Here is a 115,343-nt window from a genome sequence, read left to right as displayed (position 1 = left end):
TGTTCAACTTCCTTTGGACAATAAATCCACTTACCCATGACCTTTCTCTTTGAAGCAATTTCTTCTACTTCTTCTAAAAATTTAGGTACAGCATCAATCAGCTTTTGACAACTAAGCTGACCATTTAAAAGAATATCCTGCTGTGGTCCGTTTTCCGTATGGATAGTTGACCATAGATAGGGTAAAACCTCAATTTGACGGATATTTGCATAAAAATCTTCCTTAGCAACCATACCACGGCTGCCAATACCACTTTTTATTTTGCTAAAACTCGTAAATATGTCATTTTCCAGCTTCTTTAGTCTTCTTAATGAAGTAGTAGCTACTTGGCTGCGTTCCGGTACTGGCCTGCTGACAGGTTCCGTTCTTTTCGGATGATCAGAAACCCGATCCAACATCTCTTCAATTGCCAGAGTCACTGTCGGTGTCTCCTCGACGACTGGAGTCTGCGGCACATTTTGCGGCTGCGGCTGATTTGCTCCTCGATAATTCGGGATGGGCCTGGAAGCCTGTAAAAATGTTTCCTTTGTTGGAAATCTTCTTGTATCTCCTAGCTCGCCTGCTCCAGCCTGCGCGTTGACTGGCTGACTCACCGGTCTTTGCGGCTGTGGTGCTGGTGGCTGTACATTCATTGGCTGTGTCGGCGGCTGATTTGAATAAACAGGCGGTGCTGCAGCTGGTTGTTGTGTCTGCTGCATCGGTTGTGTCTGAGACCGAGGAGCCGCTGCAGGTACAGTGCCGCCTAAACGTATTTTTTGTTCCAGTTCAGCAATTTTTTGATGTGCTTGAATCAGTTGAACATCTACTTTCCCAACGGTCTGGCTTAGTTTCTTTATTTCCACAGCATTGGCCATTAACTGATCCTGATCTTTTTGGTGTTGATCTGACAATTTTTTAACTGTCTCACTCTTTTTGAGCTTCACAACAGGAATTTCTTTGCGCTTCACGCTGGTCAAGTCACTCTCTACAGTCTCCAGTTTTTCAGAAAGCTGATCGATCACTTGGTTCAGCTTCATAGTTTCAGAAGCTGTCTGTTGAAGTTTGCCGTGATCCATTACCTTTTGTTCAATTTCTTCCGGTGTTTGCTCCACCTTTGAAACTTTTGTTTCTACTGTGCTTAATTTAGAATTAATTTCCTGAAGCTGCTGGGAAATTGAAATAACTTCTTCACTGGTCAAAGCCATCTTTTCTTCAAGAGTTGTTGTATTTTCAGCAACCTTAGCCGTACCGCTTTGATTCCGATACAATTCCTTGGTTTTTCTAGCTTCTCTTTCGATTTTCATTCCCAGCTTTTCAATTTCACGCTGAGAAAACTCTGATTTGCTAGATAAAGCCGCAAGCTGTTCCAGCGTTTTATCTAAACGCTGCTCCAGCGAAGGTTTTTTTCCACCTTTTCCATCAAAATAAATCTTGAACTTCGGTGGTGTTCTTTTAGCAGGAGCAGGCTGCTCTGCCTTTTCCAGCCGAACAGCAGTCTCTTGTTTAAACGTCTCAAAATCCGCCATTATTTTGTCAACCTTGGCTGCAAGCTCATCTATACGCTGGCCATTAAGAGTTTCTTCTTCAAGTACTTTTTTCGCAGCTGATTCACTCTTAACTACTTTCATTACAGGCGGTGTTTTTTTAGTTTTCACTGCCTGTATCTCAGCATATACATCTGACAGACTTTCATTGAACTGATTCATCATTTCAGTCAGCAGTAAAACCTCACTATTCGTCTCCTGCCATTCACGAACCATCTGATCGTCTGATGCGGTAGTACTCGAACCACTAAAATTGGATACATGCTCTAGCGCAGGTGATGGAATGTCTACACTGCCCATCCAATCCTTCAGTTCAACAATCTGAATTTTACTCAAGGGCTGCGGCAATGCCAACAGCAGCGTCACGTAAACTGATTTCTGCGTTGTTCGTACATACATGTTCTTAGCAACAATGTCTTGAAAATCTTCATTGAATCGTTCCGGCAAATCGGCAAGTAGACGTTCCATCTGAGCAAGATCCTGATAATCCGTTTCTTCTTCAAATTTCCGCACTAAATAAACCGAGTACTGACAAAGGATATCATCTGAATAGATTTCTTCTCCTAGACGCTCCGGTTCAATTTCTTTTCTCAAAAAGATTTTCTTACTTCCTTGTGTGTGTTTGTTTAAATTTTCCATAGCTGGCTAATGACCCCTTTAGATCTATCCATTTATCCCATCACTTTTTCGTGAACAATGCCTCAGCATAGCGGATCTGATTTTCTATAGTATAATCCACTCTCTATTTTACACTAAAAAAGACAAAAATTCTTTCCTAAAATAAAGAGACTTTTAAAAACATTTGAGAAAATATAAATTTTGTTACATAAACGAACTATTCAATAGAATATATATAGCAACCAACCTAGTGACTATTTACTCTATTATTTCTTATGTATAAATATATCTCTATTTTATAGTATTTACTGCTTCAACTCAACTACCCTTTGCAGCGCTCCGTTCTATAAAAAAAGAAGCAGTCATTTACTGCTCCTTATACTGCTGCTCTATTCTTTTTTCTGGTATAAACCACATAATCAAAATCCCTATGTTTACAATCAATACAAGATATGGATGAATAAGCCAGCCCAACACTAACCCGATAACATTCAATCCCAGCGATATATACATTTTATAGTACCTATTCAATGCATCTCTCAGCTTCTTATTTTTTTCATCAGCTTTCATCAACTCGCGCATTAAAATAAAATAGGCAAAATCAGCAAGCAGAACCACCAGCCCGTACACAAGCTCTGGAACTAGACTGTCTAAATAATCTCCAACCCATGCTGTAGCAAACGGCATCAAGGTCAATGAGAAAATAAAAAAGTTATTCGCCCATAAAACCCGACCGCTAATCCTGTGGACCATCTGAAACATATGGTGGTGGTTATTCCAATAGATAGCCAGCATAATAAAGCTGATAATATAAATAAAAATTTTATGTCCAATTTGATATAAAGCAGCCCATGTATCAGAATCTGGAGGTAATAATTCCAAAACCAGAATCGTCATAATAATTGCAATCACTGCATCCGTAAATGCTTCTATCCTTGTCTTTGACATTTCTCTCACCCCGTTTTTACATCATTTTACCTGCTTTTTCATCAAAAACAATTAATATGTCTTCCTCCCATGTTTGACACTAAGATTGTTCAGCCAGCTCCCTTATACTAGTCGCTGTCCCCTTCCAGAGTCCGATGATAAATCGGTCTTCAGGTGGATGTTTCCTTATCCATCTCTTGGTATACTCTTATTATAGAAAACAAACAAGATGATCGGAGAGATAAAAATGAACAACAAATCATTAGTAGTAAACGTGTTGACTTTAATTGGGCTTTTCTTTGCAGCTGGTATTATTCTAAGTATGGTAATGGGAATTGTGGGAAGTCTGTTATGGTTTGCCATCAAGATTTTGATTCCTGTAGCAGTCATTGTTTGGCTTGTACGTCTGGTTTCAGGAAATTCTGGAAACAACCGCAGATATTACCGCTAAAAATAATTTTTCTTGATATAAAAAAGTGATGGAAAGCATTGAAGAAACTCTTGCTTTCCATCACTTTTTCGCTGTATCTTAATACTGAATATTGATTAAACTCATGAGCGGAAAGCATAAACAATATGAGTAATTCCGAACATCATAAAGTAGAAACCAACTAAGAAGCTTAAGGTTAACGCGGATGACAGCGGGTTAAACAATAAAATAAACCCTAAAATAATACCTAGAATATCTACAATTAATGTGAACCAGTAATAGCCAGTATTAAATGCTCTAGCTAACTCTAAAGTAAACAAACCGAAAACAGAATCCACAATAAACCAGATAGCAAAAATATACGGAAGTACAGAAACTCCGACACCCAAATTAAATAGAAAATAGATACCAATAATCATATCAATGACTCCTAAAACAATTGGTGCATAAGCTCTATAGCCTGTCAGCTGTTTCAGCCTGTTTCTACCAATCAGTTCAAAAATTCCTTTAAAAATGGCGAAAACTGCAAAGACCATCACAATAGCAATTAGATTTCCAGCTGGATCCTGAAAAGAAAGCAGGGCGGTTAGAACAAATAGAATACCCAGCAGCAAGGAGCCCCAGTCAATCCCATTATTTCTAGTTTCATTCATGATTTTTCACACTTCCTTCTTCTTATATATTCTTTACATACTTAATGGTACTTCCTGAAAATTTTCTGGTCAAAAGAAACGGCTTTTTTCAATAAAAAAAATCAGACACACCACTATCGGCATTGTCTGATCTTCTAGCTGTATTCTCTTAGTTTTGTCATCTTTTCATTCTAGCTCCGTTTGCGTTTTGATTGAACTGCACGTTTAATCACGTCGAAAAATCCTAAGGATTGAACCATGCGGTCTGAAGCAACGTGCTCTCTGATGGCCCTCAAAACCTTTTTAGGTTCCTTGGAAGCAAAAGTGAATGTTCCATTTTGCTTTGTTTGTACTGCGTAACGTGGAATCCATTTCCCTTTGAACAACACAGAGGCAACTACATAGTCCACTTCTTCCCAGGGAATTTGGATGTATTTCCGTGTGTCACGTGAATTATAGAATTCAAACCCCTGATCACCAATCATTATCTGACCGTAATCAGTAAGTCCAGTAAAAGCAGTCCCATCGATGACTAAATCTATTTTTGTATTCAGTGATTGAACCATTGTCTCTGCTCCATTCTTATAAAATATACTTGTTTTCATTATACCGTTATTTCCGGTAAATTGGCTATTAAAAAGCGGCTGGACAAAATGTCGCAGCCGCTTCAACTATTCCGAAACCGGATAAATACTGCGTTGAAACCTACTCTTTTTCAATCGTTTACGATAGAATTGAGTATTTGTTGCTTACCCGTTTCCTGCAGCTACATGCTTGACTACCTTCTTGTTAAACGTGTCGATTATAACAGACCAATTACATGTCCTAGTACTCCGACTACGAATAAGCCAAGAATGATAACGATTGGAGAAATTTTCTTCTTAAGCAGCCACATGCATAGCAATGTAAGCAATAATGCTGCCAGACCAGGAATCAACTGATCCAAGTTGTTTTGCAATGTTGTCACTTTATCAGAAGAAAGAGCCAATCCTGAGTTAACTTGTTCAAAGGCTTGACGGATACCTTCACCACCGGAAGGAAGTTTGTCCCACTCGATATAGGCACCCTTATCCAGCTTAACAGTCGAAACAACTGGCAGGAATTTAATAGATACCCACCGCTGTACCAAAGCCGCTAATACGAACATCCCTAAAATAGACGCCCCTTTAGTTACATCTTGAAGCAAACCGCCGGAAAGATCTTCTGTGATTTTTGAACCTGCTTTATAGCCAAATTCTTGTGTATACCACATAAATGCCCAACGGATAATGTTCCAAGCTACAAAGAAGATGATTGGACCAAGAATGTTACCGCCCATGGCTAATGATGCACCTAAAGCTCCTAACATAGGACGCACTGTAAACCAGAATACCGGGTCACCGACACCGGCTAATGGTCCCATCATACCAACCTTAACCCCTTGAATCGCTACATCATCTACCGCTGCTCCATTTGCACGCTCTTCTTCAAGCGCTAAAGTTACACCTAAGATAGGTGAAGCAATGTATGGGTGAGTATTAAAGAATTCCAAGTGACGTTTCAATGCTGCTGTACGATCTTCTTTTGATTTATATAATTTCTTAATTGCCGGGATCATTGCAAATGCCCAACCGCCATTTTGCATACGTTCATAGTTCCAAGAACCTTGAATGAAGGTAGAACGCCACGCAACGGCTAAACGATCTTTTTTAGTTAATTGAATTTTTTCTGCCATTTCTATTCTCCTCCTTCAGGTTTAGTAGTCATTCAAAATGTCGTCCAACGGATCGCCATGGCCGCCGCCACCGCCGTTTGAAGAACCGCCCATTTTAGAAAGATTTAGATAAATAAGAGCCAGCGCCACACCTAGTGCACCAAGTGCGATTAGTGTAAGCTGAGAAATTGCTGCGACAACGAAACCGATAACAAAGAATGGCCATACTTCTTTTGTTGCCATCATATTGATTACTAACGCATAACCAACGGCAACAACCATTCCACCACCGATTGCCATACCATCTGTTAACCATGCAGGCATTGATTCCAAGAAAGATTGAACTGTATGTGCTGGGATGAATAACAGTGCCCCAGCTGGAATCGCAATACGCAAACCTTGCATAGCTACTGCAATGATGTGCCACATTTCAACGCCGCGAATATTTCCTTTTTCAGCTTCCGCATCCATCAAGTGAACAATTGGAACAGCTAAAGTACGAACAATCATTGTTAAGAATAGACCAGCTACTGCCAGAGGAACGGCAATTGCAATCGCTGATGCCACACCTTTGTCACCCTGTCCACCTAAAACTAAAATAATTGCTGATGCGACAGATGCCAAGGCTGCATCGGGCGCTACTGCTGCTCCGATATTTGCCCATCCAAGAGCGATCATTTGAAGTGTACCACCAAGAATGATACATGCTTCAAGGTTACCGGTTACTAAACCGATTAATGTACATGCAACTAATGGTTGGTGGAACTGGAACTCATCGAGAATCCCTTCCATACCAGCCAGAAAAGCAACTAGTACTACTAAGATTATTGAAATAATAGACATTAATCCTCAACCTCCTAATTAATTTGAGTTTGTTGTGTCATTATGCTTTGGCTAATTCAGCCTTTGCTTTTTTAATGATTTCATCCATGTTGTCATGAGAATCGTTTGGTACTTTACGTACATCGAATTTGATGCCTTTTTCTTTCATTGTTTCGAAAGCTTTTACATCTTCAGGACCCATAGACAACACCTTGCTTACAACTACTTTTCCTACAGAGTGGGCCATAGAACCAACATTCACTTCTTTAATATCAACGCCGCCTTCAATTGCTGTAAGAACATCTTCTGGATTTTCAAACAACAACAATGCTTTAGTATTGCCGAAGCGCGGATCTTTTGCAATCTCAATCATTTTGCTGATTGGTATTACATTAGCTTTTACTCCTGGAGGAGCTGCCTGTTCAATCAGTTTCTTACGCAAATCATCTTTTGATACTGCATCTGAAACTACAATAATCCGGTTTGGCTGAACTGATTTCGTCCATGCTGTTGCCACCTGACCATGAAGCAGACGTGAGTCTACACGTGCCAGCACGTATTTGATTTTACCGTCTCCGACAACTGTTCCTTCTGGTAAAGCGCCTTTAGGCTGTCCATCTTCTACAGCTGCTTTTGGTGCTTCCTCAGGTTCCAGTTCTTCCGGCTTGATTTTCACACCTTCTCTTGCTACACCTAAAACGTGTGCTGCAATTTCTTGTGCTGAATTCATAGAAAAACGGGAAGAATAGGCTTCAATCAGCATTGGTAAATTCAATCCGCTGACGATTGCCCATTTATCTTTATGTTCCTCATAAAGACTATTAGCCTGATTGAAAGGTGTACCGCCCCAAAGATCGACTAAAAACAATACTTCGTCTTTATCGTCAAATGTTTCGATTGCCTGAATCAGTTTTCCTTTTAAATCATCTGGTCCTTCGCTGGGCATTAATGTCACAGCTTGAACATTTTCCTGTTCGCCAAAAATCATGGAGCCTGACTGTAAAATACCTTCAGCGAATTTTCCATGACTTGCAAGAATAATCCCTACCATAATTGGATACCTCCTATACTTATTCATCCTCTTGCGACAATTATCATTTCACTGCTCTCATTGCTTTTAAAATTGACATACATATAAATAAAAAGTTCAGTTAAAAATAAAGTAATAAAAACGATCAGAAACAGTTCAATAATAAACTGCCTTTTTTACTATATAAATCCTCTGAAATAGTTTGTTTAACAGGATTCATATATATTGAGACAATCACATCCTTTCCAGTCTCAAACCTATCCGTTCACTTCTTAATAATTTCAAAGAGACTGTCCGCAAAAACTGATCCGACCCCTACAACAGTTGTTCCTTTTTCAGCAGCTCCATCAAATGAACTTTACTATCTGCCACTACTTTTCGAATTTCCAGCGTAATTCCCTGTGCATCCAGATATTGAAAAGCTTCAATATCCCGAGCATCCACAGCAACAGCATTGGTAATCATTTTTTTCCCTTTGGAAAAACTCATTCCGCCGATATTGACAGAAGATATCGCTACCCCCTGTCTGACTACACGCTCAATATCTTCTGGATTCGTAAACAGCAGCATGACTCTGAAGCTATCATCAAAGCGCTCATCAGGAAACACTTGAATCAACTTATTCACCGGAATGACGTTTACTTTTACGCCCGGCGGAGCCGCCTGAATCAACAATTCTTTTCTCAGCAAATCCTTAGAGACCGTGTCGCTGACAACCAGTATCCGGTTGATATTCATCGTTTTTGTCCAGACAGTTGCCACCTGGCCATGAATTAGCCGATCATCAATTCTTGTCAAGCGAATATCCATTTAAGACAACACTCCTTTTTGTCCAATTGTCTATCTCACTGGGGAAGAAAGCATTTCTTAAATTGACTCATCTCTTCATAAAAATACTATGTTCTAAAAGATAATGCCAAAATAAAGCTTTTTTGACTTATGGATTTTGATTCACTATATTATAAGCAACTATCGTGCCAAGTTAGTGTATTTGTGTTTTTTTCTTAATAATTCCTTTATATATAAGTATTTCAAACAAAAAAAGATACACTAATTATTTTTTAATTAGTGTATCTTTTTGTGTATTATTCAAATAAATCATCTGTATTGTTTTCTATATCCTTTTGAGAGTTGCGAATTAAATGAAGAATGTAGTATAGCTCCGACTCAGAAATCGTCAGCTTAAATACTTTATTTAATGTCAGTACAGCTTTGGACACCTCATTATAAAATGAATCATTCTTGACTTCATTAAGCTGCTCCTCCTCTACAGCCAGAGGATCTTGACGCAGTGAGCGTTCCAGAACACCTGCCATATGCATAATCAGGTTCACATAAAATGTATACGGATGCTGCAAGTTCAGCTTTGTCTGCAGCGTATCGGCAAACTGCCACAACGGCTCTATTACCTTCTGCGGATTAATAAAGGTGAAGCTTTGTTCCATGTAATCCAGACAAATCTGCTTTGCCGCGTCTTCATCTACTTGTACATTCTGAATGGCCAGCTCATCATCATGGGCCAGACGATTGATAATTTCTCCAGCTTCTCCCGAAAAAAAGGTTTCCATTGGGATAAAAGGCGCATCTATTTTAGGATCTGTAATCCCTGTGGCCGCTACTACTTTGTATTCTTTATAAATACCACCCAAACTCTTATTGATATCTAGTATAGAATACGGCAGTACGGTTAAATGCTGCTCTGTTTGTGGTGTCAGATAGCCCTCAATTAATTCCTTCATCCGCTGAGCCGTTCCTTCGCCAGAGGCGCAGATAGCTAAAATTGCTTTTTTCTTAAAGACCGACTTACTGACACCTGTATCTTTCAACGGATGGATACCTGCATACCCACGGAAGCTTTTCAGAGAATCATACAAGTCTTCCAAATGTGTATCCAGCAGTGTGGTTTTTCTAGCCGTTTCCAATACAATAGGTGTTGTCACCATGTCTACTGTTCGTACATCAATGCCTGTCTGACGAACAATCTCTTCAGAAAATGTTCCTAAAGATCCCATGTCTACTAATAAAATAACTCCGCTGCCTTCATCTATGGCTTTAACAGCTGTGAGAATTTTCTGTAGTGCTTCCTGCGGCTTCATTTCAAGCGGCATATCCACCGCTCTTAAATTATCCACATTCAACAGCTGCATGACAACATCCACCATACTGGTTGCTGTACTGTTGCCGTGAGCTGCAACGACAATCCCTATACGGCCGGCACCTTTATTTTCCCGCAGAGAGATTAGCAGCACTGCCAAATAATAAATTTCTGATTCAGGAATTGACAGTTGATACTCTTCTTCGATAATTCCTTTAATAGCCTGAGCTGTTTCCAGCTCCTTCGGATAGCCTAGCACCATATTGCGCAGATTCTCATTTAAATGATGCTGCCGGCTATCGCCAATCTGAATACGTTTGAGAAATGAACTGATGTGCAGACTCATCGCATAAATAAAGTTGGATTGGAAATCATAGCCTAATTTTGTTTTAGCAAAGGTGAACACCTTGCGGGTAATATCTATAATTTGCTGATCCATGATTTCTGCCAGCTTTTTTTCTGTATCAAAAGTAAAGCCGTGATTTCTGTAAAATGATTTCAAATGAACATTAATATCCGTTGTAATAAAATTATTAATTACTTCCTGATCCAATCCATCGGCTTTCAGCAGAGCTGCTTTATCTCCTATGATTTCGTAAAGATTATATGGCAGTTCGTATGCATCTGACTGAACCGTAACTAAAGAAGTATTTGGTTCCACCACCATCTGAGGTTCAAGATATTGTGATAATTCTGCCAGAGCTTCACGATTACTGGCCAGCTGGAGCATTCCCTGCTTAATCCCATCTGTCAGTTCGTCCATCGTAATCACCATCTCCGGCTGATCGATATGATTCAGGAAGCCTCTAGCCGTAACCAACTGAACGTTGGATTTCAACTGCCCCACATTCCCATATGTCACACTGCCAATCAAAGCCTTAACAACATCCTCTGAAAGAGAGATCTTTCGCTGAATCCGGCTCGCTTCCAACGCAACCATAATCTTAACTAGTTCAACTTTTTCTTTCGCCGGCCGATCATTAAAATTCGGCAGTTGAATAATAATTGGAATTCGCCGAACAAATGTATTCAACAGTGAAGAAGCCGGATTCTCCGTTGTCGCACAAATAATCCGCACATCAGCATGATTATTTTTCGTTGTTTCTCCAAGTCGGGAATAGGTCCCATGATCCATAAAATAGAAAATCATCTCCTGACCTTCCGGAGGCAGCCGGTGAACTTCATCCAGAAACAGAATACCACCGTCCGCTTCATGAATGATTCCTTCTTTAGTTGCCGTTGCTCCAGTAAAAGCACCCTCAACATAACCAAAAAGATGGGACATCAGCAATTCTGGATTATGGGCATAATCTGCGCAGTTAAATACAATCAGCTCTTTATTTTCCTGAACAATATCATTTCGTCTGGCAAACTGGAACATCGCATGTGCGAAATACGTCTTTCCAGAACCAGTTGGTCCAATAATTAGACAATTCAACCCTTTCGGCGGATACAGGATTGCTGCTTTCGCCTGCTCTACAGGAGTTTTCATGCTGCCTGCTGCACCAATCATCTGTTGAAAGATATCATTCATTGCATAGCTCGTTTTATCTCCCTTTTGTACGGATGAAGAAGCCACCTTATTTTCTATTTCCCGATAGCTCTTTACATGTTTTTTTAATGGACGATATTGGCTAACCGACTTATCAACGTATCTTACAGGACGTCCATCGACTTTCTCCAGAAGACCTTCCCGAACAAGTTCGTTTAAATCCTTACTAGCATTAGTCCGCTGAATGTTTAGTGCATCAGATATATCAGAGGTCGTTAGTCCAAACCCTATAGGCATATCTGAAGGCGACAGGTTTTCAGTTTTCTCTTTGACATACAGATAAATTTTCTCAATTCTTTTCATAGTTAACTCCAGCCCCTTCTAACGATACACTATATTCATGTGTATCATACAGTGTATTCTTAAAAAAGTACACTAATATCTATATCTGCCCAAAAAAAGAGCTGTTTTTATTTTGTCTTATGTTAAGATTCACTGTTTTTTCATCATTTCATGATTTTTACATTCAATTTGACTTATATAATGAAAGGAAACATTGAAACAGCTTGAAAAATCAAGCTTTCCCCGATATAATGCAAAGAGGCTTAAGTATATATAGAAAAGTGAGGAAAAAAATTGATTACTGTAAATGATGTAAGTTTGTTGTTTTCTGACCGCAAACTTTTTGATGATGTAAATATTAAATTTAATCCAGGAAACTGCTACGGATTAATCGGGGCAAATGGTGCCGGAAAATCGACTTTTCTGAAAATTTTATCTGGGGAAATTCAGCCGACAACCGGGACAGTTTCTTTAGGTCCAGATGAACGTATGGCAACCTTGAAACAGAATCATTTCGATTATGAAGATTATACTGTCCTTGAAACAGTCATTATGGGACATAAACGCTTATATGAAGTAATGAAGGAAAAAGATGCTGTTTATATGAAGGAAGACTTCTCTGATGAAGACGGCATTCGTGCTGCTGAGCTAGAGGGCGAATTTGCTGAATTAGATGGCTGGGAAGCAGAACCTGAAGCAGCTGTCTTACTCCAAGGTTTGAACATTCCGGAAAATCTTCATGATCAGAAAATGAGTGAATTAACTGCTGGACAAAAAATCAAAGTATTGCTTGCCCAATCTTTATTTGGCAAGCCGGATGTCTTGCTTCTAGATGAGCCGACCAACGGATTGGACACTCGTTCAATCAATTGGCTGGAAGAATTTCTAATCAACTTTGATAATACTGTTATCGTCGTTTCCCATGACCGTCACTTTTTAAACAAGGTTTGTACACATATGGCGGATTTAGACTTTGGTAAAATTAAACTCTATGTAGGGAACTATGACTTCTGGCTGGAATCGAGTCAGCTGGCTGCCAAGCTGCAATCAAATCAAAACGCTAAAAAAGAAGAACAAATCAAAGAGCTGCAAGACTTTATTGCTCGCTTTAGTGCGAATGCTTCCAAGTCAAAACAAGCAACTTCCCGGAAAAAGATGCTGGATAAAATCACATTGGATGATATCCAACCTTCTTCCCGCCGCTATCCTTTTGTTGGCTTCAGCCCTGAAAGAGAGATTGGAAACGATCTGCTGCAGCTGGATAATATTTCTGTAACGATTGACGGCAAAAAAATACTGGATAATATTTCCTTTACTTTAAATAAAGACGACAAAGTTGCATTTATCGCTGATAGTGATATTGTAACAACTACTCTATTTAAAGTTATCATGGGTGAAATAACACCTGACACTGGAACTGTCCGCTGGGGTGTAACGACTAGTCAGTCTTACCTGCCAAAAGACAACAGCAAAGAATTTGATACGAATTTAACAATTCTTGACTGGCTGCGTCAATATGCAAGTAAAGAGGAAGATGATAATACCTTCCTGCGCAGCTTCCTTGGAAGAATGCTGTTTTCAGGTGAAGAAGTACTGAAGCCTGTTAATGTACTTTCCGGTGGAGAAAAAGTAAGATGCATGCTGTCTAAAATGATGTTGTCTAAATCAAATGTGTTAGTTCTTGATGATCCGACGAATCATTTAGATTTAGAATCAATCACAGCTTTAAATGATGGCTTAATTTCATTTAAAGGCGCTATCCTTTTCGCTTCTCATGACCATCAGTTTATTCAAACTCTAGCAGATCGTGTTATTGCTGTATCTGATAAAGGACTAGTTGACCGTGCAGATACAACCTACGATGAATTCCTGGAAAACAAGGACGTTCAAAAACAACTAGACGAATTATTTACTGGAGAATATTAATCTGAAAACTTTTTAGAGACTAAAAAAACTGAGACTGGAGAATTCCAGCCTCAGTTTTTTTGCTTACTATTACTAAAATGTCTTTTCATTATCGCTTCATTAAGCAACCTTGATTGGTTCGTATCGTTCCGAGCCAATTACTTTCATCATAAAATCGACTGGTGAAACCGATTGATCTTGGATTAATGCTTCGAACACTGACGGACTGTAACCTGAAACCAGCTTTACATATTTTTCTTCCATTGAAACAGGCAGCTGATTTTGACGAGCATTCACATTCCAAAATACAATCTCAGGCATTTGATAGCCTGCTCGGTTCATCATCCGTTTTAATGTCTTAAATAGTGTTTCTCTTGTGTATACGGCGTCTGTTCTTCCCACCGCAGCGTCAAATTCCATATCAGAAATAATATACAGCTTTTCAATCATTTCCGCTTGAGAGAGGCGATGCTGTTTGGCGGTCTGCAAAATCACCTGAAAGACCTTTTCGAGATTGGTATTATATCCCCATGAAGCTCTCTGCAGATTTTGAACCTTTGCGACAAAATCCTGTCCCTTTAATTCACATAGCTTCGGTGATTGTGAAAATGTCATAAAATGATTCTTAAACTCGCTGTCGTTTCGTTCAGACAAATAAATACCTAAAGCAATTGCTGCTTCCATCGGCCTGCCGGTCATGGAGCCGGAAACATCTACGACGGCTAAAGATTTTTCTTTTCTTTCACCAATGTAGTCCGGCAAATTCGCCCACAGACCATTATAAAGCGTTCTGTTTTCTTCAGTTATATGAGTAGTCAAAATTTTGCCGACAATATCTGAAGGGTACAATGTTCCTGCATTGATTGTTGCAGCTCCTTTTTTCAGCTGCTCCAAATATTCAGTATAACGTTCCTCATCATTTCGATAGAATGCCTGGCGATATTTCATACCGGCAAGAGAGGGCAAATTCTGATAGCTAATAGTCTCATAGGTTTGCTCTGACAGCTTTGTTTCCACTATCTCTAATGTCCGGCGCAGCTTACTCAGTTCTTTTCGATAGTCAGCCTTATTTAGCTGCATGCCCTCCAAAATAATTTTTAACTGCTCTTTTCTTTCCTGATTTCTCACAGAAACAGACGGCATCCATTTAGCTAGCAATGAAATCGGCTTATTCTGTTGATTATTCCATTGATCGGCATAAAATTGAACGCGTACAATGGTTAATACTTCTTCTTTCAAAGGGGTAGTCAACAGCCAAAGCAAATCATCCCAACGTCCATATTCTGGTATAAACTTAAGCACTTGTTTTGCTGTTGCACATTCATTATAGGCTAGGTCGTTCAATACAATTCTAAAAAAGCGCCGCTCTCCCTGACCTCCACGAATATCCCGCAGATAAAACAAGGTTTTCATTGCTAGCTCCTTATCCTCTAAAAACGCTTTACGGAATAAAGCAACTACCTCCTGCTCACTTCTGGTACGATAGGATCCGCCTAAAGCGAATAAATCCAGCAAATCATTCAGTGAGCTTTTTAATGTGTAGGCACCATTTTCTGTTTTTGTTATATTGAACATCTGTTTCAATTCCTTTAACATGTTGTCCCCTCCTTTTTAAACTTTTCTTTTTATCTGGTAAGAATGATTGATCAAATCATTCTTACCATACTCCTTTTTACAGAGCGCATGGTTTCAGTCTTTGGTAGAAAGATTTTAATATTTGCTGTGCGCGCTCTTTATACAAGACACTTTTTTTCCTAATTCTATCCCTAGTAGAGTGGTTTTGAGTTGCTGTAAGTGTCTTTATAAGTAAAACAGGATTCGAACCTGTATCTGCTGAATACTATCAGCTGTTTAACCGTTAAACTATTTACTTGATAAACCTATTATAGTCAGAGGGGTAGAAAGTATCTTATAAAAAAAGTTGCGCAAATAAAAAATAGAAAAAGAAGCAGTACATCATCTGTTTGGTGATGTACTGCTTCTAAAAAACGAATAAGAAATATACTCGATTCACTAAAAACTGGTTATTCTTTTAATACTGATACTATCGTTTCTTTCCTAATGAAAATACAGCAATACAGCCATAACCTGTATGACTGGTAATCGTAGGACCTAACGGATATAACAAAATTTCTTTTGTTTGAATTTCTTTTGCAAGTCCCTCTCTAACCTTTTCTGCACTCTCTTTATCTCCTGCATATGCAATAAACAGTGTCTGGTCTATCGGGTCTTTAATATTCTGAACGGTTTCATCTATTACTTTTTTCAGTGCTTTTCCTCTACCGCGAACTTTCCCTACATTTTGAAGCTTCCCGTCACTATCCACAGTAATAATCGGCTTAATATTCATTAGTCCACCGATAGCTGCTGTTGTTTTAGAGATTCTACCTCCCCGCTCCAGATGCTTTAAATCATCTACTGTTACCCATGATTGAACATTCATCTTATTTTCTTCCATCCATAGTAATACCTCTTCTAAAGAATGTCCGGCATTTCTCAACGCTATGGCTTTATGAACCAGCAATCCCTCTCCTAGACTGGCTGCTTTAGTATCAACAACATAGATAGCTACTTCCTCATATTCTTCCTTAAGCATTTCTACGGCCTGTACAGCACTTTGGTAAGAACCGCTTAATCCGGAAGAAAAAGCCAAATACAGTACGGGTTCTTTTTTCTCTACAAATGTCCGGAAAAATTCCTGATAGCGTCCGGCATTTACTTGAGAGGTAGTCGGCATTGCACCATTTTTAATTTTTGTTAGAAAATCTGAATAGTCAAAGGTTTCTCCTAAATCATCTATCAGCTCTTTATTATCAATTGTTATCGTCATACTAATGAACGATACATCATTTTCCTGCAAAAACTCGTAAGGCAGATCACAGCATGAATCCGTCACTAGCTTAAATGTCATTTTATTGTCCTCCTCGCTCACTACATTTTATCATAAATCTGTTAACTACACTTATTTTACTATGAAGACTTAAAAAAAGCTGAAATAAGAGAATAATCTTATTTCAGCAAATTATTTTTATAACTGTAAAATGATGCTCTCAGCTTTATAAAGCCTATATCTGCGCCCACACACTTTCCAAAACATTGGTCTGGTTCCGGTCTGGACCTACTGAAAATGTAGAGATGCGGACACCGACTAATTCTGAAATCCGATGGACATAGTTTCTAGCATTTAGTGGTAAATCAGAGAGCGTCTTACACTGAGTAATATCTTCATTCCAGCCTGGAAGTTCTTCATAAACTGGTTTGCAGCGGCTTAGTTCTTTTAAACTAGCAGGATAATGATAGATCAGTTCTCCATCAAGCTCATAGGCTGTACAGATTTTTACTGTTTCTAACCCGCTTAATACATCAATTGAATTTAGGGATAGATTCGTAATCCCTGAAACTCTTTTTGAGTGTCTCATAACAACTGTGTCAAACCAGCCAACACGTCTCGGTCTGCCCGTTGTTGTGCCATACTCTTTACCAATCTTACGGATTTGCTCACCAGTCTCATCAAATAATTCTGTTGGGAATGGTCCATCACCAACCCTTGAGGTGTACGCCTTACAAACACCAACTACTTTATTAATTTTAGATGGTCCTACACCGCTGCCGATTGTCACACCGCCGGCAACAGGATTAGATGAAGTTACGAAAGGATAGGTTCCCTGATCGATATCCAGCATAACCCCTTGAGCGCCTTCAAAAAGAACTCGTTTTCCAGCATCCAGGGCATCGTTCAAAATAACAGAAGTATCTGTTACATATTTTTTTATTTCCTGACCATACGCATAATACTCTTCAAAAATATCTTCAAATGCGATTGGTTCGCTATCAAACATCTTAACAAACTGGCGGTTTTTTTCCTCCAGATTGATTTTCAGCCGTTCTTCAAAAATTTCCTTATCCAGTAAATCAGCAATTCGAATCCCTACACGGGCCGCTTTATCCATATAAGCAGGGCCGATTCCTTTGATTGTAGTTCCAATTTTATTATCTCCCTTAGCATCCTCCTGCAGCTGATCCAGTTGAATGTGATAAGGAAGTATGACATGTGCCCGATCAGAAATTCTCAGATTATCTGTGGCAACATTGTTTTCTTTTAAATATTTCAGTTCTTTCACTAAAGATTTAGGGTTAACTACAACACCATTCCCTATAACACTAATTTTATCTTTATAAAAAATACCTGAAGGGATGAGGTGTAATTTATAGGTTGTTCCATCAAACTTAATTGTATGACCGGCATTATCTCCGCCTTGGTAACGTGCGATTACTTCTGCATTTTCACTTAAAAAGTCTGTGATCTTTCCTTTTCCTTCGTCGCCCCATTGTGTTCCTACTACTACTACAGATGACATTTAAGCACCTCATTCTTTATTATTTAATCCGCATCTATTGTAACAATAATAAGCGAAGTTTTCAACGAAAAATCGAATATTAGTTTCTAAAAAAAAGATTATCAAGTTAAAACACGAACGATTTTTTTTTCAAAGTTCCATTTTTATAAAAAATACGAATTTTATAGTTTTTAGCAGTTCTTATAAATTTTTATTCTTCAGTAATTTTTCCAAAGGAAAAGTGAGTAGCATAACTCATTGAGTTATATCCTACTCACTTGGAATCCGAATAAACGGTGGGGGCAGTAGCACATACCAGCATTGAACTGCGACGAGTAATCGCAGGAGTAAGACCTTCGGAAATAAGCCGAAAATCACAAAAGTTTGAAGAATATCAGGTAGGAATCAGTCAACATTGACTGGCTCACATTCGTGTTTCCTGTCATTTCCAGGAATTTCTTCTTATTGCTGAGAAACACAGTGAGGAACGAGCTGATGTTAAACAGTACCTATTTGGTTCTCGGGACGAAACACTCCTGTACCATCTTATTAACAGCTAATAGCTTTTCCCTAAAAATCTTCTCTTAAAGATAGCGAGGAAAACTTATTGTATTCTTTGATAAATAGTAATTCTACAGTTCCCCGGGCACCACTACGGTTTTTCTCAATAATCACTTCTACTACATTATCGATTTCCGGTGGTTCTCTATCCGGATCATCATCTTCTCCGGCACGGTCATAATAATCATCTCGATATAGAAATGCAACGATATCCGCATCCTGCTCAATCGAACCAGATTCCCGAATATCACTTAATACGGGACGTTTGTCTTGTCTTTGTTCTACTCCACGAGACAACTGTGAAAGAGCAATAACCGGAACCTTTAACTCTTTTGCCAGCTTTTTCAACTGTCGGGAAATATCAGAAACTTCCTGCTGACGGTTTTCTTTTCCTGAGCCTTCAATTAGCTGAAGGTAATCAATAAGAATTAAACCCATATTCCCTTTTTCCTGAGCCAGTTTTCGACATTTTGCCCGAATTTCTGAAATCTTGATACCTGGTGTATCATCAATATAGATATTTGCTCGTGACAAGCTGCCCATGGCGATAATCAAGTTCTGCCACTCTTCTTCCGACAACTGCCCTGTTCGCAAGTGAGAAGCCTCTATGGAGCCCTCAGCGCACAGCATTCTATTCACCAGTGACTCTGCTCCCATTTCCAAACTGAAAATAGCAACAGCTTTATCTGTTTTCGTTCCAACATTCTGAGCAATGTTCAAAGCAAACGCCGTTTTACCAACAGCTGGTCTGGCAGCAAGGATAATTAGCTCTTCCGGCTGTAGCCCCGCAGTCATCTTATCCAATGCCTGATAACCAGTCGGCAGACCAGTAATATCTTCGTTTTGTTGATACAGCTGGTCGATATTGGCAATCGCTGTATTCAAAACCTCAGAAATAGACAGAAAGCCGCTTCGGTTTCTCTTCTCAGAGACCTCTAAAATACTTCGTTCCGCGTCATCTAATATCGTCTCTACATCTTCGCCTTGTTCAAAGCCTTTGGTTACAATCTCAGTCGCAGTATGAATTAAATTGCGCAGTAATGATTTTTGCTCAACGATTTTAGCATAGTGTGCGATATTAGCAGCAGTTGGGACAGATAAAGCCAATTCAGATAAATAGCTCAGACCGCCAACATCTTCAAGTAGATTCTCTTCTTCCAGCTTGTTTTTGACAGTAACAACATCAACTGCTTCATTTCGTTCATTTAGTGTAATCATTGCCTGAAAGATCAATTGATGATTACGGCGGTAAAAATCCTTGGGTTCTATGTATTCCATTGCATCTATGACTACTTCAGCGTCTAAAAAAACAGACCCTAAAACTGCCTGTTCAGCCTCTATATTTTGAGGAGGCACTCGATCCTGCCATACTTCATTCATCTATTTTTCTCTCCTACAAACGAATTTCTCTAGTCTTTCTATTCTAACAAGAAATTATCGAAAAGTATATGGTTAACACCGCCGCTATTCTTTTATACTACTTAAATGAATCATGGTAATTTTAAAATTTCTCTTTTTTTACTCTATATACAAAATAGCAAAGACGAAGCAGAAGAATTTATTCTGCTTCGTCCAATCTTTTTTTATTCTTCTACAACATGTACTTTCAATACTGCTGTTACCTCGTGGTGAAGTTTTACAGGAACATTCGTATAACCTAGCGTTCGAATCGGCTGACCCAATTCCAATTTTCTCTTATCTAATTTTACTTGGAATTGCTTATTTAATGCTTCCGTAATTTGTTTAGAAGGAATCGACCCAAATAAGCGGCCATCTTCTCCAGCCTTCGCTTTTATTTCAATAACAGTGTCTTCTTTTTCCAAAAATTCTTTCATCTTCTCTGACTCCGCCAGAATTTCAGCTTCATGCTTTGCTTGTGCCTTTTTCTGACCTGCCAGTGCACTGATGCTGCCTTTATTTGCTTCTTGAGCTAAATTATTTTTTATCAAATAATTTTGTGCATAACCGGTAGGGACTTCTTTAACCTCGCCCTTTTTTCCTTTACCTTTAACATCTTGTAAAAATATTACTTTCATCTGTTTCACTCCTTATCATACATTTCATCTACGTTATCTTTAATTACGTTCAACAGTAGTTCCTTAACTTCTATAATACTGCTGTCTGCAATTTGTGTAGCAGCATTAGTAAAGTGACCGCCGCCTCCTAAAGCCTCCATAATAATCTGAACATTAATTGATCCATTACTTCTGGCACTGATACCAATTTTTTTATCTTTTCGTTTTGTAATAACAAAGGCGGCATTGATACCAGACATCGATAACAACGTATCTGCTGTTTTAGCAGCTGCAACACTATCGTATTCCTTCTCTTCTTGTCCAACAGCGATAACCGTATCTTCGGTCACATATTCACTCTTGGAGATGAGCTGACTCATTTCCAAATAACTGGTTAAGTCTGAGCTTATTAAATATTGTACTAAAGATGAATCCGCTCCACAAGTTCTTAAATAGCTCGCTACATCAAAAGTCCGCGGTGCAGTACGAACACTAAAGCTTTTCGTATCAACAACAATTCCTGCTAATAAAAGTGTAGCATCAAATTTATCCAATTTGCTATTTACTGTATTGCTTTGATATTCCAGGAGCTCTGTTACTAATTCTGAAGCAGAAGATGCAGAGGATTCAATATAGGATAGTAGAGATTTATCAGGGAATTCATCACCCCGTCGATGATGGTCAATGATTACAACCTTACTAAACCGATCATATAATTCTTTGGATATAGAAAGTGATGGTTTATGATAGTCTACCATAATCAACAAACTATTGTTCTGCATTTTTTTGATTGCTTCTTTTGGTGAAATGATTTGTTGATTTAATTCGGGATGTTTTTTAAGCTCCTCTAATACACGATAGACATCTGGTATGTTTTCTTCCGGATCTAAAATCACCCACGCTTCTTTTTCATAAAAACTTGCCAGCTTTGCGACGCCAAAAGCTGAACCAATCGCATCCATGTCCGGTAAATGATGACCCATAATATAGACATCCGGCGACTCTTTGATTAACCCCTGAATCGCAGTACTCATCGCCCTGGAACGAACACGTGTTCTTTTCGATACAGAAGCTGACCTTCCACCGAAGAAGACTGGTTTACTACTGCTGTTTGCTTCTTTTACAACTACTTGATCGCCACCTCTTACCAATGCCATATCAAGATTTGTTTGAGCGATACTTCCTGTTACCTCCAGATTATTTCCACCATATGCAATCCCCATGCTCAATGTAATACCAATACCTTGCTCATTTGTATCTTTCCTAACAGTATCCAGTATTTGAAATTTGCTATTCATCATCTGTTCAATATCTTCTAATTGTCCAACAAATATATAGCGGTCTGAATCTAAACGCTTGTAAAATACTTGATATTCTTCTAACCAATCAGAGATTCTAGTCGTTAAAAAACTATTCAGATAAGATACCTGTTTCACATCCATATTATCGGTTACATCATCATAGTTATCAATTGATACAATACCGATAGCAGTCTGCATAGCTTTCTTTTCCTGATACAAAATATTTTCCTGGGTAATGTTTTCAAACGTAATCGTTGTCTGATCCAGGTTTACTTTAAAACGAAAAATATCCTCTCCTACTTTAAATATGTCTTTTCCTTTTTCAAATAATGAAATATACGATACAACATCTTCCGTAGTCAACAGAAGTTTTTGTTCCTCACCTGAATAAAATATTTCTTCTGCGTATGGATTTAACCATAGCGGCTGTTTTGTTGTTTCATCATATGTAATGATTCCTACAGGTACTTCGCTAATTGCAAAATCAATAGAATCCTCAGCATTAATCGTAGCTTTTCTTATTTTTTCAATATTCGATAATTCCAATCTCCGAACGAGATTCAATATTCGATTAATCAAATAAATATTGATTATTGCTAAGATTGCACTGATTAAAAGCTTATTATTAAGAAAAAAGACAATTGCTATTTCTAAAATACAGAGAAAAACAAAGAAGAAAAAGACTCTTTTTGATCTCGTCTGTTTCATCATACAGCCTCCCCAAATTTTAACTACAATAAAACTCCCTTTCTATTTTACCACACTCTGCTTCATCCATGCGAATGATACTCAAGCAAAATGTTTCACGTGAAACATCATTGTTTGCTCCATTTTATAAACTTGCTGTCTTATGGTTCCTATTATCTAAATTATTTAAACTTGTTTCCTTTCTTATCTGAGTTTTGTTATCTATTCAACTTCATTTAAAGACTATGCCAAGCTTAAACTATTATTTAGCCTATAATGTAAGTAGAACTAGTTTTTATCTTTAGACTGTCATGAAAAAGTAAAGACTAGTAATTATACATTTATAAACGAGACAGTATTTGAAGGAAGCCTTATCTAACTTCATTGATTTGTTACTTTGAGATAATTTTATCTCTTTCATTTATATATTCAGCAAAACATATTTAATCTAATAACATCCTCCTACTGGTCAATATGAACTAGTTATTAGGCGTATAGAAGTTCTATTACTGCTTTTTCAAGCTAAAAAACTTTTAAAGTTAGTTATGAAGAAATGAGACTCTCCCAATAATAAGAAATCTAATACTATCCTATATAAGGTTGGGACAAAAATGTGTAGCTTTAAGTACATGTAGGTACTGTTCAATATCAAATCAGCTCATACTTTATTCACTTGTTTATCAGCAACAAGAAGAATATTACTCACGTGGAATCCACATAAACGGTACGAGCAGAAGCACACATACTAGCATTGAACTGCGACGAGTAACCGCAGGAGCAGGTCCTTCAGAAATAAGCCGAAATTCACAAAAATTGTGGAACACCAGATAAGAATCAGTCAACATCGACTGGCTCACATTCGTGTTTTCTGTCATTTCTGTGAATTTCTTCTTATTTCTCGGACTTAACATGAAACACTTCTGTCTCATTCTTGATTCCTTCTTACTGCTCTTTAATTTTGATGAATTTTAGTCTATTTCTGAAGGATTTACCTCAGCAACTACTCATCGTGGTTAAAGTGTTAGTATATACTACTATTTCATTGAAAGACTATAACTCATAGTTATAACCATACTTACTTCTTTTTTATTGTAAAAGACTTTAAGTTATCCTTATTAAATACAACATATGAAAGAATATAATTTTACCTAAAATAGTAAAGAGAAATATTGTCATACACTTCTCTTGATTGATGATTGGGTGGAACATCGTCTTATCTATAATCTTAGTTTCGCTAAAAAACGGTTGAAAGGATTTTTCCTTTCAACCGTTTTTTTCTATAGTAATAACTATTTTTATTGCTCTTCGCCTACGAATGGAAGTAAGCCCATGATACGAGCACGTTTGATAGCAATTGTTAGTTTACGCTGGTTTTTAGCACCAGTACCAGTTACACGACGTGGCAAAATTTTTCCACGTTCAGAAATAAATTTTTTCAGCAATTCAACATCTTTATAATCAATATATTCAATGTGATTTGCAGCAATATAGTCTACTTTACGACGTTTACGTCCGCCTCTTCTTTGTTGTGCCATTCTGTTTCCCTCCTGTCAAAAAATTCTTAGAATGGTAAATCATCATCTGAAATGTCAATAGTTGAACCAGAACCTCCAAAAGGATCTGCATCTCTATTAAAATCAGGCGTATTACTACTACTACCGTTACTAGACTGAGATGATGGCTGATTAAAGTTGTTGCTTTGTCCTGTAAAGTTGTTGTTATTATTCTGCGGTTGAGTAAATCCTCCTCCAGAATTGAAAGAAGAGTTATCCTGCGTTTGTCTTTGTTCAGATGCTGAACGAGACTCTAATAACTGGAAGTTATCACAAACAACTTCGGTTACATAAACTCTTTGACCTTGCTGGTTATCGTAGGATCTTGTTTGAATCCGTCCAACTACTCCTAACAAAGTACCTTTACGAGCATAATTAGCCATAGTTTCAGCTGGTTTACGCCAAATCACACAATTAATGAAATCTGCTTCACGTGTTCCGTTCTGATTCGTAAAATTACGATTGACTGCTAATGTAAATGTAGCAACAGCAGAACCACTTGAAGTATAGCGCAAATCAGGATCCTTTGTTAATCTTCCAACTAATACAACGTTGTTAATCATTTGAGCATCTCCTTTCGTCTAATAAATGTTTCACGTGAAACATTTTATGCTTCTTCTCTAATAATCATGTGACGAATGATATCATCATTGATTTTAGCAAGACGATCAAATTCATTGATTGCGCCTGCATCTGATGGAGAAGATACTTTAACGATATGATAGATGCCTTCACGGAATCCGTTCATTTCATATGCTAAGCGGCGTTTTTCCCAATCTTTAGATTCGATAACTTCAGCTCCATTATCTTTTAAGATTGTGTCGAAACGTTCTACTAAAGCAGTTTTTGCTTCTTCATCAATGTTCGGACGAATAATGTACATGATTTCATAATTCGTATCTTGACTCATTGATTTTCACCTCCCTGTGGACTTTAGACTCTTAGTTTGCTAAGAGTAAGGAGAGCGATCTAAATAAATAGACTACTCACAATTTTCCATTATACATGGAAAATCCCATGAAATCAAGAGTTTTCATAAGTTTCATTCAAATAAAAGTAAGGTTTTTTTAGCTGCTCACTTTGACTTGTTTTCTATTTTTTACTCTGATTTTAGATGTTATAGTCAAAGTGTTCTGGCTCGATAAATAAAGCAAAAATACCTTTCCTCTTATTTCTGATGATCATCGATTTATTTTCATAAATAGAAAAAAGAGCTGCGACATTTTTTCCGTCACAGCTCCTTTAAACAAAGTGGACAATTTTAGGAGCTTTGCTTCCTACTTTTTCCATATACCTTTGTTATAAATTTTTCACTTATTCTTCTGTTATATTTTCACCCTCAGTTGCTTCTGCTATTTCAACATCATCAATTTCAGGTTCAACAACTGCCATCGTAACAACTTTCGCTTCGTTTTCCATTCTCATAAGACGAACACCTAAAGTAGCACGACCTGTTTGAGATACAGTAGCAACATTGAAACGAATGATTACACCTTTATCAGTAATCAATAAGATGTCTTCATCGCCTTTAACAGTCTGCAGACCAGCTAAAGGACCGTTTTTCGCAGTAATATTAGCTGTTTTAATCCCTTTACCACCACGTCCTTTAACAGGATATTCAGAAGCTTTTGTACGTTTACCATAACCATTTTCTGTAATGACTAACACTTCATCTTCAGCACCTAAAACAGCCGAGCCGACCACATAATCGTCTTCTCTCAAACGAATTCCCCGTACACCAGAAGCACTTCTTCCCATATCACGAACAGTCGTTTCAAGGAAAGTAACTGAGTAGCCTTTATGTGTACCGATGATCATATTCTGTTCTCCATCAGTCATAGAGACATTTACCAGTTCATCTTCATCTTTTAATCCAATAGCAATTAAACCATTGCTTCGGATATTGGAAAAGGCTGTAACACTTGTCCGTTTCACGGTTCCTTTACGGGTAGTAAAGAACAAGTAATGACCTTCTTCAGCTTGACCAGTAACTGAGATAATCGCTTGAATGCTTTCACTGGAATCGATTCCCAGCAGATTGATTACAGGGATACCTTTCGCAGTCCGGCCGTATTCTGGAATTTCGTATCCTTTCGCCCGATACACTTTACCTGTATTAGTAAAGAACAGCAAGGTATCATGTGTTGAGCAGGAAACTAAATTTTTCACGAAATCATCATCATGAACACCCATTCCTTGTACGCCGCGTCCGCCTCTACGCTGTGCTCTAAACTCGCTATTCGCAACACGTTTGATATAGCCGTTATTTGTCAGCGTGATTACTACTTCAGCTTCTTCAATCAGGTCTTCATCTTCCAGACTCAGCACTTCGCCAACTAATAGTTCTGTACGGCGGGCATCGCCAAATTTATCACTGATTTCTGTCATTTCTTCTTTAATAATTGTATCAATTCTTTCTGGCTTAGCCAGAATATCTTCTAGATCAGCAATCAGTTTTAATAATTCCTGATATTCATTCTCAATTTTTTCCCGTTCTAAGCCTGTTAAGCGACGCAGGCGCATATCTAAAATCGCTTGTGCCTGACGGTCAGAAAACTTAAAGCGCTCAATCATTGCAGCTTTTGCTTCATCATCAGAGCTTGATCCGCGAATGATTGCGATGATTTCATCGATATGATCCAGCGCAATTCGCAGCCCTTCTAAGATATGTGCACGTGCTTCTGCTTTACTTTTTTCAAATTCAGTTCTTCTACGAATAACTTCCTGCTGATGCTCAATATAATTTTCAAGAATACGCTTAAGGCTAAGTATCTTTGGTACGCCTTTTTCAATAGCCAGCATATTAAAACCAAAGGAGCTTTGCAGCGCAGTCATCTTGTAGAGGTTATTCAATACAACTGAGGCACTAACATCCCGACGCACATCGATAACAATCCGCATTCCTTCACGGGAAGATTCATCACGCAAATCTGTGATTCCTTCAATTCGTTTATCTCTGTGTAGCTCAGAAATACGTTCAATCAGCTTCGCTTTATTGACCATATACGGCAATTCTGTAACAAGGATTCTTTCCTTGCCGTTTGGCATATCAATCAGTTCGACTTTTGCTCGAACTGTAATTGAACCTTTCCCTGTTTCATATGCACGACGAATACCAGATTTCCCCATAACCAATCCCCCTGTAGGGAAATCTGGTCCTGGCAGAACCTCCATCAATTCATTCGTAGTTGCTTCTGGATTATCCATCAGCATCTGAACAGCAGAAACGACTTCCCGCAGGTTATGCGGTGGAATATTTGTAGCCATCCCAACCGCAATCCCGGTAGTACCATTAACCAGCAGATTAGGAAAACGTGCCGGCAATACATCTGGTTCCTGCTCAGAGTCATCATAGTTACTGTGGTAATCAACAGTATTCTTATTAATATCGCGCAGCATTTCCAAGGCAATTTTACTCATTCTTGCTTCGGTATAACGCATCGCAGCAGCACCGTCGCCATCAACGGAACCAAAGTTTCCGTGACCATCGACCAGCATTGACCGATAGCTAAAAGGCTGTGCCATACGCACCATTGATTCATAAATTGCACTATCACCATGAGGGTGATATTTACCCATAACATCCCCAACGATACGGGCCGACTTTTTATGCGGCTTATCAGGGGTCACACCTAGTTCATTCATCCCATAGAGGATGCGGCGGTGTACTGGCTTTAACCCGTCACGTACATCAGGCAGAGCCCGAGCCACAATAACACTCATTGCATAATCAATGAAGGATTCTTTCATTTCACTGGTCAGATTGACGTCGCGAATATTTTCTTTCAAGTCTTCATTCATGAATTTTACTCCTTCTTATTTTTAAATATCCAGATTTTTCACATAATGGGCATTGTCTTCAATAAACGCTCGTCTAGGCTCTACTCTGTCGCCCATCAGCATTTCAAAGATTTGATCAGCTTCGATAGCATCATCGACACTCACACGTGCCATCAAACGTCTCTCAGGGTCCATTGTCGTCTCCCAAAGCTGATGATCGTCCATTTCACCTAAACCTTTGTAACGTTGTATAGTGGGCTTCGGAGAGGCTGGTAATGTTGCCATTACTTCTGCCAAATCATCTTCAGCGGTTTTTCCAGGCTGGATATAGGTAATTTTCTTTCCTTGTTTCACACCATATAAAGGAGGCTGAGCAATATAAACATAGCCGGCTTCAACAATTGGACGCATGAACCGATAAAACAAGGTTAGCAGCAATGTTCTGATATGTGCACCATCGACATCGGCATCGGTCATGATTACCAGCTTGTGGTAACGTGCTTTTGAAACATCAAAGTCTTCACCAAAACCAGTCCCCATTGCGGTAAACAATGAACGAATTTCTTCATTTGCCAAAATTTTGTCCATACTTGCCTTTTCAACATTTAGAATTTTCCCACGAATCGGTAAAATCGCCTGAAATTCACGACTTCGTCCTTGCTTAGCTGAACCGCCGGCTGAATCTCCTTCGACGATAAATAGTTCGCATTTTTCCGGATCTTTACTGGAGCAGTCAGCCAGTTTCCCAGGCAAATTACTGATTTCCAATGCGCCTTTACGGCGGGTTACTTCACGGGCGCGTTTTGCTGCCAGGCGGGCTTTAGAAGCCAGCATCCCTTTTTCAATGATCTGTCTTCCTACGGTTGGATTCTCCATAAGGAATTTGTTGAAATACTCAGAAAACAGGCGGTCGGTAACTGTCCGAACTTCAGAGTTGCCCAGCTTAGTTTTCGTTTGTCCTTCAAACTGAGGTTCCGGATGTTTGATTGAAACAACGGCAGTCAGTCCTTCACGAACGTCCTCACCAGTCAGATTCTCATCGTTATCCTTCATCAGCTTCTGCTTACGGGCATAATCGTTAATCACACGAGTCAGAGATGTTTTAAACCCAGATTCATGGGTACCGCCTTCGTACGTATGAATGTTATTAGCGAAGCTTAGGATGTTGGAATGATAACCGTCTGTATACTGCATAGACACTTCAATCGTGATTCCCTGCTGCTCGCCTTCTATGAAGATTGGATCTGGGAACAATACCTCTTTATTGGCATTTAGATGTTCTACATAACTCTTGATTCCGCCTTCGTAATGATATTCCTTTAAAACTGGTTTTTCTTCCCTCTTATCTTCAATCGAGATTTTTAACCCGCGGTTAAGGAAAGCCAGCTCACGAACACGTGTCGCCAGTTTTTCAAAGTTAAATTCAACTGTTTCTGTAAAAATTTCCGGATCTGGAATGAAATGGACAGTCGTTCCATGACGATCTGTCTCATCAATAACTTTCAAATCAGCAACAACTGCACCACGGCTGTATTCCTGAAAATAGACTTTTCCATCTTTGTACACTTTTACATCTAATGTCACAGATAGAGCATTTACTACAGATGAGCCTACTCCGTGCAGACCGCCGGATACTTTATAACCGCCGCCGCCGAATTTTCCTCCAGCATGGAGAATGGTAAAGACTGTTTCTACTGCTGGACGACCGGTCTTTTCTTGTATCCCAACGGGGATTCCCCGCCCATCATCAATAACAGTAATGCTGTTGTCAGGTTCAATAATTACCTGAATACTTGTTGCGAAGCCGGCCAACGCCTCATCGATAGAATTATCTACGATTTCCCATACTAAGTGATGCAGTCCTTCTGAACTTGTTGATCCAATATACATCCCGGGACGTTTTCTAACAGCCTCCAGACCTTCAAGTACCTGGATCTGACTGGCGTCATACTCCTTTGCACGTTCCTTCATACTTTTTTCTTCTTCAGTCATTCAATGATTCCCTCACTATCTCTCCCTGTTGAACATGGAATATATCTGGTTCAACAGTAATTTTATTGGTTAAATGATTCAAGGTTGTCGTTGTTATAAAGGTTTGCACTTTTCCTTCTATTGTTTCCAGTAAATGCAGCTGACGTTCATCATCCAGCTCACTCATAACATCATCTAAAAGAAGAACCGGATATTCTCCTGTTTCAGCATACATTAAATCAATCTCGGCCAGCTTAACACTAAGTGCTGTTGTTCTCTGCTGCCCTTGCGATCCATAGGTTTGAACGTTCTGCTGATTAACATTAAATATCAGATCATCTCTATGTGGTCCTAAAAAGGTTGATACTTTAAACAGCTCTCTTTTACGGTTCTTCATTAGCTGCTGGAGAAAAAGCTGCTGCAGCTCTTCCACGCTTTGTTTTTCTTCAGGCAGTACTATGCTTGAAGCATACTCTATGGATAATTCTTCCCGACCATGGCTGATTTTCTTATGGAGTTCGTTTGCCCATTTTTCCAGTTTTGTAATAAATTCAAGACGAGCAAAAAGCACCTTTCCGCCAAACTCGGCCAGCTGCTCTGTTAATATATCCAGATAAACTGTATCCGTCTGACTTTTATCAGCCAGTTGCTTCAAATATTGATTACGCTGTTTTAATACAGACTGATACTGAACAAGGTCGTACAAATAAATGGGGTTGACCTGTCCCAGCTCCATATCAACAAACTTCCTTCGAAGCTGAGGCGAGCCTTTTACCAGCGATAAATCTTCGGGTGCGAACAAGATAACATTCAGCTGACCAATGTAAGAGCTCAGCCGTTTTTGCTCAATATGATTAACTTTAGTTTTTCTTCCTTTACTGGAAATGATAATCTCCATTGGCACAGTTCCGGAATTCTTCTCGATAACACCTTCAATTTTTGCAGTATCGTGTCCAAAGCCGACAAGTTCTTTTTCGTTGCTGGTCCGATGACTACGCGTCATTGCCAGTACATAGATACTTTCCAGCATATTGGTTTTCCCCTGAGCATTTTCACCTAAAAAAATCGTCAATGCTTTAGGAAAAGTCAGAGCAGCTTCTTCATAATTCCGATAATGCTTCAAAGTGATGTTATTCAGTCTCATCAGCTGACTCGTTTTCTTTTTCCGCCATAAAAAAAGTACCTTCTTCAGGTATTTCAATCATCATGCCGGGATATAATTTTCGCCCTCTACGATTTTCCAGCTCGCCATCCACAAAAACACTGGTTTCTGCTAGATACCATTTTGCCTGACCACCACTGCTGATGACATTGATCTCTTTTAAAAATTGACCAAGTGTCATGTAATCAGTTTCTAAAATAAGTGTTTTTTTCAAAATACATCCCTCTTTTAAAATTCACTTTTACTTTAATATTATACCTTTTTTTCATGCAGAAAACAAATTTATCCGTCTAATTTTCGCTCTAAGCAATTTTAATTAAAAATGACATAATCTATTATTTCGAAAAAAAATCTCTTAAAATGCATTTTATAATGAAATTCAAGAAAAATTCTTCTTGAAAGCTTTTCATTCTTTTCCAAAATCTTTGAAAAATAAAAAACAGAAGCAGGTATAGAAAACAAAATTTTCTCTACAAACTTCTGTTAAATACTGTTATTCTACATAATTTTTTAAAGCAACGGCTGTATCGGTGTAACCCATCTTTTCGAGAACAGTCAACAGCTCTGCAAAACTTCCCAATGAGTGAGAGTTATTGCTGCTTTTTAAAACTTTCTCCAAAGAAGCCTCAATCGTCAGCTTTTGAAATAGTTTATTACTATTCTCAGCGTATGCTTTGGCCTCTTCAAAATAGAAAACCGCCTGTCTGGCATCCCCATCTTCCAATAGCAGCTGTCCCAGATTTAAGCCTAGATGGATAACTACATTATTCTCTCTTGTAAAATACTCATATTTTTTGAATGCTTTTGTAGCTCGTTGGTAGAGAAAGACAGCTTCTTCTATCTCAAAAATACGCAAAAAATTATTTAGCCGCCGAAAATCAGCAAATAGCCAGTCTTCTGTCTGAAACAAAACAGGCTTCATCACTGTAGTAATGCTTGTCAATGTCTCATGTGCAGGCAGATGATGTTCCAGAAGAGCTAACTGAGATAGGAGATACAGCTCGAAAAAATTTGTACCATTCTCTTTTTCTCCACAAATATTCTGTGAGACCTGCAGCAGCTCCTGTTTATTTCTTCTATTTTCTGCATAAATTAACTGTCTGTATAATTGCTCATACGAATCTACCCGATAATTATTGTTTATGTAGATAAATTCATCAACTTCAACATTAAGTCTCTTTAATAGCTGAATCACTTTATCAAATCCCGGGATGTATTCTTCATTTTCAAATCGTGAAAGATTGGAGCGGCTCATAATTGCTTGGCAAAGCGTTTGCTGACTCACATTCCGCGCCAGTCTCAATTTTCTGATAGTTTTTCCGTAATGTTCCACTTTCCCACCTCGATAGTGAGTATTCTCACCTCAATTTTTTTGTCTATGATTACCATGATAACATAGAAAAAAAGGGGGCGAATATTGTCATTATTAGTAAGAACAAACAAAATACTATTCTTCTTGGTGAAACATTTATCAGCAGGATTGCTATGTTTATGAGTGTTCCGTTTCTTATGATTTATTTATCAGAAACCTTCCATTTCTCTACCTGGGAATTAAGTCTTATTGTCGGAGTCAATCCTTTGTGCAGTATGCTTTTTGGTCCGATAGGCGGGCATCTATCGGATAAATTCAAGCTAAATCAGATAGTATGCCTAGTGTCATTTGTCTGGGGGATGACTTTTATTGGATTAACCACTGTATCAACAGTACCGCTATTTTTTCTTTTAAACGGATTTAGCGGAATTTGCTATGTTATTCATGAATCGGCAGTCAAGAAAATTCTATCTTTCAATTCTTCTTTAAAAAATAGAAAAAACGTCTTTACCACTAGATACTGGCTTTTAGCTGTAGGTGCTTTTCTAGGCCCGTTGATTCAGACGGCAGGTTCTATCTCTGTTCCTACAGCTTACAGCATGCTAGGGGGAGCATATGTCATTTTCAGCTGCTTGAATGTCTGGATCTTTTCTTCCTATCCTCAGAAAGAAACGCAGCAAATCACTAAAAAGATTTTCGCTTTACCTCAAGATAGGAAACAGTTTCGAAGCTTTTTGATCTTTTTAGCAGGAATCGCTTTTTCCTATTTTGCCTATGCGCAATTTCAGTCTACTGTTTCATTATTCTTCATTTCTGAGCCAATGATTGCATTAGGACAGCAGAAATACAGCTTGATGCTGTCTCTTTCTTCTCTGTTAATCATGCTGCTCCAATTTCCCATGCTCTATTTATTAAGAAAACAATCACCGATGAAGCTTTTAAAAATTAGCAACCTGTTATTTAGCTTCAGTCTGCTGCTAATTCCTTATGCTGCTCAAGAACTTTCCTTTTTCTTAATGATTATTTGCTATAGCTCCGGTGAAATTTTATTAGGTAGTAATTTTGATTATCAGATTGATGCCTTTTCAACAGATTATAATAAAGGATTCTATTTTGGTTTGGCTGAGCTTGTACGGATTGGCAATACTTTGGGACCAATTATTGGCGGCTCCCTACTGACGCTTTTTTCTGTGGATAACTTTCAGCTGGTTTTTCTACTTCTTAGTTTATTCACAGTCTGTGGTCAACTGTTCTTATGGCTCTACGAAAAAACTGCGGAATAGCGTATATGCTATTCCGCAGTTTTTGTTATGAAGATTTCGTTCTGCCGTTTGTTAATTTGTCCGGACAGGTGTAATTAGTTGAATAAAGTTCATATCTGCTTCCGTGGGTTCTAGCGTAAACGGACGAATCGGAGAAATGAATTTTACAGTTATTGATGTATCGCCAAATGCTCTAAGAGCAGCTTTCATATAATCAGGGTTGAAGGAAATCTCCAAAGGGTCTCCTGAAACCTTTTCATAATTTAATTCTTCTTCCACTTTCCCTACTTCTGGAGAGTTTCCGTAAAGTGTAACTGCTTCTGAAGAAACAGATAGGCGCACAATATTGTTACGTCCTTCATGAGATAGTAGAGATGCCCGCTCAATTGCTGCCAAAAATTCAGGTACATCAATATCTACTTCTGTGTTAAAGCTGGTAGGAATCAGACGGTTTGTATCCGGGTAGTTCCCTTCAAGTAGTCTGGAATAGAAATACATTGTTTTGGTTTTAAACAATACTTGGTTTTCCATGATACTGATTTCAACCATTTCCTCTTCATTTGTAAATGAACGGGAAAGCTCTAAAAGGCTTTTTCCTGGAATAACGATATTGAAATTTTCAGCTGCCTGTTCAATTGGAATTATCCGTTGACTTAAGCGATGTGAATCCGTTGCAACGGCAAGCAGCTGTTGGTTTTCCAAGACAAAATGTACACCTGTCAGAATTGGGCGGCTTTCATGTAGCGAAACAGCAAAGCTGGTTTCATTGATAATTTTAGTCAAAAGATGAACCGGCAGCTGAATTTGATTTTTGGCATCGATAACAGGAAGGTGTGGATAATTATCTGCATCCAAACCATTTACGGTAAAATCAGCTTTTCCAGAGGTGATTGCGACCTGATTATTTTCTAAAACCTCTAATGTAACTGTTTCTTCAGGAAGTTTTCTAATAATTTCTCCAAAGAAGCGGGCTTGTAAAACAATACTACCGGTTTTTTCAATGGTCATTTGTGCTTTTTCATCTTCCACACTTAAAAAACTTTCTATGGAAATATCCGCATTGCTGCCTGTTAATGATAAGCCTTCCTCTGTTAATACGATTTTAACACCTGTTAAGATGGGAATAGTCGTTTTAGATGAAATCGCTCGTTGAACAGTTTGCAGTTCTTGTAAAAACATACTGCGTTTAATCGTTAGCTTCATTCGTGTAGACACTCCTTTGAATTTAAAATTTGATAACCTGGCAGGCTTCCTTTACTTTTATATTATATATTAAAAGATAATAAAAGTAGTAGGGCCTGTTAATCTTGTGGAAAAGTAGGAAAGTGCAGGAAGTACAAGAACTTTACCCTGTGGATAATTTGTGGATAACTTTTTAGAAACTTGAAAACTTATCCACATTAAGAATTCAGCAGATTTTTAATTTCGCTGACTTCTTTTTGAATCGTCGGATCATTTTCCATCAGCTGCTGAATCTTTTCATGGGCATGAATGACTGTTGTATGATCCTTGCCGCCAAATTCTGCACCAATTTTTGGTAACGAGCTGTCTGTCAGTTCTCTTGAGAGATACATAGAAATCTGTCTAGGAACAACAATTGTTTTTACTCTCTTCTTACCTTTTAAATCTTTCAGGTGGATATGATAATATTTCGCTACCTCTTCTTGAATTTGCAAGATAGAAAGATCGTTCTTACTGCCGACAGCTTTTAGTGATTTTAAAGCGTCTGCAGCTAAGCTTGTTGTAATATCTTGACCGTTGATAGTTGCATAAGCTTGAACACGCACTAGTGCGCCTTCTAATTCCCGGATATTAGAATCAATCTGTCCAGCAATATAGCTTAATGTATCATCAGGAATTTCAAGTCGTTCTGCATCCGCCTTTTTGCGTAGAATAGCAATTCTCGTTTCCAAATCAGGAGGAGTGATGTCTACAGAAAGTCCCCATGCAAAGCGGGAAACAAGTCGTTCAGGTAATTTTGGAATATCATTGGGCGGACGGTCGCTGGTCAGCACAATTTGCTTATTTTCATTATAAAGATCATTGAAGGTATGGAAAAATTCTTCCAGTGTTGCTTCTTTTTCAGCAAGAAACTGAATATCATCTACTAGAAGTAAATCAACATTTCGATATTCGTTTCGAAATTCTTCAGACTTTTTCGTTTGAATAGATGTGATGAACTCATTGGTGAATGTTTCACTGCTGACGTATTTAATTTTTGCATTAGGCCGGCTTTGCAGCATTTGATGCCCAATAGCGTGCATTAGATGGGTTTTACCTAGACCAACGCCTCCATAAAAGAATAACGGGTTATAGATAGAACCAGGATCTTCTGCGACGACCAGTGCCGCTGCATGGGCCATCTGATTTCCTTTACCGATAACAAAGGTATCAAAAGAATACTTGGGATTTAACATGGTTTTCTTGGAATGATCAAGAATCTCCCGAGGCTCCGGCTGCTCTCGTTCGGGTTCTGCAGCGGCAGCATGCTCTCCACTAACAACAAAATGAGGAATAATTTCGCTTCCAGTCATCTGAAAGCCGATTTCGACAATTTTTGCTGCTAAATTTTTCTCCCAGTAATCTCTGTGGACGGCAGAAGGGACCTCCAGCCACAGTTGACTGTTCTCCAGCTTTAACGGGTTGGTTGTTTTAATCCAGGCATCAAAGCTAGGCGCAGACAAAACGGACTGATAAGCTGTTTCTAAATTTTTCCAGAAACTTTCCACATCTGGCATTGTGAGACCTCCTTGTAAATGAATATGAAAAGTCTTATCTCATTATTGATTCGCAAATTAGATTTTAGCATTTTTTGAAGAGTTTTTCCACAGGCAAATCAATATTGTGGAAAATAAATCAACAAATAGAGAAAAACTTATCCACAAGAAGAATAGGAATCGGGGATAAGTGGGATTGTTCATAGTTATCCACAAGCCGATAAGGATAAAAGGTCTTGATATAATTGGCTTTTTTTATATTATCCACAAAAAATAAATGGGGTGTGCATATCTTTTTTACAGGCTGTTTTTTTGTGTAAAACAAGTGGAAAAATCAAAGAGAAAAGAAATCAATAAAAAGGATATCCACAAAATATCCACTGGCAATAAAAAAATGTGGATAACTTTATAGAAAAAAACAGAATTATTTCCTGGAGTTTTATTGACAAATCAAGGGGCAATTCGTTATACTATCAAAGTATGTCTATATCTTAATTGGATAGATGGTAGTTCAGGAGGTGGAATTAATGAAAAGAACATATCAACCAAATAAACGTAAACGTCAAAAAGTTCATGGATTTCGTAAACGCATGAGTACTAAAAACGGTCGTCGTGTGTTAGCAAGCAGACGTCGTAAAGGTAGAAAAGTAATTTCAGCGTAAACGCAGTACAAATCAACTTTTATAACGCTTATAAATAAGAACCCTTTATTATCTATACAACACAGTTGATGTATAAATAATAAAGGGTTCTTTTTAAAAGTTTTAGCGGTATAAATTTTATTAAAGAAACAAACTGGTGGAATGTTTTCCAAGTTTATCCGTATGAAAAATGTGTATTTTAAAACAGTTAGTCTAAGGGAAAGTATCTAGTTGTAATGCTGCTGTATGAGGTGGAAATGCTGACAGCTGGATGTTTCTGTTTAGGTAAAAGGAGATTTTCTGTCAGAGAGGCTGTAATAGAATCATACAGAACAAAATAACTGATGAAAAAAAAGTGCAACAATGATAATATATAGAGTTGAAGTCATAAGAATTCTTTGTTCTTCAATAAATAAGAAACTGTGAAAAATTTTTTAAGAGTATGCTATCATTATATAAAGCCCACTGAAGATACGGACCTGGAAACTTTCAGGATTTATATAGGCAGTAAAACCAATATAGAAACAAGGGATGCAGATGAAGAAGTCCTACAGAGTAAAAAAAGAAAAAGAATTTCAGCAGGTATTTTTGAATAAACAGTCCTGTGCAAATCGTAGATTTGTTATATATGTGCTGAAAAAAGAGCAGCAACATTTTCGTGTAGGTATTTCAGTAGGAAAGAAAATTGGAAATGCCGTGACTCGAAATGCTGTAAAGCGAAAGATACGGACAGCACTGTATACATTAAAAGATCAAATTGATGAAACATGTGATTTTATCGTCATAGCCCGGCCGGGTGTTCAGGAGCTGACATCTGAAGAGGTTTTGAAGAACTTGACACATGCATTAAATCTTGCAAAAATTTTGAAAGTAAGTGAGGAATAGATTTGTGAAAAAGTATAAGCGCCTATTATTAATGGCTGGTTTAGTCTCATTGGTTTTTGTTTTGTCAGCCTGTGGTACAGCACCAATTAGTGAAAGCAGTACGGGAATTTGGGAACGATATATCGTTTATTATTTTGCCGAAGCTATTAAGTTCTTATCTGTTTCGGGAAATACAGGGATTGGTATTATTCTGTTCACTCTGGTTATCCGTGTCATTTTACTGCCGCTGATGCACTTTCAGACAAAAAGTACGCGGAAAACACAGGAGCTGCAGCCTCAGCTGAAAGCTCTTCAAGAAAAATATGCTTCTAAAGATCAGGAAACTCAACGGATATTCCGAGAGGAGCAGCAGCGTCTATACGCTGAAAATGGTGTAAATCCATACGCCGGCTGTTTACCTTTACTCGTTCAAATGCCGATTATGATGGCACTTTATCAATCCATTTCACGTGTTCCAGAATTACGTGAAGGCAGCTTTTTATGGCTAAATCTGGCTTCGCCTGACCCATATCTTATTCTGCCGATTTTGGCAGCAGCGTTTACTTTTGCAAGTAGCTATTTGACAAGTATGAGTCAAATTGAATCAAATGCTTCCTTAAAAATAATGAACTATGTGATGCCGGTAATGATCTTCATGATGGGTCTGAATCTGGCCAGTGGTTTATCATTATACTGGGTGATTTCAAATGCCTTCTCAGTAGTCCAAACATTACTAATCAACAATCCGTTTAAGATCAAAGCTGAACGGGAAGCAAAAATTAATCAGCAGAAACAACTGGAAAAAGCACTGGAAAAAGCAAAAAATCCTAAGAAAAAGAGAAATAAAAAGCGATAAACAAGGGAGGTTTTGAAATGCCGGTTTATGAAGGTAATACTGTAGAAGAAGCAACAAGTAAAGGGCTGAATGCTCTGCAGCTGACAAAGGATGCTGTTGAAATCACTGTTTTGTCAGAAGCAAAGAAAGGGTTTCTTGGTTTAGGTAAGAAACAGGCACAGGTTTCGATTGAGCCGACAATCAGTGAGGAGATATCAGAAGCTGTGGAAGAAACAGTCGAGGATATTGTTGTTGCCGACGAGGCGGTTAAACAGGAACAAACAGAATCAGTCCAAGCAGCTACATCGGAAAAAGCTGTGGAAGAGCTGGAAAATCTTGGTGATGAGGAAGCAATCACAGAGCTTGCTTTGTATTTGACCAATATATCTAAAGAACTGAATGCACCAGCACTGGTTCGTTTAGAACGTACATCTGACAGTGTGATTTTCCATTTAGATACGAATAAACAAGGTATTCTTATTGGAAAGCATGGTAAGGTACTAAATGCTATGCAATATCTGGCGCAGGTCTTTATTCACCGTACAGCTGTAGGAAAACTTTCTGTTGTAGTTAATGTAGGAGATTATCGGGAGAAGCGTCAGGCAATTCTGAAGCGTCTAGCAGAACGAACTGCTGACAAGGTCAAACGTACAGGTCAGCCGGTATTTTTAGAGCCGATGCCTGCGTTTGAAAGAAAACAGATTCACTTTGCTTTAAGTAAAGATGAGTACATTAAAACCCATTCTGAAGGTGATGAGCCTTATCGTTATCTGGTTGTAGAACCAGCGAAGAAATATTACTAAAAAATAGACAGCTTGCAAATTAAGTGCAGGCTGTCTGTTTTTTTTATTACAGTAATAAAATCGTTAAGCAATTATTTACTACTAACTAAAGAAAGACTTGCATCATAAGCTTAAGATAATTATATATTTATATGAAAAATATTTTATAAAAAGAATGGAAAGTATGCTAAATGGCTGTTGTGTATTATAAAATGGTTGATATAGAAGTGATGCAATGAAAAGCAAAAAAATTATGAATTAGTAAATGTGTTTTGAGAGAGAGGGATAATCTTATGGCCTATCATACATATGAATTTCTAAAAAAACGCCGAAATGAACCCAAATGGCGAAAAGCTTATATTTCTGCAAGAAACAAACGGATTATTTCAACGTTAATACTAATTAATCTGCTTCTTTGGGGAACAGTTCTTTTCATATATATTCAGTCCAATAACACAGATATTTCCACTTATATCGAGAATATTAAACAAACAATTATGAATACCTTGAAGTAATTTATGAAAAAAATCTTTTTAGGTGCTTGTTTAAAATGCAATAAACCATCAGTTTGAGAAAACAAAATAAGTTAGTCATCCGCCTTGGCTATCAGGAAAAGATTTTTTTATGACCGGAGACAATCTTTGTATAGACGAAGTACATTTTCTGTAAAAATTTTATCCAGTTCTGCAGCTGAATATCCGGTGCGCTTCAAGACATCATATAACCTATTTACTGCCGAAGCATCAGGCAGCTCTTGTGACGGGATAATACCGTCAAAATCTGAGCCTAATCCAATACATTCAATACCGCCAATGTTTCGCAGGTGATTGACGTGAGCAACAAACGCTTCGAAAAGAGAGTGATTTCCATGGATAAGGAATTGATCAAAATAATTAATGCCAATTACTCCCCCGCGTTCAGCTATTTTTTTAATTAAGTTATCTGGTAAGTTGCGGTAATGAGGACAAACAGCTCGAGCATTTGAATGGCTAGCTACAAAAGGAGCCTGTGTATAAGTTAAAACGTCCTCTACCAACTGATCTGATCCGTGGGAAACATCGATAATCATACCCAGCGCTTCCATTCGCTGAACAAAAGGAATGCCTTGAGTCGTCAAGCCCTGCTGATCAGACAGCAAAGTATTTATCTTTTGGTCAAAGAAAGCAGCATTTGGAAAGCCAATTTCATTTGGATAATTCCAGGTTAATGTCATCATTCGTACGCCTAGCTGGTAGAATTCATCAAGCTTTGCTAACTCTCCATGTGTAGGTGCACCCTCTTCCATTGTAAGGAGTGCACTTATTTTTTTATCATTTTGATTTGCTATGATTTCCTGATACGTTGTGACTGGACGTATCCAATCTTGATTTTTCTCCATTTCGGTATAAAAGCAGGCAGCCATTTCTTTGCAGACTGTGTACGGATCCGCAATTTCTTCTTTATCGATAAATAAAGCGAAGTTCTGCAGTAGGTAATCGCCAGCAATCAATTTGTCTCTGTCTATTTGAAAAGAACTTTTCTTTAAACAATCATTTGTCTCAGAAGATGGAGATTGATAAATTCTCATAATCGTATCACAATGCATATCAATAGTTTTCATACTCAAACAGCTCCTTAGCTTCATTTTTTATCTAATATACTCTTTATTGAAAAGCTCGTCTATAGCAGAAAATTGAAATAAATAAAATGATTAAAAAGCCATATTGAAAGTTAAGGAAGAGGTTACTCTTATGTATTATCAAAGAAAAGATAGGTGCTTCTTTTAAATGAGATTGATAAAAGGAGACCCGCTAACTATATTTTATTATAATTCCATGAACGGCATACATAATCGTAAAAAAGCAGTAATATCAGCATTCTTGATAGTTTTGCTTTTTGCGATGAGAATAGAAAATTATATGGTTTTTGTGGATGAAAGAATTGAATTGGAAATGCTTATGTATCAAGGTTTTTACTGAAAGGCATTGACAAGAGGGTATAAAAAAAGTATATTTTAATACGAAATCATTCTTATCAGCGTAGACAATGCGATGATAAAGTAGTTGAAGCGGCAACGCTTCTCCCAGCCTGATTCTTCCCAGAATCAGGTTTTTTTACGGGTAGAATAAAAAGCAGAGGAACTGATTTGTCAGTTCTTCTGCTTTTTTATTTTAGCCAATAGTTGTTTGAGTGAATTGAACAACAGTACCGTAAGCAAAAATTTCTATATACTTGTGATCACCCTGATCAACGAATTTCTCTTCAAAGTGGCAGTTGATTACAGCATCTGCTTCATATTCAAAAGCCATTTGCTTGAGCTTCTGGCAAACATTTTTAAAAATAGTATTTGGTTCTGCATCCGAAGCAAACAAATCTGCTTCTACCCGGTCTGTCGCGAAGATGATATCACGCAGGATATATTTTTTATTTACGTTTCCTGTAGATAAGGTAATGCTGTTCATTCGTTCAGTCATTTGTTCAAAGTTTTCTCTGTTTTTATGGGACATAGTGATGACCTCCTAATCTTTCTACATCTCTATTGTAATGATTAAAGAGGAGAAAAGCAAAGTAAATAGATACTTAAAGTTATTACACCAATAACCTAAAAGAAATTCTTGCTTTCTGATAAATAATTTTATAAAACAACACAGGTTTCATAAATAATTAAGTATTAACAAGCCTGTTGAAAAAAATACAGAAAGAGTGAGATAGAAGTTTTAAACCTTGAGAATCAAATAGGTACTGATAAATATTTGTTTATCCCTTGTAGTCCAGTTCACCAATCAAGAAAGGATTTCTTGAGATGAGAAAAAATAAAAATGTAAGTTACTTTAAGTTGTTTTGTTATTATTCAAAGTTAGATAATCTCCAAAGGGTATTCGTTTATTTCTGAAAAAGTTACTTCGGCGGCTGCACGGTGCAGTTAAGTACAGTGGCTTGTGCTCCAGTTTCAACCTCTATTCGGATTTCAAAGAAGAGTTTGGATATTTTAGTTATGTTCAGAAATCTATTTGTAGTAAGTTGCTAAATCATTGAAATTATGCTATCCTATTTCCAGTAAAAAGCAATGGAATAAAGCAGTCAAAGTGCTAAATCCAGCCTTGAACTTACAAGGGTGGAGTGGGCGCTTTTTTTGTAGTTTAAAATACATAGAGTAGTAAGTGTGGTAGAAAGAAAGGAAGACGATGATGCAGCAAATTACCTTGGAATTTGATACAATTGCAGCGATTTCTACGCCGCCGGGAGAAGGGGCGATCAGTATTGTCCGTTTAAGTGGAGATGAGGCGTTAGCTGTGGCTGACCGCGTGTATCGCTCCGGCAATAAAACATTGAAGGATGTTCCGTCCCATACGATTCATTACGGGCATATTGTAGATCCGAAATCTGATGAGCTATTGGATGAGGTAATGGTTTCTGTCATGAAAGCTCCAAAGACCTTTACCCGGGAAGACGTGGTAGAAATCAATTGTCATGGCGGTATTGTGGTGGTTAATCAGCTGCTGCAGCTGTTGTTGCGGGAAGGAGCCCGTTTAGCTGAGCCTGGAGAATTCACCAAACGTGCTTTTCTAAATGGCCGTATGGATTTGTCTCAGGCAGAAGCTGTGATGGATTTAATCAGAGCAAAAACAGATAAAGCGATGCAGGTTGCACTACATCAGCTGGATGGTAATCTTTCAGCTTTAATCCGTTCGCTGCGTCAGGAAATCCTAGAAACATTAGCACAGGTCGAGGTAAATATTGATTATCCTGAATATGATGATGTAGAAGAGCTGACGACGAAGCTTTTGTTGGAAAAAGCGGAATTTGTAAAAACACAAATTGAAGCTTTGCTGACTACTGCCAAGCAAGGAAAAATACTGAGAGAAGGGTTGAGTACCGCTATCATTGGCCGTCCTAATGTCGGGAAATCAAGTCTGCTGAATCATTTATTGAAAGAGGAAAAGGCGATTGTTACTGATATTGCAGGAACAACCCGAGATGTTATAGAAGAATATGTGAATGTCAGAGGGGTTCCTTTGAAACTGATTGATACAGCCGGGATTCGGGAAACAGAAGACATTGTAGAGCGAATTGGCGTAGAGCGCAGTCGAAAGGCATTGGCAGAATCAGATTTAATTTTGCTGGTTTTGAATCAGAATGAATCACTGTCAGAAGAGGATAGACAGCTTTTAGAGGCGACTGACGGGCTGAAGCGCATCATCCTGTTGAATAAGATGGATCTTGAAACGAAGCTGGATAGAGCAGCTCTGAAAGAGCTGGTAGCCGAAGAAGAGATTTTACCTGTGTCGGTATTATCTAATACAGGCATGGAACAGCTGGAGCTAAAGATTGCTGATTTGTTTTTTGGCGGCGTGACAGGTGAAAAGGATGCAACCTATGTATCTAACACTCGTCACATAGCTTTGCTGGATCAGGCAGCCCTGTCTTTGGATGAGGTAATTCGGGGGATTCAATCAGGAATGCCTGTGGATTTAGTTCAAATAGATATGACCCGCTGTTGGGACTATCTGGGAGAAATTGTTGGTGATAGCGTGCAGGATGAATTAATCACTCAGCTGTTTAGTCAGTTTTGCTTGGGGAAATAGAAGGGAAGAATAATGACGAATGAATCAATTTAATGCAGAAATGTATGATGTTATCGTGGTAGGAGCTGGACATGCCGGCTCTGAAGCCGCTTTGGCTGCTGCCCGTATGGGAAGTAAAACGATGCTTTTAACAATAAATTTAGATATGGTTGCTTTTATGCCATGTAATCCTTCTGTCGGAGGACCGGCGAAGGGTGTGGTCGTGAGAGAGATTGATGCTTTGGGCGGTGAAATGGGACGCAATATAGATAAAACCTATATTCAAATGCGGATGCTGAACACAGGCAAAGGTCCAGCTGTCCGTGCGCTGCGTGCACAGGCGGATAAGCATGCCTATGCAACAGAAATGAAGCACACGATTGAACAGACTGAAAATTTAACGCTGCGTCAAAGTGTAGTGGAAAGCTTAATCGTTGAAGAGGGTGTTTGTAAGGGTGTAGTCACGTCAACAGGCGCCAGATATCTGAGTAAAACGGTGATTATTACTGCGGGTACAGCTCTTAGAGGAGAAATCATCATTGGTGAACTGAAGTATTCTTCCGGACCGAATAATTCACTGCCTTCTATTGGTTTGGCGAATCATTTGAAAGAGTTAGGACTGGAAATTGCCCGCTTTAAAACGGGTACTCCTCCGCGCGTGAAATCAAGTAGTATTAATTACAGTGTAACGGAAGAACAGCCGGGAGATGAAGCGCCGAATCATTTCAGCTTTAGCACGCCGGATAGTTCCTACAATACAGAGCAGTTATCCTGCTGGTTGACTTACACAAATGAAAAAACGCATGAAATTATTCAAAATAATCTTCATCGTGCCCCAATGTTTACCGGAATTGTCGAGGGTGTCGGGGCTCGTTATTGCCCATCAATTGAGGATAAAATTGTTCGTTTTTCTGATAAGCCCCGCCATCAGCTGTTCTTAGAACCAGAGGGTGCAAATACTGAAGAAGTTTACGTTCAAGGTCTTTCAACGTCTATGCCGGAGGATGTTCAAACAGATGTATTACATTCAATTGCCGGTTTGGAAAAGGCTGAAATGATGCGGACTGGCTATGCTATTGAGTATGATGTGGTTGTTCCTCATCAGCTGCGGCCGACATTGGAAACAAAGGTGATTGAAAATCTTTATACAGCTGGACAGACAAATGGAACCAGCGGCTATGAAGAAGCAGCGGGTCAAGGACTAATTGCCGGAATTAATGCGGCCTTAAAGGTTCAAGGACAAGAGCCATTTGTTATGAAGCGCAGTGATGGCTACATCGGTGTGATGATTGATGATTTGGTGACAAAAGGAACGAATGAGCCTTATCGGTTATTAACTTCACGGGCAGAGTATCGTTTAATTTTGCGTCATGATAATGCAGATTTGCGTCTGACTGAAAAGGGACATGAAATAGGATTGGTAAAAGAGGAGCAGTATCAAAGCTATCTGATAAAGAAAGAGGCAGTTGAAAATGAGATTAAACGACTGAATACAGTCCGAGTGAAGCCAACGGCTGAAGTGCAGGCTTTTCTTGAGAGAAAAGGCTCTGTTCCGTTGAAAGACGGTGTTCTTGCCGGAGATTTTCTGAAGCGTCCTGAAATGTCTTACCGTGAGGTTCTGCAATTTATTCCGGAAAGCGAAGAAATTTTAGCTGATAAGGTGATTGAACAGGTAGAAATTCAGATTAAATATGAAGGCTATATCAAAAAAGCCATGGAAAAAGTTGATAAGCTGAAGCGTATGGAAGCAAAACGCATTCCGGAGAATATTGACTATGAAGCAATCAATGGACTGGCAACAGAAGCTAGACAGAAGCTGCAGAAGATTCAACCGGAAACAATTGCTCAGGCAAGTCGAATCAGCGGCGTAAATCCAGCAGATGTAAGTATTTTAATGGTTTATATCGAACAAGGGAAGATAGCGAAAGTACAGCCGTAATCCTTTGGTAATGAAAGAAGTTTATTCAAAAAGAGAGGCAATGCTCAGATTTTTGCTAAGCATTGCCTCTCTTTGATTGTTTTCATATAGATTAAGTAGTTTATGCTTCTTCTTTAGCAGCCGCCGCTTTTTTCTTGGCCATAAACCATAGAATAAGTAATGCACCGATTACCGCCATAACCATAGCGATGATTAGTGCCATTGAATAAGATCCGCTGGCTTCACGTATGCGTGAGGCGATGGATGGACCCATAATTGAGGCGATGCCGTAAGCAGTAAACATCCAGCCGTAATTAGCTGCAGCTTTCGATGCGCCCCAGTTTTCAGCTGTGATTCCTGGGAAGGATCCTAAGAAGCCGCCGAAGGAAGAAGGGATGAATATTAATCCGATGATTCCCGCCGCTGCGCCAAGAATTTCATTAAAGTTTAATAGAAGCAATCCGGCAGCAGAAACGATAAACATCAGCAATACAGTAAGATATCTTCCTAACCTATCAGAAACGGCTCCCCAGATAATCCGTCCTAGGGTATTGGATAATCCAACAATCATAACAATAACTGTTCCAGTGCCCAATGAATAGTACTCAGCTAAACTAGCTGCATGTCCAATAATCATCATTCCGCTTGTTGCTGCAAATGTATAAACAACCCAAAGCAGCCAAAAATTTGATTCTTTTAACATCTCTTTATAATTTTTATCAGTGTTGGTGCTCTGAACGGCAGCTGTATTAGTCAATGTAGCTGGTTTAGACATCCAGAATGAAGCAGTACAGATGACAACCAGTAAAACACCGCCAAGAATTTTGAAGGTTGTGTGGATGCCGACAGAGTTAATCATACTCGTAGCAATAGGTGCCAGAATAATCGATCCTGAACCAAATCCAGCAGCTGTCAAACCTCCGGCTAAGCCTTTCTTATCAGGAAACCATTTAACTGTCAGTGAGGTTGCTGTACCATAGCCTGCACCAATTCCTAACCCTAAAATTAAGCCATAGGTGAGATACAACATAGGGATACTGTTGACGAATCCTGTTGCAAACATTCCGATACCAAATAACAGACCGGACAGCAGAACAATCTTTTTCCCGCCATGCTTATCAATAATCGGACCACAAATAATCATGCCTACTGGTACCATCGCGAAGGATATGCTAAAAGCCAAAGACGTCTGACTTAAGGCCCAATCTGTGTTGACTTCCAGTAGTGCTGCTTGAAAAACAGACCATGCATAACCTGCCCCTAAGGACATATTGATAACAATAGCTGCGACCAAAATGGCCCATCTATTCTTTTTTGTCTCCATTTCTTTTCCTCCAACCATTATTTTTTTGAAGCGCTTTCAATTATATTGTAAAAAGGGATTGTTGTTCTGTCTAATCATGAAAATTAATAACAACTATAAATAAAAATTATAACAAAGGGATGAAAATGCATGGAATGCTGACTAAGCCTCTAGTTAACGATAAGTAATTGTTTCAATACTGAGGTGACAGCGCCCTTTTTTTTTGAAATAAGCATGCTGCTGCAAATGAATGAGCAGAGCCAATACAAATTCTCAGCTATAGGCTCTGCTCAAATTGAAAATATATAACCCACTTACTTCTTTTTATCTTGAATAGTCAAAAAATCCTTTTCCAGTTTTACGTCCCAATTGATTGCCGCGGACCATTTTCCGCAATAGTGGGTGAGGTCTGTATTTTGAATCCCCCATCTCACTATACAAGACCTCCATGATTGCCAAACAAACATCCAAACCAATCAAATCTCCCAAAGCTAATGGTCCCATTGGATGATTTGCGCCTAGCTTCATTGCTGTATCGATGTCTTCAGCACTAGCTACTTTCTCTGCATAAATACCGATTGCTTCATTTATCGAGGGAACTAACAAGCGATTCACAACAAAGCCGGCAGAGTCTTCAACGATGACAGGTGTTTTTCCAATAGCTTCTGAAATCGCTGCAATTTTGTCTACTAGCTCTTTTGGAGTTGTCAGACCGGAAACAACTTCTACTAGCTTCATTACTGGTGCTGGATTGAAAAAATGCATACCAATCACAGGGCGTGTTAAGTCGTTAGATAATTCTGTTACAGATAACGAAGATGTGTTTGTTGTAAAAATTGTTTCAGGTTTACAAAGCTCATCAAGTTCTTTGAAGATTTCTTTTTTCAAATTCATTTTTTCTACTGCAGCTTCGACAATTAAATCGAAGTCAGCAGCATCTTTAGAACTGCCAGTGTTAATGCGGTTCAAAATATCTGTTAGCTCTGTTTGAGTTATTTTTCCTTTTTTAACAAGCCTGTTTAAATTACTTTCAATTTTTTGTTTTCCATTTTCAGCCCATTCGGGTTTTATATCACATAATAATACTTCATACTCTGGATTAATGGCGAAGGCCTGGGCAATACCAGCTCCCATTGTTCCTGCGCCTATTACGGCAATCTTCATAGTTGTCCTCCTTATGAGGTTAAGATATACGTGTTTTCTCAAAAAATAGAATAGGAGCTTCAATAATCCTGCCAATAGTTTTGAGACAATGCGACAGATCTTTTATAGAAGCATGTGATACTCCTAGACAAAATTGCTGTGAAACAGTAAATCTAAACCATTTTTTAGCTACTTACTCTGATAAAATATCTGCTTTGTTTTTTATCTATAAGGGAATGTACATATAGTCTCAGACTAGTGCTGTGCCCTTTTAACTTGTTCTTAGGAGTCTGTTTTTGCACCCGCCACAGCACTTATTACATTTTCTTTTGACCGGTGTAGGGTGCATGTTTTCGCTTTTCAAGAAAGGCGCTCATACCTTCTTCTTGATCGGCTGTCAAGAAACACTTGCCGAATAGTTCGCTTTCTAAAAGATAAGTATCTTCGATAGATAAACCAATGCTTGCCTGTGCCACTTTTTTTACAGCTCTTACACCAGCTGGTGCGTTGGCAGCAATTCTTTCTGCCATTTTCATCACTTTTTCCATTAATTCTTCAGCAGGAATAACCTGACTGACTAATCCAATAGATAAGGCTTCGCCTGCTATGATATTGCGGGCTGTGAAGGCCATTTCCATTGCTTGAGACAAGCCGGCTACGCGGACTAGGCGTTGTATACCTCCATAACCTGGTAAAATACCCAATCCCACCTCTGGCAGACCGAAAACTGCGTTTTCTGAGCAGATTCGTAAATCACAGCTTAATGCTAGCTCACAGCCGCCGCCCAGTGCATAGCCATTGACCGCTGCAATAACTGGCATTGGCAGCGCCTCTATTTGCTTCATCACCTGATTGCCTTCCTCTGAAAAATCCTGTGCTTGTTGAGCAGCTAAATCCTTCATTTCAGCAATATCTGCACCTGCAACGAAGGCTTTAGAGCCAGCTCCTGTAATAACCAGACAGCGTAGGGAAGAATCAGCTATTTCCTTTACCTGCTCTGAAAGTTCAGCTATGACTTGGCTGTTTAAGGCATTTAGAGCATTAGGACGATTAATTGTTAGCAGTCCAATTTCATTTTGTACCTCGTAGTTTAAATACTGCATCGTCTACATCCTCTCTACAATTGTACTAATCCCCATACCGCCGCCGACACAAAGCGTAGCAAGACCGTAGCGGGACTGCTGCTTCTCCATTTCGTGAAGCAGGGTAACCAATATCCGGGCACCTGAAGCACCGATTGGATGACCTAATGCGATAGCTCCGCCATTGACGTTTACACGTTCAGCATTCCAGTTTAACTCATTTCCAACAGCTAGTGCTTGAGCAGCAAAGGCTTCATTTGCTTCGATTAAGTCCATTTGTTCGATGGTCAAGCCTGATTTTGCTAAGGCTTTTTCGGTACTTTCAACAGGGCCAATTCCCATGATTGCAGGATCTACGCCGGCGCTAGCTCCCACGACCCAGCGAGCCATTGGTTTTACACCAAGCTCTTTCGCTTTTTTTGCACTCATTACCACAACCGCGGCAGCTCCATCGTTGATTCCAGAAGCATTTGCAGCTGTAACAGTTCCACCATCTTGTTTAAAGGCCGGTCTCATTTTGCTAAGGCCTTCAGCAGTGATGCCGCTGCGGGGAAATTCATCTTGTTCAAACATGACTGTTTCTCTTTTTACCTTTATTGGAACTGGAACGATTTCATCTTTAAAGCGTCCTTCAGCAATCGCTTTTTCCGCTTTTTGCTGACTTTCTGCTGCAAAAGCATCCTGCTCTTCCCGGGTAATGTGATATTTCTCAGCCACATTTTCAGCGGTAATTCCCATATGGTAATGATTGAAAGCATCTGTCAAGCCATCATTAATCATCGTGTCAATCATTTCGCCATTACCCATGCGGTAGCCAAAACGTGCATTTTTTAATGCATAAGCTGCTGCTGACATATTTTCCATCCCGCCGGCGACGATAATGTCTGCTTCCCCGGCTGCAATCATAGCTGCTGCCATGTTGACGCTCTTCAGACCGCTGCCGCATAAGATATTTAATGTTTGAGCAGGTACTTCTACGGGCAATCCTGCTTTGATTGCTGCCTGCCGGGCAATATTTTGTCCCATGCCGGCCTGCAATACAGCACCCATGCTGACTTCATCTACTTGGTCAGGAGCAATTCCTGCTCTTTTGATTGCTTCTTTTATAACGATAGCACCAAGATCTACTACAGAGGTATTAGCTAAAGCTCCTCCGTATTTTCCAATAGCAGTTCTCACTGCACCTGCTAATACAATTTCAGTTTCCAAATAAATCCACCTTCCTTGAATCATAGATTATTTTGTACCGTCATATCATTACCATGTCATGTGATAGCGGTTTTCCCATTCTTTCTGTAACTCCTCCCGGAAATTAGGGTGAGCAATCTCAATTAGTGCACGACTGCGTTCACGAATGGATTTGCCTCTCAAATCAGCAATACCGTACTCGGTAATGATGACTGCAGCATCATTTCTACCTGTGGTCACTACAGCTCCTTGATCCAGACATGGAACAATTTTACTGACGGTATTATTTCTGGTAGTAGAAGGCATTGCAATGATAGAGATGCCTCCTTTAGACATATTGGCTCCTCTGACAAAATCTAATTGACCGCCGACGGCTGAGATTTGTGTGATACCAATACTCTCTGAAGCTACTTGGCCAGTTAAATCGACTTGGACACAGCTGTTAATCGAAATCAGACGATCATTTTTAGCAATAACTTCTGGATCATTTGTATAGTCCACTGGTGCCATATGAATACTAGGATTGTCATCAATAAAATCATACAGTTCCCGGCTTCCCATCAGGAATGTAGCGACCATTTTTCCTGGGTGGAGTGTTTTCTTGCTGTTGTTGATAACCCCTTTTTTCACCAGCTTCATAACACCATCACTAAACATTTCGCTATGAATACCTAAATCTTTTTTATCATGCAGGCAATCCAAAACTGCATCAGGAAGGCTGCCGATACCAAGCTGCAGAGTATCTCCATCTTGAATCAGGCTGGCACAGTATTTGCCTATTTCCTGCTCTTCTTTTGTTGGAGCTGCTTGAGGAAGTTCTTGAATAGGAGTGTCTTCTTTAACTAAATAATCAAATTCGCTGACGTGCATAAAACAATCACCATGTGTTCGGGGCAGATTATTATTAATTTGAGCAATGGTAATTTTGGCATTTTTGGCTGCAGTCAGCATATAATCAACACTAATTCCCAAACTAACGTAACCGTGCTGATCTACTCTACTAACATGAACGAGAGCAACATCGGCAGGTAGACTCCCATCAGTAAATAAAGAAGGCATTCGTGAAAAGAAACGAGGTGTGTAGTCTGCTCGGCCTTCTGAAACGGCTTTGCGGTCTTTTCCGCTGACAAACAAGCTGTTGTGCCGCACATGACCAACTGCTTCAGGTGCGCAGTAAGCGGTTTCTCCCAACGGCAGCATTTGTGCTGTTTCAACATTTTTTAATTCGGGGATTCTTTTCCCAAATTCTCGTGTTAATGCAGTTGCTTCTCCACATCCGAGACCGATAACAACTCGGTCTCCATCCTTGATACACTTCACAGCTTCTTCAGCTGTTACATAATTATTCATAGTATATCCTCCTTTTCATAAGAATTATCATACTTTTTAAGCGGAATTTATCCTTGTTTTTTGAGCATTTTATTATAAAGTCAGTCACATTTTGTAATAAAGGAAAGTTGAAAATGTGACTGATTTCAATTATTTTTATTCTTTCACAGCTTCCAGCAAGGCTTCTACTATATTATCCAAGTCTGGCTCATCGACTTCCTTCAGCGAAGAGTTAATGCTCAAGGTTTCATCCATAACAGTCATCCGTTTCAGCTCTTCTTCTAAGAATTCAGCCATCAATGCTCCTGATTTTGGCGCCCATGAACCATTTTCAATCAATGTAAAGGTTCGATTCTGTACATTCAGCGCCTGTAAATCAATGAGATAATTCTTCATCGGCGGATAGATTCCTAAGTTAAAGGTTGGACAGGCGAGTACAATGTTGCTTGCCCGGAATGTTTCTGCAATAAGATAGGAGATATGTGTGCTAGATACATCGTAGACCTTCACATTAGTCATGCCTCTATCACATAAACGAGTAGCTAGTGCTTGTGCTGCAAATTGAGTGTTCCCATACATTGAACCAAAGATGATAACGACCCCTTTTTCTTCCGGCTCATAACGACTCCATTTATCATACTTATCAAGTAGATAACCAAAGTCCTTCCGCCAAACTGGACCATGCAGCGGACAAATCATTTTGATATCAATGGTTCCTGCTTTTTTCAATGCAGATTGTACAAATGGTCCGTACTTACCAACAATATTTGTATAGTAGCGACGGGCATCATCAATCCAGTCACGGTCAAAATTCACTTCATCAGCGAAAAGTGTACCGCCGAGAGCGCCAAATGATCCGAAAGCATCTGCAGAAAATAGAATGCCGCTTGTTATATCGTAGGTCATTAATACTTCTGGCCAGTGAACCATTGGCGCAGCGACGAAGGTTACAGTATGTTTACCAAAATTACGTGTGTCTCCTTCTTTGACCTGATCTTCGTGGCCATCTACATGATAGTTGAATTGGTGCATTAGCATGAATGACTTCTCTGAACTGATAATTTTTAATTTTGGATAACGAATAATCAATTCTTCGATTGAACCGCAATGATCGGGTTCCATGTGGTTTACAATTAGATAATCTAATGGTCGTCCGTTTAGAACCAATTCAATATTTCGAATGAAATCCTGTGTGATTTCCCAGTCTACGGCATCAAATAACACTGTTTTTTCATCTAATAGCAGATAAGAGTTATAAGAAACACCACGAGGGATTGGATGCATATTTTCAAATAATTCCAAGCGGAGATCATCGCCACCGACCCAGTATAAATCTTCTGTTACTTTTCTAACTGTATACATATATTATTTCCTCCTATTCAATCTGACTTTCAGTGAAAACTAAGTTGTTAGAACCCTTCGATGAAGACGTCTTTTTCTTCACCACATTCAGGACAAACCCATTCTTCCGGCAAGTCTTTGAATAGTGTTCCTGGAGCCACTTCACCCTCTGGATCTCCCTTGCCAGCATTGTATTCGTAACCACACCCTCCACATAGATAGAGTTTGTAAGATGGTGCAGGTTTTTTCGCTTTTGCACGTTTGATTTTCGTCATTGGCGGCGCCTCCTTCTTCGGTTCTCCGGTATCTAGTGCTTTCGCCAGCAACGGCAGGATAACTTCTACATCACCAACGATGCCGTAGTCCGCATTTTTGAATATTTTTGCATTTGGATTATTATTGATTGCGACAATAGTGGATGCATCTTTGATTCCCTTCAAATGCTGACCAGCTCCAGAAATACCACATGCGATATATAAATTCCCTTTGAATTTCTGACCAGACATTCCTACATAGCGAACCATAGGAAGATATTTCAGGTTTTCTGCAACTGGACGTGAACAGCCGATTGCTGCTCCAGCCTGTTTCGCAAGCTCTTCGATTAATTTCATATTGGATTCCGCGCCAATTCCTCGTCCTGCACTGACTACCCGCTCTGCTTGAGCAATTGGTGTATCAATCGGGATTCCTACGGAGAAATCGTAGCCATCTTTTTTTAACTGTTCTACCAACGTTTCTACATTTTTAGCAGGATCTGCATCTTTCAGTATAACCTTCTTACGATCGCCGGTTGCTGGTCCTTTTTTCGCGCTGACTGCTTGAACCTTAGGCTCTTTACCAACCAAATGGGAGGCAATAACTACCCGCTGAATTTCATTCGTTCCTTCATAGATAGTACAAATCTTGGCATCGCGATAGAAACGCTCCACGTCGCTGCCCTTAATGTAGCCTGCACCACCATAAATTTGAAGGGCATCATTTACAATTTCCAGTACGTTGTCTGAGGTATACTGTTTCGCCATTGCAGATTCCAAACCGAATGGTTCACCACTGTCTTTTAGCTCAGCCGAGCTGTAAACCATCATCCGACTTGCCCGCAGCTTAGTTGCCATATCCGCTAGCTTGAATGAAATTACCTGTTGATGAGCAATTGCTTTACCAAATTGTTCACGCTCTTTGGCATATTCTAAAGCGCTTTCGAAAGCTCCTTGTCCTATACCTAAGGCTTGGGCTGCAATTCCGATACGTCCGCCATCTAATGTAGCCATTGCAATATTGAAGCCTTTTCCTTCAACACCTAACAAGTTTTCTTTAGGTACTTTCACATTGTTGAAGATTAGCTCTGCTGTACTAGAAGAGCGAATTCCCATCTTGTCATACTTCTCGCCGAATTCAAAACCTTCCCAGCCTTTTTCGACAATAAATGCACTGATGCCTCGGATACCGATATCTGGTGTTGTTACAGCAAATACAATGTACGTATCAGCTTTAGGAGCATTCGTAATGAAAATTTTGCTTCCGTTTAAAATATAGTGGTCACCAACTAGCTCTGCAGTTGTTTCAGTTCCACCGGCGTCACTTCCAGCTTCACTTTCGGTTAGACCGAAGGCCCCAATTTTTTCCCCTCTAGCTAGCGGCACTAAATATTTCTTTTTTTGTGCCTCTGTACCATGTGCATAAATAGGATAACAGCCCAGTGAGACATGGGCTGAAAGGATTACCCCTACACCGCCGTCTACTCGGGAAAGCTCTTCTACAGCAATTGCATAAGTTGTGGTGTCAAAACCACCGCCTCCATATTTTTCAGGAAAAGGTATGCCCATAATGCCGAGCTTGCCCATTTTCTTAACGATTTCATCAGGAAATTGATTTTCAAGATCCAAAGTGGCTGCGATTGGCTTAATTTCTGTTTCTGCAAACTCCCGGACCTTCGCTCTAAAAGTTTCGTGTTGTTCAGATGTCTTAAATCTCATATCATAACCTCCAATAAAACTTTTTTTATTTACAACTTACCGGCTCTTTGAAATAGTCGTTAAGTTTGTATTTGTGTGTAAATGTTCCATCCTTAAGGATTCGTTAAAGATTGATTCTATAAGAATTGTCGTTCTTGTATTTATAATGTAGCTAAGATAGCAGAATAACAAATACATATCCAGTTAATTGTAAGCGCTTACAAGGCATCCATCTGCAAATAGCCGAACTATCTACAGATAACCGTTTAACAACTTATTAACAATTTTTTAGTAAAATATTTTTGGCATTTCCTTCATTACATCTTCTGCTTCTGAAAACATTTGATCGATGATTGATTTAGCCGGCTTGATACTTTTAATTGCGCCTGAAATTTGACCAGCCATGATAGAGCCGTTAGTCATATCTCCGTCTACAACTGCTTTTCGTAAGGAACCCATTGTTAGCTTTTCCAGTTCATCACGGGGCACCTTTTGATACTCCATTTCTAAATACTTTTTAGACATTTCATTTTTTATTACACGAACAGGTGCTTTTGAAGTTCGCCCGGTTACAATTGTCGAATCATCCTGAGCTGCTACAATTGCCTGTTTGTAACTCATTGGAATCGGAACCTCTTCTGATGCCAGGAATCTTGTTCCAACTTGAACACCTTGAGCACCTAAAGCAAAGCTTGCGACAATCCCACGGCCGTTTACGATTCCGCCGGCTGCGATAACAGGAATAGAAACAGCTTCACTAACTTGTAGCACCAGAGACATTGTACTGCTCTCACCAATGTGTCCACCAGCTTCAGTACCTTCTGCAATTACGCCATCCACGCCTAGTGCTTCCATTTTTTTCGCTTGTGCGACAGTGGCGATAACGGGGAAAACCTTTACCCCGGCAGCCTTTAATTTAGGCACGTAGTCTTTAGGTGTTCCAGCTCCTGTAGTAACGACAGCTACTTGTTCTTCAATGATGACATCGGCCAGCTCGCCAACATTATCCATCATCATCATTAAATTGACTCCGAAGGGTTTGTCAGTTAGCTCTTTGCAGGCTTGAATTTGATAGCGCAGAGTTTCTTTATCCATGGCTCCTGAGGCAATCACGCCCAAGCCCCCGGCGTTTGAAACGGCAGATACCAGTTCATATCTTGAAATTTGAGCCATAGCGCCTTGAAAAAGAGGATATTTAATTCCTAATAGTTTTGTTAGCAGCATAGATATTCACTCATTTCTATTTATTTTGGTATTCGGTACTTTCATCGTTATTTTTCAGCCATGTTCTTGAGATTATAAATTTTTGTGCATTCGTTGAGCCGCCGTAGAGTGCGGTCACCTGTGCATCTCTTGAAAAACGTTCAATATGGTTATTACGAGTATAACCATAGCCGCCTGTCATAGACATTAAAGCTTCGGTTGTTTTAATGGATGCTTCTGTACAAAAAAGCTTGATTTTTGCAATTTGAATCGTGTCTGTATAGTCTTCTAAATCTGTATTTTTTAAATAGGATTCTGCAGCCTCGATATCTGTTGCTGTTTCTGAAAGAACCCGTTGGCATTCGATTAGGTTAATGAGCCGCAGTCCGAATTTTCGTTCCTTTCGAACATACTTCAGACCTTTAGCAAAGGCACCTTGTGCGATTCCAATTGATTGTGCTGCGATGGATAAACGGATACGGTTGAAAATCATATCAACTTGTTTTTCATCTACTAGCTCTCCACCAAGGATATTTTCTTTTGGAATTTTTATTTCCTTGAAATAAATATCGGCGACAGGTAAGGCGTGCAGTCCAACTTCTTCGATATCAGGACCGACCTCTAAACCAGTAGTTCCTTTTTCTAGCAGAAAAATCCCGTAGCCTTTTTCGCCGCTCATCAGTTCTACTTTGGAGGCTACAAAAAATAGTCCAGCAATTGGTGCATTCGAAATGGTTGCTTTAGTTCCATTGATTTGCCAATAATTTTCGTGTTCTATTGCAGTCGTTCTAATCTCAGATAGCTGACTTCCAGATCCAACTTCATTTAATGCGAGTGAACCCCAAGTTTCTCCTTTGATAAGCTGTTCAAGATAAGCTATTTTTTGACTCTCAGTTCCAAAGCGATACAGCGGCCAGACAGCAAAGTTTGATTGGGTTAAAAAAATACTTGAAAGGGCAGGAAAGCTGGTCGATAATTCCTGAATCAAGGCTAAATGATCTTCAAAGCTTCCGCCGGTTCCTCCGATAGATGTTGGAAAGCCAACACCAATAAACCCTCTTTTACTTAAATCTTCCATTATTTCAAGAGGAACTTTTTTCGACTGATCAAAAGCGTCTGCTTGAGCATCCAGCCCATTCTTTTTTAATAAATGGATATATTCCTTCAACGAATTTTTCACAAGATAATCTCCTTTTTGTCTCGTAAAAGATGAAAACATTAATCAGCAGGCTGGTAAAAAAATTCTAAGATTGATTCGTACAGGAAATTTTCTTCATAAGTGTAAAAGCTTTTGACAGGTCGACACAACAATAAGACGAATTGAAGGGGCTCTTTAAATTGTTTTTTACTAGTGGTTTTTTCATCTGCATAAAGACACATCGCATGCTGGAGAATGATGACAGTGTCAGAATGTCCAGTCAAATCCAGCAAATATTCTAATGACTGGCCGGTAAACTGAATTTTGGCATTTTCTATATGCTCATTCAATCGGTCTTTAACTAAGTCATAGGTTGTATAGCTTTCGTGAAAAGTTCCGATTGAGAAAGGTTCCAAATCTTTCCAGTCAAGCTGTTTTTTTGTATCTAAAGGATGGTTCTTTTTCATATATGCGACATATTCATCAATTTGGATTACTTGTTCTTCAAATGATTTATGATCTAACCGAGCCGGATCTACTAAGATAGCCAAGTCTAAATCGTTATTTAATAGTTTCTTCTTTAAATCTTTAGCTCCACCTTCGACAATTTCTATTTGAAGCTCTGGATGCTCAAGTATAAACTGAGGTAAAAATGACAAGAAATACATTCGAAGAATCGCTGAAGGCATTCCAATTCGAATTGTTCCTTTTTGCTTTAACGATTCTTTACGAATCATCGTTTTCATCTCTTCATACTTAGATATAATTTCTAACGCATACTCGTACAATAATTTGCCGCTTGGGGTTAGTTGCTCAAAACGACCATTTCTTCTTTCGAATAACAGCACTTCTTCTTCTGCTTCAAAATTGGTAATCATTTGGCTTAAAGCTGACTGGGTAATGTGGATTTTGCGAGCCGCTAAAGACAAATTAAAACCGCTCTCGACAATCTTAATAAAATAGCTAAGCTGAGTGATATCCATCAAAAGACTCCTTTCGAATTATCGCTGACTTTAAGCTCAAGGTGTTGTATAGCATGAGCTTTTTACTTTAAAATATTTGCTAGTTTAAAATAATTATAGCAGTAAACAATTTATAGTAGAGAAATCTTTTTATTTTGAAGACAGTTTATATATTTTCATCTGTATAGGCAATGACTATTTTTGATCAACATAGTCCTAGTTCATTGCTTGTACTCACTATTAATGCAATTGCAAGCGCTTTCTGATTTAATGATATAGTGTTTTCTTTTGTTTGCAAACTAAGGTATTTTTATCTTACCTATTAGTTTTACTAATAGGTTAGTGGTGAAACTTAATTGTTGCTGGATATGATTCATAAAGAAATTGGAATATAATCCTTATTTGGTCTGTATGGCAGAGCAAAGCTATTTCTATTTCATTCTTTATTTACCATTCAAACTCATTTATATAAAGTAAGCAGCCGAAAAAATTTATAAATTTTTCCGGCTGCTTATTGGAAGTTAGATGTTTATCTTTTTTATTAAAAAGCTATTTATTGAAGAGGAGAGAAATTTTTTTCCGCACACTGCGCTTGTATTCACGATGTTCGAATCCCAGCTTCAAGAATGTATTAGCAGGAAAGTTCAAGAATTGCTCATTGGTTCTTTGAATAAAGACTCGTTCAAAAAATGTACAGCAAATTTGCTGATGAGCCTTGTCTGTACCAACAACAAACAGCTCGATTTTTTCGTTGTCAATTTCACTAATTTGGACAGAAAAAAGAATTTTTTCTTTACTGATTCCTTTAGGAATATCCAAATAATCAATCAAAGATTTTTGTTCAAGTTCACTCTCATAGGATAATAGATTTTTTAATTTTTCTTCCACAATATTTTTGATGTGCTCTAATTCCGTTGGATCAAGTTCATTTCTAATAGTATGTTCAAAACAAAACAGCTGGTTGTATTGCTCCCAGAATAAATTTAATTCACCCATAATCTTTCTCCCTAACTGGCAGTTTTTAGCTAAATCAAATGAGTATTCTTCGAATAGCCAATGAGTTTAATCATCGAGTCTCTTCAGCTATACCATAAACTAAGCTGCTTTCTTTTACTACTCAAAAATTCTTATAGCTGTATTAATTCTATCTAATAGACTGATAGCTCATTAATCGGCTTTTTTTGGTTCAGTTGATAGCAGCGGGTTGGGAATAAAGGGTGTTTTATTTCGCAGCTGCTGGTTAAGGATTTTCTTTCCATCAGAAGACCATTGAATCATTCGGTAGTAAGCATCGTGATAGAAAATAAACATTGCCTTTTTCTCATAGCCTTCAAGTAGGAGCCGTTCCTTTGCATAAATGGAATCCATTGGATAGTCATCATACGCTAATACCCATAGAGGATTTTGATGTGCCTGTGTGGGCATCAAGTCAGCCATATGAAAAATCCATTCATTTTTTTGTGTCAATTTAACAATAGAGTGCCCGTTGCTATGCCCGCCTGTATGAATTAATTCAATATCAGAAAGTTCATTGTAGCATTTCGAAAATGTAACAACCTGTTTTTCAACAGCTTCCCAATTCTCTTTCCAATAGGTACTTTTTGACCGCACAGTAGGATATCTTACTTCATTCCACTCAGTCTCATTAATAATAATTTTTGCTTGAGGAAAGCAGGAAACCAATCGACCGTTTTCGTCATAACCCGTTAACCCGCCAGCGTGATCAAAGTGCATATGAGTCATAAGAATGGTATCAATATCTTCAGGAAGCAGTGCCAATTCGGCTAGACTCTCTTTTATTTTAGGTTCAGACCAGACGCCAAAATTACGTTTTTGTTTTTCTGACAGCTTGCCGTTTCCTACGCCGCTGTCGATTAAAATATTTCTTCCTTGGTATTGAATCAGTATCGGGTCGGTCGGTAGTTCAATCTGATTATTTTGATTTGCCGGATACTTTTTGGACCAAAGCGGTTTAGGTACAACGCCAAACATTGCACCTCCGTCCATCGCTGTATTCCCGCCATCCAACCAATGAATTGTCATATCATGAAAACGCATTTTATCCATATCCTGATTTCCTCCTCGTATTTTCTTCTATATCCAGTATTATCCTATATGCTTTTTGAATGTATCATCTATTCAAAGCAAAAAGCAAGAAGAAAAAATTAGGTTCAGCTGCTTTTGTGTCTATGGTTCTTACTATACTCGGCTTCTCGCAGCATACAAGGACTGAGATGCCGTTGTTCGGATTTAAAACAAAAAACAAGACTGGAAAGTAGATATGCCCCGTCTCTTTTGAATTAAATTCCACCATTTTCCAAAATTAATAAAATGGTCATTCGCCTGTCTATTTTGGAACGGCGTATAAGAGAAATCATACTGCAAATGCATTCTTCCTTTAGACAGCTTCCACACTGCCCGGTTTTTATACAGGGCGTTGTTGTTAGGCCTAAACGAAAAGCATTTTCCGGAGCCGTTTTCTTCCTGACTGTTTCAATGGTGCTTTCCAGATTTCCATAAATCTTATTCATAGTGACAAAAGCAATTACTTTATCTGGACCGTAGGAAAGAGCAGCAACCCGGTTTCCCACACTATCAATATTGACTAAAATGCCGTCTTCACTGATGCCGTTGACACTAGTCAAATAATAATCAGCTAATAAGGACTGTCTCATCAGCTGATGTCTTTCTTCAGGAGTTTCAGCTAAATCCCGATTAATAACTGCTTGTTTTCGCTGATTTAGGGCATCTATGATTTGACTTTGCTGAAGTGTAACAGAACCGCCAAAAGCAACCGTTTTGCTGGAATCAATTAAATCCAAGGCTGTCATTTGTGCATTCTTAAAGTCTTGACAAATATGAACATCAAAATTTCGACGAGTCAGCTTCTTTTTAAGTGTATCTGCTTGTTTTTGATAATAATCTTTTTGAAACACAATAATCCCTCCCGCGAACATTTTACATATCATTATTATAGCAAATATTAGCAGAGGCAAGGCTCTAAAGTAGTGAACGATGAACAAGCTAAGGATTGGGGAGACTTGTTCTTTAAAAATGGGAGTAAAATGGGAGTTTGTAAAGAAAGATATCCTATATTCTTATTAGGAAGTGTCTGAAAAGTAGAATGGCATCTAAATTTTTCAAGATTGTTTTGGAAATCAAGCAAAACCACAAGCTAGCTCAATTCAGAGTAGTCATTTTTAATACTATTGATTGAAAAATGACTTTTATTTTCGTACGATACCATTCTGTTAGCAGGTCTTTAGGCAAATAGAACTGGCAATGTGCCGTATAAGCGAGCGGCCAGTTTTGTTTACTTAAGTATAGCAACAGAATGGCATGCGCTGCTTTGATAACTATTCCTTGAAAGAAACTAGCGTCACTTAGCTTTGAGAGGTAAATTATATAACGATTCGCCGTTAGAGTTTTCAGGCACATTATAATAATAAGGAGGATGTTTATGGATGAGATAGATTTAGGACAAAGCAGCGAGTTTAGAGAATATGAGCAAGATCAATCTGCTTTAAAAAGAGTGAAAAATGAATTTACTGAAAGAGGCGTAAATGTTAAATGGTTTGGCGCACAAGGTGATGGAACAACCGATGATACGGCAGCTGTTTTAGAGGCAGAAAAAATTGGGATGCTATTTTTTCCTAAAGGAAGCTACTTATTGCGAAAATTGCCTACTACTAAAATAAAGGGGGCAGGAGCCGTCATTAAATGGCTTTCTGCAGGGATTATTAGGGAATACGTATTGAATGATACCTATCTGCAAATAAACAGATTGTACAATAATATTGGTTTAGGCATTAACACGCTACAGGCAATTGATGAAAATTCTGTTGGAAATACTGTAGTTGGAGATAAAAGCTTTCTTTCCAAAGGGAATAGGCTTTCAAGAAACGTCGGAATGGGAACCAATATTATGACGAAAGTTTCTGAGGCAGAATACACTGTTGTAATTGGGGATAATGCCTGCCGGGATACTGTTCTTACAGAAAGGAATACCGTTGTGGGGTCAAATGCCGGATTATCCATGGGAGATACTGATTTAATTGGAACCCATCATTTTTACAGAGAAGATGTGGATACAGGCTATCTAGATAACTTATGGACTGACTGGAGAGACTATGTAGGTGAGAAAGACAAACCGCTGATTATTCCTGAAAATACAAAACAGGTGAGAGGTAACGTAGCTGTAGGAAGAAATGCTCTTGGCTGGACGATTAAACCGACATTCAATACCGCAGTTGGGTATAATGCGTTAGAAAAAGCTGTTGAAAGCACTAAAAGTGTAGCTATTGGTGTGTCAAGTGCTTATAATTCGATAAAGTCGAGTGAAAGTGTTGTAGTAGGATCCTATGCCAATATGAACAATAGTATATCGTCTGGAGATGTTTCTTTAGGTGCGTATGCTATGGAACAAGTACCTTTTTCAAAGTTTAATGTATCAATAGGATTTCAGGCTTTACATGGAAAGAATATGCTTCGCACAAATCCTGAAATCAGTGACAATATCGCTATTGGCCGCTACAGTCTTAGCGAAGCTTCCGGAGATATTAGGAGCAACGTAGCTATTGGCTCCAGCGCATTGAAGTATACACAGGGCAAATATAACACCGCATTAGGGCAGCAGGCATTAGAGAAAATAGCAGGTGATTATAATACTGCTGTTGGACTTTTTGCTGCCAGAGATTTAAAAAATATAAAAAGAGCAACCGCAGTCGGCTATAATGCTTTGAATAATCCTTCTATTGCTGATTTTGAGAATATTACAGGTATTGGACAAAATAGTTCTGTGACAGGGTCCAATCAGCTACAGCTGGGGAATTCTCAGACGACACCGTATGCATTTAATCCTATTCAGCTGCGCTCAGATGCTCGGGACAAAATAGACATCAGAGATACTTCCCTAGGACTAAATTTTATAAAAAAAATTCAGCCGCGCGAATTCAGATGGAACAACCGCGAATTTTATAGTGAATATGAAACGCATAGGGATGCAAATGGGCAATTGAAATGTATAAAACGAGAAGTACCTAACGACGGGAGCCGTTCGAGAAAACGTTATCATCAAGGATTCATTGCACAGGAAATCAAAGCTGTTATGGAAGAGCTGGATATCGATTTTAGCGGTTATCAAGACCATTCAATTGACGGCGGATTAGATGTAAAATCTATCGCTTATGAGGAATTTATTGCTCCTATAATTCAAGCAATTCAAGAACTGAATCAAAAGATAGAAGAACTGGAAGAAAAAGTAGCGACTATAAGCTAGTAACGTTTGTTTCACATGAAACATTTGGTATACAGAAACTTTCAAGTCTAATTCACAAATTTTCCAGAAAACAGCGGGTCCCTCTGTTTCAAAAAAAAATGAGTTTTTTCAAATCGTGCAAAAAATGCTTACGAAAAAGATTTTTATTTGCTACCATGGTAGATGTTACTAAAAAATAGGGAGCGATAATTTTGCCGAGAAATCGAAAAGAAAGTATGTTTTTTACATTAATGATGTGCACGATAATGGTATTGGGGATGAGCTTATATAATAGCTGTCTGCATAAGGGGATAGATGGTTTGATTTTTACCGAGCTTTTATTAGGGTTTATCCCAGGCTTTTTTGCAGCGCTGTTGCTGGATGTGTTCTTAGTAGGACCAAATGCGAAAAAGCTGGCATTTAAGCTGCTTGGAATTCATAAAGGAAAAATGCCTATAACCCCTCTAGTGATATCCTGTTGTATGGTTTTAGGGATGGTGCTCTGCATGTCTTTATTTGGTTTAGTGCTGCAGGGTGGCTTTTCAGGAAACGTTCTGCTTGATTATCTAAATGCAGTTAAACTAAATATTCTATTTGCTTTACCATTACAATTAGTAGTTGCCGGTCCTGTTTCACGTTACTATTTGAGAAAATTTCAGCGTGATAAAACTGTATATGAAAATTGAGTTCTTGTAAGCTAAGCGCATGTTGGGTATTGAAAGTAGACCTAATATGCGTTTTTTACAGCTAAAGTACTAGAATAAATCCTTCCCCAGGCTGAAAACCAAAAGCTAAAGAAATGTTATACTTGTAAATGTAGTAGAAAAAGAACGAGTGTTGTTTATTTGGGAAATAATAATTTTGGGGGATTGTTTAAAATGAAAAAAGACCAAAGAAATATTTTATTTTTGATTTTAGGGCAGTTTATATCGGTTTTTGGCGGGGCTATTCTACGGTTTGCATTATCTTTGTATGTATTAGATCAAACTGGACGGGCTGATGTTTTTGCTACAGTGCTGGCAGTTTCCAGCATTCCTGTATTGTTTTCGCCGATTGGCGGAGCTATTGCCGATCGCTTTGACCGTCGTATGCTAATGGTACTAATGGATGTTGCAAATGCCGTGTTGGCGCTGCTGTTGTTCTTTGTACTGGGAACAGGACAGTCTATTCTTATGATAGGCATTTTACTTTTTGTCTTATCAATTGTGGGAAGCTTTGATACGCCGGTAGTAACGGCCAGTATTCCTTTACTGGTAAAAGAAAGTGAGCTGGAGAAGGTGAATGGGCTGGTAAATGGCATATTGTCTATGTCAAATGTTGTAGCACCGATTATCGGCGGTATTTTGTACAGCCTGATGGGTGCTCAAATGCTGGTGGCCAGCAGTATCTTATTCTTTATCGCTGCTGCTGTAATTGAGACATTTATCAAAATACCTTTTCAAAAAAGAGCATTGGAATCAGGTATGCTCAAGACATTGACTTCCGATTTAGTTGACGGCTTTCATGAGGTTCGCAACAATAAAGTTATTTTGAAAACAATTTTCATTGCTGCATTAATCAATTTTGTACTGACACCATTTTTTATTGTTGGTACACCAATCATTTTAAGAGTGGTTTTACAAGCGAATGATACACTGTATGGTATTGGCATGTCGCTATTTAGTCTGGCAAATATTTTAGGCGCAGTGCTAGCCGGACCGCTTACCAAAAATCTTCGTTTTAATAATTTCTATCTTACCTTTACTATTTCTGGTGTGCTGATGTTGTTGATGAACGTGGGACTTAGCTTTGCCGGCAATTCTTCCGGCAACATGATAGGATTTATGGCTTTTGTTGTTACAGGTATTCCAATCGGTATGCTGATGAGCAGCATCTCCATCTATTTGATTGCAACAGTTCAACGAATTACACCTAGAGAAAATATTGGTAAGGTAATGGCTACCATCATCGCTGTTGCTCAATGTGCTGTTCCTTTAGGTCAAATGCTGATGGGCGTATTGTTTAAACAATCAACCGTTAGTGTTTTCCTGCCAATCCTGTTTATTGCAGTCCTAGTATTAGGCGTTTCTTATCTTTGTTTCTATTTGTTCAGAGGAACCAAAGATTCTGACGTGCAGGTAGTTAGAGAAAGAGAACAGGTACTGGAAAAATAAATAATAGCATGAAAACACAGTGAAGAATCTTATCATCCTGAAGATTCTTCACTGTGTTTTTTTGCATCAGTAGCTTTCTGATAGCTTTTCCCCCAGGTTTCCATACTTCTCATAATTGGAATAAAGCTTTCTCCCAGCTCACTTAGGCGATAGTCAACTTTAGGCGGAACGGTATTATATACAGTACGGATGACGAGTGAATCAGCCTGCAGCTCTTTTAAATGCTGCGTCAGCATTTTCTGGGTGAGTGCCGGGTCATCAAATGCCGATTTTAGCTCGTTAAACCGCATAACAGAATGTTCCGCTAGAAACCAGATAATTGACAGCTTCCATTTGCCAGCCATAATTCTTTGGGTCGTCACTAGAGGACAGCTGTCCTCCCAATCCATTTGTTTCATTATCTTATACTCCTTAGACCACTTTTTTGTAAGTATACCACAATAAAGTGCCTTCTTGTGCCGGGTTCATCAGGCAGCTATACTGAAGCTGATGTTGGATTTCAACAGAAAAGGAGGAAAATAGTAATGGAAAAAAGAATCGTAGGATCTTCTTTAGAGGTTAGTAGTATTGGGCTGGGTGCAATTAATTTTGGAACGAAGGTTTCTGAAGAACAGTCATTTAATTTGATGACAGAATATGCGTCATTAGGAGGAAACTTTATCGATACAGCAAATAATTATGCTGTCTGGAATGGCGGCGACGGTCGGGAAAGTGAACGGGTTATCGGCAAATGGCTGACTCATGCCAAGAAGCATGGAAAAATGGTGTTGGCCACAAAAGTGGGGGCACTAAGCGCTAAAGGGTTTGAGCAAATGGAGGGCTTGAGTCGTGAAGTGATTCTCCGTTCTGTTGAAAAGTCCTTAAATAGCCTTCAGACAGATACGATTGATTTATTGTATCTTCATGTTGATGATTTTAAGACACCGCAGGAAGAAGTAATGGAAACATTGGCTGAACTCATAAGAGAAGGTGTTGTGCAGGAAATTGGTTGTAGTAATTTTTTTAGCTGGCGGCTTGAAAAGGCGCGACAGATTTGTCTGGTACGGGATTTGCCTTTTTTCAGTGCTATACAGCAAAGATACAGCTATTTGGCGCCAGTGATTGATGCCGATCTGTTTCCTCAGGTAGCGCTGAATGCGGATATGAAAAGCTATTTAACTACACACCTTGAATTAACACTGGTAGCTTATTCGCCGTTATTAAAAGGTCAGTATAATACAGCAGAAATTATAGACAGCAAGTATGATACTCTTGAAAATAGAGAACGGTTAGCGCAGCTGCTTCTTAAAGAAGAAAAACCGAATCAATGGGTGCTGAAGCATATTACAGGAGCTTTTGGCGGCAGTGTTGCCCTGGTAACAACCTCGACAATCCCTCATCTTCGAGAAGTAATGGTTTAAATTATATTTGAATCATTGAATGACAGGCAATAAGGTTCTTTAATGCCTAGAGTTTCATTTGGAGATAATGAATAAAAAAATACATGCCATAATATTCCGACTATGAAAAGTTAGATTAGCTAGATGTTTCTTATTATCTCTAGCGTTTACAAGGCCAGCTGTGGTTTTATTCATTATTTTTTTCTTTATAAATGGCTGTATCCGAGTGATTTCTTTTTTGAATGCTGGTCACTTTACCGTCAAATTCATTTTTATCTATTTCCACCAGCTTGCCGGCTTCTTTGATATAAAGCAGGTAGGCTGTGGTGTTATCTGAAAATACAGCATGGGCTACCCAAATATTCCGCTGAAAAGAATTATCATGAGTGTAAATACTGATGTCTAATTCTTCCCGTTTCTTATCCTGGTTATTTAAAACGGTGTTGATGATGTGTTCGATAATTTCTGAATCTTCTACATCATAGATAATTCCCTGTTCTTCTGTTTCAATAGTGCTTGATGATTCAATACTAGATGCAGGAACTGCGGTGTTTTTTGTCTCATGATGTGCTGTGCATCCAGTGAACAGACCTAAAAGTAGAATAATTCCGATTTTTTTCAATTAAAACCCTCCCCAACCAACTAAAATAGTATTTAACGTTTATGATATCAAAAGGTTGAGAAGGTGACTATAGGAAAAAAATAATGCTTTGTTTTTAAGGTTGATTTAAGGTAGCTGTCGTATTCTATAGACAACCCAATAACCAAACTTTTTCATTTAATACTTTCCTAACCCTGTCTCATATGAGGCAGGGTTGCCTTTTGTTCAAGAAAAAAAGAAACAAGTCAGTGCGCGCATTCTCATACTTTCATCCTTTAAAACTGAATAAACAGTGTTCCCGAAGCGTTCTCTTCGGAAAAAAATCAGACTATACTGCGAATGGAAGAAACCATTCGCAGTATAGTCTGATTTTTTTAAGGTGAAACACCACTATTACAACTTCGCTTTCTAATTAAAAAGCTGTTCTTCGATGTATTGGCAGATCGCATCAATTTCTTTTCGGAATCGTTCTTTATGAGCCACAAGGTAGAGCTTACGGGTGCTTTCCTCAGGAAGCGGCATCCAGTTAATTTGGCTGGTGACAGACATTTTAGAAATGACTGAGCGCCCGATACCTTCCTCAAGCAAAGCTAAAATAACTTCATTGTTATTTACTTGAATAATTGGCGGTGTTAAATTGTGTTCTTTTAAATAACGTTCGTTGTAATAACGAAGTCCGGAAGATTGTTCCCGAAGCAGCCAGTAGTCAGCTTCAGGAGAGCCAGCCAAAACTAATTGATCCTCATAAATAGCGGTTCGTGTCAGCTGCGGGCTGGTGAGTTCGGAATTTTCGATAAAGCCAATATCTATTTTATTTTGTTCCAACTGTTCGACAACCGTTGCTGAGTTCATTGTTAAAAAACTGAAGTCAATTGTTGGGAAATGTGCGAGAAGTGCTGGTGTAAATTTAGGAACAAAATGAACAGAGCAGGTATGAGAGCAGGCAATCACACACTTTTCTCTAAATAATTCCTTTTTTGAAACGCGTGCTACAGAGTCCTCCCATTCTTCTAAAATAGTTAAAAATCTTGGATATAGAAAGACTGCTTCAGATGTAGGATGAATGACTTGCTTGGCTTTGCGAATAAAGAGGACTGTTTGTAGCTGTTCTTCTAATTTTTTGATTTGAGCAGATACTGTCGGTTGGGATAAGAACAGAATATCCGCAGCTTGGGTAAAATTTTTTGTTTCATATACGGTAATAAACGTTCGAATTAACTGAAACATAGATTTTCCCTCCTTCTTTATTATTATATAGAGGTTGGAACAGAAATGCTAAATTTTGATAGCTAAGCAGCTACGGATCAACATCGACGTGTACCTTACGGTGCATCTCAGCAATAAAAAAGGTTCTTTTAATGGCGAGTTTGGAACAATAATCTATTTCTACATTTTTTTGCGTACTTAAATTTGAATAAACAGTGAGGTGGGTAGTTACACCACTGTAAATCCTGTAAAAGATACTGAGTACGGAAAGTGACCTACAGGCAAAGATAATTGTGATATATCTCAATTTTATAGGAGTTATATATTAAAAAAGACTGATTTATTTGCCTGTTCATTCATAAGAAAAACTGATTTGTAGAGTAAAATAAGTGAAAAAGTAATTTTTAATGAAAACTGTAAGAAAGCGCTTCTCATCGTGTCTGTTTTATCTTATAATAAATAAAAAATATTTATATTTGTACATCTCTTATCCTAGAAAATGAGAAAGAAGCTACAAGTAGAAACAGCTTAATAAAAAATAACTAATAAATTTCAAAGAAATAGCCTTAAAAAAGAGGTTTTCTTTCGATTTTGTCTTTTGGCAGTGATAGACTATAAACAAGACTAACAAAATCAAAATAGAAGGAGTTGAAAATATGGCGTCTAAAAAACCAGCTGTTCAAAAATCATTTCCAGCAATTCCTTTTGTGCTGACCAATACAATTACATTTATCCCTTATCTGGTTTTTTTAAATTTGCATACAGGTGTCAACTTAGAAAGTGTTTTGCCTTTTGTTCTTTTTTACACAGTACGGATGACAGGCATTTTCTTATTGAAAAGCTTTCGCCTAGGGCTGACGACGCTTCATGTTTTATGGCTTTCTTTGATTGTCGGTGGTCTTGGAAGCATTTTTGGAATTTTGGGTGAATGGTGGCTACCCTGCTATTATTTGGCAGCAGTTTTAATTGGTTTAAGTGCCGCATGGCTGCCGCCAGCCAATACGACAATTAAATATCAGCGGAAAGAGCTGAATATTGAGCAGCAGAAAAGCGGAATATTCGATTTTCTGTTTCTCGCTATTTTGCTTGGCATCTTTTTAGGCGCGCTAATGATAAACTTTCCAGGAAAGAGAATAGTAATCTTTGCAGAATATACTTTTTTATTTTTAGCTTCTTTTCGAACGGTTAATGATTATCCAGTTGAAGATAGAAAACTAGAGAAAATAGATCAGCAAACATTTTTTATGAAAGAGTTTTTGTTATTTTTAGTTTATTTTATTTTGTTGATTATTGTTCGCTTAGCAAGGGCATTATTTGATTCAGAATTTTTAACTGCTGCAGTCATAGGCTTCTCAATCTGTCTGCTTTTGGCTGCATGGTATATCAATACGATTCACAAAAATTGGAAGCTGCCAATCTGGCTAAATCTCCTGACCTTTATTAATGGCATGTGTACGAATTTTATTCTATTGTTCGGCACCTTCTACACCGCTTTCTACTTTGGAAATGATAAAATCACTTTATATTTATACTTACCTTATCTGCTGGGAATTCTAATTTCTAAGCTGTTAATACGCTATATTTATCAGCTGTTCCCAAGAGTGGATAGAGAGCTGCTTCATATCTTTGGGTTGATTTTTTCATTATTGTTACTGTTATTTCCAGCGATATTTCCATTTGGGGTTCTTATATTCAGTCTGTTTATCAGCGGAACCAGTACTTATTTAAATCAGACATATGCAGAGAATGAAGAACTGCCACAGGATCAGCGCATTATTATGAAGTACAGCACTCAATCTAAAGGAAGCATTACTCATCAGCTCTTGCTGATAACAGGACTTTGGGTTATGACGAAAGAGTTTGGAATTTCTGCCAGTACTGTATTGCAGATTACGGGGCATAAAGCAAATACTCCTCAAACAGTACAAATTATAGATACGATTCATTATGTTAGTATAGGCATCCTGCTTTATCTGCTCTTCTTTATTTTGTATGAGCGGTTATTCAAAAATAGAGAGATAACTATTGAAAAGTAATCGATAAATAGGTGGGTCAGTGCTAGAATTTTCAGTCTCTTCTAATAGAAACGTTTTTTGTAGTTATTCGCCGCATTTCAGTAATAATACGTTCATTTATTTTATCAATTTTTTCTGTTATTTATATTATAATAGCTACATGTAGTTCGTTTGTGTCCTGTCGTCTAAATAAGGTTGAACGAACACTTTGAATTATGCTATTATGTTTAAGTATTTAATTTTTTTAAATGCAAAATAATGTAAGAAAAAAAGGAGAAAAAATGGAAACTAAAGGAATTAAGGTGTGGCCGGTAATGGGGGTTATCGCGTCTCTTGTTGTAAGCTTTATCAGTTTGTTTTTGCCAATCATGGCCTATGGTTCAGAGACATATTCGTCTTACTGGGAAGATGGTGATGGAGAAATTGCCATGTTTGTGACAATTGCAGTGGTTCTTGTCGGAATTTTTGCAGTGTTGACATTGGTGACAAAGAAGCGCGTTTTGAATACAATAACAGGTATTCTGAGTATTATCGCAGGCTTATTATTACCAGCTGGTAATGCATTGATTGTTTTTGTCGGCTTTGACAGAGTAGGAATTTCCCCAGCTATTGGGATTTATCTTATGTTTGTAGGCACAGTTGCTCTTTTTGTTTTTGGTATTATCACATTGAGAGCGAACAAAAAGAAAAAAGCATCCGCAGCAGCCTAGGTCAAAGGCTGTCGATTATAGATTGAATGCATAAACAAAGCTTTCTATTTCAGGATTTGAGTGAAATAGAAAGCTTTGTTAAAGAAATCTGTATATGAAAAGAGTTGTGACATCACTGTGTCACAGCTCTTTTTTAGATTCAAAAATACTGAATGGAGAATAAAGACTGAACAAGAAAAAATTTCCAAAAAATAAGTATATTAAAATAGTAAAATCTTCTTGTAATAAAGGCAGAATAGGAGGAGTGGATATTAAGGTTTAGCAGCCTCTATAATCTTAGGATGGATGTCAGGTGTGTGATATAATAAACACAGTTCAGAAATATAAGGGAGAAGAGATATGAGACAACGAGGTTTTGAAATTATTTCAGATTATAAGGACAATGGAATCAACCTTCCGGCCCGTGCTACCAGCGGAGCAGCGGGGTATGACTTTGAGGCTGCTGAAACAAAAATTATTCCAAGTATTTGGCAGCAAAAAGATACAGGGACTGCACCGAAGCCTACTTTAGTAAAAACAGGAATCAAAGCGTATATGCCGCAGAATGAGTACCTTGAGCTGGTCAGTCGTTCATCTAACCCGCTGAAGCGTTTTTTACTTTTGGCAAATGGTGTAGGTGTAATCGACAGTGATTACTACGGTAATGAAAATAATGAAGGACATATTATGTTTCAGTTCTTGAATTTTGGTTATGAAGATGTTGAAATCCGAAAAGGTGAACGAATCGGTCAGGGAATTTTCAAGCCATTTTTACTAGCAGATGGGGATCAGGTGGAAACAGAGAGAACTGGTGGATTTGGATCCTCTGGACAATGATAGATTAAAATCTCTTTAAAGTTCGCTTTTTAGTTGATAAGTCTTAGTGTAATAAGAAGATAGTATGTTAAAATGTTATCAGTCATTTTGAAAATAATGTAACAAATGCAGTACAAGGAGTTGTGGTATGGCCAAAAAAGCAAAAGTCCAATTTGAATGTCAATCCTGCGGCTATATTTCGCCTAAATACTTAGGCCGTTGTCCAAATTGCGGACAATGGAATTCAATGACAGAAGTAGCAATTCAGGATACTTCTGATAGAAGAGTAAGAGTTAGTCTAACCGGGAAGAAAACACAGCCGCAGAAGCTGACAGAGGTTGTTCCCCGGAAAGAACCTCGGGTAGCAACAAAGCTGGCAGAGCTCAACCGGGTTTTAGGCGGTGGTGTTGTGCCGGGCTCACTGGTTTTAATCGGCGGGGATCCGGGGATTGGAAAATCAACACTGCTGCTGCAGGTTTCTCAGCAGCTAACCGAAGTCGGAGGCAAGGTTCTCTATGTTTCAGGAGAAGAAAGTGCGGATCAGATTAAGCTTCGAGCAGAACGACTTGGAACAGCCAATCTTGATTTTTACCTATATGCTGAAACAGATATGCAGGAGATTGCCCGAGCTATCGAAAAGCTGGAACCTGATTACGTGATTATCGATTCTATTCAAACAATGACCCAGCCTGATGTGACTAGTGTTGCAGGAAGCGTCAGTCAGGTTAGAGAAACGACGGCTGAACTACTGAAGCTAGCTAAAACCAACGGCATTGCCATTTTTATTGTCGGTCATGTAACCAAGGACGGATCAATTGCCGGTCCGCGAATGCTGGAGCACATGGTAGATACGGTGCTGTATTTTGAAGGTGACAAGCATCATACGTTTCGGATTTTGCGTGCAGTAAAGAATCGGTTTGGTTCTACCAATGAAATCGGTATTTTTGAAATGCGGGAACATGGATTAGAAGAGGTTGCCAACCCTTCTCAGGTATTTTTAGAGGAGCGGCTGGATGGCGCTACTGGCTCAGCCATTGTCGTAGCAATGGAAGGAAGTCGTCCGATTCTTGTAGAGGTGCAGGCGCTAGTTACACCGACCGTTTTCGGTAATGCTAAGCGAACAACAACAGGCCTTGATTTTAACCGAGTGTCTTTAATTATGGCTGTACTTGAAAAAAGAGCTGGGCTGCTGCTGCAAAATCAGGATGCTTATTTAAAAGCGGCAGGCGGTGTCAAGCTGAATGAACCAGCAATTGATTTAGCTGTGGCAGTTAGTATTGCTTCCAGCTATAAGGAAAAAGGAACAGCCCCCACCGAATGTTTTATTGGTGAGATTGGTTTGACTGGTGAAGTACGCAGGGTCAACAGTATAGAACAGCGAATTCGGGAAGCCGAAAAGCTCGGATTTACCCGAATCTATGTCCCTAAGAATAATTTGAGCGGCTGGGATCCGCCAAAAACGATTGAAATTATTGGTGTCTCAACAATTGGAGAGACACTGAGAAAAGTTTTTAAATAGCAAGGGGTCTTATATTAGGCTGATTTTGCTGTTTACTGACGAATAATTGGTTGAGAGAAGCATCACTACTAGGTGAAGCTTCTCCCAGCTTAATACAAGGATAGTCGTAAAATTTATGGAGGAGGAGAATGCATGCAGAAACGTGTAATCACTGTACTGATGGTTATCGTCGGCGCTAGTCTAGGCATTTCATTATTACCTACAGCGTGGCAGATGATTCAACAGGCAGATAATCAATGGCTGAACAATAACTTTACTAACAGTTTAATCGGTGCAATTATTTTCTTTATTTTATCTTTAGTGTTAGCAAAGTATATTGTTTCAGCAGTTAAGCGAGTAGAAAAATCATTAAATGAGGTAAGTCTTACTTATTTACTATTTGGGAGTATTGGTGCAATTATCGGATTAACGATTGGTGTAATTATTTCAATTCCAATGTACAATCTGGAAATTCCAGTTGTTAACAGTTTACTGCCTATTTTGTTAATGATTATGCTGGGCTATTTAGGGTTCCGTATGGGAACCACGCGGATTGATGAATGGAAGAAGATATTTACAAGTAGACAAAAGAAACCCGCTGAAAACGAAGGTCAGCTGTTAGAGCGCAAAGTTGAGGATCATTTTCATAAATATAAAATTCTTGACACTAGTGTAATTATTGATGGCCGAATTTATGATATTGCAAAGACGGGTTTTTTGGAAGGTGTTTTACTGATTCCTAATTTTGTATTGTATGAATTGCAGTATATTGCTGATTCTGGAGACAGTCTAAAACGTGTTCGCGGCCGCCGGGGTCTGGATATTCTAAATGCGCTGCAGAAAGAAGATGGAATTTCCGTAGAAATGTATGACGGGGATTTTGAAGATATTGCCGAGGTTGACAGTAAGCTGATTAAGCTGGCGAAGCTTCTTGACGGCGTTGTGGTGACAAATGACTATAATTTAAATAAAGTTTCCGAATTTCAAAATGTTCCAGTATTGAATATTAATGAGCTGGCGAACGCAGTTAAGCCGGTAGTTATCCCTGGCGAAACGATGAATGTGATGGTCGTAAAAGCCGGAACAGAAAGACAGCAGGGTGTAGCTTATTTGGATGATGGAACGATGGTTGTAGTGGAGGACGGTCAGCATTACATGAATGAGCATATTCAAGTCGTTGTGACAAGTGCACTTCAAACAGCAGCCGGACGAATGATTTTTGCAAAACCTGCCCATTCTGGTCGAGGTCTTGATGAGAATAAAGGCGGTAGTCAGGCGAATGAGAAGAAGTAGGCTATGAAAGAGTACGAAGTTATATTATTGGCGGCTGGACAAGGGAAAAGAATGAATGCTTCACGTAATAAAATTCTGCTTAATCTTATGGGAAAGCCGATTATTCTTTATTCGCTGAAGACCTTTTTTAGTGACCCAGCGTGTAAACACATTATTTTGGTTACTCAAGCGAATGAAAAAAGCCTTTTGGAAGCCGCGGTTCGTAAACTAAAAAAAAGCCAAAGCTGTCCGGTAACGATTGTTTCTGGTGGAAGTGAACGCCAGTACAGTGTATATAATGGTTTAAAAGCATTAAAGAGTGTTGAAAATATTGTGATGGTGCATGATGGCGCCCGCCCGTTTGTCACGTTGTCGCAGTTAAAGGCACTCCATGCCAAAGTGATGGAAACAAGAACAGCTATACTGGGTGTTCCAGTGAAGGATACAATTAAGCGGGTTGTAAAGGGACAGGTGGAAGAAACGATTCCACGGGATACACTGTGGCAGATTCAGACACCGCAGGCATTTTTTGGTAAAGACTTGCTAGGGGTTCATGAAAAAGCACGGGCAGAAGCTTTTTTAGGAACAGACGAATCATCACTTATGGAAAAGTATAGTGACCTGCCCGTCTCTATGGTATTAGGGAGCTATGAGAATATCAAATTGACAACACCAGAGGATATGCTGATTGGTGAGGCAATTGTCAAAAGAAAAAGGAGTTAAAGCAGTATGTTTAGAATTGGACAGGGATTTGATGTACACCAGTTGACAGAGGGACGCAAGCTGATTATCGGTGGTGTAGAGATTCCCTTTGAAAAAGGGCTTTTGGGACATTCTGATGCAGACATTTTACTCCATGCGATTACAGATGCTTTATTAGGGGGAGCGGGCCTAGGGGATATCGGTCATTTATTTCCAGACACAGATCCGGCATTCAAAAATGCAGATTCTATAGAGCTGCTGCGTGAAGCAAACAAAAAAGTTCTGTCAGCAGGCTTTACTATTAACAATATTGATTGTACAATTTTAGCAGAACAGCCGAAAATGAAGCCGCATCTTGAAAAGATGAAAGAGAATATTGCTGTTGCTTGTAGTATTGACCAAACTCAGGTTAATATCAAAGCAACAACAATGGAGAAAATGGGCTTTATTGGACGTGAAGAAGGTATGGGAGCGATGGCGGTCGCTTTACTTGAAAAGTAGAAAGAGGAAAAGACTATGACAAAAGTTCGTGTACGTTACGCACCAAGTCCAACAGGACACTTGCATATTGGAAATGCAAGAACAGCATTATTCAATTATTTATTTGCCCGTCACAATGACGGTGAATTCATTATCCGGATAGAAGATACAGATCAGAAGCGTAATATTGAAGACGGTGAAAAAAGTCAGCTGGAAAACCTGGCTTGGCTGGGAATTAACTGGGATGAATCACCGGAAAATCCTGGAAAATACGGACCATATCGTCAGTCTGAAAGAAAAGATATTTATCAGCCGCTGATTGATCAGCTGTTGAGCAGCAATCGAGCATATAAATGTTATTGTACAGAAGAAGAACTGGAAGAGGAACGTGAAGCACAAAGAGCTAGGGGGGAAATGCCTCACTATGGTGGGAAATGTGCCAATCTATCTCCTTCCGAACAAGCTGAAAAAGAAGCACAGGGCATACAACCAGTTGTACGTTTTCGAGTTCCGCGGAATACATCCTATACCTTTGAAGATATGGTTAAGGGAGATATCGCCTTTGAATCAGACAATACTGGCGGCGACTTTGTCATCCAAAAACGCGACGGCATGCCTACGTATAATTTTGCAGTAGCTGTGGATGATCACATGATGAAAATCACCCATGTATTGCGTGGAGATGACCATATTGCCAATACACCAAAACAATTGATGATTTATGAAGCATTTGGCTGGACTCCGCCTCATTTTGGACATATGACGCTGATTATTAACTCAGAAACAGGGAAGAAATTAAGTAAACGTGATGAAACAATCCTGCAGTTTATTGAACAGTATCGGGAATTGGGGTATCTGCCGGAAGCCATGTTCAACTTTATTGCTTTATTAGGCTGGTCTCCAGTAGGAGAAGAAGAAGTCTTTGCTCAAGAAGAACTGGTAAAAATCTTTGATCCGGAACGTTTGAGCAAGTCACCAGCTGCTTTTGATGGTAAAAAACTGGAGTGGGTTAATAATCAGTACATGAAGCAAGTCGAATTGGATAAGCTGGCAGATATGTGCATACCTTATTTGATTGCTGACGGCAGAGTAGAAGAAAATCCGTCTTCTGAGCGTATCGAGTGGCTGAAGAAGCTGGTTAGCCTGTATAAGGATCAAATGAGCTATGCGGCAGAAATCGTTGAGCTGTCTAATCTGTTCTTTAACGAACATCCTGTTTTAGATGATGCAGCGAAGGAAGTACTGGCAGGAGAAACGGTACCGGAAGTCTTAAAGGCCTTCAAAGCACAGCTGGAAGCGATGGACGTATTAGATGTTCCAGCGATTAAAGCGGCAATTAAGGCAGTTCAAAAAGAAACTGGCGTCAAAGGGAAGAACCTATTCATGCCAATTCGTGTGGCTGTTTCTGGGCAAATGCACGGACCGGAGCTGGCGGAAACAATTGAGCTTTTAGGTAAAGAAAAGGCTCTGGCACATTTAGAAAATGTTTTATAAACAAGGATAAAGAAACACAGTGAGAAGGAAAAGTAAGAAGTATACTGTTCACAGAGAGACTATGGGTGGTGGAAATAGTCAGCAGAAGCATCTGAAATGCCCCTTTGAGTGGTTTCAGCGAAGTCAGTAGCTGAAAACGTAGAACAGACGTTACCTGTATTGAGATAAAGCAGACTTCTGCTTTATGAAAAAAAGTGGGACCGCGTGCAAACGTCTTTTGAATGGAAATTTTCCATTCAAAGGGCGTTTTTTTGCTTTAATTACATTCGAAAGCAGTCGCTGTTCATTTAATTAAGGATAAAATTCTTTGATAGATGGGAAAAGAAGAAATGATAAAGGAGGGATAACTAGTGAGTTGGTTGAAACAAGCAGTTGCAGCTGTAAAAAAGAATGATCCAGCGGCTCGTTCTACTGCAGAAGTTTTACTTACATACCCAGGTGTTTATGCCTTGTTTTGGCATAGATTGTCACATTTTTTCTATAGGCATCATCTTTATTTGCTGGCTAAAATTCATGCTCAATTTTGGCGTTTTCTGACAGGTATTGAGATTCATCCCGGAGCTAAAATTGCCCCAGGCGTTTTTATCGACCATGGAATGGGTGTGGTCATCGGACAAACAGCCGAGATTGAAACAGATGTTGTTTTGTTCCACGGCGTAACTTTAGGCGGAACTGGAAAAGACTGCGGTAAGCGCCATCCTACAGTAAAAAAAGGAGCAGTTATCTCTGCTAATGCGCAGATACTGGGGCCGGTAACAATCGGAGAACGGTCTAAGATTGGTGCAGCAGCAGTTGTTTTGATTGATGTTCCGGCGGATGCTACAGCGGTAGGAATCCCAGCAAAAATAGTAAGGATTAAAGGAAAGAAGGTAGGGGAAACACATGATACAAATCTATAATACATTGAGCAGACAGAAGGAAGAGTTTGTACCATTAGAGGCAGGAAAGGTTAGCATGTATGTCTGCGGACCGACTGTTTATAACTACATCCATGTTGGAAATGCCCGCAGCACAATCGCTTTTGATACGATTCGCCGCTACTTTGAATATCGGGGCTATGAGGTGAACTATGTTTCTAATTTTACTGATGTAGACGATAAAATTATTCGGGCTGCCAAAGAACTGGGAATTAGTGCGCCAGCGGTAGCAGATCGCTTTATTCAAGCATTTACTGAAGATACTCAGGCTTTGAACGTAAAGCCTGCGACAGCTAATCCTCGTGTGATGGACCACATGTCTGATATTCAAACGTTTATTCAGGTACTGATTGATAAAGGCTATGCTTATGAAGTGCAGGGAGACGTTTACTATCGTACAAGAAAATTCGAGGGCTACGGTAAATTAAGCCATCAGTCAATTGATGAGCTGGAAATCGGTGCAAGTCAGCGCACAGGTGAAGAATTACAGCTGAAGGAAGACCCTCTTGACTTCGCATTATGGAAATCTGCGAAGGAAGGTGAAATTTCCTGGGATTCTGCTTGGGGACCAGGGCGTCCAGGCTGGCATATTGAATGCTCAGTCATGGCAACGAAACACTTGGGAGAGACCATCGATATTCACGGTGGAGGACAAGATTTGGAGTTTCCTCATCATGAAAACGAAATTGCCCAAAGTGAAGCTAAGACTGGTAAAACCTTTGCAAACTACTGGATGCACAATGGCTATGTTACGATTGGTGAAGAGGAAGAAAAAATGAGCAAGTCATTAGGGAATTTTGTGACTGTTCACGAGCTGATCAAGGAAGTAGATCCGCAGATTCTACGCTTTTTCATGGCAACGACTCAATATCGTCGTCCTGTCCGCTACAGTGAAGCAACAGTGAAGGATGCAGCCGCTAATTATCAAAAACTAAAAATTGCTTTTGAAAATCTGTCATTCAGAAAAGAAGCAGCAGAAGAAACGCTGGCAGATGATGCAGTACGTCTAGAACAGTTAAACCTGCTGAAAGAGCGTTTTATCAAAGAAATGGATGATGATTTCAATACTGCAAACGGTATTACCGTTGTTTATGAACTAGCGAAATGGATGAACGAATACAGTGGAGAAACAGCTGTTTCTCAAAACGTTCTGCAGCAGGCATTGAGCTTGTATACAGAGCTGTTAACTGTTTTTGGCATTTTACTTACGCCTGAGGAGCTGGTAGATGATGAGGTAGACCAGCTAATCGAAGAACGAAACCAGGCGAGAAAAGACCGTAATTTTGCCCGTAGCGATGAGATTAGAGATTTGTTGAAAGATCAGGGAATTATTTTGGAGGATACACAGCAGGGGACAAGATGGAGACGGGAAAAATGATGGACTATACACAGCTGAATGGTTTAGCGTTAGCTTATGTAGGGGACGCTATTTACGAAATTTATATTAGGGACTATCTAGTTGCTCAAGGTCTGACAAAGCCGAATATGCTTCATCGCTCCGCAACTAGCTATGTATCAGCGAAGGCGCAGGCTGATTTAAGCGAGAAAATGCTTTTAGAGGGCATACTGACAGACGAAGAGGAGCTAATCTATAAACGAGGACGAAATGCAAAAAGTCATACATTTGCTAAAAATGCAGATGTGGCTTCTTACCGCAAATCTACTGGTTTTGAAGCGCTGATGGGTTATCTACATTTATTAAAGCGGACAGAACGCTTGGAAGAACTGATTACATGGTGTATAAAGGAGATAGGTGAAAAAAATGAAACCAGCAAAAAATAAATATCAAGGGAAACGCAGAGAAAAAAAAACTGTTAGAGTTCAGCAAAGCCAGGCATCAGTTGAAGAAAATAACGGGGATTTTATTTTTGGCTACCACGCTTCTCTTGAAGCACTGGAGAATGATCGGGGCAACAAGCTATTTTTACAAGAGGATATTTCTGGAGAGAAGATTGAAAAACTAAAAGAAACGGCTAAAACTCGTTCAGTTCCAGTTAAATGGGTACCAAAGTCTAAGCTGGATACTTTGAGTGATCATGGTGTTCATCAAGGAATTGTTTTGGCTGTTACAGCCTATGAGTACCTTTCTTTGGAGCAGCTGCTTGAAAAAACTGAAACAGCGAATCCGTTCTTTCTAATTTTGGATAGTTTGGAGGATCCGCATAATTTTGGCTCTATTTTGAGAACGGCAGATGCGACTGGAGTAGATGGCATTATTATTCCAAAGCATCGAGCTGTTGGAATTACTTCAGTGGTTGTCAAGGCTTCCACAGGAGCTGTAGAGCATGTTCCAGTGGCTAGAGTGACGAACCTAAGTCAGGCTGCTGCAGATTTGAAGACAGCAGGATTCTGGATATTCGGAACAGATATGAAGGGAACAGATTACCGTCAATGGAATACGGAAGGATCTATTGCTCTGATTATTGGAAATGAGGGCCGTGGTATGAGTAAAGGTCTATACAAAGATGTAGATGAGCTGCTGACGATTCCCATGACAGGTCATGTACAAAGTTTGAATGCCGGTGTGGCAGCAGGTTTGCTGATGTATGAAGTATATCGGGGCAGAAACCCGAAGGCGTAGGGAGATGAGCAGGTGAAAAAGCAGTTACTGATCGTAGACGGCTATAATATGATCGGGGCTTGGCCGGAGCTGGCCCGATTAAAGAATCAAAATAAGCTGGAAGATGCGAGAGAAGAATTGCTTCATCGGTTGTCTAATTATGCTAAATATGAAGGCTTAGAAATCATTGTTGTATTTGATGCACAACTAGTGCCCGGCATTCAGCAAAGCTACCGCAAATATCAGCTAACGGTTATTTTTACAAAGGAAGATGAAACTGCCGACAGCTATATCGAGCGAACTGCTGGAGAAAAAAATGATCTTTTGACTCAAGTAACGGTTGCTACAAGTGATTTAGCAGAGCAATGGCTGATATTCTCCAAAGGAGCCTTACGAGTGTCAGCAAGAGAACTGTATGATCAGATTCGCAAAACAGAGCGGACAATCGCCATCCATGCTACAGACATTAAGTTCCAGAGTTTTAGGCGGAACTCGCCGTGGAGCCTGGAGCAGCTATCTAAACTATCAGATGTTTTGGAAGATTTGTCTAATAAGAAAGAATGACAGCATAATAAAAATACGTAAAAAAATGATCTTTTCACTTATAAAGTGTAAAAATTATTCAAATAATATAAAAAGTTCTCTAAAAGAAGAAAATATTTATCAAAATATATTTTCTTCTTTTTTTGTCTTCTTATTTTAAATCGAAAAATGGTACGCTCTCTTCAACAAGTCAAAGACTATTTAGTTGAGGGGGGAATAAAGTGAATCAGTTCGAAAAGATATTACAGGGAGATTTTGATGCATTTGCTCAGCTGTATCGGAAGTATCATCCAGTAGTCTTTAAAATGCAGACAAAATATTACTTGAAAGGGTTTGATCAGGAGGATTGGCTTCAAGAAGGCCGGATTGTTTTTTTCAGATCTATTGAAAAGTATAAAGATGGGCATAATGTAACAATAGGCAATTTTTTTAAGCTTAACTTTGAAAACCACATCCGTAGCCTAGTGAGAAAACAGTGCGCATATAAGCGAAAGAGTGACATGTCTGCTGTCTCACTAGATCAGAAAATAGACACGCAGGGGGAAACGTTTTTTGACCATATGCAGATTGAAGAATCCCAGACGCTGGACTATTTAATCATCAGAGAAAAATTGGAGGAATTTCCCAGTATTTTATCTTCCTTCGAACGGGTTGCATTCGAAGAATATATGAACGGAAAAGAGCTGAATGAGATTGCAGAAGATTATTCCGTTCAGCAGGTAAAAGTTAGGAGTGCCTATGATCGAGCGAAGAAAAAAATTAAATCATTGATTTATGATTAGAAAATAAAAAGAAAAATGATAAAAAAATAATTAAGGTAGAAGTAGTTGCAATTATTTTTATGCTATGGTAAACTTGATATTTTCCTCTATATAAGCTATAATGTTTTCTGAGGTGAATGTAATGCCAACAACTTTAGCTTCAATAAAGAAAGATTTGGAATGCCGTATTGGCAGCAAAATAACATTGACTGCGCAAACGGGGAGAAAACGGCAAACAGAACGTACGGGTGTTTTAACTGAAACATATCCATCTGTTTTTGTTGTAGACTTAGATCCAGATGAAAACTCATTTGAACGAGTTTCTTATAGCTATTCAGATGTGTTGACACGCACTGTAGAAATCGAGTTTCTCGGTGAAGCTGTCTGAATATAACAAATTAAGCGAAGCAGGACAGGTCATTGTCTTGCTTGGCTTTTTTTGTTTGCAGCGTCTTCTATCTATATCCTGGTGTTTTTCATATGTACTTCGGTAAAAACATATGTTAGAATTTTAAAGGATTGTACGACAGGATGGCAATGCAGAGAAATAGGTGGGGAAATGGAGATAATTGAAAAAGCGCCAGCGAAAATAAACTTAGGGCTGGATGCATTATATAAGAGAGAAGACGGCTATCATGAATTAGAGATGGTTATGGCGAGTGTAGATTTAGCTGATCGGCTGATTTTCGAAACACTGCCGGAGAATCGAATTATTTTGGAATCAAACAATTCTTTTATTCCTCTAGATAAAAAAAATCATGTCTATGCAGCGGCAGAACTGCTGAAGCGGAGACTATCGATTCAAGAAGGTGTCAGAATATACATTGAGAAGCAGGTTCCTGTAGCAGCAGGATTAGCAGGCGGCAGCAGCGACTGCGCAGCAGCTCTTCGAGGTTTAAACCGATTATGGCAATTGGAATTAACCAATCAAGAATTGGCAGAGCTAGGCAGTGAGATTGGTTCAGATGTCCCGTATTGTATTGAAGGCGGTACTGCATTTGTTACTGGCAGAGGTGAGAAAATTGAGAAACTGCCGCCAATGCCGCAATGCTGGGTTGTATTAGTAAAACCCAAAATGAGTGTTTCAACGGCCTCTATTTTTGGCAGTCTTTCCTTTAATAGTATTCAGCATCCAGATATCAAGGGATTGAAAGATGCGGTACTGGCACAGGATTATCAAAAAATGACTGAACAAATTGGCAATGCACTGGAATCAGTGACCATTCAAAGATACCCCGTTGTCCAGCAGATTAAGGATCGGATGCTGAAATTTGGTGCTGATGCAGCATTAATGAGCGGTAGCGGCCCTACTGTATTTGCATTGTGTGATAAAAAATCGCGGGCTCAAAGAATTTATAATGGCTTAAAAGGTTTTTGTGATGAGGTTTACCTTGTTCGGACATTGAAGTAGTAAATAAAATGTGAAGCGAAGGGCAGTGTTTTCCGACACAATCCTTCGCTTTTTATTCTTATAGATTCTTAATCTAAAAAATAAACATAGAAAATTTCTATGTTTGTCTTGACGAAATTTTTTTCTTCTGATAAAGTAGTTCTTGCTCTTAAATCGTAAAAATTACGATTTGTCTAAATAAATCGGAATGGAGAGAGATGATGAAGAGAAAATTTTTGAAATATAGTACAGGTATCGGTATGCTGTTAGTTGGTTCATTGCTTTTATTGAGTGCATGTGGAAACTCGAAAACAGCATCTTCCAATGAAACGAATGAGAACGGCATCAAGATAATGACTACTTTCTATCCGATGTATGACTTCGCTAGTCAGGTAGTGGGTGATGAAGGGACTGTGGAACTGCTTATTCCTTCTGGAACAGATGCCCATGACTTTGAGCCTAGTGCAAAGGATATTGCGAGAATTTCTGATGCGGATGTTTTTGTATACAATAGTAAAGAGTTTGAGACTTGGTCAGAAGATATTCTTAATAACGTAGATCAAAAGAAGGTAGCTGTCATAGAAGCAAGTCAGAAGATTGATTTGATGGAAGGCAGTGAAGAAGACCACGACCATGATCACGAAGAAGACGCAGCTCATGAAGGACATGATCATAGTCATGAGCTTGACCCTCATGTTTGGCTTGATCCAGTTTTAGCGCAAAAAGAAGTTGAGGAAATTCGCGATGGATTAGTAAAAAAATACCCAGATAAAAAAACTGTATTCGAAAAAAATGCTGCCGCTTATATTGAAAAGCTGAAAGCCTTAGATGGAGAATATAAAACTGCTTTTGCCAATGCTGAGAACAAAACATTTATCACGCAGCATGCTGCATTTGGCTACCTGGCTAAGCAGTATGGCTTAACACAGGAATCAGTTTCTGGTATCTCTCCTGATCAGGAGCCTTCGCCAAGCCGGTTGGCAGAGTTGAAAACATTCATCGATGAACACCAAGTAAAGGTAATCTATTTTGAAGCGACTGCTTCTTCCAAGGTAGCAGAAACATTGGCTAATGAAACAGGTGTGGAATTGTCTGTTTTACAAACATTGGAAAGTCTGACTGAAGATGAGCAGAAAGATGGGAAAGACTATCTATCTGTTATGCAGGAAAATCTTGCTGCCTTGAAAAAGAGTATCCGCTAAACGGATAGAAACAAAATAAAGAAATGATTGAAAGACCGGGACAGAAGCGTTAAGCTTTGAGAACCAGATAGATACTATTCAAAAGCAGTTCGTACCTCACTGTGTTTTTCAGCAATAAGAAGGATTTTTTCTGAACAACTTTACAAATTTTAAAGAAAGTTCGGCTTATTTCCGAAAAAAGCTGCTTTTGTACCGCAGTCTATTCGAATTTTAGAAAAAGAGGAGTTTGGACCTTTGTTATGTCCCAAACTTTGAAGCGAAAAGGAGGTGCAGCAGGGGTATGCACTATATTGATGTGAAAAATTTGACCTTTTATTATGATGACGAGCCTGTGCTGGAGGATGTTTCTTATTATGTTGACCCAGGGGAGTTTGTCATTTTGACAGGGGAAAACGGTGCAGCTAAATCGACATTGATAAAGAGTACGCTCGGTCTGCTTAAACCAACCAGTGGAACGATTACTTTAGCGGACAAAAATGCGGACGGAGAAAAAATCAGCATGGGCTATATTCCTCAGCAAATTGCTTCGTTTAACGCAGGCTTCCCTAGTACCGTTTTGGAGCTGGTACGTTCTGGCCGTTTTCCTAGAAAGCGCTGGTTTAAGCCGCTGACTGAAAAGGATCATCTCCATGTAGAAAAAGCTTTAAAGGCTGTAGGAATGTGGAATATGCGCCATAAACGTATTGGTGAACTATCTGGAGGACAAAAGCAGAGAATTAGCTTAGCGAGGCTTTTTGCTACTGACCCGGATTTATTTATCCTAGATGAGCCAACAACTGGTATGGATGAAGAATCACGTAATGAATTCTATCGCCTGCTGCGGCATAACGCTCATGATCATGGAAAAGCTATTTTGATGATTACTCATGATCATGAAGATATAAAAGCTTACGCTGACCGCCAGATTCGTCTGGTGCGAAAGGAGGATTCTCAATGGAGATGTTTTCATATGAGTTCATGAGAAGGGCTTTTCTAGCCGCTGGTTTTATTTCTGTAATTGCCCCAATGTTAGGGGTATTTCTAGTAATCCGCCGGCAGTCGCTGATGGCGGATACCTTGTCTCACGTATCGCTGGCAGGGGTAGCATTAGGACTGTTCTTTAACTTGAGTCCTAATTTGACTACTTTGCTAGTGGTAATCGCTGCAGCGATGATTTTAGAGTATCTGAGGGGACTTTACAGCACCTATTCTGAAATCTCAATCGCAATTCTGATGTCGGGAGGTCTAGCGCTGGCGCTGGTCTTAATGAATCTGAACAGCGGAAGTTCAGCTACAAGTATTCAATCCTATTTGTTTGGTTCAATTGTTACAATCACTTGGGAACAGGTAATTATTCTAGCTGTCCTGTTTGTTGTTCTAATCATTTTATTCTTCCTGTTTAAACGGCCAATGTATGTTTTGACCTTTGATGAGGACACTGCTCATGTAGATGGTCTGCCGATTCGCTGGATGTCGATGCTGTTTAATGTTATTACCGGAGTGGCGATTGCCGTGATGATTCCAATAGCCGGTGCGCTGTTGATTTCAGCGATTATGGTTTTACCTGCTGCTGCTGGAATGAGGATCGGCAAAGGCTTTAATTCAGTCATCTTAATTAGTACAGTTGTCGGCCTGGTTGGAATGATGTCTGGTCTTGCAGGTTCCTATTATCTGGAAACACCGCCAAGTGCAACCATCACACTAGCTTTTATTGGTATTTTTCTGGTGATTAACATTGTTCGTCATGTAGTCACAGTCTCTTTAAGAAATAAAAAACTGAATGAAAGATAAGGAAAAACGAAGATTCTTTTCCTTATCTTCTTTTTTTTGCCATAAATTGCGAACTATTTTAGTTTTTTTTATAAAAATACTCGAATTTTTTAGTCTAAACCCTTATAATAAGGAGCGACAATGAAAAAAGGAAGTGAACAGATTTTGAAGACACGCAGAAGTGAGCGCTTGATTGATATGACTCAGTATTTACTTAGCCATCCACATACATTGGTTTCTTTAACTTTTTTTGCAGAAAGGTATCAGTCTGCAAAATCATCAATCAGTGAGGATCTTGCGATTATCAAGAAAACATTTCAACAAAGAGGGACTGGTCTACTGGAAACCGTTCCAGGAGCTGCCGGTGGGGTGAAATTTATTCCTAAGATTCCGTATGAAGAAGCGAAACAATTCATTATGGAGCTGGGGAATCGATTATCTGAACAAGATCGTCTGCTGCCGGGGGGCTACGTTTATCTTTCTGATTTACTGGGTCAGCCCGAATTACTCCGCCAAATTGGCCGTGTGATTGCTTCAATGTACTTAGATCAGAAGGTCGATGCTGTGATGACGGTTGCTACCAAAGGGGTACCTATTGCCCAGGCCGTCTCTTACTATTTGAATGTTCCTTTTGTTATCGTTCGCAGGGATTCTAAAATTACTGAAGGATCAACTGTAAGTGTGAATTATGTCTCTGGTTCATCTGAGCGTATTGAAAAAATGGAGCTTTCCAAGCGCAGCTTGGCAAGAGGCTCACGGGTACTGGTTGTGGATGACTTTATGAAGGGCGGCGGTACTGTAAATGGTATGAAGAGCCTGATTGAAGAGTTTGAAGCGGAACTGGTAGGCATTACAGTGTTTGCGGAATCTAAATTTAACGGTCAGCGAGCGATTAATGATTATACTTCGCTGCTTTATGTAAAAGACGTTGATACACAGACCAAAACAATCAATGTAGTAGCCGGAAACTATTTCCAAGATTAAAAATTTTTCTGTATAAAAGTCAAATCTTAAAAAAAGAAAAAGCTTAGCTATTTTAAAAATAGTTAGGTTTTTTCTTTTTTTTAAATAACAAAAGAACATTTGTTATAAAAACAATAAACGATTGGAAATTTATTGCTTTGGAATCGAAATAGAATTGCATATATGAAGAAAAGCGTCAATAAGGAAAATTTTTTTCTGAAAAAATTAATAGAAAGCTTCAAAAAATAATAGAAAACGAGACTTTAGATGACGGAAAATTCAATTTGATAGTGTATTTGTTATTTCTAAATCATGGCTTTATACTGTTGAAAGTCAAGGTTTGGATAATTTTTGAAAGGAGGTAATTATCTTTTTGGTTATAAAAAAAGTTAAGCCAATATTATTTCTTTTTTTATTAAGCACACTATTTATCTTTCCGAATTCTGGTGAAGCAGCTGCTTTAAACGGTATTGCAGATATTAATCAAGTGAAGGATCGGCTGATTAAGCTGGACAATTACTTTTATCCAGTTGTAAATGGGCAAGGAGTAGTAAGTAATGTAACCAAGGCAGATGGGTATGACATTGTTAATGTGACAAAACGAAATTCTACCTATGGGAATGGTGCTATCTGGTCAGAGGACGAGTATCGGATGAATCTGAACTATGACTTCTCTACAAGTATGTGGCTTTATTTTGGTGTAGATCCTTCCAGCGGCAGTAAGCCGGAAGACAAAAAGGTTGGAGACGGAATGGCATTTGTTATGCATGCGGATAAAGAAGGAAAGAATGCCTATGCCAAATCTTCAAAAGGCGGCAATGTGTTTGGCGGTGGTGCTTCTCTGGGTGTCTGGGCACAAGCGAACAATACAACTAGTGCTAGAGGAGCCATTACGAACTCTTTAGCGATAGAATTTGATAATCACATTAATAAGGATGGGATGGATAAAGGAACCACGAATGGCAGTGATGATACTAAGCCATATGGTCATGTCGCCTGGAACTATCCAGGAATGGCTTCTTCTTACGGACGAAATGGTTTGTTAAATCGTACGTTGGTGCACAAAGATGCCCAGGCAGTCGACACATTCGGGGACGGCAAATGGCATCAGCTCTCTATCCGCTGGGACGCTTCTGAAAGTAAGCTGACCTACAGCTTTGATCAACTTGGAAGTAAAACGATTAGCTTGGACCCGCAGGCTGTCTTTGGAACCAAACTGGTATATTGGGGCTTTACCGGCTCTACAGGCAAAGCTAGTATGGATGCTCGAATAGTTTTCGAAGAATTTCCAAGACCTATTTTTACTTCGATTATTGAGTCTGTAAAAAATGAACAGGGGCAAAATGTGATTGATACACTGGTCACAGGAGGACAAAAGCTAAGGTATAGTATTGATTTGGAAGATATAAAAGGAACAGGTGAGTTAAAAAACATTACAATAGACAAACAACTTGATTCGAATAGTTTGTTTTCACAAGAAGAGGCAAATATTCAGATGTTAAAAAATGGACAAAATATAGACAATCAAGTAGAAATTTCTGAAGGTAACTTACGCTTTACAAGTAAGCAGCCACTCTCTCTTGTAAAAGGAGATAAGCTGCAGTTATCGTTTGATGTTGAAATGAAAGAGTCAGAAAGAACGCCCGAAAAGCCTCTGGAGAAAAAAATTGATGGTGGAAAAACAACCTTATCAGCAGTAAACAATGTAGGAGAGGCGTTGTCCTTTTCCACTCATCCTGGCTTTTTTCGTTTGAATAGCAATCTATCTCCTGAATTGGAGCAACTTGAAGTGCCTGATCAGCTTTCTATAGAGCAGGAGCTTGAGGTTAAGGCCTACTGGGAAGAATTAAATGTAGCTGATACAGGCACTGTGAGCTTTGTTTTGGATGACCTTAGCACGAGTATCCCAGAGGACATAAAAAGAGAAGAGATCTTTACTACGGATAATAACGGAATTTATCAAGGGCGTGGAATGATTCAAGTGAATTTTGGGCAACTGCCGGCGGGTGATTATCAGCTGACTGTGAAAGCTAAAGATAAAAATCAGCTTGCCTCGAATGAAATTATTAAAAAAGTAACGGTAATAGGTTCTCTTACTCTAGTTTCAGTGCCAAATCAAATTGATTTCGGAGAAATTGCGATTAACCAGATAGAAAATGGTCAAAAGAGCTATCCGCGGATAGCTGGGAATAAAATGTATGTAGAAGTATCTGATTTAAGAGCTGCGAATGCTTCGCCATGGGTTTTAGTAGCGACAGTTGAACAGCCGCTGCAGGTATCTGGAAAAAATCAATTATTATCAGGAAAACTATATTTTTCTGAAACAGGAACTGGAACATCTGGGGATAATCAGGTAGACGAGCAGCTGCTTCTTATTCGCCAGCAAGGTTCATTTAAGAAGACCTGGTCTGAAGACGAAGGTATTTTACTGCAGGTAAATGATACAGTAATCAAGGGAAATTATTCAGCAGTGATTAACTGGACACTGCAGGATGGCATTTCTTGAAGCGAAAGGCGGGGATGAAAAAATGAACAGACAATGGTTTTTGACAGTGTTTTTGATGCTGATGCTATTCCTGTTGAACCCTGTTTCAGCCGTAGCTTCAGAAAATAAAAGTAAAGTAGGAATCACAATCTATCAAGAGGGAACAAGTGATTCTGCTGAACAAAGCTCTGAAATCAAGACCGCTGAAAATCAAGGACAGCGTGTTTTTCCTAAAGCAAATGAAGTTATTCAAATGCAATACGTTTTGCTAGGGGCAGGCTTATTGCTGCTGGCAGGAGGCATAGAAAGGTGGAGAAATCAAGGTGAAGTTTAAGCATAAAATCAGCTGTCTTTTTTTACCGATAGTTTTCTCAGCAATTATACTGCCTATTTCCAGTGAAGCAAGTACTATTGAAAGAACAGAGATAACAGTAACAGGTGACAAAGTTTCTTTTGGAGATTTAAAAATTACGAATGTAAGCCATGTCAGTTTCGGAGAAAAAGCAATAAAAAAACAAGCGATGACCTTTTATTCTGATACTGATTTAGTTATAGAGATTGAAGATTTGAGACAAAGCACATCACCTTGGAAGCTAAATCTAAAGGTTTCTCCGTTTGTGAATGAAAAAAATGAAACCCTTAAAGGTGTTAGCTATCATGTGGGAAAAGGTTCTGTAACAGGAGCGACAGAAGGAATTACAGGAAAAGGATTCTCCTCAGAGGATTTTAAGGAGGAGCATCAAGAGTTTGATCAGGTCCTTTATAGTGATGGAACAAAAAAGGGTCAGTTTATTTATACAGTAAAGTCTAATGATATTTGGCTGTATTTACCGCCAAAGCAGCCGCAAGGAATTTTTCATGCAGAAAAAAGCTGGCTGCTGGTGGATAGCATATAGTAAAAACAAAAATTTAGGAGGAATCATACGATATGAAAGTAAGAAAATTGATAGGAGCAAGCGTACTTATTTTAGGAGCTGCGGGAATTGCTGCACCATCTGCATACGCAGTAAACAAAACGACAACAACGGTAGGTGTCGATGACGGCAGCAGTGGTGGAAATACACCTGTATTTAGCTTGGCAGCAGGTGGAGCAATGACGTTTAGTCAGCTGGATTTATCTCAGGAGGCAGTTAATGGATTATACGATTTAACAGCGACAAGTTCAGAAGCTGTGCAGGTGGATGACCGTCGAGGACTGGAAGATGGAGATGCGTCACTGCCTTGGCGGGTAACGGCTATAGCTTCCGCCTTGAAAGGAACAGCCGACATTGAATTGCCAGTCACAAACTTCCAATTAACCATGGGAACTCCAGCAACAGGATCAGGGAATAATGTGTCTGTCGAGCAGGATGTTGAAATTTTGAAAACAGCCAATATCGTCGGTCGAGCAGCAGTTGGTAGAGGAAAAACCACTTTCGCGCCCGCTGCAGCAAAAATCAAAGTCGCAGAAACAGCGGTTAAAGGAAGCTATAACGGTACAATCGAATATACATTGGTTAGCGGAATTTAATCAAAAAATAAATAAATGATGACAAAAGCCTCTGTCTCTGGGGAGTAGGAAAAATTTCTACAACTGCCTTTCTTATTTTCCAGAGGACTGCTTTTGCCTTTACAGTTCTTGCTGTACATATTTTTGACTTCATCAAGCTTCTAAGCAGTAGAATTGCTAAGAAGGGAGAAGTTTTGCTACGGTCTTTAAAGGAGTACGTATACCTTTATTAGTTGTAAGATTATCAAGAAATTAAAGAACAGTTTATTTATTTTTAGGAGATTAAAATATAGGAATGCCAATATTTTTCTCAGTTGTTAGTCCGATAAAATAAAAGCGAGGATGAAAATGAAGAAGCAAGCAACACTCATTACTATTGTATTTCTGCTGGTTGCATTAGTGCTTACAAGCTTAACAGCAGAAGCAGCTGAAAATGAAATTGATTATTCTATTAGTGCGGATCTTCCAGAAAATCAGCGGGCCGGCAACTCTACCTATTTTGATTTGTTGGTCTCTCCAGGACAGGAACAGGAGCTCACTGTCAATATATTCAATTCTTCCGATAAGGAACAGATATTTTTACTTGAAGCGAATACAGCGACAACCAATAATAATGGCATCATAGACTATACCCAACCTGATGCAAAGCAGGATTTAGATGAGACGCTATCCTTCTATTTTTCAGATTTAATTACACATGATAAGACAATAACGGTTCCTCCAAATTCAAATAAGAAGGCTTCTTTTAAGTTAAAGGTTCCAAAACAGCCATTTAAAGGAATGCTTCTCGGCGGCTTGCATATCAAACAAGAAGCGCCGGAGCTAGTGGAGGGACAAATTAATAATACATACTCCTATGTCTTAGGTGTAGTTTTAAGAGAGAACGAAGAACAGGTGAAACCTCAGCTGAAACTAAAGGAAATTACACCGGATTTAAAAAATTATCGTCCCCATGTTGCTGCAACACTTCAAAATACTCAGCCAATAAATATTCAAGATTTAGATATTAAAGCAGTAATTAGAGAAAAAGGCAGCAGTGAACCACTGCGTAAATCAGAAAAGCAGGGGATTTCAATGGCGCCCAATTCCAATTTTGATTATTCTATTTCATGGGAGGATCAGCCGTTGAATCCAGGAATGTATGAGCTTGAGCTGACTGCAGAAGATCAGGACAGTAATCGCTGGCATTTCAAAAAAGAATTTACTATCAGTGAAGAGAAAGCTGGAACACTGAATCAATCGGCGTTAGGATTGAATTCTTCTGAAAAGGACCAGAATCCGCTTTATTTTTGGCTAGCCTTATTTCTAATAGTGTCGGCTGCCTCCATTTATTTTTGGCGGAGACAGCGGGCAATCCGGCTTGAGCAGGAATTCTTAAAGCAGCAAAGGAAAAAGGTGAAAAAAACGCGGAAGAAAAAAAGTTCTGTGGAAAAGGTATAACCATGTTTTTCTTGAGCTGTTCCATAATTGGTCTACAAATCTTTTGAATTGGTTTGGTTGAAAAACGTTACTCAGTAAGCTAAACTAAGATGGAATAATAATTCGTTAGATTTAGATTGAATATAGGAATCGAGGAGTGGCGAGAGTGGAAAACAGTAGATATGTGATTATTTTGGCAGCGGGTAAAGGGACACGCATGAAGTCCAAATTGTATAAAGTTCTTCATCCGGTTGCAGGTAAACCGATGGTGGAACATATTGTTGATCAAGTAGAGCAGACAGGACCATCTGAAATTGTGACAATCGTTGGACATGGTGCAGAAGCAATTAAGCAGCATTTGGGCGATCGAACACAGTACGCGCTGCAGCAGGAACAATTGGGGACAGGTCATGCAGTTATGCAGGCAGACAATCTATTGGGCGGAAAAAAAGGAACGACGCTGGTTATTACAGGTGATACTCCGTTGCTGACGGCAGAAACACTGACGAATTTATTTGACTACCATCAAGGGAAAAATGCCAGTGCGACTATATTAACAGCTCAGGCTGAAGATCCTACTGGTTATGGACGAATTATTCGTGATCATTTAGGTATTGTGGAGAAAATTGTTGAGCAAAAAGATGCTTCAGAAGAGGAAGCCCGCGTGAAGGAAATTAATACAGGAACCTTCTGCTTCGATAATCAAGCCTTGTTTACAGCTCTTTCCAAACTAAATACGAATAATGCTCAAGGTGAGTATTATTTAACTGATATTATCGAAATTATGAAGGGTGAGGGAGCTACAATCGCTGCTTACCGTATGGATGATTTTGATGAAGCAATGGGAATCAATGACCGTGTAGCATTGGCGAAAGCCAATAAAATCATGTGTCATCGCCTGAACAAGATGCATATGATGAATGGTGTAACCTTTGTTGATCCGGAAAACACATATATTGATGAAGGTGTAGTTATCGGTTCGGATACAGTAATTGAAGCGGGTGTCTGTATCAAAGGTGCAACAAAAATCGGCACTGACTGCTACATCAGCTCAGGAACGGAAATTGTCGACAGTGTGATTAAAGATAATGTGAAAATCAATCATTCAGTTGTTGAGGAAAGTACGATTCATAGTTATGCAGATGTTGGACCGTTTGCACATATTCGTCCTAATGCAGAGATTGGCGAAAGAGTTCATATTGGTAATTTCGTAGAAATAAAAAATGCGACAATCGACGAAGATACGAAGGTTGGTCATCTTACGTATGTAGGCGATGCAAAGCTGGGTAAAGATATCAATGTGGGCTGCGGTGTGGTTTTTGTTAACTATGATGGTAAAGACAAACACCAAACCATTGTTGGTGATCAGGTATTCATCGGCTCAGGCTCTAACCTAATTGCACCTTTAACAATAGGGAATCAAACGGTTATTGCAGCAGGTTCTACAATCACAGAGGATGTTAAAGAGCATGATTTGGCGATTGGAAGAGCCCGCCAAATTAATAAAGAAGATTACGCTAAGAAATTTCCTTATTTTGAAGGAAAGTAGTTGAAATAAAAACTCCGGGACAGCTCTAATGTCTCGGAGTTTTTAGATTTTAAAATAGCTTGTATTGGCAAAAAGTCCGTAAAAAATCTGCCAATACTCTTTAAATTTTCAAACACAAAAAATGAATAGCCAAAAAGAACTTGGACCCAAAAAAGTTAGACCTGAAAGTCTAACTTTTTTGGGTAGGTACAAAATCCTGCTTTTGACTCCAAGCTCTATAATTTTTTCAGTACTTTGTTTTAGCAACGCAATTTGCCAGAAAATCAGTTTTTAATTAGTTGCTGCTTTAAGCTGATTTTCGTCTATTATAAAGATAAAAGCCTCCGGCTGCCCCAGTCATAAGCAGACCTATACTCATATAGGAAGCAATCTTTTCACCAGTTTTTGGATAAGTTTCTGAACCTGTATTCTTTCCGGTAGTTGAGTCTTTTGTTTTATCGTTGTCCGTATTGTTTTCTTTGTCGGAATTTTTATCAGGGTCTTTATTACCATTTTCATCAGTTTTTTTGTTGAAATCAGCTTCAGCAATAGAAACGATTCGTTTTCCTGGGAACTGTTCCTTGTATTGTGCTAAATCGATCGTTGTTTTAGCATCAAGCACGCGAAGTGCAGCTCCTTGCTTCAGGTAGTCAATTAGAACAGTATCAAGTGAAGGTCCCTCTTCTCTTTCTCCGCCAAGCATATCATAGCCATCACCGCCAGCGGCTAAAAAGTCATTCGTAGCCATATTATAAACTGTTTCATCTGAAATTGGCGCAAATTCACCAGTCTCTCGATTTTGTACATCAATCTGAAGTACTCGTTCACCTACAATAGCTTTTTCAGTATCATTTCCTTCGTCATTTGGTAGAAGTGTTCCTTTTTTCGTTGAGTCATAATAGACGCGAATTGTGCTGGATACATGTAGGAATCCGCCATTTGCTCCTAGTTTAGGCTGCTTATAGTCATCTAGGATAAGGTTTCCAGCTTCATCTTTTTGAGCAGCTGAACGCAACGACATTTCGAACATCTCTTTGACTTGGGCGCCAGTCACTTTAATCTGAGAAATACTATTACCAAAAGGCAGTACAGCAATTACATCGCCGAGTGTAACAGCTCCCGGTTCGATATTAGCCCGAATACCGCCGCCATTTGTCACAGCAAAATCAGTTGGTGTGCTGAATCCGTTTTGTCCATAGGCCAGCATCGCATCACCGATCATATTTCCAAGATTTGTTTCTCTGGTCCGCACATTATCGCGTTCACCATTAAAGAGGTACGGGTTGTTTTCGATGACAATCTCTGAACCCCATTCTTCAAACCGGCTTTTCGCTTCATCCACTAATTTTTTGACTTCTGCATTCTCATCAAGTTCAGCTAAACTTTCAGCTGAAAGCAAGTTCGCTGATTTACTATCAAGTTTTTGCAAATCAATTTTAGCCAGACCAACATTGTTCAGATAATTTCCAGTTTGTGTGTATAAAACATTTCCAAATTTCATGCCGCCTTTTACAGCTGTATGTGAATGACCGTCAAGTACGACCAGATTTAGCTTCGGATATGCTTTACTTAATTCTTCAGCTAGCGTATCTCCCCGCCATTCCTTTGGTGTCGTTTCATCAATACCTAAGTGTCCGGCAATAATGAAGGCATCGATTGATGTTTCTGACTGGCTTAAAGTGTCGATAACTTTTTTTGTCTCCGTAATCGGATCAGCGAAAGTTACGCCAACAACATTATTCGGGTGTGTCTTCGTAGCTGTTTCCGGTGTTGTCACACCAATAACCGCATAATTTTTTTCATCTTTTTCGATGATTGTATAAGGTTCGAACACCAGCTTTCCGTCTTTATATGTGTTATTGGAAAGCAGCGGGAAGTTTAATTTTTCTTTGTATTGAAGTGCAGTATCTAAACCAAAATCGAATTCATGATTTCCAACGGCCATAGCATCATAGCCAACAGTATTCATGATTTCAACCATGTCCATCCCCTGAGAAAAATTAGAGATGGGCAGTCCTTGGAATGCATCGCCCACATCAATCAACAGATCAGGAGTTTTCATGTCTTTTAGTGTTTTCAGTTTAGCCATTCCTAGCACATCTTTACCGTTTCCTTCCATGCGGCCATGCACATCATTTGTATGCATAATCGTCATAGTAGTTGGTTTGAAGCCAGCATCTAAAACGTCCTGCTTGGTAATAGGTTTAACATTAGGAGTCCTACCGTCCTCTGATGGTGTTGTTTTTAGAACCCCACTATTAACTAGTTCGATAGCTAAATCACGCCAGTTCTCATTGAAGCTGTAGCCGATGACTTCCCAGTTTCTTTCGATTTCTACTTCCGGATCAATTGTACCCTTATCTTTGATATATTGAGCAATAAAGCCTCTCAAAGTATCCGGGTCTGTAGATACAAGTGGCTCTTCTGTGACAATTCCCTGTGCCAGCAATCCTTCATAACGGTAGTTATTCATAGCAATTGTATAAGTTGCAGCTAAGTCAACTGGTTGATCATCAATTGTAGGATTGATAATCCGCTGCCCTTCTGGTTTGGAAATATCTATTTTATAATCAATACCAGAAAAAATATCATAATTATAAACACGAATTTCTTCATTGAAGCTGATAGTTAAATCATCAGGCTGAGGCGAGTTGTAATAGTTAGCTTGGTTCTCCATGTATTTCAATAGATTTTCACCAGTAATATTAACACTAACTAGGGTATTCGGATATTTATAAATATCAAAAATATTGGAATAGGAAACATTTCCTTTATCCAGTTTGCTGTCTGCTTTAAACAAGGCAGAAGCTGCCAGTTGAGCACCTGTAAACTTTCGCTGAACATTATTGATGAGAGAAATCATTGCAGTTGGCTGCAGCTGTGCCTCTGGAATGCCAGTTACCTCTTCTTTAGGAAGAAAATCTTCTGTGGCCGTTCCGATAGTTTCTGAAATGAATTGCCGTGTGGTATTATGGTAGTCTTCTGTGACTGCTTTTAGCTCCTCATCAGCTTCCACCAACTTAGTATTAACAATTTCAACTGTATCATTTTTGACCTGCCATTTTCCATTGCTTTTTTCGATATCAAGATCGATTCGAACCATCTCAATTCCAGTATCTTTAGGCGCTCCCACTGGAGAAGTTCCGCTCGGACTTTGGATTTGCTCCGAAAATGACCGATGATCATGACCTAAGATGAAGGCATCGATGCCTTCAACATTGTTGATTACCTGATCCGCACTAGCAGCAGGATCACTGTCTTCTCTTCCAGCGTGAATTGAAGCAACAATAATATCTGCTTTGCCTTCCAATTCAGCAACAGCTTTTTCAGCTTCTTCTTTTAGTGGATTGAAATATAGGTCTGCTACCTTGGCACCATCCCATTTAGGAATATGAGGCGTAGTCAGCCCGATAATCCCGACGGTTACATCAGTTTTTGAATCACCATCTAAATCAAGCTCTTTCAATGTGGTTCCGCCTACATAACGGCTGTTGCTCTCTTTTACATAAGTATTCGCTGAGAGAATCGGAAAATTGGCTTCCCCTTTGATTTTTTGAACTAACTCCAAACCGAAATTGAATTCATGATTGCCCAAAACCATCGCATCATATTGAATCTCATTCATTGCTCTAATCATGGGGTGAGGCTGACTAAGCAGCGGCTCTCTATTGTACAAATCATCTGTCATGATTGTTCCTTGAACGATATCCCCATTATCAATCAAGACTGTCCCATTCGGATTTTCCGCCCGAACATTTTTCACAACCGTACTTACCTGAGACAAACCAACTGGGGTTGCCTTGTCATCTTCGTAAGACCAGTTCCATAACTGTCCATGTACATCAGAAGTCCCCAAAATAGTTATTCGCTGGTTCTCCGCTGCTGTAGCATCGACACTTTCAGCAGTTACGCTTGAAGCGGTACTGCCACCAATGAATAAAGCGGACATAGTTAATAGTTGCAAGCTGTGTTTAAATAATGCATTCCCTGTCTTTTTCACAAAACTGACGCTCCTTTGCCTAGTTTGTTATTTTTACACTACAGGCTTATTCTAGCAAAAATATAACGTTTTCTGAATAGAATTTTGATCTTTTTCTTAAATTTAATTAAAAGAAGGACTCGAAACAAAAGAATTATATGCTAGAATAATTTTAGGGAGGGGATAGAATGAAAAAAATAAAGTATGGGCTAATTACTAGTCTCGCGGTTGTTAGTTGTTTTTGGGCGATGAGTAGTAATAAAATTGAAGGAAGAGAGAGTGATTCCTCACTGAAGGAGGAAGTGTCTTTTTATAATAAAGTGACTGATGAAGAGACCTTAGATATACTGCCAAGTGTTGTTGAAAAAGAACTCTTAGTAACTGTCGGAGCTACCGGACAATTACAATTACAGTCTATGGATTTAGGAAAAAATATTAATTTAGTCGAGCATTTACGTGTAGTTGTTGATAATTCGTCTCTTTTAACAGTTGACGAGCAAGGAAAATGGACAGCTCGTCAAGTTGGAGAAACGGAATTAACTATTCATTTTGAGTTTTCAGAAAAGGATATGGCAGAAATTCAAAAGAATTATCCGGATAAGAAAATTATTTTGAGCGACACTGCCCAGACAATTAAAGTAACTGTGTTGCCTGAAGAAGAGTTTATTGATATTACACCCGAATTTGATTTAGAGAAAATTGATACGATTATTAATACTAATGGGAAATTATCTGTGAAACCAATAGCTGGGATAACCAATATCTCTGGTACATTCAAGGCGATAGGACATGATGAATCAATTATTCAGATTGCTGATGATGGTACCTGGACTGCACTAGGAGTTGGACGTACAAGCTTTTCACTAAGTTTTACTTTATCTAAAGAAACGCTACAGAAAATTCAGGAAAAATATCCCGGGAAAAAATTAATTGAAAAAGCAATTGTAAGGACGATTGATGTACAAATTAATGCGTCAGATACGCTAGATGTTACACCGTCGTTTAATATCGCGGAAATTGATGCAAAAGTGAATGCTTCTGGCCAAATTCTTGTAGAATCAATTGCTGGAATAGATGAAGTTACAGGTACATTTGAAGCTTCAGGGTATGATGAAAAAATTATCAAAATAGGAACAGATGGAAAATGGGTGGCTCTTGCACCAGGAACTACCGAATTTGTGTTGAATTTTGAGTTATCTGAGGACACTATAAAGGCGATTAAAGAAAAACATCCAGATAAGGAGCTCGTAACCCGGGCAATTACCCAAGTCATCAAAGTTAATGTGACAGAAAATCAAGCTCGAATTATCGATATCTTTACAGGGTTTGATGTAACAGCGATTGAAGCAGTGGTTGGCGAGACAGGTAAGCTAAATGCAAATCCGATTGAAGGGATTGCCAATAATGATGGTACCTTTTATCTGGAAAAAAGTAATGAGTTTATCTCAGTAGATGAAAACGGAAACTGGAAGGCTTTAAAATCAGGAAAAGTTAATCTGCTGGTGGCACATATGCCTTCTGAAAAAACCTTAGCTGCTCTTGCGAATACGTTGCCCGAAGGAACAGAGCTGGCAATACCAGACATTCTTACGTATCATCAGATAACAGTTACAATTGTTGATCCTAAGCCAACCGATGACGGAACGAAACCTAGTGGAAAGGAGCTTCCAAAAACTGGCGAACAGAGTGAGGGTTTTAATGTTTATCTAGGTTTTTCAGTTGTGCTGTTAGCCTATGTTATTTATTGTAAGTATCGAATAACGGCAGAAAGATAAGTTACTTTATTTTCGACGGAAAATGCCAAAGAACATTTAGAGATAGCCTACAAATTAATTTATAGTTTAATCAAAAGAGAGTTAAGTTAGATTTTCCCTCTAACTTAGCTCTCTTTTAGCTGTTCTAAATCAAGCCAGCCTCTTCAAGAAGCTCAATAATCATGGTACCTTGAGCTTTTTCAAGACCTTTCTTTCCCCAAATTTTAACTAGCCAAGGTACTGGAATATCTTTGAGCTTCTTCCCATTACCTTCTGGTTTTTTGGGGCGGGCGAAAGCTTCATAATTCCCATTACTTCGATACCTACAGATCATCCTTTCCTATTTCTTTCTGTTTCCATTATCGTAACATGCTGCATATATATCAAACGATACCCTCTGCCTTTTAGACGGATTTTGAAGAATGTCTAAGGGTTTAAAAGCGGAAGAGTGTACAACAGAAATTGTCAGGCGTAAAATATAGAATAAGCAAGCGTTTTCACTCTTGGATTCAGCGTTTTTCATAACAGCGAAGCCAAACTGAACGGTGAGAAAATCGGTGGGAAGGTTTGTGAAAGTTTTATAGAAATAGGTAAAACGGTTTAAAGACGGAATATTCATGATAATTTACTATTACTATAGGAAAACTACTTGATTTATTTGCGAAAAGTGACTACTATTTAAAAGGAAACTATTGTTTAGTAATAGAAAGTGGAGGTCCAAATGTCAAAACATTATTTTGATCCAAGATTGAAAATTTTTGCTCTTAATTCAAATCGTCCGTTGGCGGAGAAAATTGCGAAAGCAGTAGGTGTGGAATTAGGAAAGTCATCTGTCAGTCAGTTCAGTGACGGAGAAATTCAAATCAATATTGAAGAGAGTATCCGTGGATCTCACGTGTACCTGATTCAATCAACAAGCAGCCCGGTTAATGATAACCTGATGGAGCTACTTATTATGGTAGATGCACTGAAACGCGCAAGTGCTAAAACAATTAATGTAGTGATGCCTTATTATGGGTATGCCCGTCAAGACCGTAAAGCACGTGCTCGGGAGCCGATTACTGCGAAGCTGGTTGCAAACATGCTCGAAAAAGCAGGGGTCACAAGAATGTTGACATTAGATTTACATGCAGTACAGATTCAGGGATTCTTTGATATCCCAGTGGATCATTTGATGGGTGCGCCATTGATTGCTGATTACTTTATGGAAAAAGGAATCAAAGGGGATGATGTAGTAGTAGTTTCCCCAGACCACGGTGGGGTAACTCGGGCCCGTAAATTGGCAGAGTACTTGAAATCGCCAATCGCCATCATAGACAAACGCCGTCCTAAAGCCAATGTAGCTGAAGTGATGAATATTATCGGTCAAGTAGAAGGAAAAATCTGTGTTTTGATTGATGATATGATTGATACAGCGGGGACAATTTCCCTAGCAGCTAATGCGTTGCAGGAAGCCGGAGCGAAGGAAGTGTATGCATCGTGTACACACCCTGTTTTGTCTGGACCAGCGTTAGAGCGTATTGAAGAATCTGCAATTAAACGATTAGTAGTAACAGACTCCATCTATTTGTCAGAGGACCGCAAAATCGATAAAATTGATGAAGTCAGTGTAGGGGAACTGATTGGGGATGCAATTAAACGTATCCATGAAAATAAACCTGTCAGCCCATTATTTGAAACCAAAAACCGTTAAAAATAAATAGGATGGGACAGAAGTGTTTAATTACTGCGATTACTCGTCGCAGTTAAATGCTGGTATGTGCTACTGCGCCCACCGTTTATACGGATTCCATGTGAGTGGGATATGACTCAACGAGTTGTGTCTCACTCACTTTTTATAAATAATCAAGTCAGACCTACAGAAGGTAACCATCAATCATTGTCCGAATATTAGTTTCATTCTATATGCTTAATGTTACGATAAAGGTCCTACGTCAAGCTCTGTTAAGCAAATTAAAAAGCGCATTGAAATCCATGGATTTCAATGCGTTTTTTTAGCGTTAGCTCAGATTTTTAATTTTGCGGTGTGCTGCTGAAACAGAAAAGAGATAGTCTTTTAGCCATTGCCACATTTTTTTGCTGCTAATATACAGCAGCACGCTTACGATAAGGCAGATTGGCAAAGCGATAAAGTCTGGCGCCTGCCAGAAGCCGAAATTTAAAACAGCGATTGGCAGCGAGTAGCCGAAAAATTGTGCGACTATTTTGATGACTACAGCTAATGGCAAAACGAAGGAGCAAAGATAAAAAACAGCTGAGGTAATCGCAATACAAGGGATGATAAACATGCCGGAAAATCCAGTAATAAAATAGAATTTTACCAGCTTCATCAGGTTATTCAAATTAAAGGAGCCATTTTTTAATACAGATTCATTGATATATGAGCTGGCTAGCTCTTTAGGGTTTCCTAAGGTCTCTAGGATAGCATCAATATCAGTACCATTGTTAGCAGATTCAAAAATATGACTTTCCACTTCTTCTAGTATATCCACTCTCTCTTGATCCTGCAGCCGACCGAGATATCGGTTTAGCTGCTGAAGATAATGGGTCGCTTTTTCATTCATTAAAATTCCTCCTTATAGTTCTGAATATCGTTGACTGATTTTGTTAGGGTTTTCCATAAAACGGTCATTTCGGTTAAATAACGAATCCCCAAATCAGTAATATGGTAATATTTTCTTTTTGGTAAATCATTATTTTCCTGCCAATAGCTTTCTAAATAGCCTTCTTTTGTAAGTCGTCGCAGTAAAGGATACATCGTATTCTCATTAGCAGAAACGATACTCCAGCTCCCGAGAACTTCAATTAGTTCGTAGCCGTAAAAATCTTTTTTTGAAAGCAGCGAAAGTATACAAAGCTCTAAAGTTCCTCTTTTGACCTGAGATTTCCAATCATCTATATTCATAATGCACCTCACACAGTACAGTGTATAACACAGTATGATTTTTTTCAAGAGACTTTTGATTTTTTTTATAAGAAGACCGTAGTTTTATTGCAGAAGCTTCTACCTAGTAACCGCTGATATGGTATATAATAAGAAATAAATGGAGGGGGAATTAAGTAACATGGAACGTCCGGATGAACGAAGAGCATTAGAGATTTTACAAGCAGTTTTTCCTGAAAAATATGAGCAGGCGCTTGTTCTGGATAAGCCTGACATTCAAAATCCTTCTCAAAGCATTGGCGTGGAGGTAACACAGTCGTTAAAGGAAGGCGTCCTTCATGCATTAGGTAAGAGCTATTCTGCAGATGAAAGCGAACAGGATCTGCTAATTAGATTAAAAGCAGAATATGGCACAGATGTTCTGCGAATGAAGCTGCAGCTTCCAGATGGATCAAAAAAAATGGTAGGCATTTCCTTAGCAAATTGGGGTAGCCTATTCAATTTAACCGAAGCCTACGACAATAAATTGAAAAAGCTTCAGAATGGCAACTACACCTTATACACGGAAAACAATCTATTCATTTTCGTTTTTTGGGAGGATGAATCCTATATTGTTAGCTTACTGAAGCATTTATCATCCGTACAGGAGAAGCTACGTTATGATATTGTCTATGTGTACAGTATTCCCTATTTATATGAGATAGACTGTAATCAGCGCAGGATAGAGAAGTTTAATGTGGAATAATAAATAACTTATAGATGGAGGAAGGAAAATGGCGTATAAAATAAAACAGCTTGAAGCATTAACAACAACGGAATTGCTGGAGATTATGGCTGCCCGAATCGCAGTATTCGTAGTGGAGCAGCAGTGCCCATATCAGGAAGTCGACGAGCTGGATGCTGAGGCATGGCATATTTGGTTGGAACAGGCGGGAGAAATAGCTGGTTATGCTCGAATCATTGAAACTGCCGAAGGGATTCAAATCGGCAGAGTGCTGACACCGAAAAAATATCGAGGCCAGGGATACGGTGAAAAGCTGATGACCGAGGCCCTAAAGGAAGTTCAACAATTATTTCCGCAGAAATCAGTTTCTCTTGGGGCACAGGAATACGCTATTGGGTTTTACCAAAACTTTGGTTTTGAGGTTTGCTCAGAGGTTTATTTGGAAGACGATATCCCCCATGTTGATATGACGCTGAAAAGCTAATAGCAGCTGATATCAGTCCATACACGATTCATTGATAATAAACAATAAAATATACCTGAAGAAAAATGGCTGCGCCGTCTTCCTTCAGGTATATTTGTTTCAATGGATAAGCTCTAAAAAAACTAGAGCTTTATAGAATAGGGATTAACCGATAACTAATTGTTTCTGTTAATAATCCAGCCATTCATCTTCTTTGGGCTCTTCGTTCTTTGTTCGGAAGAAGAACAGCATTACACTATTTTGACTCGTTACGACCAGAGAATCAGTCGGCAGCAGTGTTAATACAAAGAAGAAGATTGAAATTGCTGAAGAAATCAATGCCAAGAAAGCAGAATAATTACCAACACCAAGAAGACCAATCACGACTGAAGTGATGTATAGCGTAAGAGTACCCCTTCCGCGTAATCCAGCATCTCTATATCTTCTGACTGCAATTGCAAGTGAAGGTAAAAATAGTGCTAAGCTTATGATGAACAATAAAATGAAAAGTCCTAAATAGTCTGTTAGAAAACGAGCAACTAGTCGTCCGGCCTCATCTTCATACATGTAGCCATTATAATCATACATATCTGCTATTTCGAATATTAGTGAAAAAACCTTTCCGATAATCGCAAAACCTGCCAATAACCCTCCAATAGATAAGATAAGTGTCACCCACCAATAACCTGCGCGAGTTGTGCGTCCTTTAAAGTCCACATAGCCCACAAAGAAATCCTTGATTGCCTGGAAAAAAGAAACCTGTCCAGGCTTTTGATTGATTTTAGCCATAATTTTTTTAACTCCCTTTTTATAATATATTTCATTCTATCATTATTTTCATGTAACTTACAAGGTATTTTTCTATTCATCCCAGTCTACCCTCCTTTGTTTTTAATCCATTATCAGAGCAAATTAAGAATGGGGATAAAAGTCGTCAAAACCATTGCATGAAACAGTTATTTACGTTAAAGTAAAGAAAGAAAATTGTGAAACATTTTTGTGTTTCACGCTAGGAAGGAAAAATATGACACCAGAAGAATTTAAACAGTTGTTAGAAGAAAAAGGAATTGTATTATCAGATAAACAGATGGCTCAATTCGCCAGTTACCATCAGCTATTGACCGAATGGAACGGCAAGATGAATCTGACGGCAATTACAGAAGAAAAAGAAGTGTATTTGAAGCATTTTTACGACTCTGTCTCGCTGGCTTTTTTCGAAGACTTTTCGTCTGGCAGAAAAATTTGCGATGTTGGTTCTGGTGCGGGTTTTCCAAGTATTCCTTTGAAAATCGTCTTTCCGGATTTAGACGTTACAATTGTCGATTCATTGAATAAACGGATTAAATTTCTGACGCATCTAACAAAGGAGCTTGAACTGGATGGCGTGTCTCTATACCATGACCGTGCAGAGACCTTTGGCAGACTAAATGGAATTAGAGGGTCGTTTGACTTCGTAACAGCTCGTGCTGTCGCTCGCTTAAATGTTCTAGCTGAGCTTTGTCTGCCCTTAGTCAAAAAAGACGGGTATTTTCTAGCATTAAAGGCATCAAAAAGCGATGAGGAAGTACAGGAAGCGAAGAAAGCCATTGCTCTTTTAGGCGGTCGAATCGAAGCAGAACGTTCTTTTGAATTGCCTGTTACTCAGGATGAACGTCATATTGTCGTTATTCAGAAGAAAAAGGAAACGCCGAATAAATATCCTAGAAAACCAGGATTACCAAATAAACAGCCAATCAAATAAGATGGAGGAACAGAATACATGGTACGAATTATTTCTGTAGCGAACCAAAAAGGAGGAGTAGGGAAAACAACTACTACGGTCAATCTGGGTGCTTGTCTTGCTTACTACGGAAAAAGGGTTTTGTTAGTTGATATTGATGCACAGGGAAATGCAACTAGTGGTTTAGGTGTTAGAAAACCAGATGTTGCTCATGATATTTATGACGTGTTGGTAAACGATGAGCCGTTGAACAACGTGATCTTGAAGACAACCAGAGAAAATTTGGATATTGTTCCTGCGACCATTCAGCTGGCTGGTGCAGAGATAGAATTGACTTCAATGATGGCTAGAGAATCCAGACTGAAGACGGCATTAGAGGAAATTAAAGCAGACTATGATTACATTTTAATTGATTGTCCACCGTCATTGGGGCACTTAACGATTAATGCATTTACATCCAGCGATGCTATTTTGATTCCTGTTCAATGTGAATATTACGCACTGGAAGGCTTGAGTCAGCTGTTGAATACCATTCGTTTGGTTCAGAAGCATTTTAATCCGGAACTGAAGATTGAAGGCGTCCTATTAACCATGTATGATGCCCGGACAAATCTGGGAGCAGAAGTTGTCGAAGAAGTACGTAAATATTTCCGTGAAAAAGTATATGACACGATTATTCCCAGAAATGTTCGTTTATCAGAAGCGCCGAGTCACGGTTTATCAATTATTGACTATGATGCGAAGTCGCGGGGAGCAGAAGTTTACTTATCTTTAGCAAAGGAAGTGTTGAATAATAATGAGTAAAGGAAAAGGCCTGGGCCGAGGAATTGATGCATTGTTTCAAGATTTTGCCAGCTTAGAAGAAGTGGATGTAAAGAAAGAAGAAGTTGTTGAAATTTCCCTAAATGATCTGCGGCCGAATCCTTATCAGCCGAGAAAGACATTTGATGAAAGCTCGCTAAGCGAGCTCGCTGATTCGATTAAACAATCGGGTGTGTTTCAGCCAATCATCGTTCGTAAATCAACAGTCAAGGGCTACGAGATTATTGCAGGCGAGCGCCGCTTTAGAGCCTCTAAGTTAGCGGAAAAAGAAACCATTCCAGCAATTGTCCGTGAATTTGACGAAGAAGCGATGATGCAGATTGCAGTTCTGGAAAATCTGCAGCGGGAAGATTTAAATCCGCTGGAAGAAGCAGAAGCGTATGACATGCTGATGAAAAACCTGAAACTAACGCAAGTAGAAGTAGCTGAGCGTTTAGGTAAAAGCCGGCCGTACATTGCTAACTATCTGAGACTTTTGACATTGCCGGGGCTTGTAAAAGAATTGGTACAGCAGGAAACATTGTCTATGGGACAGGCCCGCACGCTACTCGGTCTGAAAGATAAGAAGCAAATTCTAGCATTGGCAAACCGTGCTGTAAAAGAAGGCTTAACTGTACGTCAGCTGGAGCAGATGGTTAACGACCTAAATGAAAATGAAGGAAAAAAATCTGCAAAGCAAGCGAAAAAAGCGGTTAAGGAAAAGCCATACTATATTCGGGAAAGTGAAGACCGTTTAATGGATAAATTTGGCACAACAGTTGTCATTCAGGAAAAGGAAGGAAAAGGAAAGATTGAAATTGAGTATCTTTCCCAGTCTGATTTAGCTAGAATATTGGATATATTAAGCATCCAGTTTGATGAAGAATAAAATTATGCTGAAAATAAGGCTCTGTGCGAAGTGAAGCGCTCCTAACCCAAAGCTTAGACTAAAATCTAACTTTTGGGTGGATGCTTCAGAGTGATTCGTGTCGGGGCTTATTTTTTTAAAATCAAAATAGTAAAATGTATTTTACGTAATTTGTATTTTACGTTATAATGGATACAAAAGAAAAGGAGCGAGATTATGAAGCTGGAAACGCAGTTGATTGAACAGCTGCTGACATCAACAGTCAGCAGTTACAAAATATCTTTAGCTACGGGACTTTCCCGGCAAATGATTGGTAAGCTTAGAAATGGTCAGGCAGATTTTCGTAAGGGCTCATTAGAGAATGCACTAGCATTGTATGCTTATGCACAGACACTGCAGCAGGAAGGTGTATTACAGTACGAGGCGCAGAGAATCGAAGTTAGTGACCGGACCACTTTGTTGAATGCACTTAGGAAACAAACAGATGAAATTTTAGTTACCGGGGAATTGGCCGTTGAAATTATTACATTGAAAAAGAGCCAGTTGAGTGATACAGAAAGATTAGGGGGTGATCTAGGCAGTGGTGGTTCATCTTCTGTTCTGGAGCCTCTGTTTAACCGCTTGTTTGACCTGTTCGAAAAAGGAGACGAAGTGGATAAGGAAATCAGCCGTAGAATTATTCGTCTCTACTATATTAAAAAGATTAGTCAGGAAACCGTTCTTTTACGCTTGAAACAATTGGACTATTAGCAGCCGCCAGCTTAAAATTTTATCAAAAATAAGAAAATAGATTTTGCCACTTAGAAGAAAAAATGGTATTGTAAGCATGTCTGCTTTTTTTATTTTTAAAAGAAATGAACAATTCTGTATGCTTATTAAGAATCAAACTGTTGGAAAGGGGCATTATGAGATGTATGATTTAGGTGATATTGTAGAGATGAAAAAACCTCATGCCTGTCAGACGAACCGTTGGGAGATTATTCGAATGGGTGCAGATATCAAAATCAAGTGTATGAACTGCCAGCATATTGTCATGATGAGCAGGCGGGATTTTGAAAAGAAAATGAAAAAAGTGCTGGAAAAGAAAGCATAGGTAGTATAATAAAAGTAATTGCTGCAGCTGTTTGTATCAATTACCGAGAATTAAAGTACAGTAAAGAATAGATATAAAGGATGAGTGAGAAAATGGCATTAACAGCTGGTATCGTAGGTTTGCCCAATGTAGGGAAATCTACTCTTTTTAACGCAATTACAAAGGCGGGAGCAGAAGCGGCAAACTATCCGTTTGCAACAATCGATCCTAACGTTGGAATGGTAGAAGTTCCTGATGATCGTCTGCAGCGCCTGACTGAGTTAGTCAAACCAAAGAAAACTGTTCCTACAACATTCGAGTTTACCGATATCGCCGGAATCGTAAAAGGTGCCAGTAAAGGTGAAGGCCTGGGAAATCAGTTTTTAAGTCACATTCGTCAAGTTGATGCAATTTGTCACGTTGTCCGCTGTTTTGATGATGAGAACATCACTCACGTAGAAGGCCGCGTAGACCCGTTAGCCGACATTGATACAATCAATCTTGAACTAGTGCTGGCTGATTTGGATTCTGTCAGTAAACGTCATGCCCGTATCGCGAAAATCGCTAAAACAAAAGACAAAGCTGCAGTTGCAGAGTTGGCTGTTCTAGATAAAATTAAACCAGTCTTAGAAGAAGGACTATCTGCCAGAACAATCGATTTTGATGAAGAAGAGCTAAAAATCGTACGCAGTCTATTTCTATTGACGACTAAGCCCATTTTGTATGTAGCAAATGTTGCAGAAGATGAAGTGGCCGACTCTGAAGGCAACAAGTATGTCCAGCAGGTTCGTAATTTTGCAGCGAATGAAAATGCAGAGGTAATTGTCGTTTGTGCCCGTGCAGAAGAAGAGATAGCCGAGTTGGACGATGAAGATAAAGCCGAGTTTTTAGAAGCCTTGGGAATAGAAGTTTCTGGTTTGGATCAGCTGATTCGGGCAGCATACGACTTATTAGGCTTGGCTACCTATTTTACTGCTGGAGAGCAGGAAGTGCGTGCGTGGACATTCCGTAAAGGAATCAAAGCTCCACAGGCCGCAGGAATTATCCATACAGACTTTGAACGAGGCTTTATTCGGGCAGAAACTGTTTCTTATGAGGATTTAAGCAAGTATGGAAATATGCAGGCCGCTAAAGAAGCTGGTCGTGTCCGTTTAGAAGGAAAAGAATATGTTGTTCAAGATGGGGATGTCATGCTTTTCCGTTTCAATGTCTAATTTTATCTATATAATTTCCATAAAAGGTTTGGGATAAGAGGTCAATTCCTTTGTTGGCTCAAACTAGCTTTTATTGAGGCAATGAGTTCTGGTGGTTCAAAAGAAATAGCCTAGTTTCTTCAGAGATTTCTTATGGAAATAGTGTTTACCGCTCGACTAGATATACCTATACGAGTTGAACTGGCAGCTTTTCGTTGTTAAAAAATTTTACAGGATTTATATAGTTGTAAGAAAACGGTTTTTCTTTATCGAATTTATGATAAAATATCACATAGACATAAATCCTAACGAGTAAGTAAGACTAGTTGATAGGGTTTATATGGGTAAAGTTTGTTTTGCGTTAGCTGATTAGGGGGATACAGTAAAATGGAACCAGAAAAACTGCAGGCAATTGTCGCTGAGAATCGAGAGTTAGAGCAAAAATTAACAAAGAGAAATGAACAGTATATCTTTGATTTGAAAAAATCCTTAAATGCGGCGAATCTTTCAGAACAGGAACAAACTTTGGCTTTGCATGAAATTCTGCCGGTGATGGTAGAGGAACAGAAAAGCGGGAAGACTGCGCGTCAGCTTTTCGGCACTGTATCTGAACGAACAGAGTCTATCTTAAGTAAACCAGCGAAAAAAAGTGAGGCTACACCGCTTTTGATGTGGCTGGATAACGCAATGCTTCTGATGGGAGCATTGGCAATTATGATGTCGCTGACCAGTATGTTTTTCAAAAAGAATACACAGCAGCTCGGACTGATTACATTGATCGCCGGAGCAACAATCGGGGGCTATGTTCTTTATCTAATGTACAAATATGTTTATCAGTATGACCGGCCGGGTGCAGATAAATCACAGCGTCCAGGCTTCCTGAAGTCAGGTGCGATTATGGTAGGAGCGATGTTCCTATGGATTTTGGCCTTCGCAGGTTCAGCTTTGCTGCCGCGGGCAATCAACCCTGTGTTGGACCCTACTGTAATGATTATCATCGGTGCCTTGGTGTTAGTAGCAAGACATTTCTTGAAAAAGAGATACAATATGCAGAGCAGTCTTGCACGCTGATGTAAATAAAGCTAAAACTAATGTTTTACTAAATAGCTTAAAAAGCGGGAAGCATTTGATACGCGATTGTTCGTGTCAGATGCTTCTTGCTTTATTTTTCATTTTAGAAATAATAAACTTATTTTGTAGGATACAAGGCATCTGTTTCTTTCAAACAGATAATAGGAAAATGAGAAATAACTAATGTTATGAAAAATTTGCTGAAATATTTCATAAACGAGGAAATCGGGTTGACTTCTCTTCCGGAATCTGTTATTTTCATAAATAAAATTAAATAGAGGAGTGGTCTAGGCAATGTCTAACTGGGAAACGAAATTTGCGAAAAAAGGACTTACATTTGATGATGTTTTACTGATTCCGGCGGAAAGTCATGTACTACCAAATGAAGTGGATATGAGTGTGCAGCTGGCAAAAAATATCAAGTTGAATATTCCTTTAATCAGTGCAAGCATGGATACAGTGACAGATAGTAAGATGGCGATTGCAATGGCGCGTCAGGGTGGATTAGGTGTCATTCATAAAAACATGAGCGTTGCACAGCAGGCGGATGAGGTTCGTAAGGTTAAGCGTTCTGAAAGCGGCGTTATTCTGGATCCGTTTTTCTTAACTCCATCAAGCCCGGTTGCTGAAGCAGAAGCATTGATGAGCAAATATCGGATCAGCGGCGTACCGATTGTTGAAACGATGGAAAACCGTAAGCTGGTCGGAATCATTACAAACCGTGATATGCGTTTTGTGACAGATTACGAAATCAAGATTGAAGAGGTCATGACTAAAGATAATTTAGTAACAGCCCCAGTTGGTACTTCTCTAAAAGATGCAGAAAAGATTTTGCAGCAGCATAAAATTGAAAAACTGCCGATTGTTGATGAAGCAGGCCGGTTAAGTGGATTAATCACTATTAAAGATATCGAAAAAGTTATTGAGTTTCCAAATGCGGCAAAAGATGAACATGGCCGTTTGCTTGTGGCTGCAGCAGTGGGTGTAACAAGCGACACCTTTGAACGTGCAGCAGCATTGCTTGAAGCTGGAGCGGATGCGATTGTCATCGATACGGCGCATGGACATAGTGCTGGGGTTATCCGTAAAATTAAAGAAATCCGCGATACATTTCCGGAAGCAACGTTGATTGCTGGAAATATCGCTACCGGCGAAGGCGCCAGAGCATTATATGATGTAGGTGTTGATGTCGTGAAGGTAGGAATTGGGCCTGGCTCAATTTGTACGACTCGTGTAGTGGCCGGTGTTGGTGTGCCTCAGTTGACTGCTATATATGATGCGGCTTCTGTAGCACGTGAATACGGTAAAGCTATTATTGCTGATGGAGGAATCAAATATTCTGGAGATATCGTGAAAGCATTGGCTGCGGGCGGACATGCAGCAATGTTAGGAAGCATGCTTGCCGGGACAGATGAATCTCCTGGAGAATTTGAAATCTATCAAGGCCGCAGATTCAAAACATACCGCGGCATGGGTTCTCTCGGGGCTATGGAAAAAGGCTCAAGCGACCGCTATTTTCAAGGCGGTGTAAATGAAGCCAACAAGTTAGTGCCGGAAGGAATCGAAGGCCGTGTAGCATACAAAGGCAGTGTAGCAGACATCATTTTCCAAATGATCGGCGGATTAAAATCCGGTATGGGCTACGTAGGTGCAGGTAATCTGAAACAGCTTCGTGATGAAGCGCAATTTATTCAAATGAGCGGCAGCGGATTAAAAGAATCTCACCCTCATGATGTGCAAATTACAAAAGAAGCACCAAACTACTCTGTAGAACAATAAAGTAAGAGAAAAAGGCAGAGCTAAAAAGGTTTTGCTTTAAGAAACAAACCGGACGATTTTGAAAATGCATGGAGCCATTTTCAAAATCGTCCGGTTTGTTTGCTAAGATGTGGCTTTTGAACCGTTGTTTATTGAGTAACGGCTTCATCTTTATTGCCAAAATACATATGAACAGGAAGTCTTTTCGGCGGCAACAGTCTGCTGACAGGAATGATTTCATAGCCCTCTGCCCGCAGCTCATCAATGACCTCAGGAACAGCATCCACAGTTTCTTCATAGATATCGTGCATAAGAATAATTGAACGGTCGAAGCTGGTTTCCTTTATTCGCTTCACGATTTTATCTTGATTTTTACTTTTCCAATCCTCTGAATCGACCGACCATTGAACGATTGGCCGATTGATAATTTCGGCAGCCTGTTTATTTACAGCGCCATAGGGCGGACGGAAACTTCGGGGAAGCTTCCCTGTTGCTTCGTAAATTGCTTCATCTGCAGCATAAATTTCAGCACGAATAGCATCAGGAGTTAATCCTGTCAATTTAGGATGAGAATAGGAATGGCTGGCAACCTCATGGCCTTCTAAACTCATTCTGTGAACTAAATCCGGCTGCTTTGCAGCATTTTGTCCCAGTAAGAAGAAGGAAGCTACTACTTGTTTTTCTTTTAGAATATCCAGTAACCGAGGTGTAGTTATCGGATTTGGCCCATCATCAAAGGTCAAAGCGATATATTTTTTATTCGGCTCCAAAGGTTTAATAGCTTGGGCGTGAATAATGTTGGGATCGACAAAATCTGAATCAACAAACGGCAGGATTTCGACTAATGGAATTGTCAGTTCACTCACATCTAAACTATTTTCAGGCAGAGAAATAGTAATTTCCTGAGGAGAATAAGCAATAAGCTGTTGTTCTATTGAGACCTGTGGAAAGCTCAGAATTTGATCAATCATTTCCGAACTATCTGAGACAGTTTCAAGTAGTTTTTGCTTGATAACCAGCTGAACAGCAGATAAATCATCTGGATTTTGAAAAAGCTCAGACAAAGTTGGTGTATTTAATGTCAGCCTATTTTTGTAGACCGCTGTCCCGGAAAGAACAGAACTGCTTGTCCATATGTCTCCCTTCCTCTGATAGGTAGTCACTGTTGGAGTGGCAACAAGAATTTTTCCAAAAGAGCTGCTTGTAGTTAGATAGCCAACCAGCTTTGTATCTACCGAATTATCTATTTGTTCAGCAGCTTCTGATAATAAAGCAGAGAGTGCTTGTTGAGAATCAGATGAATCAAAAACTTCAGGAAGATACATTAACTGTTGAATATGACTAGTTAGTTTTTTTCTGCTATTTTCGACATTTCCAAGCTGCTTCTGTTCTGCGGCAATCTTTTCCATTAACAATTGCTCTGGTGTTTGGGCAGGTTGGGCCTGTTTTGATGGAGCATTAGTAGTTTGTTTTTTTATCTGTGATAGATAATATCCCATACAGGCAGCACAGACAGTCGTTGCCAGAAGAAACAAAGCAGGAAGCTTTTTTCTCAAACTTCCCTTTTCGTCAAGCTTTCTCCGCTGCTTTCTAGTTGCTCGTCGATGATTGGTTGGTTCCATTCGGCTCGTCCTTTACAAATTATGATAGTTTAACTTTAACACAGGTGGTTTTCAGCATCAAAGTGAGAAGCTGGGTACTTAGAAATTATTGAAAAAAGAATGAGAGAGCTATCATTCATAGAGTGCTTAAAAGAGTGAGTGGGACAATAGTCAGAAGAAAATCTGATTATTGTCCTACTTTTTTGATTTTAGGGTACACAAAAAGCACGCAACCGTGTAAGATTAAAGTGACCAAACCCAATCAAAAGGAGCGTGCTTTTATGTTTAAAGATTATACCATTAATCAAACGATTTTACCATTAGAGTTGGAACAGTTTATTCCTGAAACGGATGTCGCTTTTGCGGTTAATGCCTTAGTCGAAGCCATGCCGCAAACACTCTTTAATAAATTAGAAGAACAATTAGGCCGACCGGCCTACCACCCGAAGATGCTATTAAAAATTATTCTGTATGCGTATACTCAGCGTGTCTTTT

At 39.0% G+C, this 115,343-nt stretch carries 102 protein-coding genes, 1 tRNA gene, 1 pseudogene and 1 other annotated feature (1 of these 105 running past the window's edge); of the genes and pseudogenes, 53 read left to right on the top strand and 51 right to left on the bottom strand.

Going from position 1 to position 115,343, the window contains the following annotated elements; translation table 11 throughout:
• Positions 1 to 2,162, bottom strand: partial view of a hypothetical protein gene (locus ACPWSO_RS10685; protein WP_426083196.1) — the 5' portion only. 70 nt of this gene lie to the left of the window's left edge; the window shows 2,162 of its 2,232 coding nt (coding positions 1-2,162); it begins with the start codon at positions 2,160 to 2,162; the stop codon falls past the left edge of the window.
• Between the two features lie 345 nt (positions 2,163 to 2,507).
• Positions 2,508 to 3,089, bottom strand: coding sequence for a TMEM175 family protein (locus ACPWSO_RS10680; RefSeq protein WP_426083194.1), 582 nt, complete (start codon positions 3,087 to 3,089; stop codon positions 2,508 to 2,510).
• 226 nt (positions 3,090 to 3,315) lie between these two features.
• On the opposite strand from ACPWSO_RS10680, the gene ACPWSO_RS10675 reads away from it, so the two are divergent.
• On the top strand, positions 3,316 to 3,519 hold the full coding sequence (locus ACPWSO_RS10675; RefSeq protein WP_426083192.1) for a hypothetical protein: 204 nt from the start codon (positions 3,316 to 3,318) through the stop codon (positions 3,517 to 3,519).
• Between the two features lie 101 nt (positions 3,520 to 3,620).
• Here ACPWSO_RS10675 and ACPWSO_RS10670 read toward each other — a convergent pair whose 3' ends face one another.
• The 7 genes from ACPWSO_RS10670 to ACPWSO_RS10640 all read right to left on the bottom strand — a co-directional run bounded on the left by ACPWSO_RS10670 (position 3,621) and on the right by ACPWSO_RS10640 (position 11,625).
• Positions 3,621 to 4,151, bottom strand: a complete 531-nt coding sequence (locus ACPWSO_RS10670; RefSeq protein ID WP_426083190.1) for an HdeD family acid-resistance protein — start codon at positions 4,149 to 4,151, stop codon at positions 3,621 to 3,623.
• A gap of 170 nt (positions 4,152 to 4,321) precedes the next feature.
• Positions 4,322 to 4,696, bottom strand: coding sequence for a DUF956 family protein (locus tag ACPWSO_RS10665; RefSeq protein WP_426083188.1), 375 nt, complete (start codon positions 4,694 to 4,696; stop codon positions 4,322 to 4,324).
• A 236-nt stretch (positions 4,697 to 4,932) separates the two neighbouring features.
• A complete protein-coding gene (locus tag ACPWSO_RS10660) occupies positions 4,933 to 5,844 on the bottom strand; it encodes a PTS system mannose/fructose/sorbose family transporter subunit IID (protein ID WP_426083186.1) in 912 nt (303 codons plus the stop codon).
• A 21-nt stretch (positions 5,845 to 5,865) separates the two neighbouring features.
• On the bottom strand, positions 5,866 to 6,666 hold the full coding sequence (locus ACPWSO_RS10655) for a PTS mannose/fructose/sorbose transporter subunit IIC (protein ID WP_426083184.1): 801 nt from the start codon (positions 6,664 to 6,666) through the stop codon (positions 5,866 to 5,868).
• 40 nt (positions 6,667 to 6,706) lie between these two features.
• Positions 6,707 to 7,696 (bottom strand): mannose/fructose/sorbose PTS transporter subunit IIA, encoded by a 990-nt coding sequence (locus tag ACPWSO_RS10650; protein WP_426083182.1) that lies wholly within the window; start codon positions 7,694 to 7,696, stop codon positions 6,707 to 6,709.
• A 294-nt stretch (positions 7,697 to 7,990) separates the two neighbouring features.
• On the bottom strand, positions 7,991 to 8,485 hold the full coding sequence (locus ACPWSO_RS10645; RefSeq protein WP_426083180.1) for a mannose/fructose/sorbose PTS transporter subunit IIB: 495 nt from the start codon (positions 8,483 to 8,485) through the stop codon (positions 7,991 to 7,993).
• 275 nt (positions 8,486 to 8,760) lie between these two features.
• A complete protein-coding gene (locus ACPWSO_RS10640; protein WP_426083178.1) occupies positions 8,761 to 11,625 on the bottom strand; it encodes a sigma 54-interacting transcriptional regulator in 2,865 nt (954 codons plus the stop codon).
• Positions 11,626 to 11,898: 273 nt separating this feature from the next.
• Between ACPWSO_RS10640 and ACPWSO_RS10635 the strand changes: the two genes are divergently transcribed.
• Positions 11,899 to 13,530: an ABC-F family ATP-binding cassette domain-containing protein gene (locus tag ACPWSO_RS10635; RefSeq protein WP_426083176.1), complete on the top strand. Its 1,632-nt coding sequence runs from the start codon at positions 11,899 to 11,901 to the stop codon at positions 13,528 to 13,530.
• Between the two features lie 99 nt (positions 13,531 to 13,629).
• Here ACPWSO_RS10635 and ACPWSO_RS10630 read toward each other — a convergent pair whose 3' ends face one another.
• The 16 genes from ACPWSO_RS10630 to ACPWSO_RS10555 all read right to left on the bottom strand — a co-directional run bounded on the left by ACPWSO_RS10630 (position 13,630) and on the right by ACPWSO_RS10555 (position 32,209).
• Positions 13,630 to 15,105, bottom strand: coding sequence for a DUF2828 family protein (locus ACPWSO_RS10630; protein WP_426083175.1), 1,476 nt, complete (start codon positions 15,103 to 15,105; stop codon positions 13,630 to 13,632).
• A gap of 207 nt (positions 15,106 to 15,312) precedes the next feature.
• A tRNA-OTHER gene (locus ACPWSO_RS10625) sits at positions 15,313 to 15,382 on the bottom strand.
• 171 nt (positions 15,383 to 15,553) lie between these two features.
• Positions 15,554 to 16,420 (bottom strand): DegV family protein, encoded by an 867-nt coding sequence (locus tag ACPWSO_RS10620; RefSeq protein ID WP_426083173.1) that lies wholly within the window; start codon positions 16,418 to 16,420, stop codon positions 15,554 to 15,556.
• Between the two features lie 154 nt (positions 16,421 to 16,574).
• Entirely contained in the window at positions 16,575 to 17,867 is a 1,293-nt protein-coding gene (locus tag ACPWSO_RS10615) for an adenylosuccinate synthase (protein ID WP_426083171.1), read from the bottom strand.
• Between the two features lie 549 nt (positions 17,868 to 18,416).
• Complete coding sequence (dnaB, locus tag ACPWSO_RS10610) at positions 18,417 to 19,787, bottom strand: replicative DNA helicase (protein WP_426083169.1); 1,371 nt, start codon at positions 19,785 to 19,787, stop codon at positions 18,417 to 18,419.
• 203 nt (positions 19,788 to 19,990) lie between these two features.
• Entirely contained in the window at positions 19,991 to 20,443 is a 453-nt protein-coding gene (rplI, locus tag ACPWSO_RS10605; protein WP_426083167.1) for a 50S ribosomal protein L9, read from the bottom strand.
• A 5-nt stretch (positions 20,444 to 20,448) separates the two neighbouring features.
• On the bottom strand, positions 20,449 to 22,431 hold the full coding sequence (locus ACPWSO_RS10600; RefSeq protein ID WP_426083165.1) for a DHH family phosphoesterase: 1,983 nt from the start codon (positions 22,429 to 22,431) through the stop codon (positions 20,449 to 20,451).
• A 677-nt stretch (positions 22,432 to 23,108) separates the two neighbouring features.
• Positions 23,109 to 23,339 carry a hypothetical protein gene (locus tag ACPWSO_RS10595; RefSeq protein ID WP_426083163.1) on the bottom strand — a complete coding sequence of 77 codons (231 nt, stop codon included), beginning with the start codon at positions 23,337 to 23,339 and terminating at the stop codon, positions 23,109 to 23,111.
• Between the two features lie 366 nt (positions 23,340 to 23,705).
• Positions 23,706 to 23,945 carry a 30S ribosomal protein S18 gene (gene rpsR, locus ACPWSO_RS10590; protein ID WP_087641644.1) on the bottom strand — a complete coding sequence of 80 codons (240 nt, stop codon included), beginning with the start codon at positions 23,943 to 23,945 and terminating at the stop codon, positions 23,706 to 23,708.
• A gap of 26 nt (positions 23,946 to 23,971) precedes the next feature.
• Positions 23,972 to 24,526: a single-stranded DNA-binding protein gene (gene ssb / locus ACPWSO_RS10585; protein ID WP_426083161.1), complete on the bottom strand. Its 555-nt coding sequence runs from the start codon at positions 24,524 to 24,526 to the stop codon at positions 23,972 to 23,974.
• Positions 24,527 to 24,570: 44 nt separating this feature from the next.
• The gene (rpsF, locus tag ACPWSO_RS10580; protein ID WP_426083159.1) at positions 24,571 to 24,873 is read right to left on the bottom strand and encodes a 30S ribosomal protein S6; all 303 of its coding nucleotides are present in this window, start codon (positions 24,871 to 24,873) and stop codon (positions 24,571 to 24,573) included.
• A 404-nt stretch (positions 24,874 to 25,277) separates the two neighbouring features.
• A complete protein-coding gene (gene gyrA / locus ACPWSO_RS10575; RefSeq protein WP_426083157.1) occupies positions 25,278 to 27,764 on the bottom strand; it encodes a DNA gyrase subunit A in 2,487 nt (828 codons plus the stop codon).
• Positions 27,765 to 27,785: 21 nt separating this feature from the next.
• Positions 27,786 to 29,735 carry a DNA topoisomerase (ATP-hydrolyzing) subunit B gene (gyrB, locus tag ACPWSO_RS10570; protein ID WP_426083156.1) on the bottom strand — a complete coding sequence of 650 codons (1,950 nt, stop codon included), beginning with the start codon at positions 29,733 to 29,735 and terminating at the stop codon, positions 27,786 to 27,788.
• Positions 29,728 to 30,858 carry a DNA replication/repair protein RecF gene (gene recF / locus ACPWSO_RS10565; protein WP_426083154.1) on the bottom strand — a complete coding sequence of 377 codons (1,131 nt, stop codon included), beginning with the start codon at positions 30,856 to 30,858 and terminating at the stop codon, positions 29,728 to 29,730. The genes gyrB and recF overlap by 8 nt, the downstream gene beginning before the upstream one ends.
• Entirely contained in the window at positions 30,845 to 31,090 is a 246-nt protein-coding gene (yaaA, locus tag ACPWSO_RS10560; protein WP_426083153.1) for a S4 domain-containing protein YaaA, read from the bottom strand. Before yaaA ends, recF begins: the two co-directional genes overlap by 14 nt.
• Before the next feature lie 279 nt (positions 31,091 to 31,369).
• Complete coding sequence (locus ACPWSO_RS10555; protein ID WP_426083152.1) at positions 31,370 to 32,209, bottom strand: helix-turn-helix domain-containing protein; 840 nt, start codon at positions 32,207 to 32,209, stop codon at positions 31,370 to 31,372.
• A gap of 62 nt (positions 32,210 to 32,271) precedes the next feature.
• Between ACPWSO_RS10555 and ACPWSO_RS10550 the strand changes: the two genes are divergently transcribed.
• Positions 32,272 to 33,471 carry an MFS transporter gene (locus ACPWSO_RS10550; RefSeq protein WP_426083257.1) on the top strand — a complete coding sequence of 400 codons (1,200 nt, stop codon included), beginning with the start codon at positions 32,272 to 32,274 and terminating at the stop codon, positions 33,469 to 33,471.
• 51 nt (positions 33,472 to 33,522) lie between these two features.
• On the opposite strand, the gene dnaN is transcribed toward ACPWSO_RS10550, so the two are convergent.
• Positions 33,523 to 34,653: a DNA polymerase III subunit beta gene (dnaN, locus tag ACPWSO_RS10545; RefSeq protein WP_426083150.1), complete on the bottom strand. Its 1,131-nt coding sequence runs from the start codon at positions 34,651 to 34,653 to the stop codon at positions 33,523 to 33,525.
• Between the two features lie 197 nt (positions 34,654 to 34,850).
• Positions 34,851 to 36,188 (bottom strand): chromosomal replication initiator protein DnaA, encoded by a 1,338-nt coding sequence (gene dnaA / locus ACPWSO_RS10540; RefSeq protein ID WP_426083148.1) that lies wholly within the window; start codon positions 36,186 to 36,188, stop codon positions 34,851 to 34,853.
• A 506-nt stretch (positions 36,189 to 36,694) separates the two neighbouring features.
• On the opposite strand from dnaA, the gene rpmH reads away from it, so the two are divergent.
• The 5 genes from rpmH (at position 36,695) to ACPWSO_RS10515 (ending at position 39,804) form a co-directional block, all read left to right on the top strand.
• Complete coding sequence (gene rpmH / locus ACPWSO_RS10535) at positions 36,695 to 36,829, top strand: 50S ribosomal protein L34 (protein WP_002356012.1); 135 nt, start codon at positions 36,695 to 36,697, stop codon at positions 36,827 to 36,829.
• A gap of 516 nt (positions 36,830 to 37,345) precedes the next feature.
• Positions 37,346 to 37,693: a ribonuclease P protein component gene (gene rnpA / locus ACPWSO_RS10530; protein WP_426083145.1), complete on the top strand. Its 348-nt coding sequence runs from the start codon at positions 37,346 to 37,348 to the stop codon at positions 37,691 to 37,693.
• Positions 37,694 to 37,697: 4 nt separating this feature from the next.
• The gene (locus tag ACPWSO_RS10525) at positions 37,698 to 38,528 is read left to right on the top strand and encodes a YidC/Oxa1 family membrane protein insertase (protein WP_426083143.1); all 831 of its coding nucleotides are present in this window, start codon (positions 37,698 to 37,700) and stop codon (positions 38,526 to 38,528) included.
• A gap of 17 nt (positions 38,529 to 38,545) precedes the next feature.
• Positions 38,546 to 39,310 (top strand): RNA-binding cell elongation regulator Jag/EloR, encoded by a 765-nt coding sequence (jag, locus tag ACPWSO_RS10520; protein ID WP_426083141.1) that lies wholly within the window; start codon positions 38,546 to 38,548, stop codon positions 39,308 to 39,310.
• Positions 39,311 to 39,582: 272 nt separating this feature from the next.
• Positions 39,583 to 39,804 (top strand): hypothetical protein, encoded by a 222-nt coding sequence (locus ACPWSO_RS10515; protein WP_426083139.1) that lies wholly within the window; start codon positions 39,583 to 39,585, stop codon positions 39,802 to 39,804.
• A 107-nt stretch (positions 39,805 to 39,911) separates the two neighbouring features.
• Here the strand turns inward: ACPWSO_RS10515 and ACPWSO_RS10510 are convergent, their stop codons facing one another.
• Positions 39,912 to 40,889 (bottom strand): dipeptidase, encoded by a 978-nt coding sequence (locus tag ACPWSO_RS10510; protein ID WP_426083137.1) that lies wholly within the window; start codon positions 40,887 to 40,889, stop codon positions 39,912 to 39,914.
• 550 nt (positions 40,890 to 41,439) lie between these two features.
• Positions 41,440 to 41,775 carry a heavy metal-binding domain-containing protein gene (locus tag ACPWSO_RS10505; protein ID WP_426083135.1) on the bottom strand — a complete coding sequence of 112 codons (336 nt, stop codon included), beginning with the start codon at positions 41,773 to 41,775 and terminating at the stop codon, positions 41,440 to 41,442.
• Positions 41,776 to 42,456: 681 nt separating this feature from the next.
• On the opposite strand from ACPWSO_RS10505, the gene mnmE reads away from it, so the two are divergent.
• Entirely contained in the window at positions 42,457 to 43,854 is a 1,398-nt protein-coding gene (gene mnmE, locus ACPWSO_RS10500; protein WP_426083256.1) for a tRNA uridine-5-carboxymethylaminomethyl(34) synthesis GTPase MnmE, read from the top strand.
• A gap of 19 nt (positions 43,855 to 43,873) precedes the next feature.
• Complete coding sequence (gene mnmG, locus ACPWSO_RS10495) at positions 43,874 to 45,772, top strand: tRNA uridine-5-carboxymethylaminomethyl(34) synthesis enzyme MnmG (protein ID WP_426083133.1); 1,899 nt, start codon at positions 43,874 to 43,876, stop codon at positions 45,770 to 45,772.
• A 100-nt stretch (positions 45,773 to 45,872) separates the two neighbouring features.
• Here the strand turns inward: mnmG and ACPWSO_RS10490 are convergent, their stop codons facing one another.
• The 13 genes from ACPWSO_RS10490 to ACPWSO_RS10430 form a co-directional block, all read right to left on the bottom strand.
• A complete protein-coding gene (locus ACPWSO_RS10490) occupies positions 45,873 to 47,075 on the bottom strand; it encodes an L-lactate MFS transporter (protein ID WP_426083131.1) in 1,203 nt (400 codons plus the stop codon).
• Positions 47,076 to 47,378: 303 nt separating this feature from the next.
• Positions 47,379 to 48,218, bottom strand: coding sequence for a 3-hydroxyacyl-CoA dehydrogenase NAD-binding domain-containing protein (locus tag ACPWSO_RS10485; protein ID WP_426083129.1), 840 nt, complete (start codon positions 48,216 to 48,218; stop codon positions 47,379 to 47,381).
• 296 nt (positions 48,219 to 48,514) lie between these two features.
• Positions 48,515 to 49,300: an enoyl-CoA hydratase/isomerase family protein gene (locus ACPWSO_RS10480; RefSeq protein WP_426083127.1), complete on the bottom strand. Its 786-nt coding sequence runs from the start codon at positions 49,298 to 49,300 to the stop codon at positions 48,515 to 48,517.
• A 3-nt stretch (positions 49,301 to 49,303) separates the two neighbouring features.
• Positions 49,304 to 50,488, bottom strand: coding sequence for an acetyl-CoA C-acetyltransferase (locus ACPWSO_RS10475; protein WP_426083125.1), 1,185 nt, complete (start codon positions 50,486 to 50,488; stop codon positions 49,304 to 49,306).
• A gap of 48 nt (positions 50,489 to 50,536) precedes the next feature.
• Positions 50,537 to 51,817, bottom strand: a complete 1,281-nt coding sequence (locus ACPWSO_RS10470; RefSeq protein WP_426083123.1) for an acetyl-CoA hydrolase/transferase family protein — start codon at positions 51,815 to 51,817, stop codon at positions 50,537 to 50,539.
• Between the two features lie 135 nt (positions 51,818 to 51,952).
• Positions 51,953 to 53,158: an FprA family A-type flavoprotein gene (locus ACPWSO_RS10465; RefSeq protein WP_426083121.1), complete on the bottom strand. Its 1,206-nt coding sequence runs from the start codon at positions 53,156 to 53,158 to the stop codon at positions 51,953 to 51,955.
• Positions 53,159 to 53,205: 47 nt separating this feature from the next.
• A complete protein-coding gene (locus tag ACPWSO_RS10460) occupies positions 53,206 to 55,110 on the bottom strand; it encodes an acyl-CoA dehydrogenase family protein (protein ID WP_426083119.1) in 1,905 nt (634 codons plus the stop codon).
• A 267-nt stretch (positions 55,111 to 55,377) separates the two neighbouring features.
• Complete coding sequence (locus ACPWSO_RS10455) at positions 55,378 to 56,313, bottom strand: nitronate monooxygenase (protein ID WP_426083117.1); 936 nt, start codon at positions 56,311 to 56,313, stop codon at positions 55,378 to 55,380.
• 16 nt (positions 56,314 to 56,329) lie between these two features.
• Positions 56,330 to 57,472, bottom strand: coding sequence for an acyl-CoA dehydrogenase family protein (locus tag ACPWSO_RS10450; RefSeq protein WP_426083115.1), 1,143 nt, complete (start codon positions 57,470 to 57,472; stop codon positions 56,330 to 56,332).
• Positions 57,473 to 57,510: 38 nt separating this feature from the next.
• The gene (locus tag ACPWSO_RS10445; RefSeq protein WP_426083113.1) at positions 57,511 to 58,413 is read right to left on the bottom strand and encodes a LysR family transcriptional regulator; all 903 of its coding nucleotides are present in this window, start codon (positions 58,411 to 58,413) and stop codon (positions 57,511 to 57,513) included.
• Positions 58,414 to 58,941: 528 nt separating this feature from the next.
• Complete coding sequence (locus ACPWSO_RS10440) at positions 58,942 to 59,388, bottom strand: hypothetical protein (protein ID WP_426083112.1); 447 nt, start codon at positions 59,386 to 59,388, stop codon at positions 58,942 to 58,944.
• Positions 59,389 to 59,559: 171 nt separating this feature from the next.
• Entirely contained in the window at positions 59,560 to 60,459 is a 900-nt protein-coding gene (locus ACPWSO_RS10435) for a YtnP family quorum-quenching lactonase (protein ID WP_426083110.1), read from the bottom strand.
• A 233-nt stretch (positions 60,460 to 60,692) separates the two neighbouring features.
• Complete coding sequence (locus tag ACPWSO_RS10430; protein ID WP_426083108.1) at positions 60,693 to 61,328, bottom strand: lactate utilization protein; 636 nt, start codon at positions 61,326 to 61,328, stop codon at positions 60,693 to 60,695.
• A gap of 524 nt (positions 61,329 to 61,852) precedes the next feature.
• Here ACPWSO_RS10430 and ACPWSO_RS10425 point away from each other — a divergent pair.
• The 3 genes from ACPWSO_RS10425 to ACPWSO_RS10415 all read left to right on the top strand — a co-directional run bounded on the left by ACPWSO_RS10425 (position 61,853) and on the right by ACPWSO_RS10415 (position 65,802).
• Positions 61,853 to 63,670, top strand: a complete 1,818-nt coding sequence (locus ACPWSO_RS10425) for a tail fiber domain-containing protein (RefSeq protein WP_426083106.1) — start codon at positions 61,853 to 61,855, stop codon at positions 63,668 to 63,670.
• A 191-nt stretch (positions 63,671 to 63,861) separates the two neighbouring features.
• Complete coding sequence (locus ACPWSO_RS10420) at positions 63,862 to 64,335, top strand: DUF2798 domain-containing protein (RefSeq protein WP_426083104.1); 474 nt, start codon at positions 63,862 to 63,864, stop codon at positions 64,333 to 64,335.
• Between the two features lie 192 nt (positions 64,336 to 64,527).
• On the top strand, positions 64,528 to 65,802 hold the full coding sequence (locus ACPWSO_RS10415; RefSeq protein ID WP_426083102.1) for an MFS transporter: 1,275 nt from the start codon (positions 64,528 to 64,530) through the stop codon (positions 65,800 to 65,802).
• A 32-nt stretch (positions 65,803 to 65,834) separates the two neighbouring features.
• Here the strand turns inward: ACPWSO_RS10415 and ACPWSO_RS10410 are convergent, their stop codons facing one another.
• Positions 65,835 to 66,200: a winged helix-turn-helix transcriptional regulator gene (locus ACPWSO_RS10410; protein ID WP_426083100.1), complete on the bottom strand. Its 366-nt coding sequence runs from the start codon at positions 66,198 to 66,200 to the stop codon at positions 65,835 to 65,837.
• A gap of 126 nt (positions 66,201 to 66,326) precedes the next feature.
• Between ACPWSO_RS10410 and ACPWSO_RS10405 the strand changes: the two genes are divergently transcribed.
• Entirely contained in the window at positions 66,327 to 67,202 is an 876-nt protein-coding gene (locus ACPWSO_RS10405) for an aldo/keto reductase (RefSeq protein ID WP_426083098.1), read from the top strand.
• 166 nt (positions 67,203 to 67,368) lie between these two features.
• Here ACPWSO_RS10405 and ACPWSO_RS10400 read toward each other — a convergent pair whose 3' ends face one another.
• Complete coding sequence (locus ACPWSO_RS10400; RefSeq protein ID WP_426083096.1) at positions 67,369 to 67,803, bottom strand: hypothetical protein; 435 nt, start codon at positions 67,801 to 67,803, stop codon at positions 67,369 to 67,371.
• Positions 67,804 to 68,190: 387 nt separating this feature from the next.
• Positions 68,191 to 69,009: a LysR substrate-binding domain-containing protein gene (locus ACPWSO_RS10395; RefSeq protein WP_426083095.1), complete on the bottom strand. Its 819-nt coding sequence runs from the start codon at positions 69,007 to 69,009 to the stop codon at positions 68,191 to 68,193.
• A 635-nt stretch (positions 69,010 to 69,644) separates the two neighbouring features.
• On the opposite strand from ACPWSO_RS10395, the gene ACPWSO_RS10390 reads away from it, so the two are divergent.
• The 26 genes from ACPWSO_RS10390 to glmU all read left to right on the top strand — a co-directional run bounded on the left by ACPWSO_RS10390 (position 69,645) and on the right by glmU (position 94,981).
• The gene (locus ACPWSO_RS10390) at positions 69,645 to 71,024 is read left to right on the top strand and encodes a hypothetical protein (protein WP_426083093.1); all 1,380 of its coding nucleotides are present in this window, start codon (positions 69,645 to 69,647) and stop codon (positions 71,022 to 71,024) included.
• 260 nt (positions 71,025 to 71,284) lie between these two features.
• On the top strand, positions 71,285 to 71,713 hold the full coding sequence (locus ACPWSO_RS10385) for a hypothetical protein (protein WP_426083092.1): 429 nt from the start codon (positions 71,285 to 71,287) through the stop codon (positions 71,711 to 71,713).
• Positions 71,714 to 72,052: 339 nt separating this feature from the next.
• Complete coding sequence (locus tag ACPWSO_RS10380; RefSeq protein ID WP_426083091.1) at positions 72,053 to 72,529, top strand: dUTP diphosphatase; 477 nt, start codon at positions 72,053 to 72,055, stop codon at positions 72,527 to 72,529.
• A gap of 127 nt (positions 72,530 to 72,656) precedes the next feature.
• Positions 72,657 to 74,027, top strand: a complete 1,371-nt coding sequence (gene radA / locus ACPWSO_RS10375) for a DNA repair protein RadA (RefSeq protein WP_426083089.1) — start codon at positions 72,657 to 72,659, stop codon at positions 74,025 to 74,027.
• A gap of 132 nt (positions 74,028 to 74,159) precedes the next feature.
• Complete coding sequence (locus ACPWSO_RS10370) at positions 74,160 to 75,299, top strand: PIN/TRAM domain-containing protein (protein WP_426083087.1); 1,140 nt, start codon at positions 74,160 to 74,162, stop codon at positions 75,297 to 75,299.
• Between the two features lie 3 nt (positions 75,300 to 75,302).
• Positions 75,303 to 76,001: a 2-C-methyl-D-erythritol 4-phosphate cytidylyltransferase gene (ispD, locus tag ACPWSO_RS10365; RefSeq protein WP_426083085.1), complete on the top strand. Its 699-nt coding sequence runs from the start codon at positions 75,303 to 75,305 to the stop codon at positions 75,999 to 76,001.
• Positions 76,002 to 76,007: 6 nt separating this feature from the next.
• Positions 76,008 to 76,481, top strand: coding sequence for a 2-C-methyl-D-erythritol 2,4-cyclodiphosphate synthase (gene ispF / locus ACPWSO_RS10360; RefSeq protein WP_426083083.1), 474 nt, complete (start codon positions 76,008 to 76,010; stop codon positions 76,479 to 76,481).
• Positions 76,482 to 76,496: 15 nt separating this feature from the next.
• Complete coding sequence (gene gltX / locus ACPWSO_RS10355; protein ID WP_426083081.1) at positions 76,497 to 77,954, top strand: glutamate--tRNA ligase; 1,458 nt, start codon at positions 76,497 to 76,499, stop codon at positions 77,952 to 77,954.
• A gap of 10 nt (positions 77,955 to 77,964) precedes the next feature.
• Positions 77,965 to 78,175, top strand: a binding site (T-box leader).
• Between the two features lie 129 nt (positions 78,176 to 78,304).
• On the top strand, positions 78,305 to 78,853 hold the full coding sequence (gene epsC / locus ACPWSO_RS10350; RefSeq protein ID WP_426083080.1) for a serine O-acetyltransferase EpsC: 549 nt from the start codon (positions 78,305 to 78,307) through the stop codon (positions 78,851 to 78,853).
• Complete coding sequence (cysS, locus tag ACPWSO_RS10345; RefSeq protein ID WP_426083078.1) at positions 78,837 to 80,249, top strand: cysteine--tRNA ligase; 1,413 nt, start codon at positions 78,837 to 78,839, stop codon at positions 80,247 to 80,249. Before epsC ends, cysS begins: the two co-directional genes overlap by 17 nt.
• Positions 80,246 to 80,653: a Mini-ribonuclease 3 gene (locus ACPWSO_RS10340; protein ID WP_426083255.1), complete on the top strand. Its 408-nt coding sequence runs from the start codon at positions 80,246 to 80,248 to the stop codon at positions 80,651 to 80,653. Before cysS ends, ACPWSO_RS10340 begins: the two co-directional genes overlap by 4 nt.
• Entirely contained in the window at positions 80,634 to 81,452 is an 819-nt protein-coding gene (gene rlmB / locus ACPWSO_RS10335; protein ID WP_426083076.1) for a 23S rRNA (guanosine(2251)-2'-O)-methyltransferase RlmB, read from the top strand. The genes ACPWSO_RS10340 and rlmB overlap by 20 nt, the downstream gene beginning before the upstream one ends.
• A gap of 12 nt (positions 81,453 to 81,464) precedes the next feature.
• On the top strand, positions 81,465 to 81,995 hold the full coding sequence (locus ACPWSO_RS10330) for an NYN domain-containing protein (RefSeq protein ID WP_426083074.1): 531 nt from the start codon (positions 81,465 to 81,467) through the stop codon (positions 81,993 to 81,995).
• A 200-nt stretch (positions 81,996 to 82,195) separates the two neighbouring features.
• On the top strand, positions 82,196 to 82,756 hold the full coding sequence (locus ACPWSO_RS10325; RefSeq protein ID WP_426083072.1) for a sigma-70 family RNA polymerase sigma factor: 561 nt from the start codon (positions 82,196 to 82,198) through the stop codon (positions 82,754 to 82,756).
• Between the two features lie 121 nt (positions 82,757 to 82,877).
• Positions 82,878 to 83,123, top strand: coding sequence for a Veg family protein (locus ACPWSO_RS10320; RefSeq protein WP_426083070.1), 246 nt, complete (start codon positions 82,878 to 82,880; stop codon positions 83,121 to 83,123).
• 171 nt (positions 83,124 to 83,294) lie between these two features.
• Positions 83,295 to 84,146, top strand: a complete 852-nt coding sequence (gene ispE, locus ACPWSO_RS10315) for a 4-(cytidine 5'-diphospho)-2-C-methyl-D-erythritol kinase (protein ID WP_426083068.1) — start codon at positions 83,295 to 83,297, stop codon at positions 84,144 to 84,146.
• 200 nt (positions 84,147 to 84,346) lie between these two features.
• Complete coding sequence (locus ACPWSO_RS10310) at positions 84,347 to 85,327, top strand: metal ABC transporter substrate-binding protein (protein ID WP_426083066.1); 981 nt, start codon at positions 84,347 to 84,349, stop codon at positions 85,325 to 85,327.
• Between the two features lie 280 nt (positions 85,328 to 85,607).
• Positions 85,608 to 86,288 (top strand): metal ABC transporter ATP-binding protein, encoded by a 681-nt coding sequence (locus ACPWSO_RS10305; protein ID WP_426083064.1) that lies wholly within the window; start codon positions 85,608 to 85,610, stop codon positions 86,286 to 86,288.
• Complete coding sequence (locus tag ACPWSO_RS10300) at positions 86,261 to 87,097, top strand: metal ABC transporter permease (protein WP_426083062.1); 837 nt, start codon at positions 86,261 to 86,263, stop codon at positions 87,095 to 87,097. The genes ACPWSO_RS10305 and ACPWSO_RS10300 overlap by 28 nt, the downstream gene beginning before the upstream one ends.
• Before the next feature lie 144 nt (positions 87,098 to 87,241).
• A complete protein-coding gene (gene purR / locus ACPWSO_RS10295; protein ID WP_426083254.1) occupies positions 87,242 to 88,060 on the top strand; it encodes a pur operon repressor in 819 nt (272 codons plus the stop codon).
• A gap of 352 nt (positions 88,061 to 88,412) precedes the next feature.
• A complete protein-coding gene (locus tag ACPWSO_RS10290; RefSeq protein WP_426083060.1) occupies positions 88,413 to 90,545 on the top strand; it encodes a lectin-like domain-containing protein in 2,133 nt (710 codons plus the stop codon).
• On the top strand, positions 90,532 to 90,858 hold the full coding sequence (locus ACPWSO_RS10285; protein WP_426083058.1) for a hypothetical protein: 327 nt from the start codon (positions 90,532 to 90,534) through the stop codon (positions 90,856 to 90,858). The genes ACPWSO_RS10290 and ACPWSO_RS10285 overlap by 14 nt, the downstream gene beginning before the upstream one ends.
• Positions 90,848 to 91,420, top strand: a complete 573-nt coding sequence (locus tag ACPWSO_RS10280; RefSeq protein WP_426083056.1) for a WxL domain-containing protein — start codon at positions 90,848 to 90,850, stop codon at positions 91,418 to 91,420. The genes ACPWSO_RS10285 and ACPWSO_RS10280 overlap by 11 nt, the downstream gene beginning before the upstream one ends.
• A gap of 32 nt (positions 91,421 to 91,452) precedes the next feature.
• Positions 91,453 to 92,034: a hypothetical protein gene (locus ACPWSO_RS10275; protein WP_426083054.1), complete on the top strand. Its 582-nt coding sequence runs from the start codon at positions 91,453 to 91,455 to the stop codon at positions 92,032 to 92,034.
• A gap of 327 nt (positions 92,035 to 92,361) precedes the next feature.
• Positions 92,362 to 93,453: a DUF916 and DUF3324 domain-containing protein gene (locus ACPWSO_RS10270; RefSeq protein ID WP_426083052.1), complete on the top strand. Its 1,092-nt coding sequence runs from the start codon at positions 92,362 to 92,364 to the stop codon at positions 93,451 to 93,453.
• Positions 93,454 to 93,589: 136 nt separating this feature from the next.
• Positions 93,590 to 94,981: a bifunctional UDP-N-acetylglucosamine diphosphorylase/glucosamine-1-phosphate N-acetyltransferase GlmU gene (gene glmU, locus ACPWSO_RS10265; protein ID WP_426083050.1), complete on the top strand. Its 1,392-nt coding sequence runs from the start codon at positions 93,590 to 93,592 to the stop codon at positions 94,979 to 94,981.
• 286 nt (positions 94,982 to 95,267) lie between these two features.
• Here the strand turns inward: glmU and ACPWSO_RS10260 are convergent, their stop codons facing one another.
• Positions 95,268 to 98,909, bottom strand: coding sequence for a 5'-nucleotidase C-terminal domain-containing protein (locus ACPWSO_RS10260; RefSeq protein WP_426083252.1), 3,642 nt, complete (start codon positions 98,907 to 98,909; stop codon positions 95,268 to 95,270).
• 218 nt (positions 98,910 to 99,127) lie between these two features.
• Here ACPWSO_RS10260 and ACPWSO_RS10255 point away from each other — a divergent pair, with 218 nt between their 5' ends.
• Positions 99,128 to 100,714, top strand: coding sequence for an LPXTG cell wall anchor domain-containing protein (locus ACPWSO_RS10255; RefSeq protein ID WP_426083048.1), 1,587 nt, complete (start codon positions 99,128 to 99,130; stop codon positions 100,712 to 100,714).
• A 124-nt stretch (positions 100,715 to 100,838) separates the two neighbouring features.
• Here ACPWSO_RS10255 and ACPWSO_RS10250 read toward each other — a convergent pair whose 3' ends face one another.
• The gene (locus tag ACPWSO_RS10250; protein WP_426083047.1) at positions 100,839 to 101,027 is read right to left on the bottom strand and encodes a hypothetical protein; all 189 of its coding nucleotides are present in this window, start codon (positions 101,025 to 101,027) and stop codon (positions 100,839 to 100,841) included.
• Positions 101,028 to 101,414: 387 nt separating this feature from the next.
• Between ACPWSO_RS10250 and ACPWSO_RS10245 the strand changes: the two genes are divergently transcribed.
• Positions 101,415 to 102,386 carry a ribose-phosphate diphosphokinase gene (locus ACPWSO_RS10245; RefSeq protein WP_426083046.1) on the top strand — a complete coding sequence of 324 codons (972 nt, stop codon included), beginning with the start codon at positions 101,415 to 101,417 and terminating at the stop codon, positions 102,384 to 102,386.
• A 307-nt stretch (positions 102,387 to 102,693) separates the two neighbouring features.
• Here ACPWSO_RS10245 and ACPWSO_RS10240 read toward each other — a convergent pair whose 3' ends face one another.
• Entirely contained in the window at positions 102,694 to 103,257 is a 564-nt protein-coding gene (locus tag ACPWSO_RS10240; RefSeq protein ID WP_426083044.1) for a DUF1700 domain-containing protein, read from the bottom strand.
• Complete coding sequence (locus tag ACPWSO_RS10235) at positions 103,257 to 103,598, bottom strand: PadR family transcriptional regulator (RefSeq protein ID WP_426083042.1); 342 nt, start codon at positions 103,596 to 103,598, stop codon at positions 103,257 to 103,259. Before ACPWSO_RS10235 ends, ACPWSO_RS10240 begins: the two co-directional genes overlap by 1 nt.
• Positions 103,599 to 103,758: 160 nt before the next feature.
• Between ACPWSO_RS10235 and ACPWSO_RS10230 the strand changes: the two genes are divergently transcribed.
• Together ACPWSO_RS10230 and ACPWSO_RS10225 are read left to right on the top strand one after the other, a co-directional pair.
• The gene (locus ACPWSO_RS10230) at positions 103,759 to 104,322 is read left to right on the top strand and encodes a hypothetical protein (protein ID WP_426083040.1); all 564 of its coding nucleotides are present in this window, start codon (positions 103,759 to 103,761) and stop codon (positions 104,320 to 104,322) included.
• A gap of 28 nt (positions 104,323 to 104,350) precedes the next feature.
• Positions 104,351 to 104,785, top strand: a complete 435-nt coding sequence (locus tag ACPWSO_RS10225) for a GNAT family N-acetyltransferase (protein ID WP_426083038.1) — start codon at positions 104,351 to 104,353, stop codon at positions 104,783 to 104,785.
• A 168-nt stretch (positions 104,786 to 104,953) separates the two neighbouring features.
• On the opposite strand, the gene ACPWSO_RS10220 is transcribed toward ACPWSO_RS10225, so the two are convergent.
• A complete protein-coding gene (locus ACPWSO_RS10220; RefSeq protein WP_426083036.1) occupies positions 104,954 to 105,553 on the bottom strand; it encodes a DUF805 domain-containing protein in 600 nt (199 codons plus the stop codon).
• A gap of 235 nt (positions 105,554 to 105,788) precedes the next feature.
• On the opposite strand from ACPWSO_RS10220, the gene rsmG reads away from it, so the two are divergent.
• From rsmG to guaB, 8 genes are all read left to right on the top strand, one after another.
• The gene (gene rsmG / locus ACPWSO_RS10215; protein ID WP_426083035.1) at positions 105,789 to 106,505 is read left to right on the top strand and encodes a 16S rRNA (guanine(527)-N(7))-methyltransferase RsmG; all 717 of its coding nucleotides are present in this window, start codon (positions 105,789 to 105,791) and stop codon (positions 106,503 to 106,505) included.
• Positions 106,506 to 106,523: 18 nt separating this feature from the next.
• Positions 106,524 to 107,288 (top strand): ParA family protein, encoded by a 765-nt coding sequence (locus ACPWSO_RS10210; protein ID WP_426083034.1) that lies wholly within the window; start codon positions 106,524 to 106,526, stop codon positions 107,286 to 107,288.
• Positions 107,281 to 108,174, top strand: a complete 894-nt coding sequence (locus tag ACPWSO_RS10205) for a ParB/RepB/Spo0J family partition protein (protein ID WP_426083032.1) — start codon at positions 107,281 to 107,283, stop codon at positions 108,172 to 108,174. Before ACPWSO_RS10210 ends, ACPWSO_RS10205 begins: the two co-directional genes overlap by 8 nt.
• A 195-nt stretch (positions 108,175 to 108,369) precedes the next feature.
• Complete coding sequence (locus ACPWSO_RS10200) at positions 108,370 to 108,903, top strand: hypothetical protein (RefSeq protein ID WP_426083031.1); 534 nt, start codon at positions 108,370 to 108,372, stop codon at positions 108,901 to 108,903.
• Positions 108,904 to 109,063: 160 nt separating this feature from the next.
• Positions 109,064 to 109,246 (top strand): DUF951 domain-containing protein, encoded by a 183-nt coding sequence (locus ACPWSO_RS10195; RefSeq protein WP_426083250.1) that lies wholly within the window; start codon positions 109,064 to 109,066, stop codon positions 109,244 to 109,246.
• A 92-nt stretch (positions 109,247 to 109,338) separates the two neighbouring features.
• Entirely contained in the window at positions 109,339 to 110,439 is a 1,101-nt protein-coding gene (ychF, locus tag ACPWSO_RS10190) for a redox-regulated ATPase YchF (RefSeq protein ID WP_426083029.1), read from the top strand.
• Between the two features lie 366 nt (positions 110,440 to 110,805).
• Positions 110,806 to 111,489 (top strand): DUF1129 domain-containing protein, encoded by a 684-nt coding sequence (locus ACPWSO_RS10185; RefSeq protein ID WP_426083027.1) that lies wholly within the window; start codon positions 110,806 to 110,808, stop codon positions 111,487 to 111,489.
• Between the two features lie 294 nt (positions 111,490 to 111,783).
• Positions 111,784 to 113,268, top strand: a complete 1,485-nt coding sequence (gene guaB / locus ACPWSO_RS10180) for an IMP dehydrogenase (protein WP_426083025.1) — start codon at positions 111,784 to 111,786, stop codon at positions 113,266 to 113,268.
• Between the two features lie 128 nt (positions 113,269 to 113,396).
• Here guaB and ACPWSO_RS10175 read toward each other — a convergent pair whose 3' ends face one another.
• Entirely contained in the window at positions 113,397 to 114,869 is a 1,473-nt protein-coding gene (locus ACPWSO_RS10175) for a polysaccharide deacetylase family protein (protein ID WP_426083023.1), read from the bottom strand.
• 260 nt (positions 114,870 to 115,129) lie between these two features.
• Here ACPWSO_RS10175 and ACPWSO_RS10170 point away from each other — a divergent pair.
• A pseudogene (locus ACPWSO_RS10170) lies at positions 115,130 to 115,343 on the top strand (IS5/IS1182 family transposase); the annotation flags it as partial.

Origin of the sequence: Enterococcus sp. LJL51 (assembly GCF_049894025.1) — a bacterium.
Taxonomy (GTDB): domain Bacteria; phylum Bacillota; class Bacilli; order Lactobacillales; family Enterococcaceae; genus Enterococcus_L.
This window is presented reverse-complemented; position numbering and strand designations above follow the sequence as displayed.

Excerpts from the sequence above, each read along its gene's own strand:
- ACPWSO_RS10680 (WP_426083194.1), bottom strand. The coding sequence starts at position 3,089 with ATGTCAAAGACAAGGATAGAAGCATTTACGGATGCAGTGATTGCAATT.
- ACPWSO_RS10675 (WP_426083192.1), top strand. The coding sequence starts at position 3,316 with ATGAACAACAAATCATTAGTAGTAAACGTGTTGACTTTAATTGGGCTT.
- ACPWSO_RS10670 (WP_426083190.1), bottom strand. The coding sequence starts at position 4,151 with ATGAATGAAACTAGAAATAATGGGATTGACTGGGGCTCCTTGCTGCTG.
- ACPWSO_RS10665 (WP_426083188.1), bottom strand. The coding sequence starts at position 4,696 with ATGGTTCAATCACTGAATACAAAAATAGATTTAGTCATCGATGGGACT.
- ACPWSO_RS10660 (WP_426083186.1), bottom strand. The coding sequence starts at position 5,844 with ATGGCAGAAAAAATTCAATTAACTAAAAAAGATCGTTTAGCCGTTGCG.
- ACPWSO_RS10655 (WP_426083184.1), bottom strand. The coding sequence starts at position 6,666 with ATGTCTATTATTTCAATAATCTTAGTAGTACTAGTTGCTTTTCTGGCT.
- ACPWSO_RS10650 (WP_426083182.1), bottom strand. The coding sequence starts at position 7,696 with ATGGTAGGGATTATTCTTGCAAGTCATGGAAAATTCGCTGAAGGTATT.
- ACPWSO_RS10645 (WP_426083180.1), bottom strand. The coding sequence starts at position 8,485 with ATGGATATTCGCTTGACAAGAATTGATGATCGGCTAATTCATGGCCAG.
- ACPWSO_RS10640 (WP_426083178.1), bottom strand. The coding sequence starts at position 11,625 with ATGAAAAGAATTGAGAAAATTTATCTGTATGTCAAAGAGAAAACTGAA.
- ACPWSO_RS10630 (WP_426083175.1), bottom strand. The coding sequence starts at position 15,105 with ATGTTAAAGGAATTGAAACAGATGTTCAATATAACAAAAACAGAAAAT.
- ACPWSO_RS10620 (WP_426083173.1), bottom strand. The coding sequence starts at position 16,420 with ATGACATTTAAGCTAGTGACGGATTCATGCTGTGATCTGCCTTACGAG.
- ACPWSO_RS10615 (WP_426083171.1), bottom strand. The coding sequence starts at position 17,867 with ATGTCATCTGTAGTAGTAGTAGGAACACAATGGGGCGACGAAGGAAAA.
- dnaB (WP_426083169.1), bottom strand. The coding sequence starts at position 19,787 with ATGAATGAAGTATGGCAGGATCGAGTGCCTCCTCAAAATATAGAGGCT.
- rplI (WP_426083167.1), bottom strand. The coding sequence starts at position 20,443 with ATGAAAGTAATATTTTTACAAGATGTTAAAGGTAAAGGAAAAAAGGGC.
- ACPWSO_RS10600 (WP_426083165.1), bottom strand. The coding sequence starts at position 22,431 with ATGAAACAGACGAGATCAAAAAGAGTCTTTTTCTTCTTTGTTTTTCTC.
- ACPWSO_RS10595 (WP_426083163.1), bottom strand. The coding sequence starts at position 23,339 with ATGAGACAGAAGTGTTTCATGTTAAGTCCGAGAAATAAGAAGAAATTC.
- rpsR (WP_087641644.1), bottom strand. The coding sequence starts at position 23,945 with ATGGCACAACAAAGAAGAGGCGGACGTAAACGTCGTAAAGTAGACTAT.
- ssb (WP_426083161.1), bottom strand. The coding sequence starts at position 24,526 with ATGATTAACAACGTTGTATTAGTTGGAAGATTAACAAAGGATCCTGAT.
- rpsF (WP_426083159.1), bottom strand. The coding sequence starts at position 24,873 with ATGAGTCAAGATACGAATTATGAAATCATGTACATTATTCGTCCGAAC.
- gyrA (WP_426083157.1), bottom strand. The coding sequence starts at position 27,764 with ATGAATGAAGACTTGAAAGAAAATATTCGCGACGTCAATCTGACCAGT.
- gyrB (WP_426083156.1), bottom strand. The coding sequence starts at position 29,735 with ATGACTGAAGAAGAAAAAAGTATGAAGGAACGTGCAAAGGAGTATGAC.
- recF (WP_426083154.1), bottom strand. The coding sequence starts at position 30,858 with ATGAGACTGAATAACATCACTTTGAAGCATTATCGGAATTATGAAGAA.
- dnaN (WP_426083150.1), bottom strand. The coding sequence starts at position 34,653 with ATGAAGCTAACGATTAAACGCAGTATGTTTTTACAAGAACTGCAAACT.
- dnaA (WP_426083148.1), bottom strand. The coding sequence starts at position 36,188 with ATGCCAGATGTGGAAAGTTTCTGGAAAAATTTAGAAACAGCTTATCAG.
- rpmH (WP_002356012.1), top strand. The coding sequence starts at position 36,695 with ATGAAAAGAACATATCAACCAAATAAACGTAAACGTCAAAAAGTTCAT.
- rnpA (WP_426083145.1), top strand. The coding sequence starts at position 37,346 with ATGAAGAAGTCCTACAGAGTAAAAAAAGAAAAAGAATTTCAGCAGGTA.
- jag (WP_426083141.1), top strand. The coding sequence starts at position 38,546 with ATGCCGGTTTATGAAGGTAATACTGTAGAAGAAGCAACAAGTAAAGGG.
- ACPWSO_RS10515 (WP_426083139.1), top strand. The coding sequence starts at position 39,583 with ATGGCCTATCATACATATGAATTTCTAAAAAAACGCCGAAATGAACCC.
- ACPWSO_RS10510 (WP_426083137.1), bottom strand. The coding sequence starts at position 40,889 with ATGAAAACTATTGATATGCATTGTGATACGATTATGAGAATTTATCAA.
- ACPWSO_RS10505 (WP_426083135.1), bottom strand. The coding sequence starts at position 41,775 with ATGTCCCATAAAAACAGAGAAAACTTTGAACAAATGACTGAACGAATG.
- mnmE (WP_426083256.1), top strand. The coding sequence starts at position 42,457 with ATGCAGCAAATTACCTTGGAATTTGATACAATTGCAGCGATTTCTACG.
- mnmG (WP_426083133.1), top strand. The coding sequence starts at position 43,874 with ATGAATCAATTTAATGCAGAAATGTATGATGTTATCGTGGTAGGAGCT.
- ACPWSO_RS10490 (WP_426083131.1), bottom strand. The coding sequence starts at position 47,075 with ATGGAGACAAAAAAGAATAGATGGGCCATTTTGGTCGCAGCTATTGTT.
- ACPWSO_RS10485 (WP_426083129.1), bottom strand. The coding sequence starts at position 48,218 with ATGAAGATTGCCGTAATAGGCGCAGGAACAATGGGAGCTGGTATTGCC.
- ACPWSO_RS10480 (WP_426083127.1), bottom strand. The coding sequence starts at position 49,300 with ATGCAGTATTTAAACTACGAGGTACAAAATGAAATTGGACTGCTAACA.
- ACPWSO_RS10470 (WP_426083123.1), bottom strand. The coding sequence starts at position 51,817 with ATGAATAATTATGTAACAGCTGAAGAAGCTGTGAAGTGTATCAAGGAT.
- ACPWSO_RS10465 (WP_426083121.1), bottom strand. The coding sequence starts at position 53,158 with ATGTATACAGTTAGAAAAGTAACAGAAGATTTATACTGGGTCGGTGGC.
- ACPWSO_RS10460 (WP_426083119.1), bottom strand. The coding sequence starts at position 55,110 with ATGAGATTTAAGACATCTGAACAACACGAAACTTTTAGAGCGAAGGTC.
- ACPWSO_RS10455 (WP_426083117.1), bottom strand. The coding sequence starts at position 56,313 with ATGCTGCTAACAAAACTATTAGGAATTAAATATCCTCTTTTTCAAGGC.
- ACPWSO_RS10445 (WP_426083113.1), bottom strand. The coding sequence starts at position 58,413 with ATGGATATCACTCAGCTTAGCTATTTTATTAAGATTGTCGAGAGCGGT.
- ACPWSO_RS10440 (WP_426083112.1), bottom strand. The coding sequence starts at position 59,388 with ATGGGTGAATTAAATTTATTCTGGGAGCAATACAACCAGCTGTTTTGT.
- ACPWSO_RS10435 (WP_426083110.1), bottom strand. The coding sequence starts at position 60,459 with ATGGATAAAATGCGTTTTCATGATATGACAATTCATTGGTTGGATGGC.
- ACPWSO_RS10425 (WP_426083106.1), top strand. The coding sequence starts at position 61,853 with ATGGATGAGATAGATTTAGGACAAAGCAGCGAGTTTAGAGAATATGAG.
- ACPWSO_RS10415 (WP_426083102.1), top strand. The coding sequence starts at position 64,528 with ATGAAAAAAGACCAAAGAAATATTTTATTTTTGATTTTAGGGCAGTTT.
- ACPWSO_RS10410 (WP_426083100.1), bottom strand. The coding sequence starts at position 66,200 with ATGAAACAAATGGATTGGGAGGACAGCTGTCCTCTAGTGACGACCCAA.
- ACPWSO_RS10405 (WP_426083098.1), top strand. The coding sequence starts at position 66,327 with ATGGAAAAAAGAATCGTAGGATCTTCTTTAGAGGTTAGTAGTATTGGG.
- ACPWSO_RS10395 (WP_426083095.1), bottom strand. The coding sequence starts at position 69,009 with ATGTTTCAGTTAATTCGAACGTTTATTACCGTATATGAAACAAAAAAT.
- ACPWSO_RS10390 (WP_426083093.1), top strand. The coding sequence starts at position 69,645 with ATGGCGTCTAAAAAACCAGCTGTTCAAAAATCATTTCCAGCAATTCCT.
- ACPWSO_RS10385 (WP_426083092.1), top strand. The coding sequence starts at position 71,285 with ATGGAAACTAAAGGAATTAAGGTGTGGCCGGTAATGGGGGTTATCGCG.
- ACPWSO_RS10380 (WP_426083091.1), top strand. The coding sequence starts at position 72,053 with ATGAGACAACGAGGTTTTGAAATTATTTCAGATTATAAGGACAATGGA.
- radA (WP_426083089.1), top strand. The coding sequence starts at position 72,657 with ATGGCCAAAAAAGCAAAAGTCCAATTTGAATGTCAATCCTGCGGCTAT.
- ACPWSO_RS10370 (WP_426083087.1), top strand. The coding sequence starts at position 74,160 with ATGCAGAAACGTGTAATCACTGTACTGATGGTTATCGTCGGCGCTAGT.
- ispD (WP_426083085.1), top strand. The coding sequence starts at position 75,303 with ATGAAAGAGTACGAAGTTATATTATTGGCGGCTGGACAAGGGAAAAGA.
- ispF (WP_426083083.1), top strand. The coding sequence starts at position 76,008 with ATGTTTAGAATTGGACAGGGATTTGATGTACACCAGTTGACAGAGGGA.
- gltX (WP_426083081.1), top strand. The coding sequence starts at position 76,497 with ATGACAAAAGTTCGTGTACGTTACGCACCAAGTCCAACAGGACACTTG.
- cysS (WP_426083078.1), top strand. The coding sequence starts at position 78,837 with ATGATACAAATCTATAATACATTGAGCAGACAGAAGGAAGAGTTTGTA.
- ACPWSO_RS10340 (WP_426083255.1), top strand. The coding sequence starts at position 80,246 with ATGATGGACTATACACAGCTGAATGGTTTAGCGTTAGCTTATGTAGGG.
- rlmB (WP_426083076.1), top strand. The coding sequence starts at position 80,634 with ATGAAACCAGCAAAAAATAAATATCAAGGGAAACGCAGAGAAAAAAAA.
- ACPWSO_RS10320 (WP_426083070.1), top strand. The coding sequence starts at position 82,878 with ATGCCAACAACTTTAGCTTCAATAAAGAAAGATTTGGAATGCCGTATT.
- ispE (WP_426083068.1), top strand. The coding sequence starts at position 83,295 with ATGGAGATAATTGAAAAAGCGCCAGCGAAAATAAACTTAGGGCTGGAT.
- ACPWSO_RS10310 (WP_426083066.1), top strand. The coding sequence starts at position 84,347 with ATGAAGAGAAAATTTTTGAAATATAGTACAGGTATCGGTATGCTGTTA.
- ACPWSO_RS10305 (WP_426083064.1), top strand. The coding sequence starts at position 85,608 with ATGCACTATATTGATGTGAAAAATTTGACCTTTTATTATGATGACGAG.
- ACPWSO_RS10300 (WP_426083062.1), top strand. The coding sequence starts at position 86,261 with ATGGAGATGTTTTCATATGAGTTCATGAGAAGGGCTTTTCTAGCCGCT.
- ACPWSO_RS10285 (WP_426083058.1), top strand. The coding sequence starts at position 90,532 with ATGGCATTTCTTGAAGCGAAAGGCGGGGATGAAAAAATGAACAGACAA.
- ACPWSO_RS10275 (WP_426083054.1), top strand. The coding sequence starts at position 91,453 with ATGAAAGTAAGAAAATTGATAGGAGCAAGCGTACTTATTTTAGGAGCT.
- ACPWSO_RS10270 (WP_426083052.1), top strand. The coding sequence starts at position 92,362 with ATGAAGAAGCAAGCAACACTCATTACTATTGTATTTCTGCTGGTTGCA.
- ACPWSO_RS10260 (WP_426083252.1), bottom strand. The coding sequence starts at position 98,909 with ATGTCCGCTTTATTCATTGGTGGCAGTACCGCTTCAAGCGTAACTGCT.
- ACPWSO_RS10255 (WP_426083048.1), top strand. The coding sequence starts at position 99,128 with ATGAAAAAAATAAAGTATGGGCTAATTACTAGTCTCGCGGTTGTTAGT.
- ACPWSO_RS10250 (WP_426083047.1), bottom strand. The coding sequence starts at position 101,027 with ATGATCTGTAGGTATCGAAGTAATGGGAATTATGAAGCTTTCGCCCGC.
- ACPWSO_RS10245 (WP_426083046.1), top strand. The coding sequence starts at position 101,415 with ATGTCAAAACATTATTTTGATCCAAGATTGAAAATTTTTGCTCTTAAT.
- ACPWSO_RS10240 (WP_426083044.1), bottom strand. The coding sequence starts at position 103,257 with ATGAATGAAAAAGCGACCCATTATCTTCAGCAGCTAAACCGATATCTC.
- ACPWSO_RS10235 (WP_426083042.1), bottom strand. The coding sequence starts at position 103,598 with ATGAATATAGATGATTGGAAATCTCAGGTCAAAAGAGGAACTTTAGAG.
- ACPWSO_RS10230 (WP_426083040.1), top strand. The coding sequence starts at position 103,759 with ATGGAACGTCCGGATGAACGAAGAGCATTAGAGATTTTACAAGCAGTT.
- ACPWSO_RS10225 (WP_426083038.1), top strand. The coding sequence starts at position 104,351 with ATGGCGTATAAAATAAAACAGCTTGAAGCATTAACAACAACGGAATTG.
- ACPWSO_RS10220 (WP_426083036.1), bottom strand. The coding sequence starts at position 105,553 with ATGGCTAAAATCAATCAAAAGCCTGGACAGGTTTCTTTTTTCCAGGCA.
- rsmG (WP_426083035.1), top strand. The coding sequence starts at position 105,789 with ATGACACCAGAAGAATTTAAACAGTTGTTAGAAGAAAAAGGAATTGTA.
- ACPWSO_RS10210 (WP_426083034.1), top strand. The coding sequence starts at position 106,524 with ATGGTACGAATTATTTCTGTAGCGAACCAAAAAGGAGGAGTAGGGAAA.
- ACPWSO_RS10205 (WP_426083032.1), top strand. The coding sequence starts at position 107,281 with ATGAGTAAAGGAAAAGGCCTGGGCCGAGGAATTGATGCATTGTTTCAA.
- ACPWSO_RS10200 (WP_426083031.1), top strand. The coding sequence starts at position 108,370 with ATGAAGCTGGAAACGCAGTTGATTGAACAGCTGCTGACATCAACAGTC.
- ACPWSO_RS10195 (WP_426083250.1), top strand. The coding sequence starts at position 109,064 with ATGTATGATTTAGGTGATATTGTAGAGATGAAAAAACCTCATGCCTGT.
- ychF (WP_426083029.1), top strand. The coding sequence starts at position 109,339 with ATGGCATTAACAGCTGGTATCGTAGGTTTGCCCAATGTAGGGAAATCT.
- ACPWSO_RS10185 (WP_426083027.1), top strand. The coding sequence starts at position 110,806 with ATGGAACCAGAAAAACTGCAGGCAATTGTCGCTGAGAATCGAGAGTTA.
- guaB (WP_426083025.1), top strand. The coding sequence starts at position 111,784 with ATGTCTAACTGGGAAACGAAATTTGCGAAAAAAGGACTTACATTTGAT.
- ACPWSO_RS10175 (WP_426083023.1), bottom strand. The coding sequence starts at position 114,869 with ATGGAACCAACCAATCATCGACGAGCAACTAGAAAGCAGCGGAGAAAG.